The sequence below is a fragment of the Bradyrhizobium genosp. L genome (assembly GCF_015624485.1).
Taxonomy (GTDB): domain Bacteria; phylum Pseudomonadota; class Alphaproteobacteria; order Rhizobiales; family Xanthobacteraceae; genus Bradyrhizobium.
The window spans coordinates 2270632-2385974 of the sequence record NZ_CP061378.1; the positions used below are offsets into that span (position 1 = coordinate 2270632).

Annotated in this window: 101 protein-coding genes (2 of these 101 only partly in view); 66 read left to right on the plus strand and 35 right to left on the minus strand. The window is 65.2% G+C overall.

What is annotated here, in order from left to right; translation table 11 throughout:
- The 3 genes from IC762_RS10525 to IC762_RS10535 all read left to right on the plus strand — a co-directional run.
- A protein-coding gene (locus IC762_RS10525; protein WP_195788728.1) for an NAD(P)/FAD-dependent oxidoreductase crosses the window boundary here: on the plus strand, nt 1–207 show its 3' end. The gene continues 1002 nt to the left of window position 1, outside the view; the window shows 207 of its 1209 coding nt (coding positions 1003–1209); the start codon falls outside the window, past its left edge; its stop codon occupies nt 205–207.
- A 1-nt stretch (nt 208) separates the two neighbouring features.
- Nucleotides 209–2908 carry a nitrate reductase gene (locus IC762_RS10530; RefSeq protein ID WP_195788729.1) on the plus strand — a complete coding sequence of 900 codons (2700 nt, stop codon included), beginning with the start codon at nt 209–211 and terminating at the stop codon, nt 2906–2908.
- Nucleotides 2909–3000: 92 nt separating this feature from the next.
- Entirely contained in the window at nt 3001–3903 is a 903-nt protein-coding gene (locus IC762_RS10535) for an SMP-30/gluconolactonase/LRE family protein (RefSeq protein WP_195788730.1), read from the plus strand.
- 140 nt (nt 3904–4043) lie between these two features.
- On the opposite strand, the gene IC762_RS10540 is transcribed toward IC762_RS10535, so the two are convergent.
- Together IC762_RS10540 and IC762_RS10545 are read right to left on the minus strand one after the other, a co-directional pair.
- A complete protein-coding gene (locus tag IC762_RS10540) occupies nt 4044–4970 on the minus strand; it encodes a response regulator transcription factor (RefSeq protein ID WP_195788731.1) in 927 nt (308 codons plus the stop codon).
- Nucleotides 4960–8328 (minus strand): hybrid sensor histidine kinase/response regulator, encoded by a 3369-nt coding sequence (locus IC762_RS10545; RefSeq protein WP_195788732.1) that lies wholly within the window; start codon nt 8326–8328, stop codon nt 4960–4962. Before IC762_RS10545 ends, IC762_RS10540 begins: the two co-directional genes overlap by 11 nt.
- A gap of 172 nt (nt 8329–8500) precedes the next feature.
- On the opposite strand from IC762_RS10545, the gene urtA reads away from it, so the two are divergent.
- The 7 genes from urtA to IC762_RS10580 all read left to right on the plus strand — a co-directional run bounded on the left by urtA (nt 8501) and on the right by IC762_RS10580 (nt 15380).
- The gene (urtA, locus tag IC762_RS10550) at nt 8501–9763 is read left to right on the plus strand and encodes an urea ABC transporter substrate-binding protein (RefSeq protein WP_195788733.1); all 1263 of its coding nucleotides are present in this window, start codon (nt 8501–8503) and stop codon (nt 9761–9763) included.
- A 122-nt stretch (nt 9764–9885) separates the two neighbouring features.
- Nucleotides 9886–10812, plus strand: coding sequence for an urea ABC transporter permease subunit UrtB (urtB, locus tag IC762_RS10555; RefSeq protein ID WP_195788734.1), 927 nt, complete (start codon nt 9886–9888; stop codon nt 10810–10812).
- A 22-nt stretch (nt 10813–10834) separates the two neighbouring features.
- Nucleotides 10835–11971, plus strand: coding sequence for an urea ABC transporter permease subunit UrtC (urtC, locus tag IC762_RS10560; RefSeq protein WP_195788735.1), 1137 nt, complete (start codon nt 10835–10837; stop codon nt 11969–11971).
- 12 nt (nt 11972–11983) lie between these two features.
- Nucleotides 11984–12739, plus strand: a complete 756-nt coding sequence (urtD, locus tag IC762_RS10565) for an urea ABC transporter ATP-binding protein UrtD (protein WP_063695194.1) — start codon at nt 11984–11986, stop codon at nt 12737–12739.
- A 246-nt stretch (nt 12740–12985) separates the two neighbouring features.
- A complete protein-coding gene (gene urtE, locus IC762_RS10570) occupies nt 12986–13675 on the plus strand; it encodes an urea ABC transporter ATP-binding subunit UrtE (RefSeq protein WP_195788736.1) in 690 nt (229 codons plus the stop codon).
- Between the two features lie 30 nt (nt 13676–13705).
- Nucleotides 13706–14935: a formamidase gene (gene fmdA, locus IC762_RS10575; RefSeq protein ID WP_195788737.1), complete on the plus strand. Its 1230-nt coding sequence runs from the start codon at nt 13706–13708 to the stop codon at nt 14933–14935.
- A gap of 91 nt (nt 14936–15026) precedes the next feature.
- Nucleotides 15027–15380 carry an FmdB family zinc ribbon protein gene (locus tag IC762_RS10580; protein WP_195788738.1) on the plus strand — a complete coding sequence of 118 codons (354 nt, stop codon included), beginning with the start codon at nt 15027–15029 and terminating at the stop codon, nt 15378–15380.
- A 172-nt stretch (nt 15381–15552) separates the two neighbouring features.
- Here the strand turns inward: IC762_RS10580 and IC762_RS10585 are convergent, their stop codons facing one another.
- Nucleotides 15553–16638 (minus strand): substrate-binding domain-containing protein, encoded by a 1086-nt coding sequence (locus IC762_RS10585; protein WP_195788739.1) that lies wholly within the window; start codon nt 16636–16638, stop codon nt 15553–15555.
- A gap of 117 nt (nt 16639–16755) precedes the next feature.
- Here IC762_RS10585 and IC762_RS10590 point away from each other — a divergent pair, with 117 nt between their 5' ends.
- From IC762_RS10590 to IC762_RS10620, 7 genes are all read left to right on the plus strand, one after another.
- Nucleotides 16756–18234 carry an aldehyde dehydrogenase family protein gene (locus IC762_RS10590; RefSeq protein WP_195788740.1) on the plus strand — a complete coding sequence of 493 codons (1479 nt, stop codon included), beginning with the start codon at nt 16756–16758 and terminating at the stop codon, nt 18232–18234.
- Nucleotides 18235–18474: 240 nt separating this feature from the next.
- A complete protein-coding gene (locus tag IC762_RS10595) occupies nt 18475–19314 on the plus strand; it encodes an aldo/keto reductase (protein WP_195788741.1) in 840 nt (279 codons plus the stop codon).
- A 206-nt stretch (nt 19315–19520) separates the two neighbouring features.
- Nucleotides 19521–20528 (plus strand): DMT family transporter, encoded by a 1008-nt coding sequence (locus IC762_RS10600; protein ID WP_195788742.1) that lies wholly within the window; start codon nt 19521–19523, stop codon nt 20526–20528.
- Nucleotides 20529–20610: 82 nt separating this feature from the next.
- On the plus strand, nt 20611–21693 hold the full coding sequence (locus IC762_RS10605; protein ID WP_195788743.1) for a zinc-binding dehydrogenase: 1083 nt from the start codon (nt 20611–20613) through the stop codon (nt 21691–21693).
- 169 nt (nt 21694–21862) lie between these two features.
- Entirely contained in the window at nt 21863–22621 is a 759-nt protein-coding gene (locus IC762_RS10610; RefSeq protein WP_195788744.1) for an SDR family NAD(P)-dependent oxidoreductase, read from the plus strand.
- A 4-nt stretch (nt 22622–22625) separates the two neighbouring features.
- Nucleotides 22626–23885 (plus strand): NAD(P)/FAD-dependent oxidoreductase, encoded by a 1260-nt coding sequence (locus IC762_RS10615; protein ID WP_195788745.1) that lies wholly within the window; start codon nt 22626–22628, stop codon nt 23883–23885.
- A 67-nt stretch (nt 23886–23952) separates the two neighbouring features.
- Nucleotides 23953–24621 carry an amino acid ABC transporter permease gene (locus tag IC762_RS10620; protein WP_195788746.1) on the plus strand — a complete coding sequence of 223 codons (669 nt, stop codon included), beginning with the start codon at nt 23953–23955 and terminating at the stop codon, nt 24619–24621.
- Between the two features lie 165 nt (nt 24622–24786).
- Here IC762_RS10620 and IC762_RS10625 read toward each other — a convergent pair whose 3' ends face one another.
- Together IC762_RS10625 and ppk2 are read right to left on the minus strand one after the other, a co-directional pair.
- Nucleotides 24787–25665 (minus strand): transporter substrate-binding domain-containing protein, encoded by an 879-nt coding sequence (locus IC762_RS10625; RefSeq protein ID WP_195788747.1) that lies wholly within the window; start codon nt 25663–25665, stop codon nt 24787–24789.
- Between the two features lie 238 nt (nt 25666–25903).
- Entirely contained in the window at nt 25904–26836 is a 933-nt protein-coding gene (gene ppk2 / locus IC762_RS10630) for a polyphosphate kinase 2 (protein ID WP_195788748.1), read from the minus strand.
- Nucleotides 26837–26983: 147 nt separating this feature from the next.
- Here ppk2 and IC762_RS10635 point away from each other — a divergent pair, with 147 nt between their 5' ends.
- Complete coding sequence (locus tag IC762_RS10635) at nt 26984–28156, plus strand: fumarylacetoacetate hydrolase family protein (RefSeq protein ID WP_195788749.1); 1173 nt, start codon at nt 26984–26986, stop codon at nt 28154–28156.
- Between the two features lie 259 nt (nt 28157–28415).
- On the opposite strand, the gene IC762_RS10640 is transcribed toward IC762_RS10635, so the two are convergent.
- The gene (locus IC762_RS10640) at nt 28416–28877 is read right to left on the minus strand and encodes an Lrp/AsnC family transcriptional regulator (RefSeq protein WP_024579268.1); all 462 of its coding nucleotides are present in this window, start codon (nt 28875–28877) and stop codon (nt 28416–28418) included.
- 131 nt (nt 28878–29008) lie between these two features.
- Here IC762_RS10640 and IC762_RS10645 point away from each other — a divergent pair, with 131 nt between their 5' ends.
- Both IC762_RS10645 and IC762_RS10650 read left to right on the plus strand, forming a co-directional pair.
- Nucleotides 29009–31375 carry a transketolase gene (locus IC762_RS10645; protein WP_195788750.1) on the plus strand — a complete coding sequence of 789 codons (2367 nt, stop codon included), beginning with the start codon at nt 29009–29011 and terminating at the stop codon, nt 31373–31375.
- 269 nt (nt 31376–31644) lie between these two features.
- Nucleotides 31645–33078: an aldehyde dehydrogenase family protein gene (locus IC762_RS10650; RefSeq protein ID WP_195788751.1), complete on the plus strand. Its 1434-nt coding sequence runs from the start codon at nt 31645–31647 to the stop codon at nt 33076–33078.
- Nucleotides 33079–33289: 211 nt separating this feature from the next.
- Here IC762_RS10650 and IC762_RS10655 read toward each other — a convergent pair whose 3' ends face one another.
- Complete coding sequence (locus IC762_RS10655; protein ID WP_195788752.1) at nt 33290–34252, minus strand: SMP-30/gluconolactonase/LRE family protein; 963 nt, start codon at nt 34250–34252, stop codon at nt 33290–33292.
- Between the two features lie 101 nt (nt 34253–34353).
- On the opposite strand from IC762_RS10655, the gene IC762_RS10660 reads away from it, so the two are divergent.
- The gene (locus IC762_RS10660; protein ID WP_195788753.1) at nt 34354–35175 is read left to right on the plus strand and encodes an NAD-dependent epimerase/dehydratase family protein; all 822 of its coding nucleotides are present in this window, start codon (nt 34354–34356) and stop codon (nt 35173–35175) included.
- On the opposite strand, the gene IC762_RS10665 is transcribed toward IC762_RS10660, so the two are convergent.
- Together IC762_RS10665 and IC762_RS10670 are read right to left on the minus strand one after the other, a co-directional pair.
- The gene (locus IC762_RS10665) at nt 35176–35745 is read right to left on the minus strand and encodes an invasion associated locus B family protein (RefSeq protein WP_195788754.1); all 570 of its coding nucleotides are present in this window, start codon (nt 35743–35745) and stop codon (nt 35176–35178) included.
- Between the two features lie 37 nt (nt 35746–35782).
- The gene (locus IC762_RS10670; RefSeq protein WP_195788755.1) at nt 35783–36478 is read right to left on the minus strand and encodes a GntR family transcriptional regulator; all 696 of its coding nucleotides are present in this window, start codon (nt 36476–36478) and stop codon (nt 35783–35785) included.
- A 171-nt stretch (nt 36479–36649) separates the two neighbouring features.
- On the opposite strand from IC762_RS10670, the gene IC762_RS10675 reads away from it, so the two are divergent.
- The 4 genes from IC762_RS10675 (at nt 36650) to IC762_RS10690 (ending at nt 41435) form a co-directional block, all read left to right on the plus strand.
- On the plus strand, nt 36650–38353 hold the full coding sequence (locus tag IC762_RS10675) for an IlvD/Edd family dehydratase (RefSeq protein WP_195788756.1): 1704 nt from the start codon (nt 36650–36652) through the stop codon (nt 38351–38353).
- 170 nt (nt 38354–38523) lie between these two features.
- Nucleotides 38524–39492 (plus strand): TRAP transporter substrate-binding protein, encoded by a 969-nt coding sequence (locus IC762_RS10680; RefSeq protein WP_246801637.1) that lies wholly within the window; start codon nt 38524–38526, stop codon nt 39490–39492.
- 24 nt (nt 39493–39516) lie between these two features.
- Nucleotides 39517–40098, plus strand: coding sequence for a TRAP transporter small permease (locus IC762_RS10685; RefSeq protein WP_195788758.1), 582 nt, complete (start codon nt 39517–39519; stop codon nt 40096–40098).
- Entirely contained in the window at nt 40095–41435 is a 1341-nt protein-coding gene (locus tag IC762_RS10690) for a TRAP transporter large permease (protein WP_195788759.1), read from the plus strand. The genes IC762_RS10685 and IC762_RS10690 overlap by 4 nt, the downstream gene beginning before the upstream one ends.
- A gap of 8 nt (nt 41436–41443) precedes the next feature.
- Here IC762_RS10690 and IC762_RS10695 read toward each other — a convergent pair whose 3' ends face one another.
- Nucleotides 41444–42235 carry an enoyl-CoA hydratase/isomerase family protein gene (locus IC762_RS10695; protein ID WP_195790084.1) on the minus strand — a complete coding sequence of 264 codons (792 nt, stop codon included), beginning with the start codon at nt 42233–42235 and terminating at the stop codon, nt 41444–41446.
- Nucleotides 42236–42483: 248 nt separating this feature from the next.
- On the opposite strand from IC762_RS10695, the gene IC762_RS10700 reads away from it, so the two are divergent.
- The gene (locus IC762_RS10700; protein WP_195788760.1) at nt 42484–43701 is read left to right on the plus strand and encodes an NAD(P)/FAD-dependent oxidoreductase; all 1218 of its coding nucleotides are present in this window, start codon (nt 42484–42486) and stop codon (nt 43699–43701) included.
- A 102-nt stretch (nt 43702–43803) separates the two neighbouring features.
- Here IC762_RS10700 and IC762_RS10705 read toward each other — a convergent pair whose 3' ends face one another.
- Together IC762_RS10705 and IC762_RS10710 are read right to left on the minus strand one after the other, a co-directional pair.
- Nucleotides 43804–44712 (minus strand): ribokinase, encoded by a 909-nt coding sequence (locus IC762_RS10705; protein WP_195788761.1) that lies wholly within the window; start codon nt 44710–44712, stop codon nt 43804–43806.
- A 13-nt stretch (nt 44713–44725) separates the two neighbouring features.
- Nucleotides 44726–45619, minus strand: coding sequence for a sugar kinase (locus tag IC762_RS10710; RefSeq protein WP_195788762.1), 894 nt, complete (start codon nt 45617–45619; stop codon nt 44726–44728).
- Between the two features lie 238 nt (nt 45620–45857).
- Here IC762_RS10710 and IC762_RS10715 point away from each other — a divergent pair, with 238 nt between their 5' ends.
- The 9 genes from IC762_RS10715 (at nt 45858) to IC762_RS10755 (ending at nt 55406) form a co-directional block, all read left to right on the plus strand.
- Complete coding sequence (locus IC762_RS10715; protein ID WP_195788763.1) at nt 45858–46706, plus strand: VOC family protein; 849 nt, start codon at nt 45858–45860, stop codon at nt 46704–46706.
- A gap of 223 nt (nt 46707–46929) precedes the next feature.
- Nucleotides 46930–47637, plus strand: coding sequence for a TetR/AcrR family transcriptional regulator (locus IC762_RS10720; RefSeq protein ID WP_195788764.1), 708 nt, complete (start codon nt 46930–46932; stop codon nt 47635–47637).
- Between the two features lie 235 nt (nt 47638–47872).
- Nucleotides 47873–48682: an ABC transporter permease gene (locus tag IC762_RS10725; RefSeq protein ID WP_195788765.1), complete on the plus strand. Its 810-nt coding sequence runs from the start codon at nt 47873–47875 to the stop codon at nt 48680–48682.
- Between the two features lie 56 nt (nt 48683–48738).
- Nucleotides 48739–49737, plus strand: a complete 999-nt coding sequence (locus tag IC762_RS10730; protein ID WP_195788766.1) for an ABC transporter substrate-binding protein — start codon at nt 48739–48741, stop codon at nt 49735–49737.
- A 169-nt stretch (nt 49738–49906) separates the two neighbouring features.
- The gene (locus IC762_RS10735; protein ID WP_195788767.1) at nt 49907–50755 is read left to right on the plus strand and encodes an ABC transporter ATP-binding protein; all 849 of its coding nucleotides are present in this window, start codon (nt 49907–49909) and stop codon (nt 50753–50755) included.
- A 12-nt stretch (nt 50756–50767) separates the two neighbouring features.
- Nucleotides 50768–52171, plus strand: coding sequence for a mandelate racemase/muconate lactonizing enzyme family protein (locus IC762_RS10740; RefSeq protein ID WP_195788768.1), 1404 nt, complete (start codon nt 50768–50770; stop codon nt 52169–52171).
- Nucleotides 52168–53319, plus strand: coding sequence for a Gfo/Idh/MocA family protein (locus IC762_RS10745; protein ID WP_195788769.1), 1152 nt, complete (start codon nt 52168–52170; stop codon nt 53317–53319). The genes IC762_RS10740 and IC762_RS10745 overlap by 4 nt, the downstream gene beginning before the upstream one ends.
- Before the next feature lie 15 nt (nt 53320–53334).
- On the plus strand, nt 53335–54543 hold the full coding sequence (locus tag IC762_RS10750; protein WP_195788770.1) for a dihydrodipicolinate synthase family protein: 1209 nt from the start codon (nt 53335–53337) through the stop codon (nt 54541–54543).
- Nucleotides 54543–55406: a sugar phosphate isomerase/epimerase family protein gene (locus IC762_RS10755; RefSeq protein ID WP_195788771.1), complete on the plus strand. Its 864-nt coding sequence runs from the start codon at nt 54543–54545 to the stop codon at nt 55404–55406. The genes IC762_RS10750 and IC762_RS10755 overlap by 1 nt, the downstream gene beginning before the upstream one ends.
- 108 nt (nt 55407–55514) lie before the next feature.
- On the opposite strand, the gene rocD is transcribed toward IC762_RS10755, so the two are convergent.
- The 3 genes from rocD to IC762_RS10770 form a co-directional block, all read right to left on the minus strand.
- Nucleotides 55515–56729 carry an ornithine--oxo-acid transaminase gene (gene rocD / locus IC762_RS10760; protein ID WP_195788772.1) on the minus strand — a complete coding sequence of 405 codons (1215 nt, stop codon included), beginning with the start codon at nt 56727–56729 and terminating at the stop codon, nt 55515–55517.
- Nucleotides 56730–56902: 173 nt separating this feature from the next.
- Complete coding sequence (locus IC762_RS10765; protein WP_195788773.1) at nt 56903–57577, minus strand: potassium channel family protein; 675 nt, start codon at nt 57575–57577, stop codon at nt 56903–56905.
- 4 nt (nt 57578–57581) lie between these two features.
- A complete protein-coding gene (locus tag IC762_RS10770; RefSeq protein ID WP_195788774.1) occupies nt 57582–58805 on the minus strand; it encodes a cytochrome P450 in 1224 nt (407 codons plus the stop codon).
- Nucleotides 58806–59013: 208 nt separating this feature from the next.
- Between IC762_RS10770 and IC762_RS10775 the strand changes: the two genes are divergently transcribed.
- From IC762_RS10775 to cnbZ, 6 genes are all read left to right on the plus strand, one after another.
- The gene (locus tag IC762_RS10775; RefSeq protein ID WP_195788775.1) at nt 59014–59544 is read left to right on the plus strand and encodes a thiamine pyrophosphate-binding protein; all 531 of its coding nucleotides are present in this window, start codon (nt 59014–59016) and stop codon (nt 59542–59544) included.
- The gene (locus tag IC762_RS10780) at nt 59541–60131 is read left to right on the plus strand and encodes a thiamine pyrophosphate-dependent enzyme (RefSeq protein ID WP_195788776.1); all 591 of its coding nucleotides are present in this window, start codon (nt 59541–59543) and stop codon (nt 60129–60131) included. The genes IC762_RS10775 and IC762_RS10780 overlap by 4 nt, the downstream gene beginning before the upstream one ends.
- Nucleotides 60132–60196: 65 nt before the next feature.
- A complete protein-coding gene (locus IC762_RS10785) occupies nt 60197–60898 on the plus strand; it encodes a TetR/AcrR family transcriptional regulator (protein ID WP_195788777.1) in 702 nt (233 codons plus the stop codon).
- 1 nt (nt 60899) lies between these two features.
- Nucleotides 60900–62093, plus strand: coding sequence for an efflux RND transporter periplasmic adaptor subunit (locus IC762_RS10790; RefSeq protein ID WP_195788778.1), 1194 nt, complete (start codon nt 60900–60902; stop codon nt 62091–62093).
- An 86-nt stretch (nt 62094–62179) separates the two neighbouring features.
- Nucleotides 62180–65278: a multidrug efflux RND transporter permease subunit gene (locus IC762_RS10795; protein ID WP_195788779.1), complete on the plus strand. Its 3099-nt coding sequence runs from the start codon at nt 62180–62182 to the stop codon at nt 65276–65278.
- A 163-nt stretch (nt 65279–65441) separates the two neighbouring features.
- On the plus strand, nt 65442–66185 hold the full coding sequence (gene cnbZ / locus IC762_RS10800; protein WP_195788780.1) for a 2-amino-5-chloromuconate deaminase CnbZ: 744 nt from the start codon (nt 65442–65444) through the stop codon (nt 66183–66185).
- Between the two features lie 208 nt (nt 66186–66393).
- On the opposite strand, the gene IC762_RS10805 is transcribed toward cnbZ, so the two are convergent.
- From IC762_RS10805 to IC762_RS10860, 12 genes are all read right to left on the minus strand, one after another.
- A complete protein-coding gene (locus IC762_RS10805) occupies nt 66394–67284 on the minus strand; it encodes an ABC transporter permease (RefSeq protein WP_195788781.1) in 891 nt (296 codons plus the stop codon).
- 4 nt (nt 67285–67288) lie between these two features.
- Nucleotides 67289–68230 carry an ABC transporter permease gene (locus IC762_RS10810; RefSeq protein ID WP_195788782.1) on the minus strand — a complete coding sequence of 314 codons (942 nt, stop codon included), beginning with the start codon at nt 68228–68230 and terminating at the stop codon, nt 67289–67291.
- A 100-nt stretch (nt 68231–68330) separates the two neighbouring features.
- Nucleotides 68331–69842 (minus strand): ABC transporter substrate-binding protein, encoded by a 1512-nt coding sequence (locus IC762_RS10815; protein ID WP_195788783.1) that lies wholly within the window; start codon nt 69840–69842, stop codon nt 68331–68333.
- Between the two features lie 20 nt (nt 69843–69862).
- A complete protein-coding gene (locus IC762_RS10820) occupies nt 69863–70960 on the minus strand; it encodes an ABC transporter ATP-binding protein (RefSeq protein WP_195788784.1) in 1098 nt (365 codons plus the stop codon).
- Nucleotides 70961–71129: 169 nt separating this feature from the next.
- A complete protein-coding gene (locus IC762_RS10825) occupies nt 71130–72119 on the minus strand; it encodes an ABC transporter ATP-binding protein (RefSeq protein ID WP_195788785.1) in 990 nt (329 codons plus the stop codon).
- Nucleotides 72116–72826, minus strand: a complete 711-nt coding sequence (locus IC762_RS10830; protein ID WP_195788786.1) for a DUF1028 domain-containing protein — start codon at nt 72824–72826, stop codon at nt 72116–72118. The genes IC762_RS10825 and IC762_RS10830 overlap by 4 nt, the downstream gene beginning before the upstream one ends.
- 110 nt (nt 72827–72936) lie before the next feature.
- Nucleotides 72937–74742, minus strand: coding sequence for a gamma-glutamyltransferase family protein (locus IC762_RS10835; protein ID WP_195788787.1), 1806 nt, complete (start codon nt 74740–74742; stop codon nt 72937–72939).
- A 101-nt stretch (nt 74743–74843) separates the two neighbouring features.
- Nucleotides 74844–75839: an ABC transporter ATP-binding protein gene (locus IC762_RS10840; protein ID WP_195788788.1), complete on the minus strand. Its 996-nt coding sequence runs from the start codon at nt 75837–75839 to the stop codon at nt 74844–74846.
- On the minus strand, nt 75836–76816 hold the full coding sequence (locus tag IC762_RS10845; protein ID WP_195788789.1) for an ABC transporter ATP-binding protein: 981 nt from the start codon (nt 76814–76816) through the stop codon (nt 75836–75838). Before IC762_RS10845 ends, IC762_RS10840 begins: the two co-directional genes overlap by 4 nt.
- Nucleotides 76813–77775, minus strand: a complete 963-nt coding sequence (locus tag IC762_RS10850; RefSeq protein ID WP_195788790.1) for an ABC transporter permease — start codon at nt 77773–77775, stop codon at nt 76813–76815. Before IC762_RS10850 ends, IC762_RS10845 begins: the two co-directional genes overlap by 4 nt.
- A 10-nt stretch (nt 77776–77785) precedes the next feature.
- Nucleotides 77786–78766, minus strand: a complete 981-nt coding sequence (locus IC762_RS10855; RefSeq protein ID WP_195788791.1) for an ABC transporter permease — start codon at nt 78764–78766, stop codon at nt 77786–77788.
- A gap of 104 nt (nt 78767–78870) precedes the next feature.
- A complete protein-coding gene (locus IC762_RS10860; RefSeq protein ID WP_195788792.1) occupies nt 78871–80469 on the minus strand; it encodes an ABC transporter substrate-binding protein in 1599 nt (532 codons plus the stop codon).
- A gap of 368 nt (nt 80470–80837) precedes the next feature.
- Between IC762_RS10860 and IC762_RS10865 the strand changes: the two genes are divergently transcribed.
- The 6 genes from IC762_RS10865 to IC762_RS10890 all read left to right on the plus strand — a co-directional run bounded on the left by IC762_RS10865 (nt 80838) and on the right by IC762_RS10890 (nt 88672).
- Nucleotides 80838–81092, plus strand: coding sequence for a DUF6489 family protein (locus IC762_RS10865; RefSeq protein ID WP_195788793.1), 255 nt, complete (start codon nt 80838–80840; stop codon nt 81090–81092).
- A gap of 8 nt (nt 81093–81100) precedes the next feature.
- Nucleotides 81101–81892, plus strand: a complete 792-nt coding sequence (locus IC762_RS10870) for an alpha/beta fold hydrolase (protein ID WP_195790085.1) — start codon at nt 81101–81103, stop codon at nt 81890–81892.
- A gap of 57 nt (nt 81893–81949) precedes the next feature.
- Nucleotides 81950–83497: a WS/DGAT/MGAT family O-acyltransferase gene (locus IC762_RS10875; RefSeq protein ID WP_195788794.1), complete on the plus strand. Its 1548-nt coding sequence runs from the start codon at nt 81950–81952 to the stop codon at nt 83495–83497.
- Between the two features lie 12 nt (nt 83498–83509).
- Nucleotides 83510–84502: an alpha/beta fold hydrolase gene (locus IC762_RS10880; protein WP_195788795.1), complete on the plus strand. Its 993-nt coding sequence runs from the start codon at nt 83510–83512 to the stop codon at nt 84500–84502.
- 136 nt (nt 84503–84638) lie between these two features.
- The gene (locus IC762_RS10885; RefSeq protein WP_195788796.1) at nt 84639–87872 is read left to right on the plus strand and encodes a bifunctional cytochrome P450/NADPH--P450 reductase; all 3234 of its coding nucleotides are present in this window, start codon (nt 84639–84641) and stop codon (nt 87870–87872) included.
- 125 nt (nt 87873–87997) lie between these two features.
- Nucleotides 87998–88672 carry a spermidine synthase gene (locus IC762_RS10890; protein ID WP_195790086.1) on the plus strand — a complete coding sequence of 225 codons (675 nt, stop codon included), beginning with the start codon at nt 87998–88000 and terminating at the stop codon, nt 88670–88672.
- Nucleotides 88673–88711: 39 nt separating this feature from the next.
- Here IC762_RS10890 and IC762_RS10895 read toward each other — a convergent pair whose 3' ends face one another.
- Entirely contained in the window at nt 88712–89179 is a 468-nt protein-coding gene (locus tag IC762_RS10895) for a nuclear transport factor 2 family protein (protein WP_195788797.1), read from the minus strand.
- Nucleotides 89180–89300: 121 nt separating this feature from the next.
- Nucleotides 89301–90221, minus strand: coding sequence for an alpha/beta fold hydrolase (locus tag IC762_RS10900; RefSeq protein WP_195788798.1), 921 nt, complete (start codon nt 90219–90221; stop codon nt 89301–89303).
- Nucleotides 90222–90392: 171 nt separating this feature from the next.
- Here IC762_RS10900 and IC762_RS10905 point away from each other — a divergent pair, with 171 nt between their 5' ends.
- From IC762_RS10905 to IC762_RS10985, 17 genes are all read left to right on the plus strand, one after another.
- A complete protein-coding gene (locus tag IC762_RS10905; protein WP_195788799.1) occupies nt 90393–90776 on the plus strand; it encodes a hypothetical protein in 384 nt (127 codons plus the stop codon).
- Entirely contained in the window at nt 90773–91855 is a 1083-nt protein-coding gene (locus tag IC762_RS10910; protein WP_195788800.1) for a PHA/PHB synthase family protein, read from the plus strand. The genes IC762_RS10905 and IC762_RS10910 overlap by 4 nt, the downstream gene beginning before the upstream one ends.
- A 9-nt stretch (nt 91856–91864) precedes the next feature.
- Nucleotides 91865–92458 (plus strand): GNAT family N-acetyltransferase, encoded by a 594-nt coding sequence (locus IC762_RS10915; RefSeq protein ID WP_195788801.1) that lies wholly within the window; start codon nt 91865–91867, stop codon nt 92456–92458.
- Between the two features lie 185 nt (nt 92459–92643).
- Nucleotides 92644–93120, plus strand: a complete 477-nt coding sequence (locus tag IC762_RS10920; protein ID WP_195788802.1) for a phasin — start codon at nt 92644–92646, stop codon at nt 93118–93120.
- A gap of 422 nt (nt 93121–93542) precedes the next feature.
- Nucleotides 93543–94826, plus strand: coding sequence for a DUF445 domain-containing protein (locus tag IC762_RS10925; protein ID WP_195788803.1), 1284 nt, complete (start codon nt 93543–93545; stop codon nt 94824–94826).
- A 207-nt stretch (nt 94827–95033) separates the two neighbouring features.
- A complete protein-coding gene (locus IC762_RS10930; protein WP_195788804.1) occupies nt 95034–95804 on the plus strand; it encodes an esterase/lipase family protein in 771 nt (256 codons plus the stop codon).
- Between the two features lie 208 nt (nt 95805–96012).
- Nucleotides 96013–96882 (plus strand): phenylacetic acid degradation operon negative regulatory protein PaaX, encoded by an 870-nt coding sequence (gene paaX, locus IC762_RS10935; protein ID WP_195788805.1) that lies wholly within the window; start codon nt 96013–96015, stop codon nt 96880–96882.
- A 76-nt stretch (nt 96883–96958) separates the two neighbouring features.
- Nucleotides 96959–97951, plus strand: coding sequence for a 1,2-phenylacetyl-CoA epoxidase subunit PaaA (gene paaA / locus IC762_RS10940; protein ID WP_195788806.1), 993 nt, complete (start codon nt 96959–96961; stop codon nt 97949–97951).
- A 12-nt stretch (nt 97952–97963) separates the two neighbouring features.
- Complete coding sequence (gene paaB, locus IC762_RS10945) at nt 97964–98251, plus strand: 1,2-phenylacetyl-CoA epoxidase subunit PaaB (protein WP_066504298.1); 288 nt, start codon at nt 97964–97966, stop codon at nt 98249–98251.
- 113 nt (nt 98252–98364) lie between these two features.
- Nucleotides 98365–99141: a 1,2-phenylacetyl-CoA epoxidase subunit PaaC gene (paaC, locus tag IC762_RS10950; protein WP_195788807.1), complete on the plus strand. Its 777-nt coding sequence runs from the start codon at nt 98365–98367 to the stop codon at nt 99139–99141.
- The gene (gene paaD, locus IC762_RS10955) at nt 99135–99638 is read left to right on the plus strand and encodes a 1,2-phenylacetyl-CoA epoxidase subunit PaaD (protein WP_195788808.1); all 504 of its coding nucleotides are present in this window, start codon (nt 99135–99137) and stop codon (nt 99636–99638) included. The genes paaC and paaD overlap by 7 nt, the downstream gene beginning before the upstream one ends.
- Nucleotides 99639–99765: 127 nt before the next feature.
- Complete coding sequence (gene paaE / locus IC762_RS10960) at nt 99766–100845, plus strand: 1,2-phenylacetyl-CoA epoxidase subunit PaaE (RefSeq protein WP_195788809.1); 1080 nt, start codon at nt 99766–99768, stop codon at nt 100843–100845.
- A 129-nt stretch (nt 100846–100974) separates the two neighbouring features.
- Nucleotides 100975–101427 carry a hydroxyphenylacetyl-CoA thioesterase PaaI gene (gene paaI, locus IC762_RS10965; protein ID WP_195788810.1) on the plus strand — a complete coding sequence of 151 codons (453 nt, stop codon included), beginning with the start codon at nt 100975–100977 and terminating at the stop codon, nt 101425–101427.
- A 20-nt stretch (nt 101428–101447) separates the two neighbouring features.
- The gene (gene paaK / locus IC762_RS10970) at nt 101448–102779 is read left to right on the plus strand and encodes a phenylacetate--CoA ligase PaaK (protein ID WP_195788811.1); all 1332 of its coding nucleotides are present in this window, start codon (nt 101448–101450) and stop codon (nt 102777–102779) included.
- A 34-nt stretch (nt 102780–102813) separates the two neighbouring features.
- Nucleotides 102814–104244, plus strand: a complete 1431-nt coding sequence (gene iaaH / locus IC762_RS10975; RefSeq protein WP_195788812.1) for an indoleacetamide hydrolase — start codon at nt 102814–102816, stop codon at nt 104242–104244.
- A gap of 133 nt (nt 104245–104377) precedes the next feature.
- On the plus strand, nt 104378–105391 hold the full coding sequence (locus IC762_RS10980) for a quinone oxidoreductase family protein (RefSeq protein WP_195788813.1): 1014 nt from the start codon (nt 104378–104380) through the stop codon (nt 105389–105391).
- 113 nt (nt 105392–105504) lie between these two features.
- Nucleotides 105505–106560, plus strand: a complete 1056-nt coding sequence (locus IC762_RS10985) for a YeeE/YedE family protein (RefSeq protein WP_195788814.1) — start codon at nt 105505–105507, stop codon at nt 106558–106560.
- Between the two features lie 131 nt (nt 106561–106691).
- Here IC762_RS10985 and IC762_RS10990 read toward each other — a convergent pair whose 3' ends face one another.
- Nucleotides 106692–107117, minus strand: a complete 426-nt coding sequence (locus IC762_RS10990) for a hypothetical protein (RefSeq protein ID WP_195788815.1) — start codon at nt 107115–107117, stop codon at nt 106692–106694.
- Nucleotides 107118–107288: 171 nt separating this feature from the next.
- Nucleotides 107289–108188 (minus strand): DMT family transporter, encoded by a 900-nt coding sequence (locus IC762_RS10995; protein ID WP_195788816.1) that lies wholly within the window; start codon nt 108186–108188, stop codon nt 107289–107291.
- 88 nt (nt 108189–108276) lie between these two features.
- Here IC762_RS10995 and IC762_RS11000 point away from each other — a divergent pair, with 88 nt between their 5' ends.
- Both IC762_RS11000 and IC762_RS11005 read left to right on the plus strand, forming a co-directional pair.
- On the plus strand, nt 108277–109758 hold the full coding sequence (locus IC762_RS11000; protein WP_195788817.1) for a PLP-dependent aminotransferase family protein: 1482 nt from the start codon (nt 108277–108279) through the stop codon (nt 109756–109758).
- 199 nt (nt 109759–109957) lie between these two features.
- Nucleotides 109958–111274, plus strand: a complete 1317-nt coding sequence (locus IC762_RS11005; RefSeq protein ID WP_195788818.1) for an ISNCY family transposase — start codon at nt 109958–109960, stop codon at nt 111272–111274.
- A 211-nt stretch (nt 111275–111485) separates the two neighbouring features.
- On the opposite strand, the gene IC762_RS11010 is transcribed toward IC762_RS11005, so the two are convergent.
- The 4 genes from IC762_RS11010 to IC762_RS11025 all read right to left on the minus strand — a co-directional run.
- The gene (locus IC762_RS11010) at nt 111486–112709 is read right to left on the minus strand and encodes a bifunctional alpha/beta hydrolase/OsmC family protein (RefSeq protein WP_195788819.1); all 1224 of its coding nucleotides are present in this window, start codon (nt 112707–112709) and stop codon (nt 111486–111488) included.
- A 28-nt stretch (nt 112710–112737) separates the two neighbouring features.
- Nucleotides 112738–113397 carry a sulfite oxidase-like oxidoreductase gene (locus tag IC762_RS11015; protein ID WP_195788820.1) on the minus strand — a complete coding sequence of 220 codons (660 nt, stop codon included), beginning with the start codon at nt 113395–113397 and terminating at the stop codon, nt 112738–112740.
- Between the two features lie 13 nt (nt 113398–113410).
- Nucleotides 113411–114730: an MFS transporter gene (locus tag IC762_RS11020; protein ID WP_195788821.1), complete on the minus strand. Its 1320-nt coding sequence runs from the start codon at nt 114728–114730 to the stop codon at nt 113411–113413.
- Nucleotides 114731–114815: 85 nt separating this feature from the next.
- On the minus strand, nt 114816–115343 hold the 3' end of the coding sequence (locus IC762_RS11025; RefSeq protein ID WP_195788822.1) for a cytochrome P450. Its footprint extends 699 nt past the window's final position; 528 of the gene's 1227 nt are visible here — the last part of the coding sequence; its start codon lies off the right edge, out of view — the gene reads right to left on this strand; the stop codon is at nt 114816–114818.

The following is a 115343-nucleotide window of genomic DNA, read 5'->3' on the forward strand; positions in this document are numbered from 1 at the left end:
GACGGCAGCGAAAGCCTGGTCCTGCGCGACGTCGGCCACGGCACCTACAAGAAGCTCGTCATTGCCGAGGGGCGGCTGACTGGGGCGGTGCTGATCGGCAATACCTCCGACGCACTCTGGTATCTCGATCTGATCCGCACGCGGCGCCCGATTGCATCGATCCGTGCCGACATGATCTTCGGCCGCGCGCTCGCGGAGGCGGCGTGACATGACCGCCGTCGATCCCGCCCTCCGCGCCGTCAGAACCACCTGCGCTTATTGCGGCGTCGGCTGCGGCGTGCTGGCGACGCCGGATGGGCAGGGTGGTGCCGCGATCTCCGGCGATCCCGAGCATCCCGCCAATTTCGGCCGGCTGTGCTCCAAGGGCTCGGCGCTCGGCGAGACGTTGGGAGTGAGCGACCGGCTGCTGCATCCGATGATCCGCTGCGGCGAGGCGATGCAGCGGGTCGACTGGAGCGATGCGCTCGATCATGTCGCGCACCGCTTCCAGCACATCATCGCGCGCGACGGTCCCGGCGCGGTGGCGTTCTATCTCTCCGGCCAGCTTCTGACCGAGGATTATTACGTCGCCAACAAGCTGATGAAGGGATTTGTCGGCAGCGCCAATGTCGATACCAATTCGCGGCTGTGCATGGCCTCCTCGGTCGCCGGCCATCGCCGCGCCTTCGGCGCCGACACCGTGCCCGGCTGCTACGAGGATCTCGACGAGGCGGACTTGCTGGTGTTCGTCGGCTCCAATGCGGCGTGGTGCCATCCGGTGCTGTTCCAGCGCATGCTGGCCAACAAGCAAAAGCGCGGCGCCCGCTTCGTCGTGATCGATCCGCGCCGCACCGACACGGCAGAGGACGCTGATCTCTTCCTCGGCGTGAGGCCCGGCACCGACAGCGCGCTGTTCAACGGCCTCTTGGTCCACCTCGCCGACAACGGCGCGCTCGATCGGGATTACATCGAACGGTACACTTCCGGCTTCGACGACGTGCTGGCGCGGGCGCGCGGCATGGCCAGCAGCGTCGCTGCGACCGCGCTCGCGACCGGCCTCACCGAGCAGGATGTCGCGGCGTTCTTCAAGATGTTCGCGGCAACACCGCGCGTGGTTACCCTGTATTCGCAGGGCGTCAATCAATCGGCACAGGGCACCGACAAGGTCAACGCCATCGTCAACTGCCATCTGGCCACGGGGCGGATCGGCAAGGTCGGTGCCTCGCCTTTCTCGCTGACCGGCCAGCCCAACGCGATGGGCGGCCGCGAGGTCGGCGGCCTCGCCAACCAGCTTGCTGCCCATATGGGCTTCACGCCGCCCGACATCGACCGCGTCAGGCGGTTCTGGAAGGCGCCGCGGATCGCGACCCATGAAGGGTTGAAGGCGGTGCAGATGTTCGAGGCGATCGGCCGTGGCGAGATCAAGGCGCTGTGGGTGATGGGCACCAATCCGGTGGTGTCGTTGCCGGACGCAGACGCCGTGCGCGAGGCACTGAAGAAGCTCGATCTGTTCGTCGTCTCCGAGAATGTGCTCGCCAACGACACCGTCGCGGCGGGGCCGCATGTGCTGCTGCCGGCGCACGCCTGGGGCGAGAAATCGGGCACCGTGACCAATTCCGAGCGGCGGATCTCGCGGCAGCGCGCCTTCCTGCCCGGGGCCGGGGAAGCCAAGCCCGACTGGTGGATATTGAGCGAGGTCGCCAAGCGGCTCGGCTTCGGCGCGGCGTTCGCTTATCAGTCGGCCGCGGATATCTTCCGCGAGCATGCCGCGCTCTCGGCGTTCGAGAATAATGGCGCGCGCGATTTCGACATCGGCGGATTGAAAGCGGTCTCCGACGACGGCTTCGATGCAATGGCCCCGGTGCAATGGCCGTTGCGGCTGAACGCGCAGCCGCAAGAGCGCTTCTTCGCCGAGGGCGGCTTCTACGCCGCCGACCGCAAGGCGCGCTTCGTCGCACCCGAGATTCCGGCGCTGCGCAGCGAGACCAATCCGGCGCGGCCGCTGCGGCTCAATACCGGCCGCATCCGCGACCAGTGGCACACCATGACGCGCACCGGCATGAGCCCGCGGCTGGGCGCGCATCTGCCCGAGCCGTTCGTCGAGGTGCATCCCGACGACGCGTTGAAATACGGCGTCGCCGACGGCGGCTTCGCGCGCATCACCACGGACTATGGCCAGTGCACGCTGCGCGTCGTCATCAGCGAGCGCCAGCAGCGCGGCATGCTGTTCGCGCCGATCCACTGGAGCGCGGCGACCGCGACCGGCGCGCGTGTCGGCGCGCTGGTCGCGCCGTTCACCGATCCGTTCTCGGGCCAACCCGAAACCAAGGCGACGCCGGCTGCGATCGCGCCCTATGAATACGTGTTCCGCGGCTTCGTGCTGTCGCGCACACCGCTCGAATTGCCGGAGCATGCCTGGGTCGCACGCGTCGCGGTCACCGGCGGCTACGGCTATCTGTTCGCCGACAATGCCGACTTGAAGAGCTGGCAGGCATGGATGCACCGAGCCGTCGGCGATGAGGTTGCCGAGTACAATGATTTCGGCGGCGGCGTCTATCGCGCCGCGGCCTTCGCGGAGGACCGTATCGCGGCGTGCCTTTTCATCGGTCCCGCGGGCGATGCCGGCGACTGGAACGTGGTGAAGAATCTGTTCGCATCGGATGCACTCGATGACAGCCAGCGCCGTATGCTGCTGTCGGGCAAGGCGGCGGACGGCGTGGCGAGCACGGGTCCCATCGTCTGCGCCTGCTTCGGTGTCGGCCGCGACACGATCTGCAACGCAATCGCGGCAGGTGCGCGGTCGCCGGCCGAGATCGGCGCGAAGCTCAAGGCCGGTACCAATTGCGGCTCCTGCATTCCCGAGATGAAGCGGCTGATCGCGCAGGTGCCGGCCGATGCTGCCGAGCCGGCGCTGGCTGCGGCGAACTGAGCGCGTTCCACGCCATTGCGACCCGACGGCTCGCAATGATGGAGGGAAGCTATTATGGTCCACCCCGCTCCGCCAACGGGTGAACCAACAAAATGATGTATCTGGAAGCACCGCCCCAACTGATCCCGACCGAACTCTTCTCCGCCATGCCAGCCGAATTCCGCCGCAAGGTGGCGAGCGAATGGGCCGATGCCAACCGACCCGGCGCAGTGACGGATTGCTTCATCGAAGGCCCGTCGTTCGATTCAGCGGGCAATCTCTATATCGTCGACATTCCGTTCGGCCGCATCTTCAGGATCGCGCTCGACAAGTCCTGGTCGCTGGCCGCAGAATATGACGGCTGGCCGAACGGGCTGAAGATCGACGCCAGGGGCCGCATCCTGATCGCCGACTACCGGCACGGGCTCATGGAGCTCGATGCGGGGTCCGGCAAGGTCACGCCGGTGCTGCGCTCGCGCAATTCGGAATCGTTCCGCGGCTGCAACGATCTGCATATTGCATCCAATGGCGACATCTATTTCACCGACCAGGGCCAGACCGGCCTGCACGATCCGACCGGCCGGGTCTACCGGTTGCGCGCGAGCGGCCAGCTCGACTGCCTGATCGACACCGGCATCAGCCCGAACGGCCTGGTGCTCGATCCGCACGAGAAGGTGCTGTTCGTCGCGATGACCCGTGACAACGCGGTCTGGCGTATGCCCTTGATGAAGGACGGCAGCGTCTCCAAGGTCGGACGTTTCTGCTCGCTGTTTGGACCGAGCGGGCCCGACGGCATGACGATGGACAGTGCGGGGCGGCTGTTCGTGGCGCACGCCTCGCTCGGCCATGTCTTCGTGTTCGCGCCGAACGGCGAATGCATCGCGCGGATCGAGTCCTGCGCCGGGCAGAGCTGCACCAATGTCGCGATCGGCGGCGACAAGCGCGACCGGCTTTACATCACGGAGTCGGTAACGGGCTCGGTGCTGGTGGCTGATATCGGCGGGCTGGATCGATAGCGGCCGTTGATCCTCGCGTGTCATCCCCGCGAAAGCGGGGATCCAGTACGCCGCGGCTTCTCGTATCAAATGCAGGTCTCTGGAATACTGGGTCGCCCGGTCAAGCCGGGCGATGACAGTGGAGGGGAGGCAATTAGGCTTCATCCCTTCCGGTTCTTCGCATTCACCGCGATCGCCGCGGCGGCGGTGCGGTTCTCGACGCCGAGCTTGGAATAGATCTGCTCCAGATGCTTGTCGACGGTGCGTGGGCTCAAGCCCAGGATCTGCGCGATGTCGCGGTTGGTCTTGCCCTTGGAAAGCCAGGACAGCACCTCGCCCTCGCGGGTGGTGAGGCCGAGCTCGCTGGAGAATTCGGCGGGCATGTCGCCGGAGGTGTCCTTGGCGAGCCGTAGCAGGAATTCGTTGGGGCCGAGCTTGCCCATATACTGCAGGCGCAACTGCTCGTTGCCGGGAAACGACGCCATGGTCGCGGTCTTCGCCGCCGCCTTGCCCTTCTGCGCCTGGTCGAGCCATTGCGGCATCGGATCGGGCAGCACGAAATCGTCGTCGGCGTCCGCCAGCGTCTCCGAGAGCAGGCGCTGCGCCTGCGGCGTCGCCCATAGCAGCTTGCCGGTGCTGTTGACGGCCAGCAGATAGCGGCCGGAGACGTCGAGCGCGGCGCGCGCGCTCTGCGTCATCCGGGCGTTGGCAAGGTGGACGCGGATGCGCGCCAGCATCTCCTCAACCACGATCGGCTTGGTAACATAGTCGACGCCGCCGGCCTCCAGTCCGCGCACGATGTGCTCGGTCTCGGCGAGCCCGGTCATGAAGATGATCGGCACGCCGTCGAGCCCGGCGTCGCGCTTCAGCCGCCGGCAGGTCTCGAAGCCGTCGATGCCGGGCATCACGGCGTCGAGCAGCACGATGTCGGGCGTGATCTGCTCGACGATCCGCATCGCCGACGCGCCGTCGAGCGCGACCATGACGGTCATGCCGGCGCCGTCGAGAGCGTCGGTCAGAAGCCGCAGCGTCTCGGGAGAGTCGTCGACGACAAGCGCGACGTCGCGTTTCTTGGGGTCAATGGTCATAGCTGTGCAATGTCTTCAGCGTCGCCATGTACTGGTCGAGATCGAAGCGGTCGATCAGGGCCCGCATCTCGGCGACGAATTCGGCCTGCTCCGGCAGCTCGTTTCCGATCTCGTCGAGCTTGAGCTGGATCGCCCTGACATAGCCGAGCTGGCCGAGCGCGATCAGCTCCTCGACATGTTTCACCGGCGGGCGCGAGGCGGCATCCGGTTTCCATGGCGGCAATGGCGTCTGATCCGCTTCGTATTGCCATTCGATCTTCAGCAGCTGCCGGATGGTTTCCAGGAGCCGCGGGATATCGATCGGCTTCATGAGATAGCCGTCATGGAACGGCTGCGCCAGCGGCGCGCCATGGGCTTCCAGCGCGCTCGCCGAGATCATCAGGATGCGCGCCTGGTGATGCCCGGCCGAGCGCAGGGTCTCGGCGACGGTCCAGCCGTCCATGCCGGCCATGGAGATGTCGAGCAGGAACAGATCGGGCCGGCAGTGCTGCGCCAGCGCCAGGCAGCCGGGGCCGTCGGGTGCGCTGAGCAGGATGAAGCCGAGCGGCGCCAGCACCTCGCGCAAGAGATCACGATGGGTCGGGTCGTCGTCGGTGATCAGAATGGTCTTGCGCGGGCCGTGATAGCCGTAGACCGGAGCGTCGACCGGCGCATCGCGGCGCGGGTTGGTCACTTCCGACAGCAGCAGCTTGACGCGGAATGTCGAGCCGGTCCCGACGGTCGAGGTCACCTTGATGTCGCCGCCCATCACGCCCGCGAGCAGGCGGCTGATGGTGAGGCCGAGGCCGGTGCCGGTCTGTGGCTGCGTGACGCCGAGCGCGCCGCGCTCGAAGGGCGCGAAGATGCGTTCGAGATCGTCGGGCTGGATGCCCGGTCCGGTGTCGATCACCTCGAACTCGGCGACCGGGCTGCGGTAATGCACCACGAATTGCACGCATCCGGCCTGCGTGAACTTGATCGCGTTGGAGAGCAGATTGATCAGGATCTGCCGCAGCCGCTTCTCGTCGGCATAGACCACGACCGGCAGCACCGGCGGCCGCTTGAACACGAAGTCGATGCCTTTGGCTGCCGCCTGCAGGCGGAACATGCCGACCAGCTGATCGAGGAAATCGTTCAGCCGCACCTCGTCGCGTGACAAATACAGGCGTCCGGCCTCGATCTTGGAGATATCTAGGATGCCGTCGATCAGCCCGGACAGATGATCGGCGCTGCGGCGGACCACGCGGACCTGATCGCGCGGCCGTGTCGGCAGGCTGTTGTCCTGCTCCAGCAATTGCGCATAGCCGGAGATCGCGTTCAGCGGCGAGCGCAGCTCGTGGCTGAGGCCGACGACATAGCGGCTCTTGGCGAGGTTGGCGGATTCCGCGACTTCTTTTGCGCGCTGGAGCGCGGCGTCGGTGCGCTTGTGGGCGTCGATCTCCTGGATCAGCAGCGTGGTCTGCCGCCGTGTTTCCTGCTCCGCCGCGCGCCGGCTCTGCTGCGCCAGCACGAACAGCCACGCGACCACCCCGATGATCAGGGTCAGCGCAAAGAACACCTTCAGCAGCACGGCACTCAGCCATGGACCGGCGTGCGTGGTGGTCGACGTCTGCAGATAGATCAAGCCGAGCACCAGCCCGACGAGGCCGGCCGAGACCACGAACACGCCGAGATAATGCCCAAGCTGGGAGTTGATGCGGGCGTAGATCGGCTGCGGCAATACTTTGCCCAGCGCGTCCGACACCTGTGCGCCGACCCGCGCATGCGGCTTGCAGAGATCGTGGCAGCGTGCGTCCAGCGAGCAGCACAGCGAGCAGATCGGGCCGGCATAGGCCGGGCAGGAGGCCATGTCCTCCGGTTCGAACGAATGCTCGCAGATACAGCACTGGATCTGCTCGAGGTTCTGCCAGCTCCGCTTCGGCTTGCGCGCGATGTAGTATTTGCCGTCGGTCGCCCACGCGATCAGCGGTGCCGTGATGAAGGCGACCGCGAGCGCGACGAACGCCGACAGCGCCTTCGCGGTCGGGCCGAACAGGCCATAGAACGCGCTGATCGATACGATGGTGGCGATCGTCATCGCGCCAACGCCGACCGGGTTGATGTCGTAGAGATGCGCGCGCTTGAACTCGATATGTTGCGGCCGCAAGCCCAGCGGCTTGTTGATGACGAGGTCGGCGACCAGCGCACCGACCCAGGCGATCGCGACGTTGGAATAGAGCGCGAGCGTCTGCTCCAGCGCCTTGTAGACCCCGATCTCCATCAACAGCAGCGCGACGACGACGTTGAACACCAGCCACACCACGCGGCCCGGATGCGAGTGGGTGAGACGCGAGAAGAAGTTCGACCAGGCGATCGAGCCGGCATAGGCGTTGGTGACGTTGATCTTGACCTGCGACAGGATGACGAAAGTGCCGGTCAGCGACAGCGCGAGTTCAGGCTGAGACAGCACGTAGCGAAACGCCTCGAGATACATGCTGGCGGGCTCGGCGGCATGCTCCGGCGAGACGCCGTGGCTGAGCGCGAAGAAGGCGAGGAACGAGCCCGCGAGCAGTTTCAGCGCGCCGAGCACGATCCAGCCGGGCCCGGCGCCGAGCAGGGCGATCCACCACGCCTTGCGCGAGGTGCGGCGGTCGCGCGGCAGGAAGCGCAGGAAGTCGACCTGCTCGCCGATCTGCGCCACCAGCGCAAACACCACGGAGGCCGCAGTGCCGAACAGCAGGAGGTCGAGATGGCCGGTGGTGTCGCCGTGATCGCCGGCGAATTTGCGCCACTCAGAAAAGGAGTGTGGATTGGCCCAGGCGATCGCCGCGAACGGCATGATGTGGAGGATGATCCACAGCGGCTGGGTCCAGAGCTGGAAGCGGCTGATCAGCGTGATGCCGTAGATCACCAGCGGGATGATCACGACCGCGCTGATCAGATAGCCGATCGGGCGCGGAATCCCGAAGCACATGTCGAGCGCGCTCGCCAGGATCACGGCCTCGATCGCGAAGAAGATGAAGGTGAAGGAGGCGTAGATCAGCGAGGTGATGGTCGAGCCGATATAGCCGAAGCCGGCGCCGCGGGTCAGGAGATCGATGTCGATGCCGCATTTCGCGGCGTGGTAGGCGATCGGCAGTCCGCACAGGAAGATGATGACGCTGACGACCAGGATCGCGGCGGAAGCGTTCACGGCGCCGTAGTTCAGCGTGATGGTGCCGCCGATCGCCTCCAGCGCCAGGAACGAGATCGCGCCGAGCGCGGTATTGGCGACGCGGGCGGCGGACCAGCGCCGCGCGCTCTTGGCGGTGAAGCGCAGCGCGTAGTCTTCCAGCGTCTGGTTGGCGACCCACTGATTGTACTGGCGCCTGACGCGGTCTATCCGCTGCCGCCCTGCCACTCGTTTGAACTCCTGGTCCGCGATGCCTGATGCTGTCGCGGGCAAATCCTGTACCAAAATCTACGTCGCTATTTTGCGGTGCAGTATACGCGATCTCACGTATCAGTGCGCTGCACAAAACTGAGCAATCCTCGCCTCATCCGTAAGCGTTCTCGAACCAGATGGGGTGCTCATGTCAGACGAACCGAAACCAGGCCTCAAGTCTCCGCTCCGCCGCAAGCTCCTGATGGGAATGGCCGCGTTGCCGGCTATTTCAATGTTGCCGCGCCCCTCCTTTGCGGACGTTCCCGCAACCTCCGCGGTCAACACGACGGGCCTTGCAGTCACTGATAGCGAAGTCACCGTCGGCATCCTCCACTCCGTCACCGGCACCATGGCGATCTCCGAGACCGGATCGGTGGAGGCCGAGAAGCTCGCGATCGAGCAGATCAACGCCGCCGGCGGCGTGCTCGGCCGCAAGATCAAGTTCATCCAGGAAGACGGCGCCAGCGACTGGCCGACCTTCGCGGAAAAGGCCAAGAAGCTCTTGGTCAACGACAAGTGCGCCGCCGTGATGGGCTGCTGGACCTCGGCCTCGCGCAAGGCGGTGCTGCCGGTGTTCGAGCAGTACAACGGCATGCTGTACTACCCGACCTTCTACGAAGGCCTCGAGCAGTCCAAGAACGTGATCTACACCGGCCAGGAGGCGACCCAGCAGATCATCGCCGGCCTCGATTGGGTCAACAAGACCAAAGGCGCCAAGAGCTTCTATCTGCTCGGCTCCGACTACATCTGGCCGCGCACCTCGAACAAGATCGCGCGCAAGCACATCGAAGGCCATCTGCAAGGCTGCAAGGTGGTCGGCGAAGAGTACTTCCCGCTCGGCTCGACCCAGTTCAATTCGGTCATCAACAAGATCAAGCTGACCAAGCCCGACGTGATCTACGCGATCATCGTCGGCGGCTCCAACGTCGCCTTTTACAAGCAGCTCAAGGCGGCCGGCATCGATTTGTCGAAGCAGACGCTGCTGACGATCTCGGTCACCGAGGACGAGATCGACGGCATCGGCGGCGAGAACATCGCGGGCGCCTATGCCTGCATGAAGTACTTCCAGTCGCTCGACAACCCGAACAACAAGGCCTTCGTGCCCGCCTTCAAGAAGATGTGGGGCGAGAAGACCGTGATCGGCGACGTCACCCAGGCTGCCTATCTCGGCCCGTGGCTGTGGAAGTTGACCGCGGAGAAGGCGGGCTCCTTCGACATCGACAAGATCGCGGCGGCCTCGCCCGGCGTCGAGTTCAAGGGCGCGCCGGAAGGCTATGTGCGGATCCACGAGAACCATCATCTGTGGTCGAAGACCCGCGTCGGCCGCGCCAAGGCCGACGGCCAGTACGAGCTGATCTACGAGACCGCCGACCTGGTCGAGCCGGATCCGTTCCCCAAGGGTTACCAGTGAGACTGCGCGGCTAAGCCGCGCTCCTCTCAACGCATCGCGGCGTGGACGTCCCTGTCCACGCCCACGATCCGGCGTCGCGGCATCGCCGCGGCGCATGCTCCCTGGAATGACGGAGGACCACAATGTTCGGCGACTATTCGCTCAGCGATCTCGGCGCCATCCTTGCGATGCAGGGATTTGCCGGGCTCATCCTGTTCTCCGTCTACGTGCTGATGGCGCTCGGACTTGCCATCATCTTCGGCCAGATGGGCGTCATCAACATGGCCCATGGCGAGTTCATGATCCTCGGCGCCTACGTCACCTGGATGACCTCGACCACGGTGCAGCATTACGCACCCTCGCTGTTTCCCGGCTATTTCTTCATCGCGATGATCCTGGCGTTCATCGCCTCCGGCGCGCTCGGCATGCTGGTCGAGTGGGCGCTGATCCGCCATCTCTACAAGCGCCCGCTCGATACGCTGCTGGCGACCTGGGGCCTCAGCCTGATCCTGCAGCAGGCCTATCGCTCGATCTTCGGCGCACGCGAGGTCGGCGTCGAGCTGCCCGACTGGATGATGGGTTCCTGGCAGGCGACGGATTCAATCCAGATTCCGATCAACGGCATGTTCGTGATGGCGCTGACCATCCTGATCACGATCGCGGTCGCCTATGTGCTGTTCTGGTCGAAATGGGGCAAGCAGGTCCGCGCCGTGGTGCAGAACCGCGTGATGGCGGGCGCCGTCGGCATCAACACCGAGAAGGTCGACTGCTACACGTTCGGCCTCGGCTGCGGCATCGCCGGCATCGCCGGAAGTGCCTTCACCATGATCGGCTCGACCGGGCCGACCGCGGGCCAGCTCTACATCGTCGACACCTTCCTGGTCGTCGTGTTCGGCGGCGCCGCCTCGCTGCTCGGCACCATCGCCTCCGCCTTCTCGATCTCGCAGACCCAGTCGACCCTGGAGTTCTTCCTGTCGGGCTCGATGGCCAAGGTGATCACGCTGCTCACGATCGTCGGGATCCTGATGGTGCGGCCGCAGGGGCTGTTCGCGCTCAAGGTCCGCAAATAAGAACAGGCAGGCGACAAAAATCATGGTCATCAACTCGCGCTTCTTCAATCGCTCCGAACTGATCGGCTTCCTCGCGCTCGCAGCCCTGCTGTTCGTCATCCTGCCGCTGTCGCTGGATATCTTCCGCCTCAATCTGGTCGCCAAATATCTGACCTACGCCTTCGTCGGCATCGGGCTCGTGCTGTGCTGGGGCTATGGCGGCATCCTGAGCCTCGGGCAGGGCGTGTTCTTCGGCCTCGGCGGCTACTGCATGGCGATGTATCTCAAGCTCGAGGCATCCAGCGTCGCCAACACCAAGATCCAGTCGACGCCGGGGATCCCCGACTTCATGGACTGGAACCAGATCACGCAAGTGCCACTGTTCTGGAAGCCGTTTCACAGCTTTCCACTGACGATCCTCGCGATCCTGCTGGTGCCGGCGCTGTTCTCCTTCATCATCGGCGCCGCGATGTTCAAGCGCCGGGTCGGCGGCGTCTACTTCGCGATCATCACCCAGGCGATTGCGGCGATCCTCACCATCCTGATCGTGGGGCAGCAGGGTTACACCGGCGGCATCAATGGGATCACCGATCTCCGCACCTTGCACGGCTGGGATATCCGCACCGATCACGCCAAGTTCATCCTGTACTTCGTCGAAGTGGTCCTACTGTTCGGCTGCATCGTCGCCGCGCAGTTCATCCGCCTGACGAAACTCGGGCGCATCCTGGTGGCGATGAGGGAGCAGGAGGACCGCGTGCGCTTCTCCGGTTACAGCGTCGCCAACTTCAAGATTTTCGCGTTCTGCGCCGCGGCGGTGTTCGCCGCGATCGGCGGCGCCATGTTCACGCTCGAGGTCGGCTTCATGTCGCCGTCCTTTGTCGGCATCGTGCCGTCGATCGAGATGGTGATCTACACGGCGCTCGGCGGCCGGATGTCGATCTTCGGCGCGGTATGGGGCTCGCTGCTCGTGAACTTCGCCAAGACATCGCTCTCGGAATCCTTCCCGCAACTCTGGCTGTTCGGCCTCGGCGCGCTGTTCATCGCGGTGGTGCTGGCGTTCCCGAACGGCCTGTCCGGGATCTGGGCCGACCACGTCCAGCCGCGCATCGATCGACTATTGGCGTCGCGCAAGCCGAAATCGGGCAACGGCTATGTCGCCGACGGCGCACCGGCCGAGTGAGGAGGGATCATCATGCTCGTCGGTCATCAGCCCAAGGACTTCCTGCTCGCCGTCTCTGGCCTCACCGTCTCGTTTGACGGCTTCAAGGCGGTCAACGATCTCTCCTTCTATGTCGAGGAGAACGAGATCCGCGTCATCATCGGCCCGAACGGCGCCGGAAAGACCACGGTGCTCGATCTGATCTGCGGCAAGACCCGCGCCACCTCGGGCTCGATCCAGTTCCGCGGCCAGGAGCTGACCAGGCTCCGCGAGAACGAGATCGTGCAGGCCGGCGTCGGCCGCAAGTTCCAGACGCCGTCGGTGTTCGAGGATCTCACCGTGTTCGAGAACCTCGAAATCTCCTATCCGCGCGGCCGCACCGTATTCGGCTCGCTGACCTTCCAGCGCGACGATGCGGTGAAGCAGCGGGTCGAAGAGGTCGCCGAGATGATCTTCCTGAAGGATCGCCTCAATACCTATGCCGACCAGCTCAGCCATGGCCAGAAGCAATGGCTCGAGATCGGCATGCTGTTGATCCAGGATCCGGACCTGCTGATGCTCGACGAGCCCGTTGCCGGCATGAGCGTGTCCGAGCGTGCCAAGACCGCCGAACTGCTCAATCGCATCATCAAGGACCGCTCGGTCTTGGTGATCGAGCACGACATGAAGTTCGTCGAGGACATCGCCCACAAGGTCACCGTGCTGCATCAGGGCCAGATCCTGTCGGAGGGGACGATGGAGCACGTCAAGAACGATCCGAAAGTGATCGAAGTCTATCTGGGCCATTGATGATGAGGTGCGTCAACCGAGCCACAAACTCGCTGCACCTCTCCCCTTGTGGGAGAGGTCGGATCGCATCGTCAGATGCGATCCGGGTGAGGGGTCTCTCTCCGCGCGTCAAATCGCCTGCCGCGCCTGTGGACAGGTACCCCTCATCCGTCGCGGACTTCGTCCGCGCCACCTTCTCCCACAAGGGGAGAAGGGAATTCAAGAAAGCGCGACCCCATCAAGGTCACACGGACTCAGGAAGCGATCATGCTGGCAATCTCTGATCTTCACGTCGCTTACGGCCAGAGCGAGGTGCTGCACGGCCTCAACGTCAATGTCGCGGCCAACGAGATCGTCGCGATCATGGGCCGCAACGGCATGGGCAAGACCACGCTGATGAAGTCGCTGATGGGCATCCTGCCCGCGAAAAGTGGCTCGGTGACCATGGACGGCGCCGAGCTCGGCGCGATGAAGAGCTACGAGCGGGTGGCGAAAGGTCTCGCTTATGTACCGCAGGGCCGCATGATCTTCTCTACCATGACGGTGAAGGAGAACATCGAGACCGGGCTTGTGGTGTCCGGCGGCTCGGAAGTGCCCGGCGATATCTACGAGCTTTTCCCGGTGCTGCTGGAGATGAAGGGCCGCCGCGGCGGCAATCTCTCCGGCGGGCAGCAGCAGCAGCTCGCGATCGCGCGTGCGCTCGCGACCAAGCCGAAGGTGCTGCTGCTGGATGAGCCGACCGAAGGCATCCAGCCCTCGATCATCAAGGACATGGCGCGCACGCTGAAGCGGATTCGCGACGAGCGCGGCCTGTCGATCGTGGTCTCCGAGCAGGTGCTGAGCTTTGCGCTCGACATCGCCGACCGCGTGCTCGTGATCGAGAACGGCGAGATCGTCCGCGACGATCCGCGCGACAGCGTCGATGCCGCGCAGATCTCGAAATATCTGTCTGTCTAACCAACCACGCGTAGAAAGGGGAGCATCTCGATGCCTGATACACTGATCAAGGTCGATCTCAGCAAGTCGGCCTATGAAAACGACAAGATCCACAACCGATGGCATCCCGAGGTTCCGATCGTCGAATGGGTCAGCCCGGGCGACGACTTCATCATCGAGACCGTCGACTGGACCGGCGGCTTCATCAAGAACAACGACTCGGCCGACGACGTGCGCGACATCGACCTCTCGATCGTGCATTTCCTGTCCGGTCCGATCGGCGTCAAGGGCGCCGAGCCCGGCGATCTCCTGGTTGTCGATCTGCTTGACGTCGGCCCGCTGAAGGAGAGCCTGTGGGGCTTCAACGGCTTCTTCTCCAAGCAGAACGGCGGCGGTTTCCTCACCGACCACTTCCCGCTGGCGCAGAAGTCGATCTGGGACATCAAGGGCCTCTACACCTCGTCGCGCCATATCCCCGGCGTCAACTTCGCGGGCCTGATCCATCCCGGCCTGATCGGCTGCCTCCCCGATGCCAAGATGCTCGCGGCCTGGAACGCGCGCGAAGCCGAGCTGATCGCGACCAATCCGACCCGGGTGCCGGGTCTCGCCAATCCGCCGTTCGCGCCGACCGCGCATGCCGGCCAGGCCAAGGGCGACGTCAAGGCCAAGATCGGTCTCGAAGGTGCCCGCACCGTGCCGCCGCGCGAGCATGGCGGCAATTGCGACATCAAGGATCTGTCGCGCGGCTCGAAGATCTACTTCCCGGTCTATGTGCCGGGTGGAGGGCTCTCGATGGGCGACCTGCATTTCAGCCAGGGCGACGGCGAGATCACCTTCTGCGGCGCCATCGAAATGGCCGGCTGGCTGCACATCAAGGTCGACATCATCAAGGACGGCGTGTCGAAATACGGCATCAAGAATCCCGTGTTCAAGCCGTCGCCGATTACGCCGAACTACAAGGACTACCTGATCTTCGAAGGCATCTCGGTCGACGAGGCCGGCAAGCAGCACTACCTCGACGTCCACATCGCCTATCGCCAGGCCTGCCTGAACGCGATCGAATATCTGAAGAAGTTCGGCTACTCCGGCGCGCAGGCTTATTCGATCCTCGGCACCGCGCCGTGCCAGGGCCACATCTCCGGCGTGGTCGACGTGCCCAACGCCTGCGCCACGCTGTGGCTGCCGACCGAGATCTTCGACTTCGACGTGATGCCGTCGTCGGCGGGGCCGATCAAGCACATCAAGGGCGACATCCAGATGCCGATCTCGCCCGACAAGTGATCCCGGCGCGAAGGATGCGGGACGGCTGCGTATTGGCCGCCCCGCATCCATCGCCGGAAATTTCACGCAAGCATCGCGCAAGGATACCAAGATGCCGATCTATGAATATCTCTGCAACGACTGCGGCCCGTTCACCGACATGCGTCCGATGGCCGAGTGCGACCTGCCGCAGGACTGTCCACACTGCGAAGAAAGCGCGCCACGCGTCATCCTGACCGCGCCGGCGTTCTTCTGCATGCCCGCGGACAAGCGCAAGGCCCACGCCACCAACGAGCAGAGCCGCCACGCGCCGAAGACGCTCGACCAGTACAAGGCCGCGCACGGCCCCGGCTGCGGCTGCTGCGCGACGACGGGGAAGAAAAAGAAGCCGGGGCGGCTGGTGACAAAGACCGCGAGCGGCGCGGTCGGCTTTCCGACGGCAAGGCCCTGGATGATCAGCCATTAGTTGCGGTCAGGGGCCGCGCCAAAAGCTCCGCCGTCGTCCCGGGCTTGACCCGGGACCCATAACCACAACTGCGTGTTGTTTGCCGTGCTGAGGCCGCATCGCGCCTCCACAACGCGACCCTGTGGTAATGGGTCCCGGCCTTCGCCGGGACGACGATGTGGATCGCCACAGATCAGCGGTCCGAATGCATCTTCTCCAAAAATTCCTTCACCCCGCTGACGGCGCCGGTGCTGGAGGCCACGTAGCCGGGCAGGGCGCCCACCGCCTTGTGAAACGCGCCGCTCTTGATGATGTCGAGCACGCGCTGCATCGGCTCGGTCTCCAGGAAGGCGCGCTTGCACACGAAGAAGTAATCTTCCGTGAGCAGGCGGATGAAATCGAGCCCGAACTGCCGCGCCGCCGCCTCGACGCCGAAACTCGCATCCGCCATGCCGCTCGCGACATAGGCGGCGACCGCGGCGTGGGTGAATTCCATGTGCTGGGCGCCGTTGATCTTGCCTTGCGGAATCCGGTGCAGCGCCAGCAATTGGTCGAACAGCAGCCGCGTGCCGGAATCGTGATCGCGGTGGACGAAGCGGGCCTTGCTGTCCACCAGGTCCTTCAGGGTGGTGATTTTCAGCGGGTTGCCGCGCTTCACCATCAGGCCCATCTCGCGGGTGACGAAATTGATCACGCGGTCCTCGCGCGGGTCGAGCCATTCGCGGCAGGCCTTGATGCCCTGCGCCCGCAATTCGCCGTGCGGCAGATGCACGCCGGAGAGATCGCAGGCGCCCTGCGCCAGCGAGACCAGCGAATTCTGGTTCGAGACATAACGCAGGTCGACGCCCATGCCGCTCTCGCGATCCAGGAACTCGCGCAATTTCGACACGGCGAAGCCATGGCTGGCATGCACGCGGATCACCTGCGGCCGCTGTTCCAGGAACGGCTTGATCTCGGTCACCAGTTCCTGCGCGAGGTTTTCCAGCTGCAACCCGAGCCGCGCCTGCATGCGCTCGCCGGCCCACACCAGCTTCTCGCCGAACGGCGTCAGCTTCGAGCCCTTGCCGCGCTGCGTCTCGACCAGCGGCACGCCGAAGAAATCGGACCATTGCTCGATCAGGTTCCAGACATGGCGATAGGACAGATGCGCGTCGCTGGCGGCGCTGGTGATCTTCCCGGTTTTCCGGATCTCGTTGAGGATGCCGAGCATCACGACCACGGTGTGTGGCGAGTTCTCCTTGCGAAAGCGCCAGACGGTTTCGATCTCGATCTGCAGCATCGTGGCATCCCAGTTATGAAGTTGAATTCATATCCTGGTATACCAATAGGCACAAGATATCATATTTACTGCTGGTCAAAGCCTCCTACGTTGAAGGTAACACTGGGAGGAAATATGATGTCAGTTGCATATGACTATGAACACGATGCCCGCCATGCCGTGCGGAACGAATTGCTGCTGATCGACGGCGCCCGCGTCCGCTCGCTGTCCGGAAAAACCTTCAAATCCTTCAACCCGGCCACCGAGCAGGTGATCGCGACGATCGCCGAAGGCAATGAGGCCGATGTCGACCGCGCCGTCGCCGCTGCCCGCCGCGCCTTCGAAGGGCCATGGCGCACCATGCGCGCCGCCGAGCGTGGCCACATCCTGTTGAAATGGGCCGAGCTGCTGAAGCAGCACACAGACGAGATCGCAGCGCTCGAGAGCCACGATGCCGGCAAGCCGATCGCGGCGGTGCTGCGCCAGGATTTTCCGGCAGCCATCGATACCCTGATCTATTACGCCGGCTGGGCCGACAAGATCAGCGGCGAGGTGGTCTCGGCGCGCGACGACGCGTTGACCTATACGGTGCGCGAGCCGGTCGGCGTCGTCGCCGCGATCGTGCCGTGGAATTTCCCGCTGATGATCGGCATGTGGAAGCTCGCGCCGGCGCTGGCCTGCGGCTGCACCGTGGTGATGAAGCCGGCCGAGCTGACCTCGCTGTCGGCGCTGCGGATCGCCGAGCTCGCGCTGGAGGCGGGATTGCCCGAGGGCGTGCTCAACATCGTCACCGGCCCCGGCCGCGTCGTCGGCGATGCGCTGGTCAACCATCCCGATGTCGACAAGGTCACCTTCACCGGTTCGCCCGGCGTCGGCCGCGGCATCATGAAGGGCGCCGCCGGTAACTTCAAACGCGTCTCGCTCGAACTCGGCGGCAAGTCCGCCAACGTGATCTTCGACGACGCCAATCTCGAAGCCGCGTCCAAGGCCGCGGCCGCCGGCATCTTCTTCAACGCCGGCCAGGTCTGCTCCGCGGGCTCGCGGGTGCTGGTGCAGGAGAAGGCCTATGACGAGGTGGTCGAGCGGCTGGTCGCCCGCGCCGAGGCCTTGCGGATCGGCGATCCCGCGGATCGCGCCACCGCGCTCGGTCCCGTCATCTCCGAGAAGCAGATGCGCTCGATCCTCGATTACGTCGAGATCGGCAGAGGCGAGGGTGCGCAGCTTGCGACCGGCGGCGAACGCGTCGGCGACCGCGGCTATTTCATCAGGCCTACGGTGTTCGCCAATGTCGCGCACGAGATGCGGATCTCGCAGGAGGAGATTTTCGGTCCCGTCGTCAGCGTGATCAAGTTCAAGGACGAGGCCGATGCGCTGCGCATCGCCAACGGCACCGCCTACAGCCTCGCCGCCGGCGTCTGGAGCGCCGACATCGGCCGTGTGCAGCGGTTCGCGAAGAAGGCCCGCGCCGGCACGGTGTGGATCAACACCTATGGCTACACCGACGTGCGGCTGCCCTGGGGCGGCGAACGCGACTCCGGCCTCGGCCGCGAACACGGCACCGCCGCGATCGACAACTTCACCGAGCCCAAGGCGGTGTGGATGAACCTCAACGTTTGAGGTAGCGGCACCGTCTTTCACGGTCGCGCAACACACTCAGCGTCGTCCCGGGCTTGACCCGGGACCCATAACCACGAATGTCAGTTATGCGCGATGCTGTGGCCCCAGCTCGCTTCAACAACACAACCTTGTGGTTATGGGTCCCTGCTTTCGCAGGGACGACGATGTGGAGACATGGGTACGCGTTTGCCTTATCATTCCGTGTGGGACCACAAACCGACCACGCACAACGAGACGACCATGCAAACAAAACCATTCGGCAAAAGCGGTCCGCAGGCCTCCGTGATCGGGCAGGGCACCTGGTATCTCGACCGCGGTGACCGTAGGTCGGCGATATCGGCCTTGCAGCGCGGCATCGATGCCGGCATGACCCATATCGACACCGCGGAGATGTATGGCGACGCCGAGCTTGTGATCGCGGATGCCATTGCGGGCCGGCGCGATGAACTGTTCCTGGTCTCGAAGGTGCTGCCCAGCAATGCCTCGCGGCGCGGCACCATCACTGCTTGCGAGCGTTCGCTGAAGAGGTTGAAGACCGATCGGCTCGATTGCTATCTGCTGCACTGGCGCGGCTCGTATCCGCTTGCCGACACCGTCGCGGCGTTCGACGAATTGATCGCGGCCGGCAAGATCCGCTCCTGGGGCGTCAGCAATTTCGACGCTGAGGATCTCGACGAGCTGCTCGACGTCGCTGGGGCGGGCAAGATCGCCTGCAACCAGGTGCTCTATCATTTGCAGGAGCGCGCGATCGAGCATGCCGTGATCCCGTGGTGCGAACGGCACGGCGTCGCCGTCGTCGCCTACTCGCCGTTCGGTCACAATGATTTCCCGTCGCCATCGAGCAAGGCTGGCGCGGTGCTGCAAGGAATCGCGCAGGCGCGCAAGGCAACGCCGCGCCAGGTCGCGCTGAGCTTTCTCACGCGCCTGCGGTCGGTGCTTGCGATTCCGAAAGCGTCGAGCCCGGAGCACGCGGCGGAAAATGCGGCAGCAGGAGATCTCACGCTCAGCGACGGCGAGCTCGCCGCGCTCGACAAGGCATTTCCGCGCGGACCGAAGCCGCGTTCGCTGCCGATGTTGTGAGTGTGACGTCACAGAATTCGCGGCGCATTCTTTGATGCGTCCACACAATTCCTAACAATCTGTTTCAATCGCGGCGCTTTGCGGTCTGCGGCAGGCCGCCGCGCGCACTGACGCATATCGGAGTCCCGTTTTCGGGCATTGTTCTCGCGGCGGAATTGGCGTTTTGTCAATCAACAGATTCGCTTATTTTTGCCACCGAGATTGCCGTGACTCCGCCCCCCGCCGCAGCCGCCCGGCTGGACAGCGCCCTGCTTCCGTTGCCCGAGAAGACCATCGCCGCACGCAAGCCCGTTGCGCGCGCTGCCGCGCCGGCACGGACCGATCGCCCGTTCAAAGGCATCGCGCTGATCCTGCTGTCGACCGTGTTCCTCGGCACCTCGGACGTGACGGCGAAATATCTGTCGAAGACGCTGCCCTCGATCGAGATCACCTGGATCCGCTTCGTGGTGTTCGCGCTGATCATGCTGCCGACGATGCTGCCGGGCACGCCGCTGTTCGCATTGCGGAGCAAGCGGCCGGCCTTGCACGTGCTGCGCGGCTCCGCGCTGCTCGGCTCCTCGCTGCTGTTCATCACCGGCCTCGGCTTCCTGCCGATCGCCGAAGCGTCCGCCACGAGCTTCGTCTCGCCGCTGTTCGTCACGGCGCTGTCGATCCTGTTCCTCGGTGAGAAGGTGGGCCTGCGGCGCTGGATCGCGACCGCGGTCGGCCTCGTCGGCGTCTTCGTCATCCTGCGGCCGGGCACCGCCGCATTTCATCCGGCGGCATTCTTCCCGATCGTCTCCGCCTTCGCCTGGGCCGGCACGCTGATTATGACGCGGATGATGAGCGGCAGCGAACGCCCGCTCACGGTGATGGCCTATTCGGCGATGACAGGCGTCGTCATCGTCTCCGCGCTGGTGCCATTCGTCTGGGTGGCGCCAAGCTGGCATGACATCATGTTCGGCATCCTCGTCGGCGTCGCCTCGACCGCGGGACAGTGGATCGTGGTGCTGGCGTTCCGCTATGGCGACGCCTCGGTGCTGGCGCCGTTCTCCTACACCCAGCTGGTGTGGGTCAGCATCCTCGGATTCCTGGTGTTCGGCGAGTTGCCTGATGGCTGGACCGTTCTCGGTGCGGGCTTCATCGTCGCAAGTGGCCTCTACACCGCCCACCGCGAGCGCGTTCGCCGCTCGCAACTGCTGGCCGTCGCGAACGAGCCGTCGCCGAACGCCTGACCGCGCGTTTGACCACGTGCACCCTGCCGGGGTGGACGCCGCGATCCTCCGTGCTATGACTGAACAAACAGTCGGAGGAACCATGCGCGCAGCGATCTTCAGGAACGGCGAGATTGTCGTCGACACCATGCCCGAGCCGCAGCCGGGCGCCGGCCAGGTGCTGGTCAAATCGCTCGCCTGCGGCATCTGCGGCTCCGATCTGCACGCGCGCAAGCACGCCCACCGCATGGTCGAGCTGAGCAAGTTCCTTCCCGGCCGCAAACCGATGGACCTTTCGCGCGACGTCGTGTTCGGTCACGAGTTCTGCTGTGAGATCCTCGACTATGGTCCGGACACCGCGCGCAAGTTCAAGCCTGGCACAAGGGTATGCTCGTTGCCGGCGCTGCTGACGCCGCAGGGGCCGCAGGGCATCGGCTATTCCAACGACAATCCCGGCGCCTATGCCGAACAGATGCTGCTGTCCGAGCCGCTGCTGCTCGAAGTGCCGAACGGGCTCGCCTCCGAGCACGCCGCGCTGACCGAGCCGCTCGCGGTCGGTGTGCATGCGGTGGCGATGGCCAATATCAGGGGCGGCGAGGTGCCGCTGGTGATCGGCTGCGGGCCGGTCGGCCTCGCCGTGATTGCGGCGCTGAAGATCAAGGGCATCGGCCCGATCGTCGCCGCCGACTATTCGCCGGCGCGGCGCCGGCTTGCCGAGATGATGGGCGCCGACGTCGTGGTCGATCCGGCGAAGACCCAGCCCTATGCGAGCTGGGCCGAGCACGCCCAGATGACGGACGCGGAAAAGGCGGCGCGACCGCCGTTGCAGGCGCTGCTGCCGCCGCTGAAGCCCGCGCTGATCTTCGAATGCGTCGGCGTGCCCGGCGTGCTGCAGCAGGTGTTCGAGGGCGCGCCGCGCAGCGCCCGCATCGTCGTGGTCGGCGTCTGCATGGAGACCGACAAGTCGGAGCCGATGCTCGGCATCGTCAAGGAGCTCAACGTCCAGTACGTGCTCGGCTACACCCCGGAGGAGTTTGCCTACTCGCTGCGGCTGATCGCGGAAGGCCAGGTCGATGCCGCCTCGCTGGTGACCGGCCGCGTCGGCATCGACGGCGTCGCGCAGGCCTTTGCCGACCTCGCCAATCCCGAGGCGCATACCAAGATCCTGGTCGAGCCGTGGCGGTGAATCTGTCGGGTGGGCAAAGCGCAGCGTGCCCACCCTTCTCGGCGTGCTCGTGATAGTGGGCACGACGCTGCGCGCCTTTGCCCGCCCTACGAATTGGCGGCGGACGCTAGTTTGCATTTCATGACACCGAACCTATAGTTCGCTGTCCTCGAAAGACTCAACGCGGTTCATGCGAGTTTCAATCATCACGGGAGGCGGCTCCGGCATTGGCGCCGCAGTTGCGCGTCGCGTCGCCGGCCCGGAGCAATGCCTGATGCTGCACGGGCAGGGCGCCGAGGCCGCCGGCCGCGAGCGGCTGAGTTCGGTCGCGGAGGAATGCCGCGGCAAGGGCGCAAAGGTCGGGATCCAGACCGGCGATCTCGCCCAGGCCGGCGCGGGCACCGAACTCGTCAAGGCAACGCGCGCCGCGTTCGGCCCGATCGACAGCATCGTGCACGCCGCGGGCTTCGCCGACCGCCGCGATTTTGCCAGCGTGCCGCGCGAGGCGCTGGAACGCGCTTTCGCGGTGATGGCTGCCGCTTTCCACGAGATCGCGGCCGCGGCGCTGCCCGATCTCACGCGCGGCGCGCAGGCGCGCGTCGTCGCCGTCTCGAGCTTTGGGCCGCATCGTTTCGTGCCCGGCGCCACCTATCCGGGATCGGCCGCGGCGAAGGCCGCGCTCGAAGTGCTGGTGAAGTCGCTGGCCGTCGAGCTCGCTACGTCGGGCGGCACCGCCAATGCCGTGATGCCCGGCTATACGCGCAAGGATCCCGGCCTGTTCGGCGCGCTGGACGCGTCGACCTGGGAGCGCGTGGCCAAGGCCAATCCGATGCAGCGGCTTGCCGAGTCCGACGAGGTCGCCGCCGCGGTCGCGTTCTTGCTCTCGCCGGAAGCCGGCCACATCACCGGCGGCACGCTGCCGGTCGATGGCGGCCTGACCTTGATGTAACCGCATGGGCGAGGACGCAGCAGCACGAGAGGCCGATGTCGTCGTGCTCGGCGCCGGCATGGTTGGCGTCTCGGCCGCGCTCTCGGCGCGGCAGCGCGGCCGGTCCGTCATCCTGGTCGACCGCCGCGAGCCCGGCAGCGAAACCTCCTACGGCAATGCCGGCATCATCTCCTCCGGCTCGATCCTGCCGCTCAACACGCCCTCGCTCTGGAAGAACCTGCCGAACTATCTGACCAACACCCACCCGGCGCTGCGCTGGAATATTCCGTGGGCGATCGCCAATGCCGGCTGGGTGATCCGCTTCCTCGCCAGCGCCTCGCCCTCGCAAACCAAACCGCGCGCCGCCGCGCTGCATGGCCTGATCGGAACGTCGCTCGGGCTGCATCGCGACTGGATCGTGCAGGCGGGCGCCGGCCATCGTATCCGTGAGACCGGCTGGTTGAAGGCATGGCGCGGCGACGGCCTGCCGGCCGCGAAAGCGGAGCAGGCGGCGCTCGCCGAATTCGGCATCAAGAGCGAGGTGCTCGACCGCCAGGCGATCTCGGCGCTGGAGCCGAACATCATTCCGGCCTACAGCACAGGCCTGTTGCACACCCAGACCGCGTCAGTCGATTCACCGGGCGCGGTGGTCAAGGCCTACGCAAGACACTTCGCCGATGGCGGCGGTGCGATCCGGTCCTCCGAGGTCGGGCGGATCGAGCCGCTCGCCGATGGCTGGCGCGTGCTGCTCGCCGACGGCACCATCAACGCGCGCCATGTCGTGGTCGCGCTCGGCCCGTGGTCGGCCGAGCTGTTGCAGCCGCTCGGCTATCGCGTGCCGCTGGCGTTCGAGCGCGGCTATCACCAGCATTTCGTGCCGAACCCGGCGCGCAAATTGCTGCGTCCGATCCATGATGCGGAAGGCAGCTTCCTGATGACGCCGATGGAGCAGGGCATTCGCGTCACCAGCGGCGTCGAGCTCACCGCGCGCGATGCGCCGTCGAATTTCGCGCAGCTCGAGGCGGTGGTGCCGATGGCGCGCAGCGTGGTCGAGTTCGGCGATGCCACAGGCGAGCGCTGGCGCGGCGCGCGGCCGACCCTGCCCGACAGCCTGCCGATGATCGGCGCGGCGCCGCGGCATCGCGGCCTCTGGCTCGCCTTCGGCAACCAGCACATCGGCTTCACCACCGGCCCCGGCACGGGCGCCGCAATCGCGGCGATGATCGACGGCGCCGCGCCGCCGTTCGATGCGCGCGCATTCGCGCCCTCCCGCTATATCGCGTGACTCGCGTTCGTCCGCCTGCGATGCTGGCGCATCACATGGGCCGGGATTCCGAGAGCAGAGGGGCAGGATGAACTACGTCTGGGATTTTGGAATCCTCACGAAGTACAGCCATCTGTTCTGGCTCGGGCTCGGCTGGACCATCGCCTACACGATCGGCACCATCATCCTCGGCACATTGATCGGCCTGGTCGTCGGCATGCTGCGGCTGCGCCGCATTCCCGTCATCGACTGGCTGCTGATCGGCTATATCGAGACGTTCCGCTGCACGCCGCTCTTGGTGCAGATCATCTGGTTCTACTACGCGTTTCCGGTCGTGATCGGCGTCAACATCCCCGCGCACGTCGCGGCGGTCAGCGTGCTCTCGCTCTATGGCGGCGCGTTCTATGCCGAGATCGTGCGCGGCTCGATCGAGAGCGTGCCGATCGGGCAGTGGGATGCCGCGAAGGCACTCGGCTTCCGCGGCTGGCGCCTGATGCGGCTCGTGATCCTGCCGCAAGCGCTGAAGCCGATGATGGCGCCCTATGTCAACCAGTCGGTGACCCAGCTGAAGAACACCTCGCTGGTCTCGATCATCGCGGTGCCTGACCTCGTCTACAACGCGACCCTGATCAATGCGGATACCTACCGGCCGCTCGAGGTCTACACCATCGTCGCGCTGATCTATTTCGCGATCCTGTTCCCGTCGACCTTGGTGGCAAGGCGGCTGGAGCGCGGGCTGACGTATGACAAGGTGTGATCTCTCCTCTCCCTCTCCCCGTTCTTACGGGGAGAGGGTTGGGGTGAGGGGCCTCGATCCGGTGAGCAGTTCGCGGTTGTTGAGCCGTGTGCCTCGCCCCTCGCCCGGATCGCGATGCGATCCGACCTCTCCCCGCAGAAGGACGGGGAGAGGTGAAGAGCGCGGCTAGATACTCAACTCCACCGGCACATCCTCCGGCTTGACGCCCGCAAGCCCCAATCCCTTGACGAACCATTCGCGCATCTGGCCGATGCCGCGGTTGTAGTCGATCCACACCGAGAGGAAATCGCGCCAGCGCTTGTCCTGCTCGCGCCGCACCGCGGTGCCGCTCGCGATCGTCACCGAGGGCGAGGCGAGGATCTTGTAGGTGCCGAGGTTCGGATTCTTGGCGATCGCGGTCAGCCCGAGCACCAGCGCGTTGACGACGCAATCGACCCGCCCCGACGACATCTCCAGCATCACCTCGTCGCGCGACTTCAGCGACTTGATGGTCGCGTTCGGCGCAAAGCGCCGCGCCACCGCCTCGTTGGCCGAGCCGACGTCGACCGCGATCTTGACCTCGGGCTTGTTGATGTCGGCCCAGGTCTTGGCCTCCAGGCCCTTCTTCAGCATCGCGCCGAACGGATGCGGGAACACGAGGCTGGTGAAGTCGACCACCAGCGCGCGTTGCGGTGTCGGGTTGAGCGCGAAGCCGAGATCGATCTTGTTGGCCTGCAAGTCGAGGATGGAATTGCCGTAGGTCGATTCGACATATTCCAGCTTGACGTCGAGCAGCTTGGCGAGGTCGTTGGCCATCTCGATCGAGAAGCCTGACCAGGTGCCGGTGGCGAGGTCCTTGTTGAAATAGGGCAGCTCACCCGGCAGCACCGCGATCCGCAGCACCTTGTTGGCGCGGATGCGGTCGAGCGTGTTGTCGGCCTGCGCTTGTGCTGCGGCCGGCGTCGCCATCGCGGCCGCCAGCGCCGCGCCGCTGCCGATCCCGAGCGCATAACGCAGCGCATCGCGGCGATCTTCGGAAATTTTTACATCGTCGGATTGAGTCAAGAGAGGCCTCCCTGCAGCAAATCGGGCAAGCCTAGCGTCGGCGTTCGGTGGCAGCAATACCGCCGGCCTGCGCCATTAGTAGGCGAGGCGGGGGTACGATTGCCTGTCCCTGCACCGTCGTCATGGCCGGGCTCGTCCCGGCCATCCACGTCTTCCCCGTGCGGCACACGAAGACGTGGATGCCCGGGACAAGCCCGGGCATGACGCGTGACAGGAGCGCAGATCGCGTACGCCTCGATCAATACCTTCCCGGCACATACATCTCCGGCGGGATCGGGCCGCGGTGGTAGTCGGGATTGTGCACCCGCGGCGGCAGCACCACCGGCGTGTGGGTGACCGGCTGATAGGGGACCTGGCTCAGCAGATGCGAGATGCAGTTGAGCCGGGCGCGCTTCTTGTCGACGGCGTCGACGATCCACCAAGGCGAGTCCTGCAGGTGCGTGCGCTCCAGCATCGTCTCCTTGGCCTTGGTGTACTGCTCCCAGCGGCTGCGCGCCTGCACGTCCATCGGGCTCAGCTTCCACTGCTTCAGCGGATCCTGGATCCGCATCGTGAAGCGGAACTGCTGCTCGTCGTCGGTGATCGAGAACCAGTATTTTAAGAGGATGGTGCCGGAGCGGATCAGCATGCGCTCGAATTCCGGCACCGACTTGAAGAACTCCTCGTACTGCTCGTCGTTGCAGAACCCCATCACCTTCTCGACGCCGGCGCGGTTGTACCAGGAGCGGTCGAACAGCACGATCTCGCCGCCGGCCGGCAGATGCGAGACGTAGCGCTGGAAATACCATTGCGTGCGCTCGCGCTCGTTCGGCGCCGGCAGCGCAGCGATGCGGCAGATCCGCGGGTTGAGCCGCTGGGTGATGCGCTTGATGACGCCGCCCTTGCCGGCGGAATCGCGGCCCTCGAACAGCACCACGACCTTCTTCTTCTCGTGCTGCACCCAGTCTTGCAGTTTCACCAGCTCGCCCTGCAGCCGCAGCAGCTCGTGGAAATAGAACTTGCGGTCGAGCGCCGGCTTGCCGGTGCCTGTCTCGTGCTCGAGCTCGTCGAGGCGCATGTCGTCGAGCTCCAGCTCGAGCTCCTCGTCGAGGCTGTCGGCCATTTCCTGGTGGATGCGGGCGCGCAGCGCTTCGTCACGGGCGGCTTCGTCGGTCGGATTGGAGGCAGTCATGGAAGGTCCGTCTTTCAGTGTGTTAGATGGAGCGGACGGGAGCATTGACGGCCCATGTTACCCGTGTGTGACATTGTCATGACGGGTGTTTCACGCAGGCCGCAGGACTGTGCTAACAAGCGCTAACAAGATCAAAAGGAGACGCCGATGATTTCGCTCACGCCCCAAGATGTCCTGCCGGAAGACGGCGCCAGCGGCACGCTGGTCGGGCGGGTCTGGCTGCCGCAGGCTGGCGGCCCGGCCGTTGTGGCGGTGCGCAATGACGGCGTGTTCGACGTCACCGCCCGGTTCCCGACTGTCAGCGCGCTCTGCGAGGAGGCGGACCCCGCCGCCGCGCTGCGCGCGACCAGGGGCGAACGGATCGGCGATCTCGCCGGCATCCTCGCCAACACGCCGCCCGACAGTCGCGACGCATCGAAACCGCATCTGCTTGCCCCGGTCGATCTTCAGGTGCTGAAGGCTGCGGGCGTCACCTTCGCGATCTCGATGCTGGAGCGCGTGATCGAGGAGCGGGCGCGCGGCAATCCGTCCTCGGCGGAAGCGATCCGCGCCGAGGTGGTGCGGCTGGTCGGCGACGATCTGTCGAAGCTGAAGCCCGGCTCCGACCAGGCGATGAAGCTGAAGCAGGTGCTGATCGAGCAGAACGCCTGGAGCCAGTATCTCGAGGTCGGCATCGGCCCCGACGCCGAGGTCTTCACCAAGGCGCCGACGCTGTCGTCGGTCGGCACGGGCATGGACGCCGGGCTGCATCCGAAGTCGACCTGGAACAATCCGGAGCCGGAGGTCGTGATGATCGTCTCGTCGGCCGGCAAGATCGTCGGCGCCGCGCTCGGCAACGACGTCAACCTCCGCGACTTCGAGGGCCGCTCGGCGCTGTTGCTGTCGAAGGCCAAGGACAACAACGCCTCCTGCGCGATCGGCCCGCTGCTGCGGCTGTTCGATGCGACCTTCTCGCTCGACGACGTCAGGAAGATGGATGTCGGCCTCACGGTGAAGGGCGCCGACGGCTTCGTGCTCGAAGGCCATTCCTCGATCTCCAAGATCAGCCGCGACCCGACCGACCTGGTCGCCCAGACCATCGGCCCCGTGCACCAATACCCCGACGGATTTGCCCTCTTCCTCGGCACGATGTTCGCGCCGGTGAAGGACCGCGACGCCAAGGGCGAAGGCTTCACCCACAAGCGCGACGACATCGTCACCATCGCAGCCCCGCAGCTCGGCAAGCTCGTCAACCGCATGCGCAGCAGCGACGAATGCGAGCATTGGACGTTTGGGGTGGGGGCGCTGATGAAGAATCTGGCGCAGCGGAAGCTGCTGTGATCGATTGCCCGCCGGTCGCAGGGGCGCTCTGCCAAAATATCGAAAAACAACCCCATGCAAAGGAGCCGGCGGCTGTCGGCGTTCGAGATGGCGGCTTGACACGTCGGGCAACTCAGCGCTACTATTCCATTATTCCGAAGTTGTGCGGTACCCGCGCCGGTGATGACGGCGGTTGCCTCGCGAGCGGCTGACAACAATCTCGCCTTCGCCGGGACGACGGCTAAATTTTGGCGCGTGCGAATCTGCCAACGAACGCCATTCACACCGGCAGCGCCGTCGAATATTTCACCTGGCTCAGCGCAAAGCTCGACTCGATCGAGGCAATCCCGTCGAGCCTCGTCAGCTTGTTTTTCAGAAACGCCTCATACGACGAGAGGTCGGCGGCGACGACGCGCAGCAAATAGTCGCGGTTGCCGGTCATCAGGTAGCACTCCAGCACCTCGTCCCATTTGGAGATCGCGCGCGCGAAGCGGTTGAGGTCCTCCTCCTTCTGCCGGGCGAGCTTGATCGAGATGAAGACGCTCACATGCAGTCCGAGCGATTTCTGGTCGACGGTCGCGATGTAGCGCGAGATCACGCCGCGCTCTTCGAGCAGCTTCACCCGGCGATGGCAGGGCGACACCGATAGCCCGACCTTGTCGGCGAGCTCCTGCATGGTCATGCGGCTGTCGGTCTGCAGCAGGCTCAGGATCTTGCGGTCGATGGCGTCGAGGGCAGGCATTGGGATGAACTCGCTGGTGGAGGCGGGATCATGGGAATTTATCCCAATTTTTCCTGTGCTGTCGCGTGAAATTGAGATTTTCGCCGGCCCCCGCGGCTGTAACATCCGGCATTCCGCCTCGGAGCACCGCCATGGCTATCGCGCCTGAACGCCTCGACATGCTGTCCGCTTTGGCCCGCAAGGTGCTGTGGCTGTCGTCATGGACCATCCATCACGCCAACCATGTCCGGCAAAACTCCGACGGACTGAAGGTCGGCGGCCATCAGGCCTCGTCGGCCTCGCTCGCCAACATCATGTCGGCGCTTTATTTCTCGGTGCTGCGCCCGCAGGACCGCGTCGCGGTGAAACCGCATGCGAGCCCGGTGTTCCACGCGATCCAGTATCTGTACGGCCACCAGACCCGCGACAAGCTGGAAAACTTCCGCGGCTACAAGGGCGCGCAGTCCTATCCGTCGCGCACCAAGGATGTCGACGACGTCGATTTCTCCACCGGCTCGGTCGGCCTCGGTGTCGCGCAGACGCTGTTCGCTTCGCTGGTGCAGGACTACGTCAAGGCGCATGGCTGGATGAACGACCGGCCCGAGGGCCGCATGATCGCGCTGGTCGGCGATGCCGAGATGGACGAGGGCAACATCTTCGAGGCGCTGCTCGAGGGCTGGAAGCACGGTCTGCGCAACACCTGGTGGGTGGTGGACTACAACCGCCAGTCGCTCGACGCCGTGGTGCGCGAGGGACTGTGGTCGAAGTTCGAGACCATGTTCCGCAATTTCGGCTGGGACGTGGTGATCGTGAAGTATGGCCGGCTGATGGATCAGGCGTTTGCCGAGCCCGGCGGCGAGGCGCTCAAGCGCTGGATCGACAATTGCCCGAACCAGATGTACGCGGCGCTGTGTTTTCAGGGCGGCGCCGCCTTCCGCAAACGCCTGCACGACGAGATCGGCGACCAGGGCCCGGTCACCGCGCTGATCGATCGCCGCAGCGACGACGAATTGCTGGCGCTGATGTCGAACCTCGGCGGCCACGACATGGCGAGCATGATCGAGGCGTTCGAGAAGATCGATCACGATCGTCCGGTCTGCTTCATCGCCTACACCATCAAGGGCGTCGGCCTGCCGATGCAGGGCCACAAGGACAACCACGCCGGCCTGATGACCGTTGCGCAGATGGAGAAGTGGCGCGCCAGCCAGGACATCCGCCCCGGTCACGAGTGGGACAAGTTCGAGGGCCTGGCGCAGGATCCCGCGAAGCTCGAAGCGTTCCTGAAGGACGCGCCGTTCAACCGCGAGGGACGCCGCCGGCTGTCGGCGCCCGAGATCGAGGTGCCGGAGCGGCTCGCATTCAAGGCCTCGGCGCAGATGTCGACCCAGCAGGGCTTTGGCCTCGTGCTGCACGAGCTCGCGCGCGGCGACAGCGCGCTGGCCTCGCGCATCGTCACGGTGTCGCCCGACGTCACTGTCTCGACCAATCTCGGCGCCTGGGTCAACCGCCGCGGCCTGTTTGCGAAAGCGGAGAACCACGACCTTTTCCGGCAGGAGAAGATCCCGTCGGCCTACACCTGGGAATATTCGCCGAAGGGCCAGCACCTCGAGCTCGGCATCGCCGAGATGAACCTGTTCATCGTGCTCTCGGCGCTCGGCCTGTCGCAGCAGATCAATGGCGCGCGGCTGCTGCCGGTCGGCACGCTCTACGATCCCTTCATCGAGCGCGGTCTCGATGCGCTCAACTACGCGTGCTACCAGGACGCCCGCTTCATGGTGGCGGCGACGCCGTCCGGCATCTCGTTGGCGCCGGAGGGCGGCGCGCATCAGTCGATCAAGACGCCCCTGATCGGGATGGGCCAGGACGGGCTCGCCTCGTTCGACCCGGCCTTCGTCGATGAACTTGCCGTGATCATGGGCTGGGGATTCCAGCACATGCAGCGGGACGGCGCCGAGGGCGGCTCGGTGTATCTCAGGCTCTCGACCCGCACGCTGGAGCAGCCGCAGCGGATCATGACGCCGGATTTGCAGCGCGACATCACCGACGGCGCCTACTGGATGCGCAAGCCGGGCCCGAATTGCGACCTGGTGATCGCCTATACCGGCACCGTCGCGCCGGAGGCGATCGAGGCGGTCGGGCTGATCGGCGAGAGCCATCGCGATGTCGGTTTACTGGCGGTGACCTCGGCCGACCGGCTCTATGCCGGTTGGTCCGCGGCGCGGAATTTGCGCCGGGATCGCCGCGGCGCGCAGCATTTGAGTCATATCGAACAGATGCTGGCGCCGCTCGGCCGCGACTGCGGCATCGTGACCGTGATCGACGGCCACCCGGGCGCGCTCGGCTGGCTCGGCAGCGTGCGCGGCCACAGGCTCGAGGCGCTCGGCGTCGAGCATTTCGGCCAGACCGGCACCATCGGCGACCTCTACCGCCATTACGGCATCGACGCCAACGCCATCATCGATGCGGCCGAAAGCCTCACCGTCGGCGCGCCGGTGCGGCACCGGAAGATGGCGGTGTGAGATCGTCATTCCGGGGCGCGCGAAGCGCGAGCCCGGAATCCATCGGGCCGCGCAAACGGTGGTGAAATGGATTCCGGGCCTGCGCCAAGAGGCGCATCCCGGAATGACGGGGGAGCCTTGCCAGCCCCGCGCCTGCGACCTTATATCCCGTGGGTGCGCACGAGCCGCGCCCCGCATATGGCGGGTTCAATTCGCCCTGCTTTCGTGCAAGGATGCCTGCCGAACGCTTCCGTTCCCCTTATCCATACGCCCCGTACAAGAGGTTTCCGATGGTCAATCGCATGCAATTCTACATCGACGGCGCCTGGGTCGATCCCGTCGTCAAAGGCAAGTCCACCCCCGTCGTCAATCCGGCGACCGAAGATGCGATGTATGAGGTTGCGCTCGGCTCCAAGGCCGATGTCGACAAGGCGGTCGCCGCTGCCAAGCGCGCGTTCGAGACCTTCTCCCAGACCAGCCGCGAAGAGCGCGTCGCGCTGCTCACCAAGATCGTCGAGGTCTACAAGGGCCGCATGAAGGAGATCGGCGCCGCCGTCTCCGACGAGATGGGCGCTCCGCTGCCGATGGCCGAGAAGCTGCAGGCCGGCGCCGGCCTCGGGCACCTCATGAACACCCTCGAAGTGCTGAAGAAGTACGAGTTCGAAGAGACCATGGGCACCGCCGTGATCGTGCGCGAGCCGGTCGGCGTGATCGGCATGATCACCCCCTGGAACTGGCCGCTCAACCAGATCGCCTGCAAGGTCGCGCCCGCGCTCGCCGCCGGCTGCACCATGATCCTGAAGCCCTCGGAGTTCACGCCGACCTCGGCGCTGATCTTCGCGGAAATCCTCCATGAAGCCGGCGTGCCGAAGGGCGTGTTCAACCTCCTCAACGGCCTCGGCCCGGAGGTCGGTGCCGCCATGAGCGAGCATCCCGATATCGACATGATCTCGTTCACCGGCTCGACCCGCGCCGGCGTCGATGTCGCGAAGCGCGCTGCTCCGACCGTGAAGCGCGTCAGCCAGGAGCTCGGTGGCAAGTCGCCGAACGTCATCCTCGACGGCGCCGACCTGACCAAGGCGGTGACCGGTGGCGTGATGCACATGTTCAACAACTCCGGCCAGTCCTGCAACGCGCCGTCGCGCATGATCGTGCCGCTCTCCAAGATGAAGGAAGTGGCCGCCATCGCGAAGGGCGTCGCCGACAAGACCAAGGCGGGTGATCCGCGCGCCGACGGCACCACCATCGGCCCGGTGGTCAACCGCGGCCAGTGGGACAAGATCCAGGCGCTGATCCAGAAGGGCATCGACGAGGGCGCGACGCTCGTCGCCGGCGGTCCGGGGCTGCCCGAGGGCGTCAACAAGGGTTTCTACGTTCGTCCGACCATCTTCGCCGACGTCACCAACGACATGACGATCGCCCGCGAGGAAATCTTCGGACCGGTGCTGACCATCCTCGGCGCCAAGGACGAAGCTGAAGCCGTGAAGATCGCCAACGACACGCCCTATGGTCTCGCCGGTTACGTCTCGGCCGACACCGTGGAAACCGCGCGCCGCGTCGGCCGCCAGATCCGCGCCGGCAACGTCAACCTGCAGGGCGTGCCGAACGAGCGCTCCGCGCCGTTCGGCGGCTACAAGCAGTCCGGCAACGGCCGCGAATGGGGCCGCTACGGTCTGGAAGAATATCTCGAGGCCAAGGCGGTCGCCGGCTTCAACGCCGCGTAAGCCAAGCCGCGAGAGACGAATTACTGGCGCCGGGGCGGATCACCGCTCCGGCGTCAGGCGTTTTGGAAGTCGCAATTTCAACCGTCGTCCCGGCGAAGGCCGGGACCCATTACCACGGGCGCGGGTTTTGCGAAGATTGCGGCCCCAGCTTGTCAAGCCAACATGCGATGGTGGTTATGGGTCCCGGCCTTCGCCGGGACGACGAAGAGAGTTAGCCACCCAATGCGCCTTGCGTGTTGACGTAGAGCGCGTAGATCGACTGGCTCGCGGCCATGAACAGGCGGTTGCGCTTCACGCCGCCGAAGCAAAGGTTGGCGCAGCGTTCGGGCAGCGCGATGCGGCCGATCATGACGCCGTCGGGCGCGAACACCACGACGCCGTCGAGCTCGGGATCGCCCATGCCCCAGCCGCACCACAGATTGCCGTCGATGTCGCAGCGCATGCCGTCGGGCGTGCCGGGGCCGGCATCGATGAAGATGCGCTTGTTGGTAACAGTCTTGCCGTCGGCGGAGACATCGTAAGCAAGAATCTTGCGGTTCGGCACGCCGCGGGATTCCACGACGTAGAGAATCTTTTCGTCCGGCGAGAAGCACAGCCCGTTCGGTCCGAGCACGCCTTCGGCGACGATGGTCGCTTTCCCCGTCGCGCCGTCGATCCGGTAGACATTGGCATCGATCTCGGGCGCGGCCTTGTAGCCTTCGTAATTGCCGAGCAGGCCGAAGGTCGGATCGGTGAACCAGATCGCGCCGTCGGATTTCACCACGACGTCGTTCGGCGAGTTCAAGCGCTTGCCGTCGAAGGAATCGATCAACACCGTAATCGAACCGTCATATTCGGTGCGCACCACGCGCCGACCGCCATGCTCGCAGGTGACGAGCCGCCCCTGGCGGTCGCGGGTGTTGCCGTTGGCGAAGTTCGAGGGCTTGCGGAAGATGCTGACCGCGCCGGTCTCTTCCTCCCATTTGAGGATACGCTGGTTCGGGATGTCGCTGCACAAGAGATAGCGGCCGTCGCCGAACCAGACCGGGCCCTCGGCCCAGCGCAGGCCGGTGGCGAGGCGTTCCACCGCGGAAAGTTTCAGCCAGTATTTCTCGAAGCGCGGGTCGAGTGCATGAATCGCGGGATCGGGGTAATAGGTCGCGGGACGCCAGCCGGCGGAATGGACATCGGACATTTGCTGTTCTCGTTGTTGTGTTTCCTCGGTGGTTGGTTTGCTATCATTGTCGGCCTGCGACCGCAATTCGGTCGCGGCAATCAGCACAGACGAGGGATGGAATGGCACGCATTTTGATGACCGGCGCAGCGGGTGGAATCGGCACGAGCCTGCGGAAATTGCTGCCACCGATCTATCCGGATCTGCTGTTGAGCGACATCAAGCAGCCCTCCGATCTCGGCGCGCACGAAAAATTCAAGGCGGCCGATCTCGCCGACCTCGCGCAGGTCGAGGCGATCTGCGAGGGCGTCGACGGCATTTTGCATTTCGGCGGCTATTCGGTCGAAGGCTCCTGGGACCAGATCCATCAGGCCAATATCATCGGCGGCTATAATCTGTTCGAGGCGGCGCGGAAGCAGGGCGTCAAGCGCGTGATTTTCGCCTCGTCGAACCACGCCGTCGGCTTCTATCCGCGCCACCACCGCATCGGCACCGACGTCACGCCGCGGCCGGACAGCCGCTACGGCGTCAGCAAGGTGTTCGGCGAGGCGGTCGGCGCGCTCTATGCCGACAAGCACGGGCTCAAGGTGACTTGTCTGCGGATCGGCAATTTCGGCGAGGCGCCGCTCGACCATCGCAGGCTCTCGATCTGGCTCAAGCCGGAGGATCTGGTGCAGCTCTGCCGGATCGGGCTCGAGCATCCCGACATCCATTTCGAGGTGCTCTACGGCGCCTCCTACAACGAACGCTCCTGGTGGGACAATCACCGCGCCTACGATCTCGGCTATCGCCCGACAGGAAGGGGTGAAGATTTCCGCGAGCACGCGATGGCCGAGCAGGCCAAGCTGTCACCCGATCCGGTCGGCGATTTCTACCAGGGCGGCGCGTTCTGCAGCATGGAGTTCGACGGCAACACGCGCGGCATCATCGACTGGAAGAAGTGATCAATCGTCGCACTGCGGAAGCTGCTTCACGGCCTCCATGTGCTGCTTCTGCGCATCCTGCGAGCCCTGGCCGGATGCTTTGGGCTCGCTTCCGGGCCCATCGAAGGTCTGGGCGAAATGAGTGAGCGGAAAGGAAAGGCTGATCGTCTGACCGGTCAGGTTCCTGGCTTCCATCGTGATCGTCTGCGCATGCTTCAACCGCTCGATCAGCTCGCCATCGGCCTGCACCGTGCCGCCGCAGCCGAGCGTATAACAATGCGGGTTGGCGATCCGGATCGGCTCGTCCTGGTCGATGCGCAGGCCGATGGTGCCTTCCAGCATGGTCCGCGTGCCGACATTCGCGGTGATCAGCGCGCGCTTGCTGGTCTGCGGCGAGACGCTGATGGTGCCGCCCGACGGCGCGCATTGGCCGTGCGCGGCGGCGCCGACGAAGCAGCTCGCCTGGGTCAGGCAGGTCTTGGTCCAGGGCTCGTAGGTCAGCTGGGTCGCGCGCGGATCGGCTGCTTCGCAGGCGCCGGCAAGCGCGAGCTGTGCAGCGAGCGACCCGAACAGGATAACCACATGGCGCATCGCCGCCTCCTTCACGATCGGAGCCGCGTATCGCGCGCTATTGCGGCTTTTTGTCGTTGGCGATGCGGTCGAGATAGTCCGCCTTGCTGTATTGCATGTGATCGACGCAGAGCTGTGCCAGCGCCCAGCTATCGCGGCCCTTCAAGAGCTCGATCATCAGTTCGTGCTGACGGCGCGACAGCGCGAGGCCGTCGCTGTCGGCAAGGTTTTTCGCGCGCATCGGCAGGGTCAGGTTCATGTAGTCCTGCAGCGAGCGGACCAGATAGGGATTGCCGCAGGCCGAAAACAGCGCGATGTGGAACGCATCGTTGGTCTCGTGGATGCCGCGCATGTCCTGCGCATCCGCCTTGACGCAATACTGCCGCTGCAGCTCGCTCAGATGATCGATCAGGCCCGACGGCGCGGGCAGGGCGATCATCAGCGCCGCCTGCCGCGTCAGCATCTCGCGCACCTCGTAGATCTGCCGCACCTCGTCCGACGAATAGAACCGCACCGTGGCGCCGACATTCTTCTCGCGCAGCACGATGCCCTGCCGCTCGAGCTGGAACAGCGCCTGCCGCACGAAGTGCCGGCTGGCGCTGTAGCGCTGCATCAGCGTGTCCTCGACCAGCCGCAAACCGGGGGAGAACCGGCCGAAGATGATATCCTCCTCCAGCCGGCGGATCACGACGGCCTGCTCCTCCTCCCGCGAGAGGGGCTGGACGACATCTGGCGGTGCGGGCTGGGCTTTCATGCGTCTTGGCTTGGGACTGATGCCTGACGTCAGCACGCGGTGGCGGCTATTGTCAATAATGGGGGTGATTTTGCCTCGATTCGGCGACCGATTCCGGTCGGATTATCTTGTATTGACAATAATTCGTGCCGCTCCTTAAGTGCCCCTGAACAACCCAAGGGAACCAAGAAAATGGCCGACGGACTGCGCAAGGGACTGACCAGCTACGGCGATGCGGGCTTCTCGCTGTTCCTGCGCAAGGCCTTCATCAAGGCGATGGGCTATTCGGACGACGCGCTCAACCGCCCCATCGTCGGCATCACCAACACCTATAGCGACTACAACCCCTGCCACGGCAACGTCCCGCAGATCATCGAGGCGGTGAAGCGCGGCGTGATGCTGTCGGGCGCGATGCCATTCGTGTTCCCGACCATCTCGATCGCCGAGAGCTTCGCGCATCCGACCTCGATGTATCTGCGCAATCTGATGGCGATGGACACCGAGGAGATGATCCGCGCCCAGCCGATGGACTCGATCATCGTGATCGGCGGCTGCGACAAGACCTTGCCGGCGCAGATCATGGCCGCCGTCAGCGCCGATCTGCCGACGGTGGTGATCCCGGTCGGGCCGATGGTGGTCGGCCATCACAAGGGCGAGGTGCTCGGCGCCTGCACCGACTGCCGCCGGCTGTGGGGCAAGTATCGCGCCGGCGAGATCGACGACCAGGAGATCGAGGCGGTGAACGGTCGGCTCGCGCCTTCCGTGGGCACGTGCATGGTGATGGGCACGGCCTCGACCATGGCCTGCGTCACCGAGGCGCTCGGGCTGTCGCTGCCGATGAGCGCGACGATTCCGGCGCCGCATGCCGAGCGCTTCCGCCTCGCCGAGGCGAGCGGCCGTGTGGCAGCCGAGATGGCGAAGGTGAAGGGCCCGAAGCCGAGCGAAATCCTGACGCCGTCCTCGTTCCGCAACGCGCAGATCGTGATGCAGGCGATCGGCGGCTCGACCAACGGGCTCATTCATCTGACCGCGATCGCCAACCGCTCGCCTCACAAGATCGATCTTGCCGCGTTCGACAAGCTCGGCCGCGAGGTGCCGGTGCTGGTCGATCTCAAGCCGTCGGGCGAGCATTACATGGAGCATTTCCATCATGCCGGCGGCGTGCCGAAGCTGATGGCGCAACTCGGCGATCTGCTCGATCTCGACGCCAGGACGATCACCGGCCAGACCTTGCGCGACATCGTTGCCGGCGCCGAGGAGGTGCCTGGTCAGGACGCGATCCGCTCCAAGGCTAACCCGATCAAGGCCGAAGGCGCGATGGCGATCCTGCACGGCAACCTCGCGCCGCGCGGCGCCGTCATCAAGCAGTCGGCGGCGAGCCCCAAGCTGCTGCAGCACACCGGGCGCGCGGTGGTGTTCGAGTCGGTCGAGGACATGACCTTGCGGGTCGACGATCCCGCGCTCGATGTCACCGCCGACGACGTGCTGGTGTTGCGCAATGCCGGCCCCAAGGGCGCGCCGGGCATGCCGGAGGCCGGCTATCTGCCGATCCCGAAGAAGCTTGCGCGTACCGGCGTCAAGGACATGGTGCGCATCTCGGACGCTAGGATGAGCGGCACCGCGTTCGGCACCATCGTGCTGCACATCACGCCGGAGTCCGCCGTCGGCGGCCCGCTGGGGCTGGTAAAGAGCGGCGACATGATCCGGCTCGATGTCGCCAAGCGCAGCATCGATCTGTTGGTCGACGAGGCCGAGTTGCAGAAGCGCCGCGCCGCGCTGGCGCCGGCGAAGACGCCGGACTGGGCGAAGCGCGGCTACGCCCATCTCTTCAACGAGACCATCCTGCAGGCCGACGAGGGCTGCGACTTCGATTTCATGCGCGAGAAGGGCAAGTAGCTGGTGTGCAATTGTCGATAATCCTTGTAGTGCAATCGGTTTATCGAGGCGCGAACGGCTTCATACCTCTGTTTTATTGACAATCCCGCAGGACTGATGGGATGATCCGGTCAAATAAAAACAGGGGGAACGTCGCGATGGGCACTTCAGCCAGGATCGTCGGGATCGCCATGGCCGCGGCAGCGCTGCTGCTGCCGGCGAAAGTCGGCGCGCAGGAGGTCAAGCACTTCCGCTTCGCCTACGACCAGCCGCGCAACACCGGATATTCGATCGCCGGCGATCTGTTTGCCGAGAAGCTCAAGGAATTGAGCAAGGGCACCATGATCGTCGATCAATATCCCGGCGCCCAGCTCGGCCAGGAGCCGCAGCTGCTGCAACTCGTCAAGTCGGGCGATATCGAGTTCGCGATCATCTCCTCCGCCAACACTGCGACGATCTCGCCGCAGGCCGGCGTGATGTCGCTGCATTTCCTGTTCCGCAACGAGGCCCATGTCATCAAGGCGCTGGCGGACCCGCAGGTGTACGACGCGATCAAGACCATGATCGACGAGACCGCGCAGGGCCTGCATGTGATCGGCACCGGCTCGCAGGGCGTGCGGCACATCTACGGCAAGAAGGAGATCCACAACGTCGGCGACCTCAAGGGCATGAAGGTCCGCGTGCAGGCCACAGCGACCGAGGACACCATGTTCCCGGCCTACGGTGCGCAGACGGTGCATATGCCGTTCGGCAGCGTCTATACGTCGCTGCAGACCGGCGTGGTCGATGCCGCCGAGAACAGCATCAACGTCTACCTCGTCAACAAGCACTACGAGGTGGCACCGGTGCTCAACATCACCGAGCACGAAGCCAACAACGCGCTGGTGTTCGTCTCCGACAAGCTGTGGCAGAGCCTCACCGCCGAGCAGAAGCAGTGGGTGCAGACGGCCGCAAACGAGGTCAGCGCCAAGGAGCCGGCCAAGGCATTTGACCTGGAGCGGACCGCGCTGACCAAGCTGAAATCGCTGGGGGTCAAGGTGGTCGATGACGTGGACAAGAAGAGCTTCACCGCGATCGCCGATCCCTATCTCGACAAGCTCGCCAAGGAGCTCGGCCCGCACGCCGAGAAGATCGAGAAACTGATCCGCGCGATCAACTAGGGGCCGATCGACGGAGCGGGTGCGATGGCCATCGCCGACCGACTGGTGCTGCAACGGCAGCGGCATCTGAAATGGCGGGCGCTGGATCGGCTCGAACTGATCCTGATGATGCTGTGCGGGCTGTTGTGCTTCGGCTTTTCGCTCTCGGTCACCGCCGACATCGTCACCCGCACCATCGGCCATCCCTGGCTGTGGCTGCAGGAGGTGACCTCGACGCTGTTCATCTACGCGATCTTCATCGGCGCTGCGGCCGCGACGCGGCGCAACGATCATCTCTATCTCACCGCGCTCTCGGAGGCGATGCACGGCACGCCGCGGCTGATCGTCGAGATCGTGATCCGGCTCGTGGTGCTCGGCGTCGCGTTCTGCCTGGTCTGGTACGGCTATCAGAATTACCTGCGCGGCTTCGGCAGCTTCCGGCTGCCGTCGGGCACGCCGATCGCCTCGCTCTACGCCATCATCCCGCTGTCCGGCATCCTGATCGGCCTGTTCACGATCGAGCAACTCGTCAACGGCATCCGCAACGGCTTTGATCATCCGGAGCCGCCGGACGAGGACCTCCCGATTCCCGTGATCGACAGCAGCGTGACGGGAGCGCAGCCGTGAGCGCGCCGGTCGTGCTGGCGCTGATGTCGTTCTGCTTCCTGTTCTTCGGCTATCTCGGCGTGCCGGTGCCGTTCTCGCTGATGGCCGGCGTGTTCGTCGGCGCCATGCTGTCGGATGTCTCGCTGGCTGCGATCATCCAGAAGATTTTCGATGGCGTCGATTCCGAGGCGTTGCTGGCGATCCCGTTCTTCCTCTTGGTCGGCGAGCTCATGAGCTCGGCCAATGTCGTGGTCCGGATCGCCAATCTGTCGGTGTCGCTGGTCGGCCATATCAGGGGCGGGCTGTCGCAGGTCGTGGTCGTCTTCAGCATGTTCTTCTCGGAGATGTCGGGCTCGACCACGGCCGACGTCGCGGTGATGAGCCGGGCGCTCGGCGGACCGATGAAGCGGGAAGGCTACGAGCCGGCCTTCATCGCCGCAATCATCGCCTCCGCCTCGACCATCGCGGCGCTGGTGCCGCCGAGCATCACGGCGGTGGTCTATGGCGCGGTCGGCAACGTCTCGATCGCCGGCCTGTTCATGGCCGGCGTGGTGCCCGGGTTGATGATCGGCTTCGGGCTGATGATCTACTGCTATTTCTTCGGCCCATCCGGCCTGCGCAAACCGCGCGCGCCGCTGCGCCAAGTCGTTTTCGCCGCCGGCGACGCCGCGCTGCCGCTGATGATCCCGGTGATCCTGCTCGGCGGCATCCTGACCGGCTGGTTCACGCCGACCGAAGCCGGCGTGGTCGCGGTGGTCTACATCATCCTGGTCGTGATCCCCGCGCTCAATCGCGGACACCTGAAGAAGATCCCGTACGACTTCTGCCTCGCCGGCCTGATCTTCTCGCTGCCGCTGATCACGATCGGCGCCGCGAACGCATTCGGCTGGATGCTCGCCTATCTCCGGGGCGCGATGGTCATCGCCGACTGGATCACCTCGATCGCGGGCAACGATCCGCATCTCATCATGCTGCTGATGGTGCTGCTGTTCACCGTGGTCGGCGATTTCATCGAGCCGGTGCCGACCATCATCATCTTCATGCCGCTGGTCAACGCGCTGACCCAGGCCGGCGACATCAATGGCGTCCATATGGGCGTGGTGCTGATCGCAACTTTGGCCTTCGGCCTGATCACGCCGCCCTATGGACTTGTGCTGCTGATGGCCTCGAAATTCGTCGGCGTCAGCTTTGCAAAAGCCTTGCGTGCGGCACTCCCGATCTACGTCGTGTTCCTGGTCACGATCTGCTTCACGATCTATTTCCCGAAGGTCGTGCTGTGGCTGCCCAAACAGGTGATCCCGGAATCGGTCGGCTGCTTCAAGGCGCCGGGCGGCAAGGGCTACATCTGTCCGAATTAGCCGATCTGCTACTTCGATTTGCTGGTGAACTTCTTCACCGCGACGCGGAACTCGTCGGTGTCCATGCAGGCGATGATCGCGTCGCGCTCGGCATCGAGCTGAGCCTCGATCGGCGTGGTCGGCGCCTGATGGATCAGCGCCTTGGTGGCCGCGAGGCCGGCGGGGGCGTTGTGCGCGAGCCGCAATGCGAACTCGCGGGTTGCCGCCTTCAGCTCGGCGGCCGGCACCACCTTGGCGACGAGGCCCCATTGCTGGGCCTGCTGCGCGGTAAAGCCGTCCTCGGCGAGGAAGATCTGCAGCGCGCGGCGCGAGCCGACGCTGGCGGCAAGTCCCACGGTGCCGCCGCCATCGGGCGAGACGCCGATCTTGGCGTAGGCCGGCGTGAAGCGGGCGTCCTCGGCGGCGATGCAGAGATCGGCGACGAAGGCGAGCGACAGGCCGGCGCCGGCTGCGGAGCCGTGCACGCTGGCCAGCACCAGCTTCGGCATCCGCCGCAGCGACGTGATGAAGGCATGGTAATGCCTGAGCAGCTCGCCGACCACTGGCGGAATGTTGTTGGCCTCGGCGGCGGCGCCGATGGTTTGCAGGTCGCCGCCGGCGCAGAAGGCACGGCCGGCGCCCTCGATGACGAGAACGCGGATATTCTTGTCGGCTTCGATTTGGGCGCCGAGCTGCTCGAGCTTCTTCGCAATCGCCAGGTCGATGGCATTGAACGCGGCGGGCCGGTTCAGTGTGATGGTCGCGACGGGACCGTCGACCCGGAGCAGGGCGGGGTCATTGGCTGAGGCGGTTTCTGGCATATTGAAGACCTTGGGCTTGTTGTTTGCGGTCATTTAAGGCCCTGTCGGCACGGCTGGCAATCCAGCCTGCCTCAGGGCCGGGCGTTTCAGGCACGGACCCCCTTGCGCCGACGCGGGCCATGAGGCCAAATGGCACCCGCCTTCGGTACGCAGACACGAGCGCTGCGGGGACGGGGCAAGCAAGCTAAACATCAACAAAGAGGAAACAGCATGGGTCACTCCTGCTTGCTCGTATCTGGGTTGTTGCGATGACGGGTGCAGTCATCATCGTCGGCGCCGGACACGCCGGCTTCCAGCTCGCGGCGTCGCTGCGCCAGGCCGGCTTTGCCGAGCGCATTGCGCTGCTCAACGACGAGGGGCATCTGCCGTATCAGCGGCCGCCTTTGTCGAAGGCCTATCTGAAGGGAACCGGCGGGCCCGAAAGCCTGATGTTCCGACCTGAGAAGTTCTACCAGGACAACAAGATCGAGCTGATCACCGATCGCGCCCATGCAATCGACCGCAACGCGCGCAAGGTGACGCTCGCCTCCGGCGGTACGCTCGACTACGGTCATCTGGTGTTCGCGACCGGCGCGCGGAACCGGCTGCTCGATATTCCCAATGCGAAACTCGACGGGGTGCGCTATTTGCGCATCCTCGACGAGAGCCAGGCGCTGCGCGACCTGATCGCGCCAGGCATGCGCGTCGTCGTGATCGGCGCCGGCTTCATCGGGCTCGAATTTGCCGCCACCGCGCGCGGCAAGGGGCTCGAGGTCGACGTGGTCGAGCTCGCGCCGCGGGTGATGGCGCGAGCGGTGACTGCTGAAATCTCCGAGTTCTCGCAGGCCCGGCACACAGCTGCCGGCATCCGCATCCATCTCGGCGTTCAGGTCACGGCGATCGAGGCCAGTGGCGCCAAGGTCACCGGCGTCAGCCTGAGCAATGGCACGCATATCCCGGCCGACCTCGTCGTGGTCGGCGTCGGCGTGCTGCCGAATGTGGAGCTCGCGGGCGAGGCCGGCTTGCCGGTGGCATCCGGCATCATCGTCGACGAGCATCTGTCGACCGCCGATCCGAATGTATCAGCGATCGGCGATTGTGCGCTCTATACCAGCAAGCGCTTCGGCGGATCGCTGCGGCTGGAATCGGTGCAGAACGCGACCGACCATGCGCGCTGCGTGGCCGCGCGCTTGACCGGCAAGACCGAGGTCTATGACGGCCTGCCCTGGTTCTGGAGCGACCAGGGCCCCGACAAGCTGCAGATGGCCGGCCTCACCACCGGCTACGACCGCGTCGTGGTGCGCGGCGACCGCGCACAGGGGGCGTTCTCGGCGTTCTGCTACCAGGGCGACACACTGCTCGGCATCGAGTCGGTCAACCGCGCCGGCGATCACATGTTCGGCCGCAGGCTGCTCGGCGCCGGCGGCTCGATCACGCCGGAGCAGGCGGCGGATTCGAGCTTCGATCTGAAGAGCGCGCTGGGTTGATCTTGTAGGGTGGGCAAAGCTCGTAGGATGGGTAGAGCGAAGCGAAACCCATCAGCTTCGTTCCGTAGCAAAGATGGTGGGTTTCGCTACGCTCTACCCACCCTACGAATTGAGGACAGCGTTCACCTCTTCCGCCGTCGGCATCGACGGCGCGGCGCCCATCCGCTGCACGCAGATCGAGGCGGCGGCGTTGGCGTAGCTGAGCGCGTCGCGCAGCTTGCTGCCGGAGGCGAGCTGTGCGGCGAGCGCGCCGACGAAGCAGTCGCCGGCGCCGGTGGTGTCGACGGCCTTCACCTCGCGACCGGGCACCAGCAGCTGCTCGCCATCCACCAGCGCCAGCACGCCGCGCTTGCCGAGGGTGACGCAGACGATCCTGCCTTGCGCCAAGGTTCGTGCGGCGTCGGCATAGCGGCCCGCGGCGTCGGTCACGGACAGCTCCGTGCCGGTGAGCTGGCCGAGCTCGGTCTCGTTGAGGATCAGGATGTCGACGAGATCGAGCAGCGCGGTATTGGCCGGTTTCATCGGCGCCGGATTGAGCACGGTGGTGGCGCCGGCGGCGCGGGCGCGCTTGAAGAAGGCTGTGATCGTCGGCAGCGGGATCTCGAACTGGCTCACGGCCACGTCGCCCTTCGCGAGGCCAGGCGCGGCAATGTCGTCGCCGTCGACCAGCGCGTTGGCGCCCGGCACGACCACGATGGTGTTGTCGGCGTTTGCGACGGTGATGATCGCGGTGCCGGAATGCGTGCCGGGACTGTCCTTGACGAAGCTGAGGTCCACGCCCTGCGCAGCTAGAAACGTCTTCAGCCCTTGCCCGAAAGCGTCGGCGCCTAGCCGGCCGACCAGCGTGGTCGGCACGCCCTGCTTGGCCGACGCCACCGCCTGATTGGCGCCCTTGCCGCCGGGAAAATACAGCACGGAATCGCCGGCGACGGTTTCGCCGATCCGCGGATGGCGCTCGGCGGTCGCCACCACGTCCATGTTGATGCTGCCTGCGACGAAGACGCGCCCCATGCCTTAACCCCGATCAGGCGTCCGCCCGAAACTCCTGCTTGACGGCCGCGATATCGGCCAGCGTCGGCAGGCCGGCCTCGTTACCGAGCTTCTGGATCTTGAAGGTCGATGCCGCGCGGGCGAACTTGAAATGCTCCTGCCAGCCTTTGCTCGGGTTGGCGAGGTAGGAATAGATGTAGGCGCCGTGGAAGACGTCGCCGGCGCCGTTGGTGTCGATCACGCGCTCGCGCGGGATCGGGAACGCCGGCAGCGTGCGCACCGCGCCAGCCTCGTCATACCAGAGCAGGCCGCGCTCGCCCATGGTGATGCCACCGACCTTGCAGCCGCGCTCCTTAAGGTAGTCGAGCATCTGCTCGGGCGTCTTGTCCATCTGCTCGCAGAGCCGTTCGGCGACGATCGCGACATCGATGTATGCGAGCAGTTCATGGGTGTTGGTGCGCAATCCGCCGCCGTCGAGCGAGGTCAAGATGCCGTCTTCGCGGCAGAGTTTCGCGTAGTGGATCGCGGCGTCCGGCTGGTGGCCGTCGATATGCAGCGCGCGGCAGCCCTGCAGATTGAGCAGCGGGAAGGGGTGGATGTGCTGGTCGTCACGGCAGCGCACGATGGCGCGCTTGCCGTCCTTGGGCATGATGAAGGACAGCGAGGAGGAGTTCACCTTGCGCGGATGCATCGAGATGCTGTAGCGGTCGGCCATGTCCCAGAACATCCGCCCGAGCCAGTCATTGGCCATGGTGGCGATCAGGTCCGGCACGACGCCGAGCTTGGCACAGCAGAAGGCCGCGGTGACGGCGTTGCCGCCGAACGACACCGCGTAGGCGTCCGCGACGTGCTTCTCGTCGCCAACTGGCATGTGATCTGTGATGAAGGTGACGTCGATATAGGTCTGTCCGATGAAGAGAGCCTGCATTCGCTTTCCGTCGTGGCTTGGTGTGGTCCCGGCCGGCGCGGCAGAGTAGCACCGCTGGTCGGCCGAGTTCGCTGAAAATATTCGCAACTCTGCCTGGTTTGCGGCTAGAGATGATCGCGCCAGAGCGCCGGGCTTGGCATCGTCCCCTGGCATCCGGCATAACGGCTGCCCGCCGCCCGCGGTTCCGACTGCAACAGATGGAGAGCACAATGACGGCAGATTCGCGGAAGCGCCAGCCATGATCACCGGTCTCGATCACGTCGTCGTTCTGACCTCCGACATTGCCGCCGCCGGCGCCGCCTATGAGACGCTGTTTGCGCGCAGCCCCGCCTGGCGCAACAGCGGCGACGGCGCCGACCGGGTGCTGTTCACGCTCGACAACACCACGCTGGAGCTGATGGCGCCGCGCGGCGACGATGCGGCCGCGCGGCGGGTGCGTACCGCGCTGGCAACGCAGGGCGAGGGGCTGGCGAGCCTCTGCTTCCGTTGCAGCGATATTGCGAAAATGCATCGCCGCCTCGACCGGCTGGCGCTGAAGCCCGAGCCGGTCGCCGAGGTCGAGAGCCGCGACGAGGCGAGCGGCGCCGCGCTGTCGTGGAAGCGCACCCGCGCAGCGACCGATGCGACGCGGGGCATCCGCATGTTCTTCATGGAGCGCGACCAGGAGCGGCCGCTTTCGGTGCGCACCATGCCCGCCTCGATCACGGCAATGGATCACGTCGTGGTGTCGACCGTCGACCCCGAACGCACAGCAGCACTCTATGGGGCGCGGCTCGGCCTCGACATGGCGCTCGACCGTTCGCACCCCGAATGGGGGCGGCTGATGTTCTTCCGCTGCGGCGACCTCGTCGTCGAAGTCACGCACAAGCCGGGCAAAGCGGACGCCGACGCGCCGGATCGTCTCCGCGGCATCTGCTGGCGCGTCGCCGACATCGAGGCGACCCATGCGCGGCTGGCCGCGGCCGGCGTCGACGTCTCCGATATCAGAACCGGCCGCAAGCCCGGCACGCGGGTGATGACGGTGCGCAACGGAACGTGTGGGGTGCCGACGCTGCTGGTGCAGCCGTCGCCGGAGAAGGGCAAGTAGGCCCGTCCTCCAGAGACAATGGTGATCGAACCGAGAGGCCGCGGCTTACTGGGTCGCCCGGTCCATGTGCGCATTGCGCACAGGCCGGGCGATGACAGCGGTGGATGAGGACATACTTCCGTCGTTCCCGTGAAATGACGGAGATCGTCACCATCACAACATTCGTTCTCAAATCGCGCATGCCGTGCTACATTCGCCAATCCCGCATCACCGAGCGACCAGTTTGGCCAAGGCAAAGCGAATATTGAAATGGCAGCGCGATCCCGAGGGGATGCGGCTGCGCATTCTCGAGGCGGCCAAGCAGGAGTTTGCCGCCTACGGCCTTGCCGGCGCGCGCGTCGACCGCATCGCGGCCAATGCCGGCGCCAACAAGCGGATGCTGTACTACCACGTCGGCAACAAGGAGGATCTCTATCTCGAGGTGCTGGAAGGCGCCTATGAGAAGATCCGCGCCGAGGAGCGCACGCTCGATCTCGAACACCTCGATCCGCCCGAGGCGATCGGGCGCCTGATCGACTTCACCTGGAATTATTTTCTGCGCAATCCCGAGTTCCTGGCACTGCTCAACACGGAAAATCTCGTCAAGGCGAAGCATCTGAAGCGCTCGACCAAGGTCAAGTCGATGCACTCGCCCTTTGTCGAGATGATCCGCACCGTGGTGACGCGCGGGGTCGAGAGCGGCGACTTCCGCGTCGCGGTCGATCCCGTGCAATTGTATATCTCGATCGCCGGGCTGGCGTTCTTCTACCTCTCCAACAGCGCGACGCTGAGCGTGATCTTCGGCCGCGACCTGCTCAAGAAGGACGCGCGCGACGAGCGGTTGGCGCACATGACCGCGCTGGTGCTGGCGGCGCTGACCGGAAACGCCACGGCTGAACTCGGCAAGCTGAAAATACCGGCGTTGCCGCGGGTGGAACACCGGCTGGCGTAGTCAGGAGCCGCCGCAAGCGTCATTGCGAGGAGCGATTGCGACGAAGCAATCCATTTGCCCGCATGCGTGGATGGATTGCTTCGCTTCGCTCGCAATAACGGGCTGAACATCACCGGTATCATTTCCACCTGACGAAAGTCGCAGATTTCGGCGCGATTTTGCCGCGCCTGAGGGGCTGGACAGTATTTATCCAACGGGTTAATTTCTGTCGCGAGAACAGACAAGGGAGCGTGACGTGGCGGAGGCAAGGAGCCCTTCTGGCCTATCGAGGGTGCTGAATGCGGCGTGGCTGCGCCCGTTCCTGTTCCTGGTGGTCATCGTGGCCGCGTGGGATCTCTCGATCCGCCTGTTCCACATCCCCGCCTACCAGATCCCGTCGCCCGGCGACGTCGTCGCGGTGCTCTGGACCGACTGGCCGGAACTGCTGCAGCAATCCTGGCCGACCACCTACGCCACGCTTTGTGGCTTCCTGCTCTCGGCGCTGTTCGGCATTCCCGTGGCGATGCTGATCGCCGGCTCCAAGACAGTGGAGAGCTACATCTATCCGCTGCTTGTGTTTTCCCAATCGGTGCCGAAGATCGCGATCGCGCCGCTGTTCGTGGTGTGGTTCGGCTTCGGCATCATCCCGAAGGTGATCTCGGCATTCCTGCTTGGCTTCTTCCCGGTGGTAGTCTCGGCGGTGCAGGGCTTCAAGTCGGTCGACCCCGACATGGTCGATCTTGCCCGCGCGATGCAGGGCAGCCGCTTCCAGGTGTTCCGCGCGGTGAACCTGCCGCACGCAATGCCCGCGATCTTCTCCGGCCTGAAGGTCTCGGTGACCTTGGCCGTGGTCGGCGCGGTGGTCGGCGAGTTCGTTGGCTCCAATTCCGGCATCGGCTACGTGATGCAGCGCTCGATCGGCACCTTCGACCTGCCGACGATGTTTGCCGCGCTGGTGATCCTGGCGCTGCTCGGCGTCATCCTGTTCTGGATCGTCGACCGCATCGAGCGGCTGGTGATCCCCTGGCACGTCAGCCAGCGCGACGACATCATCTTCGCTTCGTAGGGCACCAACTGAACAAGCGGTCCAAGCAAGGGCTGCGGCATGCAGGGAGAACAACAATGACGCGTTTGATTGCGGTCGTGAGTGCCGCACTGGCTTGGACCGTGCTTGCGATGGCGCCGGCTTCAGCGGCCGACAAGGTCGTGCTGATGCTGAACTGGTACGTCTATGGCGAGCACGCGCCGTTCTATTACGGCAAGGCCAAGGGCATCTATGCCGCGGAGGGCATCGATCTCGAGATCCAGGAAGGCCGCGGCTCGGCCGCGACCACGCAGGCGGTGGCCGCCAAGACCGCCGATTTCGGCTATGTCGACGTGCCCACGATGATGCGCGCCGCAGTGAAGGGCGCGCCGGTCATCGCCACCGGCGTGCTGCTGCAGACCAGCCCGATGTCGGCGATGGGCTTTGTCGACAAGAATATCAAGAAGCCGGAAGACATCAAAGGCAAGACGGTCGCGATCACGCCGGCGGATTCGATGACCCAGATCTGGCCGCTGTTCCTGAAGAAGACAGGCCTGAAGGAGAGCGATTTCCACACCGTCGCCGGCGACGGCCAGACCAAGCTCAACGCGGTCATCAACGGCCAGGCAGACTTGCTGCTCGGCTATGTCATGGACCAGTCGATGAAGATCAAGGACGCCACCGGCAAGGACGTCTATCCGATCAAGTTCGCCGACTATGGCATCAACATGGTGTCCTCGGGTATCATCGCCAACACCGACTATGTGAAGGCCAATGCCGACCTGGTGCGCCGCTTCATGTCGGCGACCACCAAGGCCGTCGAAGCCGCCGAGAAGGAGCCGAAGGCCGCGGCGCAGTCGATCCTCGACGCCAACCCGAAGGGCGGCAAGATCGATACGCTGACCCAGGGTTTTGAGCTGACGATCCCGCTGTACCGGACGCCGGAAACCAAGGCCAAGCGCCCGTTCCAGGTCACCGACCAGAACATGACCGACTCGGTCAATCTGATGGTCGAATATGGCGGCCTCGATGCCAAGGCCAAGGACAATCCGAAGGCGTTCTACACCAACGACTACCTGCCGAAGGGCAACTCGTGAGCCATATCCCGCCGTCGTCCCGGCCTCGGTGCGCAATTGCGCACCTGGAGCAGGGACCCATAACCACCGGCCCCGATTGCTGCGAAAGGTCTCTCCCCGCGTGCCCCGATGATGGTGCACGGCGTATGGGTCCCGGCCTTCGCCGGGACGACGGGGGGAGAAAGCTGCGATGAACCCCGCGACCAAATCAATCGATATCAGCCAGCCGGGCGCACATTTGCGCCTGGTGTCGGATCGTGCGGCCGGCGCGACGCCCGGCATTACGCTGTCGGGCGTGTCGAAGACCTACCGTTCCCGCGACGGCGACGTGCCGTCGCTGCGTCCGCTCGATTTCACCATCAATGACGGCGAGTTCTTTGTCGTGGTCGGCCCAAGCGGCTGCGGCAAGTCCACGCTTTTGAAAATGATCTCGGGCCTGCTGCCGCCGACGACCGGCGAGGTGCTGGTCGAGGGCGAGGTCGTGACCAAGCCGCACGGCAATGTCGGCATCGTGTTCCAGAACGCGCTGCTGCTGCCATGGCGCAACATCCTTTCCAACGTGATGCTGCCGATCGACATGAAGGGGTTGCCGCGCGCGAAGTATGTCGAACGCGCCAAGGATCTGTTGAAGCTGGTCGGGCTGGAGGGCTTCGAGAAGAAGCTGCCCTGGCAGCTCTCCGGCGGCATGCAGCAGCGCGCCTCGATCTGTCGCGCGCTGGTGCACGATCCCAAGATCATACTGATGGACGAGCCGTTCGGCGCGCTCGACGCGATGACGCGCGAGCGCATGAATGTCGAGCTGATGCGGATCCAGCGCGAGACTGGCAAGACGGTGCTGCTGATCACGCATTCGATTCCCGAGGCCGTATTCCTCGCCGACCGCGTGCTCGTGATGACCGAACGCCCCGGCGCGATCGCCGCGATCTACGACGTGCCGCTGTCGCGCCCGCGCTCGCTGGATGCGATGTCGGATCCGGTCTTCACCGCGCTCGTGCAGCAGATCCGCAAGCATTTCTTCACGCAGGGTACCCTGGACTAGGCCAGAGCTTCGATGCCGTTTCGCCTTGCTGTCAAAGACATCGCCTTCTTCGAGCGTCCGCTGGCCTTCGCCCGGCCGTTCCGCTTTGGCGCGGTCACGCTCAACGCGGCGACGCAGCTGTTCGTGCGGGTCGAGATCGAGGTGGAAGGCAAGGGCCGCGCCACCGGCGCCAGCGCCGAGATGCTGGCGCCAAAATGGTTCGACAAGCGGCCGCATCTGACGGCGGAGCAGACGGTCGATGAGTTGCGCCGCTCGCTCGCCATCGCGCGCGAGCTCTACCTGGCGAAGGCGGGGTATGACACCGCGTTCCCACTGCACGCGGCCTGTATCGGCGCCCAGGTCGCGGCCTGCGCCAGGGAAGACATTCCAGCGCTGGCGGCAAGCTTTGGTCCAGCCGAGATCGACAAGGCGATCCTGGATGCACTGTTGCGGGCAGCCGGCACGAGTTTCTTCGAGGGCATGGCGGCCAACATCGCCGGCATAGATGCTCGGCTGACGCCCGATCTGGTCGACGCCGCGATTGCGCGGTTCCTGTCGACGCGCAAGCGGCTCGATCGCGTTGCTGTCAGGCACACGGTCGGGTTGGACGACAGGATCGAAGGGGAGGGTGGTGTCGCCGACGTCAGGGAGAACGCCGGCGCGCGCCACTTCAAGCTCAAGCTGAACGGCGATCCCACGCATGACGCGGCGCGGCTGATCCGGATCGGCAAGGAGCTTGCGACGCTGCCTTACGCCTTCAAGGTCACGCTCGATGCCAATGAGCAATATGCCGATCTCGCCGCGCTGAACGCGCTGATCGATCGGCTCGAGCGCGATGCAGCGCTGCAGCCGATCTCTTCGAACATGCTCTATATCGAGCAACCGATGCCGCGCGACATCACGCGGACCTCGCCGCTCGGCAAGCTTGCCGCGGGCAGCTTCATCATCGACGAGGCCGATGATTGCTATGACGCGTTTCCGGCGGCGCGGGCGCTGGGCTATCGCGGCGTCTCCTCGAAATCGTGCAAAGGCGTCTACAAATCGGTCATCAACGCCACGCGTGCGGCAGCGTGGAGCGCCGATGGCGGCCGTGCGTTCATCAGCGGCGAGGACCTGACCTGCCAGGCCGGGCTTGCCGTGCAGCAGGATCTCGCGCTCGGCGCGCTGATCGGCGTGACCCATGCCGAGCGCAACGGCCACCATTATGTCGATGGCTTCGGCGACACGCCGGGGGCGGAAGCCGACGCTTTCCTCGTTGCGCATCCCGATCTCTACCAACGTGAGGACGGCAAAGTCCGCCTCGCGATCCACGACGGCGATCTGCTGACGGGATCGCTGACCACGTCCGGTTTTGCCAGCACCGTTCATCCGGACTGGTCCACCATGCAGCCGCTCACGCGGCCAACACCACGTGTTTTGCAGGAGCAGACAGTATGACGACCAAACGCCTCGGCCTGATCATGAACGGCGTCACCGGCCGGATGGGGCTCAACCAGCACCTGATCCGCTCGATCGTCGCGATCCGCGCCCAGGGCGGCGTGCTGCTCGGCAACGGCGACCGCATCATGCCCGATCCGATCCTGGTCGGCCGCGACGCCGAGAAGGTTGCAGCACTGGCAAAACGCTTCGACATCGAGCGCCACACCACGGATCTCGACCGCGCGCTGGCCGACAAGGCCGACACCGTGTTCTTCGACGCCGCGACCACGCAGGCGCGGCCCTCGCTGCTGACCAGGGCGATCAACGCCGGCAAGCATGTCTATTGCGAGAAGCCGATCGCGACCAATCTGGAAGAGGCCGTCGCGGTCATCAAACTCGCCAACGCGAAAGGGTTGAAGCACGGCACGGTGCAGGACAAGCTGTTCCTGCCGGGCCTGAAGAAGCTCGCCTTCCTGCGCGACTCCGGCTTCTTCGGCCGCATGCTGTCGGTGCGCGGCGAGTTCGGCTACTGGGTGTTCGAGGGCGGCTGGCAGGAGGCGCAGCGGCCGTCCTGGAACTACCGCAGCGAGGACGGCGGCGGCATCATTTTGGACATGGTCTGCCACTGGCGCTACGTGCTCGACAATCTCTTCGGCGAGGTCGAGAGCGTGGTCTGCATCGGCAACACCGATATCCCCGAGCGCTACGACGAGAACGGCAAGCCCTACAAGGCAACCGCCGACGATTCCGCCTACGCGACCTTCAAGCTGAAGGGCGGCGTCATCGCGCACATCAACATGAGCTGGGTGACGCGGGTCTATCGCGACGACCTCGTGACCTTCCAGGTCGACGGCACCCACGGCTCAGCGGTGGCGGGGCTCACCGACTGCATGATCCAGGCGCGCCAGGCGACGCCGCGGCCGGTGTGGAATCCGGACGAGAAGCGGCTGCACGATTTCTATGGCGACTGGCAGAAGGTGCCCGAGAACGTCGTCTACGACAACGGCTTCAAGGAGCAATGGGAGATGTTCATCCGCCATGTCTGCGAGGATGCGCCCTACAAATACACCTTGCTCGAAGGCGCCAAGGGCGTGCAGCTCGCCGAATGCGCGCTGAAGAGCTGGAAAGAACGGCGATGGATCGACGTCGCGCCGATCGTGGTCTGAGAGAGGGCGTTTGTCATGAACAAGCCGGTCTTGCCCAAATCTTCTGCAACGATGTCATCCCTGTCGCTGAAGCTGCCGACTGAAGGCGGCGGCCTCGAAACCTACCGTCTCGCCGCGTCGCGGACGTTTCCGGCGAAGCTCGAGGGCACGCTGAATCGCGTCGCCTTCTCCGCGGCACATGTGGTCGCCGACGTCAGGGCCGACGTCGATCCGTGGCTGACGGCCGCGATCGACTGGGATCGGACCATCGCGTTCCGCGAGCATGTCTGGGATCTCGGCCTCGGCGTTGCCGAAGCGATGGATACCGCGCAGCGCGGCATGGGGCTCGACTGGACGACCTCGCTGGAATTGATCCAGCGGTCGGTGAAGGCCGCGAAGACCAAGGGCAACGCGCTGGTGTTTTCGGGTGCCGGCACCGATCATCTCGCGGTCGGGGACGCCAAGTCGATCGACGACGTGATCCGCGCCTATGAGGAACAGATCGCAGCCGTCGAGAAGGCCGGCGGCCGCATCATCCTGATGGCGTCGCGCGCGCTGGCGAAGCTCGGCAAGAGCGCCGAGGACTACGCGCGGGTCTATGACCGCGTGCTGGCGCAGGTCCGCGAGCCCGTGATCATCCACTGGCTCGGCGACATGTTCGATCCGGCGCTGGCGGGCTATTGGGGCACCGTCGATCTCGACAGGGCGATGGACACCGCGGTAACCATCATCAACGCCAATGCGGCGAAGGTCGACGGCGTGAAAGTGTCGCTGCTCGACAAGCAGCGCGAGATCGACATGCGGCGGCGGCTCGACGCGCGCGTGAAGATGTATACCGGCGACGACTTCAATTATGCGGAGCTGATCGCCGGCGACGACAAGGGCTTTTCCCACGCGCTGCTCGGCATCTTCGATGCGATCGCGCCGGCGGCGTCCTACGCGCTGTCACGGTTGGCGGCGTGCGACGAAGCCGGCTTCCACGACGTGCTCGGGCCCACGGTGCCGCTGTCGCGCCACATCTTCAAGGCGCCGACGCGCTTCTACAAGACCGGCATCGTGTTCATGGCCTATCTCAACGGCCATCAGGATCACTTCACGATGGTCGGCGGGCAGGAGAGCGCGCGTTCGACCTTGCATCTGGCCGAGCTGTTCCGGCTCGCCGATCAGGCCGGGCTGCTCGCCAATCCGGAGCTCGCGACGCGCCGAATGTCGGCGATCCTGGCCACCCGCGGCATCGACGCCTGATGCGCGACTTCTCCAATGATCACCGCTGGCTGTCGCTGAACACGGCCACCGTCCGCAAGCAGGGCGATCTCACGGCCATCATCGAGGCCTCCGCGCGCCACGGCATCCGGGCCATCGATCCCTGGCGCGACCAGGTCGCTGCTATCGGCCTCGATCGTGCCGTGCGCGCCATCAAGGACGTGGGACTTGAGCTATCCGGCTATTGCCGCGGCGGCATGTTCACGGCCGATGCCGCGCACCGGAACGAGGCGCGCGACGACAACCGCCGCGCGGTCGATGAGGCGGCGGCGCTGGGCGCGCCCTGCATCGTGCTCGTGGTCGGCGGTCTGCCGCAATATTCACGGCCGGGTAGCGCTGTCACCAAGGACATCGCCGCCGCGCGTGCGCAAGTGCATGACGGCATCGCCGAGATGCTGGACTACGCAAGACAGGCGAAGCTGCCGCTCGCGATCGAGCCGCTGCATCCGGCCTATGCCGCGGATCGCGCCTGCGTCAACACGACAAAGCATGCGCTCGACATCTGCGATGCGCTCGATCCTGGCCGCACCGGCGCGATCGGCGTTGCGCTCGACGTCTATCACATCTGGTGGGACCCGGAGTTGATGGGCCAGATCGCGCGTGCCGGCAAGGATCGGCTGCTGGCGTTCCATGTCTGCGACTGGCTGGTGCCGACCAAGGACATTCTCAACGACCGTGGCATGATGGGCGACGGCGTGATCGACATCAAATCGGTACGATCGGCCGTCGAGGCGCAGGGCTTTGCCGGCTATTCGGAGATCGAGATCTTTTCCAACGACTGGTGGGGCAAGCCGATGGATGAGGTGTTGAAGACCTGCATCGCGCGGCACCGGACGGTGGTTTGACGCCGTAGGGTGGGCAAAGGCGCGCTTGCGCCGTGCCCACCATCAATAATGTGCTCTTGATGGTGGGCACGCTGTCGCTTTGCCCACCCTACGCACCGAGCTTCGCCGTCACGAGAAATCCTGCTTCAACGCGGCGTCGATCTGCTCCAACGCCCAGTCGACCTGATCGCTGGTGATCACCAGCGGTGGGGCGATGCGGATCGTGTGGTCATGGGTATCCTTGGCGAGGATACCGCGCTCGCGCAACGCCTCGCAGTAGCGGCGTGCCGAACCGGCCTCGGGGTGAAGCTCGACCGCGAGCATCAGGCCGCGGCCGCGCACCTCGCGGATGGTGTTGGCGCGAATGCTCCGCAAGCCGGCGAGGAAGCGCGCACCCTCGGCGGCGGCGTTCTCGATCATCCCGTCGTCGACCAGCACGCGCAGCGCCGCGCGTGCCACCGCGCAGGCGAGCGGATTGCCGCCGAAGGTCGAGCCGTGCTGGCCGGGCTTCAGCGTGCCGAGCACTTCGTTGTTCGAAAGCACCGCCGACACCGGATAGAAGCCGCCGGACAAGGCCTTGCCGAGCAGCGTGACGTCGGCTTCGATGCCTTCGTGCTGCTCGGCCAGCAGCTTGCCGGTGCGCCCGAGCCCGGTCTGGATCTCGTCGAGGATCAGCATGATGTCGTGGCTTGTGCAGAGCTCGCGGACCGCTGTGAAGTAACCCGGCGGTGGAATGACGACGCCGGCTTCGCCCTGGATCGGCTCGACCAGGAAGGCAACGGTATCAGGCGTAATCGCATCTTCCAGCGCCTTGGCGTCGCCGAAGGGGATGATCTTGAAGCCGGGCGCGAAGGGGCCGAAATGCGCGCGGGTCGCAGGATCGGTGCTGAAGCCGACGATCGCAAGCGTGCGACCATGAAAATTGTCGGCGCAGACGATGATCTCGGCCTGGCCGTCGGGCACGCCTTTGACCTCGTAGCCCCATTTGCGCACCGCCTTGATCGCGCTTTCCACCGCCTCCGCGCCGCTGTTCATCGGCAGCACCTTGTGGGAACCGGTCAGAGCAGCGAGTTCCTCGTAAAACGGCGCGAGCTGGTCGTTGTGGAAGGCGCGCGAGGTCAGCGTCAGGCGGCCGGCCTGCTCGATCATGGCGGCGAGGATCTTCGGATGGCAGTGGCCCTGATTGACCGCCGAATAGGCCGACAGGCAATCGAGGTAGCGGTTGCCGTCGGTGTCCCAGACCCAGACACCCTGGCCGCGCGACAGCACGACGCCGAGCGGCGCGTAGTTCTGGGCGCCAAACTGCGCTTCCCTTGCAATGAAGTCGGTGACTGGCGGACGCATGTTTCGTCGCTCCAGCGGTCGCGATGCCCAGTCGCACTATACCTGATTTAGGGATCGGTGAGCCCGACTTAAAGTGATCCGCAGGGTGGGCAAAGCGCAAGCGTGCCCACCATCGCGAGCACGTCGCGGATGGTGGGCACGTCGCTTCGCGCCTTTGCCCACCCTACCGCATCTCACTCCTGGTCGCGGTGCGCGATCTCCAGCGTCACCAGTCGCGCCAACAGCGTCGCGGGATAGAGCTGGCCGAACACCGCCTCGACATTGCACAGGCTGCGCGCGATCGGGTGCAGCGGCGCGACGTCGCCGTAGCCGGTCGTCGTCAGCGTCGCGAAGGAGAAATAGATCAGCTGGCTTGCAAGTTTCGGGCTGTCCTCGACCTTCATGCCGGCAAACGCTGATGGCACCAGCGTGCCGACAAAGGTGTAGAGCGCCGAGAAGATCACGGCGACCGTGAGATAGAGCAGGACGGCGCCGATCACGCGGTGATAGGTGACGCGTCCCGGGGCGAAGGTCGCGCGAGCCACCGTCACCGCCATGGTGATACCGACCAGCAGCCAGGAAGCGGCGAATAGATTGAGGTCGAGGATCGAGGGCGAGCGCAGCCGCAAGATCGCGCCGATCACGATCATGATAAGCGCGGCCAGCATCGTGACCACCGCGAGCGCGCTGCCCGACATCACGAACACGCCGCCGACCAGGAACAGCGCCAGCAGCAATTCGAAGATCTGGAATTCGAACAGGCCGAGCGCCTGCAGCGGCGCCACCACGAACATCATGACCAGGAGCAGCACGGTCATCACCGTCAGGAGGGAATCGCCCCAGCGATCGCGCAGTTGCCTGGTCGTCATCGCATCACGCGCCGCGCACGCAGGGCACGCTCAGGAACCCGCGGAAGCGGACGCGGCCGCCGCGCACCGGCGCGCCCGCCGGCGCGTAGTTCGGGAACCGCGCCAGGAAACGGGCGATCGCGACGGCGCCTTCGAGCCGCGCCAGCGCCATCCCGGCGCATTGATGCGCGCCGGTGCCGAACGCGAGGTGGCGGTTCGGTGTGCGGGCGACGTCGAAACGTTCGGGGTCGGGGAATTGCGCGCCATCGCGATTGGCGGCGCCGATGCACAGCGTCACCAGCGTGCCCGGCGGCATCGTGATGCCGCCGAGCTCGATCTCCTCCACGATCATGCGATTGCCGAGCTGGTTCGAGCTCTCGTAGCGCAGCATCTCCTCGATCGCGGATTTGATCAGGTCGGGCTGTGCGATCAGCCGCTGCTTCTGGTCGGGATGCTCGCTGAGCGCCACCAATCCGTTGCCGATCAGGTTGGTCGTGGTCTCGTGGCCGGCATTGAGCAGGAAGATGCAGTTGTGCAGCAGCTCCTTCGCGGTCAGCCGCTCGCCATTCTCTTCTCCCTGGATCAATCGCGTCAGCACGTCGCGCTCGGGATTGCCGGGTTTTGCACGGCGCCGTTCGACGAGGGTTTCGAGATAGGCGAGGAAATCCTTCACGGCATTGTTGCCGCGCTCGAAGACCTCCTTGCCGATCACCGGCTCCAGCGCGCCGAGGATTGCGAGCGACCAGTCGCGTAACGGCTCACGCTCGTCGTGGGGCACGTCGAGCAGATTGCCGATCACTTCGACCGGGATTGCGGAGGCGAAATCGCCGATCAGCTCGAAGCGCTCGCGGGTCTCGATCCGGTCGAGCAGGCTGTCGACCAGCGCGATCAGGTCACCCTCCATGCCTGATATCGCCCGCGGCGACAACGCGCCCATGATCAGTCGCCGCACCCGCGTGTGCGCGGGCGGATCGTTGAAGACCAGGCTCGTCGTGTGGTGCTCGTAGAGCAGGGAGTCGCCGTATTTCGGCAGAAACTCCTTTTTCTTGTCGGACGAGAACGCCTTGGTGTTCTTGTAGGCGGTGACGAGGTCGTCATAGCGCGTCAGAAAGTAACAGCCGTTCGGCAGCAGCTTGACCGGCGCGTGCTCGCGCAACGCGCGATAGGTCGGGTAGGGGTCGGCATAGAATTCCGGCGTCAGCCGTTCCAGGTCGAAGCCGTCAGCCAGCTCGCGCGCGTGCCCGTCCATGCCGCCTATCCAACCCTGATTAGTTTCATTTGCAACTATCTTAGGGCGTGCGAAGTTCGTGCGCAACACAATTTGCGGGTTGGCCGGGACTGCGTCCCACGCCGCGCGATGCGAGCAAATCGCAGAGCCATATGCGGTTTTGCGCTTTGATGAAGCGCGCGCGGCCCTCTACAGTTGCCGGCATAAGAATCCAAGACCGGAAACGCCGATGCATGCCCGTGCCGAGACCGCGGCCTCCTGGCCCGAGGAGATTTTTGCGATATTGCAGCGCTTCGAGGTGCGTCAGGTGCCTTATGTGCCCGACGCCGGGCACTCGCAGCTGATCGAGCGCGTGCTCGGCTCCTCGACCATGCGCGGCATCGCGCTGACCACAGAGGAGGAGGGCGTGGCGCTGCTGGCCGGCGCCTGGGCGGGCGGCCAGCGCGGCGTGCTGCTGATGCAATCGAGCGGGGTCGGCAACTGCATCAACATGCTGTCGCTGGTGCAGATCTTCCGGCTTCCGTTCCTCACGCTGGTGACGATGCGCGGCGAATGGGGCGAGTTCAATCCATGGCAGGTGCCGATGGGCTCGAACACGCAGGGCATCCTCGAACTCTCCGGCATCAAGGTGCTGCGCGCGCAGCACCCCGAGGAAGTCCGTGAGGTGGTCGAGGCCGGCGCGGCGCAGGCCTACAACGCCTGCACGCCGACCGCCGTTCTGCTGTCGCAGCGCCTGATCGGGGCAAAGGTCTTCAAATGAGCAAAGCCAATCTCCTCGATCGCCGCGCCGTGGTTGCCGAGCTGCTGAGGGAGCGCAATGGCGCCATCGCGGTGGGCGGCCTCGGCGCCTCCACCTACGACATCGCCGCCGCCGGCGACCATGACCGCAACTTCTATCTCTGGGGTGGCATGGGCGGCGCCGTGATGATCGGGCTCGGGCTGGCGCTGGCCCAGCCGACCCTGCCGGTGGTTGTGATCACCGGTGACGGCGAGATGCTGATGGGCATCGGAAGTCTTGCGACCGTCGGGCTGCAGCAGCCGAAAAACCTCTCGATCATCGTGCTGGATAACGAGGCCTATGGCGAGACCGGCGGCCAGGCCAGCCATACCGGCGCGACCGCCGACCTCACGGGCGTTGCCAAGGCCTGCGGAATCAAGGATACCCGCGACCTCGCGACGATGGCTGAGATCGAAGCGTTTGCTTCGTCCTTACAGGATGTTACGGCCGGACCGCGATTCGCCAGCGTGAAGATCGACGCGGCCAATCTGGAGCGCGTCCTGTCCAGCCGGGACGGCACCTATGTCGTCAACCGGATCAGAGGGTCGCTCGGACACAGTCCAATATAAAACGACTTTCGCGGTGCAATAGAACCTTGACATTCGGTAAGGTGAGTGATTACTCACGACCCCAAATGTCGACCTTACGCATGACGAGTGACTTGCGGCGTCAGTTGATCCTGAGCGCTGCAAAGCGATGCTTCGCCCGCAACGGCTTTGCCGGCACCACGACCAAGAGCGTGGCGGCCGCGGCTGCCATTTCGGAAGGGCTGCTGTTCAAGCACTTCCCGTCCAAGGCGGCGCTCTATGCCGAAATCCTCGCCGAGGAGTGCGAGGCCGATCCGGATCTCGCGCATCTGCTCGGACAGGAGCCGTCGACCGCGACGCTGGTCGAGCTGATGCAGGGCATGGTTGGACACTTCATGGAACTGCGCAGTGAGCCGGACCAGGAAGAGGCGCAGCGGATGCGGCTGATGGTGACGAGCCATCTCGACGATGGCGAGTTTGCCCGGCTGCTCTACGACAAGGTCAGCAAGCTGATCGGGCCGACCTTCGCCGCCTCGCTCGAGCGCGCCGTCGCGGCGGGCGAGGCGACGCGGATCGGTGACGAGCCGCTCAATCTGTTCTGGTTCGCGCACCACACCGTGCTGATGGCGGCGCTGACACAGCTGCCTGCGACACCATGTCTCCCCTATGGCGATGCCGTCGCGGCCGAGCGGCAGCTTTGCCAGTTCATCCTCCGCGGTATCGGACTTACCGAAGCCGCAATTGCGACCCATTTGGGCCACCAGCCGTCACCGGGTCAGGGCCAGTCGGTAACTGCAGAAAGTGCATGACATGAATATTCAGTCCGAAACCCACATCTCGGGGAAACCCCTCACGGAGAAGCCGGCCAAGCGCCCGGTGCGTCTGGTGCGCTGGTTCTTCATCGTGGGGCTGCTGCTGGCGCTGCTGGTCGGCGGCCTGGTCGGCTTCAACGCCTTCCGCAGCCACATGATCGCGCAGTTCTTTGCCAACAACAAACCGCCGCCGGCGAACGTCTCCGCCGTCGAGGCGAAGTCCGAGGTGATTCCGAATCTGCTCACGGCGGTCGGCGATCTCGTCGCGGTGCATCAGGTCAACGTCACCACCGACGTGTCGGGCCGCATCACCGACATCCTGTTCACGGCCGGCAGCCATGTGAAGGCGGGAACGCCGCTGGTGCAGCTGTTCGACGCGCCGGAGCAGGGCGACCTCGCGAGCTTCAAAGCGCAGGCGATCGTCGGCGAGCAGCAGCTCGACCGCGCCAAGCAACTCGCGGCGCGCCAGTTCGGGCCGCAATCGACCGTCGACACCGCACAGGCGACGTACGATCAGGCCAAGGCGGGCATCGCCAAGACCGAAGCGCTGATCTCGCAGAAGCTGGTGCGCGCGCCGTTCGAGGGTGACCTCGGCGTGCGCATGATCGAAGTCGGCCAGTACCTGACCGCCGGCACCCAGATCGTGTCGTTGACCGACCTGTCGGTGCTGTACGCGAACCTGACCGTCACCGAGAAGCAGAGCTCGCAGGTCAAGGTCGGCCAGATCGTGCGTATCGCGGTCGATGCCTATCCGGGCAAGACTTTCGAGGGCAAGATCACGACCATCGAGCCGCAGATCGCAACCGACACGCGCAACATCAAGGTGCAGGCGACGATCCAGAATCCCGACAGCATCCTCAAGCCCGGCATGTTCGCGACCGCCACCGTCGTGCTGCCCGAGAAGCCGGCGGTCGTCACCGTTCCGGAAACGGCGGTCGACTACACGCTGTACGGCGACTCGGTGTTCCTGATCACCGAGAAGAAGGGCGACGACGGCAAGACCACGCTGACCGCAGTCCGCACTTTCGTGAAGACGGGCAACCGTGTCGAAGGCCGTGTCGAGATCCTCAAGGGTCTGAAGGCCGGCGACAAGGTCGTCGCCGTCGGCCAGATCAAGCTGCAATCGGGCATGGCGGTCGCGATCTCGGCCGATCCGGCGCCGCCGATTCCGGCCGAGCCGCCGCGCTACTGACGCGATTCGCTTAAGATCAGGAGGGCCGATCGCGGCCCTCCGCCATGCGCTGCCTCGAACGGCAGACAACAAGAATAGAGTTGGCGATGTCCTTCACTGACATTTTCATCAAGCGCCCGGTGCTGTCGGTCGTCGTCAGTCTGCTGATCCTGCTGATCGGCCTGCGCGCGGCGATGGTGCTGCCGATCCGGCAATACCCGAACCTGTCGAACACCGTGGTGACGATCACCACCTCGTATCCCGGCGCGTCGCCCGAGCTGATCAACGGCTTCATCACCACGCCGATCGAGCAGGCCGTCGCCTCGGCCGAAGGCGTCGACTACATGACGTCGAACTCGGTGCTCGGCACCTCGACGATCCAGGTCTTCGTCAAGCTCAATCACGATCCGAACCAGGCGCTGACCGAAGTGCTGGCCAAGGTCAACTCGGTGAAATACCTGATCCCGAAGGAAGCCTTCGACCCGGTCGTGAGCAAGGCGACCGGCGACACCATCGCGGTGATGTATCTAGGCTTCTCCAGCGAGGAGCTGACCGGTTCGGCGATCTCGGACTACCTGACCCGCGTCGTGCAGCCGGTGCTGTCGACCGTCGACGGCGTTGCCTCCGCCGACATTCTCGGCGGCCAGACCTTCGCGATGCGGGTCTGGCTCGATCCGACCCGGATGGCCGGACGCGGCGTGTCGCCGAACGACGTGTCGGCCGCGATCGCCGCCAACAACTTCCAGGCCGCCGCCGGCCAGACCAAGGGCTTCTTCATCGTCTCCAACGTCTCGGCCAACACCGACCTGCAGAACATCGATCAGTTCAAGCGCATGATCGTGAAGTCCAAGGACGGCGGTTTCGTGCGCATCGAGGACATCGCGACCGTCGAGCTCGCCGCGCAGAGCACCGACGCCAGCGTCGCCTTCAACGGCGAGCACGCGATCTTCATCGGCATCAAGGCGACGCCGCAGGGCAACCCGCTGAGCCTGGTCAAGGGCGTGCGCGCGCTGTTCCCGGATCTCGAGCGCAACCTGCCGCCCTCGATGAAGATGAAGGTGGCCTACGATTCCACCAAGTTCATCCAGTCGTCGATCGACGAGGTCGAGAAGACGCTCGGCGAAGCCGTGCTGATCGTCGTCGTCGTGATCTTCCTGTTCCTCGCCTCGATCCGCTCGGTGATCATCCCGGTCGTCACCATTCCGCTGTCGCTGATCGGCGTCTGCATCCTGATGCTGGCCGCGGGCTTCAGCTTCAACCTGCTGACCCTGCTCGCGATGGTGCTGGCGATCGGCCTCGTGGTCGACGACGCCATCGTGGTGGTGGAGAACATCCACCGCCATCTCGAGGAGGGGATGCCACCGGTGCAGGCGTCGCTGAAAGGCGCGCGCGAAATCGTCGGCCCCGTCGTCTCCATGACCATCACGCTGGCGGCGGTGTATGCGCCGATCGGCTTCCTCGGCGGCGTCACCGGCGCGCTGTTCCGCGAATTCGCCTTCACGCTGGCCGGCTCGGTCATCGTGTCGGGCGTGATCGCGCTGACGCTGTCGCCGATGATGTGCTCGGTGTTCCTGAAGAGCCACGACGAGGGGCGGTTCGCCACGCTGGTCAACCGTGTGTTCGGCGCGGTCACCCGCGGCTATGGCCGCATGCTCGACCGCTCGCTCGACTACCGGCCGATCACCGGCCTGTTCGCCGTGACTATCCTCGGCCTGGTCGGCTTCCTCTATATGCACACCTCGAAAGAGCTGGCGCCGCAGGAGGACCAGGGCATCGTCTTCGCGATCACCAAGGCGCCGAAATATGCCAACATCGACTACATCGATTTCTACGGCGACAAGATGGACAAGGAGTTCCAGAAGTTTCCTGAGACCGATCTCCGGTTCATTCTGAACGGCATTACCGGCCCGCAGGGCGGCTTCGCCGGCGCGTTGCTCAAGCCGTGGGATGAGCGCAAGCGTACCGCCCAGCAGTTGCAGCCATTGATGCAGGCCGAACTCTCCAAGATCGAAGGCATCAGCGCGTTCGCGTTCAGCCTGCCGCCGCTGCCCGGCGGCCCCGGCGGCCTGCCTGTGCAGATGGTGATCTCTTCGACGGCCGGTTTCCAACAGGTCTTCGACCAGATGACCAAGCTGAAGGATGCGGCGCGCAAGAGCGGCCTGTTCATCGTCACCGACAGCGATCTCGACTTCAACCAGCCGGTGGTCCGGGTGAAGGTTGATCGTACCAAGGCGAGCGACCTCGGCATCACCATGCAGTCGATCGGCAACGCGCTGGCGACACTGCTCGGCGGCAACTATGTCAACCGCTTCAACCTGGAGGGGCGCTCCTACCAGGTGATCCCGCAGGTGCCGCGCGTCAGCCGGCTCGCGCCGGAATCGTTCGACAACTACTACGTCCCGACCACGACGGGGCAGCTGGTGCGGCTGTCGACGGTGGTGTCGGTCGAAACCGGTGTCGACCCGAACGCGCTGACCCATTACAACCAGCTCAACTCGGCGACCTTCCAGGCCGTGCCGATGCCCGGCGTCTCGATGGGGCAGGCGGTGGACTTCCTGCAGGGCGAGGCCAAGAAGCTGCCGTCGGGCTTCAGCTACGACTTCCTGGCCGACTCTCGCCAGTATGTCCGCGAAGGCAGCCAGCTGATGGTGACGTTCGCGTTTGCGATCGTCATCATCTTCCTGGTGCTGGCGGCGCAGTTCGAGAGCCTGCGCGACCCGTTCGTGATCATGATCTCCGTGCCGATGGCGATCGTCGGTGCCTTGATCCCGCTGTTCTTCGGCGTCGCGACCATGAACATCTACACCCAGGTGGGCCTGCTGACGCTGGTCGGACTGATCACCAAGCACGGCATCCTGATGGTGGAGTTCGCCAACGAGCTGCAGCTCAACGAGAAGCTCGACCGCCGCTCGGCGATCGAGATGGCGGCCCGCATCCGGCTGCGTCCGATCCTGATGACGACCGCGGCGATGGTCACCGGCCTGTTGCCGCTGCTGACGGCCTCGGGCGCCGGCGCCGCCAGCCGCTTCTCGATCGGTCTCGTCGTCGTGGCCGGCATGACGATCGGCACGCTGTTCACCCTGTTCGTGCTGCCGATGGTCTACACGGTGATCGCGACCGACCACGAGGCTGCATCCCGCTCCGATCGCGCCAGGCAGATCGCCGACTTCGATCTCGACGGCGGCGGCGCGTTGAAACCGACCTGAGCCCTCCAAGCTCATGCTCGCAGGAAAGGCGGCACTGGCGAAAGCCACTGCCGCCTTTTCTTTGTCCCGTGATATCCTCCGCGGGGGTGGAGCATGACCCTGAAAAGTGTGAAGCGGTTTTCCGAGAAGATCATGCTCTGACAAAGATCTGGGAGGAACAGACATGGTGAGCGAGTTCGACGCGGGTAACTACCGGTTCATTCCGGCGGTCTTCCAATATTCGAGCGGCGCGCAGGCGAGCTCCGGCTATGAGATCGAGCGGGTGCGCTTCGATCGATTGCTGCCGCTGGCGGACGGCTTTGCCCGGATCGCGGCCACCATCCAGGCCGCCGGCCGGCCGCTGACATCGTTCTGCGCCTGCGAGTTGCGCTCGCCCGCTGCCTTCACAGAGGACGGCTTTCGCGCCTTCAACCAGCACTATGTCAAGACGCTTGCGGAATGGGGCATCTACGACGGCAACAGCAATCCGGTGGCGCGCAGCAATGTCTGTCCCGAGATCGATCCGCCGTCCGAACCGTCGTTCCACGCCTTCTGCTTCACGCGCCCGAGCAGCAGCCCCTCGCCGTCCTTCGTGATCGCGGGCGGCGCCGAGGCGCGCGGCGGCGCCGGCAGCTATCCCGAACGCATCGTGCGCTATCGCGACCTCAGCCCGGAGGGGTGGCGGGAGAAGGTGCGCTTCACCACGGGCGAGATGGAGCGCCGTCTCGCCGAGTTCGGTTTCGGCTGGAAGGAGACGACCGCCGTGCAGGCCTACACCGTGCACGACGTGCATCCCGTCGTCGTCGACGAACTGGTCCGTCGCGGCGCTGCGCGATCCGGCCTGACCTGGCACTTCTGCCGCCCGCCGGTGGTCGATCTCGAATACGAGATGGATTGCCGGCGCGTGCTGCGCGAGGTGGTGATTTAGTCTAGGACGAGGTTGGCTCACTCAACTTACTCGGTGTCATCACCCGCGCATGCGGGTGATCCAGTATTCCAGAGGCAGTTGTGCTTGAGCAGATGGGCCGCGGCGTACTGGGTCGCCCGGTCGAGCCGGGCGACGACAGCTGTGGATGAGGATATACCTCAGAACCTCTCAGGATGATGGGGAGAGGTAGGCGGTCGCGTCGGCAATGTCACCGCGCCTTCGGATCCAGCGCGTCGCGCAGGCCGTCGCCGACCAGGTTGAAGGACAGCACGACCAGGAAGATCGCAAGCCCCGGCCAGATCGCCATCCATGGCGCGTTGGTCAGGAAGCGTTGCGCGGCGTTGAGCATGCTGCCCCAGGACGGCAGTGGCGGCTGCTGGCCGAGGCCGAGGAAGGACAGCGCGGCTTCCGCGATGATCGCGGCCGCGATCGACAGCGTCGCCTGCACCAGGAGCGCCGGCATGATGTTGGGCAGGATGTGCACCAGCGCGATGCGCCAGCGCGGATTGCCCAGCGCGCGCGCCGCCTCGACATAGTCCTCGACCTTGACGCTCATCACCTGGCCGCGGGTCAGGCGGATGAAGATCGGGGTCGCCGAGACGCCGATCGCGATCATCGCATTGCCGAGGCTCGGGCCGAGGAATGCGGCGAGCGCGATCGCCAGGATCAGGAACGGGCAGGCCAGCATCGCATCGGTGATGCGGCCGATCAGCGCGTCGATGAAACCGCCGCGCGTGCCGGCGACGAGCCCGAGTGGCACGCCGATCGCGAGCGCAATGCTGACGGAGGTCAGGCCCGCGAGCAGCGAGGCGCGGGCGCCGAACACGACGCGGGCGAGCACGTCGCGGCCGAGCTCGTCGGTGCCGAACCAGTGCTGCGCCGACGGCGCCTTGCGCACCAGCGACCAGCTGGACGCGATCGGATCGTAGGGCACGACCAGTGGCGCGAAGAGCGCCAGCAGGATGAAGATTGCGATCACGACGAGACCGAGCACGGCGCCCTTGCGCTTGAGCAGGCGCCGCCACGCGCGCCGCCCCGGGCTCTCCAGCGTCTCGGAGGCGGCGAGGGCGGCAGCGGTCGCGAGCGTGGCGTCCGTCATCGGATCATCCTCGCAGCCGCGGATTGACGAGGATGTAGGCGATGTCGGCGATCAGGTTGAGCGTGATGTAGATCGTGGCCGTGGTCAGCACCACGCCCTGCACCACGGCATAGTCGCGGTTGAAGACGGCGTCGACGATCAGCTTGCCGAAGCCGGGGATCGAGAAGATTTGTTCGGTCAGCACCGCGCCCGACAGCAGCGTGCCGAGCTCGAGCGCGCCGAGCGTGATGATCGGCGTCAGCGCGTTGCGCATCGCATGCTTGAGGATCACCGTGCGCTCGGACAAGCCCTTGGCGCGAGCGGTGCGGACATAATCGCTCTCCAGCACCTGCAGCATCGCGCTTCGCGTATGCCGCATCAGGACCGCGGCGATCGCGTTGCCGAGCACGAAGGCCGGCATGATCGAGGCGGCGAGGCTGGCGCGCCAGTCTTCGGTCAGTGGCACATAGCCTGACGCCGGCAGCCAGCCCAGTTCGATCGAGAACAGGAAGATCAGCATGATGCCGAGCCAGAAGTTCGGCGTCGAGATGCCCCATAGCGCGAACAAATTGGCGCCGTAGTCCCAGGCCGTGCCCTTCTTCACCGCGGAGATGATGCCGGCGGGGACGCCGATCAGGAATGCGATCACGATCGCCATTCCGGCGATCTGCATGGTGACCGGGAGCTTCTGCGCGATCAGCGCCAGCACCGGCATCTTGTTGCGCAGCGACTCGCCGAAATCCCCCGACAGCACGCCCTTGACCCAGTAGACATATTGCACCGGGATCGGCTGATCGAGATGGTACTGCACGCGGATCTGCTCGATCACGGCCGGATCGCGCTCCTCGCCGGCCATCACCAGCGCCGGATCGCCCGGCAGCAAGTGCTGCAGCGAGAAGATCAGGATCGAGACGAAGAACAGCGTCGGCACGATCTGCGCCAGCCGCTTGGCCAGGAAGTTCAGCATCGCGACACCGGTTTCCCGGACGCGGCGCTGGATCCCGGATCAGCGTTGCACCGCTTGCGCGCTGCAAGGCATCCGGGACACGAGAGCGTGCCCATCGCCATCATTTCAGCTTCAGTCCGATCACGCGCACCAGCCCGTCGGGCATCTGCTTGTAACCTTCGAGCTTCTTGGTGTGGGCGATCAGGATCGTGCGGTGCAGGAGGTAGAGGATCGGATCGTCGTTCAGCACCATCTTGGTCAGCTTCTCGTAGATCGCCTTGCGCTGCGCCGGATCGGTCACCAGACGGGCGTCTTCCATCGCCTTGTCGGCCTCCGGATTGGAATAGCCGCCGTCGTTCTGCGGCGCCTTGCTATGCAGGAAGATGTAGGAGTTGCCGTCGGGATCGATCCGTCCGCTCCAGGGAATCTGGAACAGCTGGAACTCGCCGGCTTGCGCCTGCTTGAACGAGGTGGCGAATTCGATCACCCGGATCTTCAGGTCAAAGCCGGCCTCGGCGGCCATCGACTGCACGACTTGCGCGACCGCTTCGTTCTCCGCGCCCTTGGTCACCATGAAGTCGACCGATATCGGCGGCGTGACGCCGGCCTCCTTCAGCAGCGCCTTGGCCTTGACGATGTCGCGCGGCCGGATCGGGAAGGCTTTCTGGTAGTAGGGATGCTGCGGGCTGACCCATTGATTGCCCGGCGTGAACTCGCCGTTGAACACGACCTCGTTGATGGCCTGCCGGTCGATCGACAGGTCGAGCGCCTGGCGCACCTTCTCCGACTGGCTGAGCGGCCCCTTGTTCTTGTCGTTGCCGATGTTGATGGTGAGGCCCCAGTAGCCGAGTTCGGGCGCCGTCGAGAGCACCAGATTGGGATCGGCGCGCACCGCCTTGATGTCGGTCGCCAGCACGCGCTCGATCAGGTCGAGCCCGCCGGACTTCAGATTGGCGAGCCGCACCGTGGCATCGACGATCGGCAGATAGACGATCTTGTCGATGAAGACCTTGTCCTTGTTCCAGTAGTCGGCGAACTTCTCGAACACCATGCGGTCCTGCTGCACGCGCTCGACGAATTTGTACGGCCCGGCGCAGACCGGGTGCAGACCGAACTTGTCGCCCTCCTCCTTCGCCGCCTTCGGCGATATCATCATGCCGGCGCGGTCGGTGAGCTGGGCGATCAGGGGCGAGTAGGGCGTCTTCAGCACCAGCTTGATAGTGAGGGGGTCGACCACCTCGACGTGATCGACGCTCGCGAGCTCCGATTTGCGGAATGAGGTCGGCAGCGTCATGTGCCGGTCCAGCGAGAATTTCGCCGCTTCCGCATCGAACGGTTCGCCGTCCTGGAATTTGACGCCGGGGCGGAGCTTGATCGTCACGTCCTTGCCGTCGGCGGACGTCTCGTGCGACAGCGCAAGCTGCGGCACGATGTTGAGCTTGTCGTCGATGTCGAACAGCTTGTCGCAGAACGCCGCGAACACGATGCGGCCGACATAGGTGCGGGCGGTCGAGGGATCGAGGATATCGGGGTCCTCGGCGAGGCCGATCCGCAGCGTGGTCTCGGCGCGCGCGGCCGTTCCGCACCACGCCACGAGGGCCGCCATCAGGACCGCCCAGCGCCAGATTCTCATCGCCAACCCCTTCGTGTTCGTTACGTCCTAGCCTCGTCTGGACCAACCCCGATCCGCCCGACAGCTTCCGCTGATTTGAAGGCGGCGACCAGTTTTTCCAATGTCGGCGAGAAGCCGCCGTCGGATGGAACGATCGCCTCCGCCGGCGGCAGCTCCGCCGCCCGGTGGCAGGCCGTTGCATGTCCGATGCCAGCTTCAACGAGCTGCGGTATCTCGCTGCGGCAGCGTTCGATTGTGTAGGGACAGCGGGTGTGAAACCGGCAGCCGCTGGGTGGATCGAGCGCGCTCGGCATCTCTCCCTGCAGCACAATGCGGCTGCGCTTTGCCTGCGGCTTGGGCACGGGGATCGCGGACAGCAGCGCGCGGCTGTAGGGATGGCGCGGGCCGGCGAACAATGTCTCGGCGTCGGCGGTCTCGACGATGGTGCCGAGATTCATCACGGCGACGCGGTCCGCAATGTGTTTGACCACCGCGAGATCGTGCGAAACGAAGATGTAGGCGAGCTTGAGCCGGTCCTGCAGATCGCGCAGCAGATTGAGGATCTGGGATCGGATCGAGACATCGAGCGCGGACACCGGCTCGTCGCAGATGATCAGCTTCGGCTCGACCGCGAGCGCTCGCGCGATCGCGATGCGCTGGCGCTGGCCGCCGGAGAATTCATGCGGATAGCGGCGCGCGAAGCGCGGCTCGAGCCCGACCAGACGCAACAGCTCCTCGACCCGCTCGCGGCGGCGCGGCGGCGGCACGAGATCGTGCAGCGCCAGCGGCTCGGTCAGGATCTGGTTCACCGTCATGCGCGGGTTGAGCGAGGCGTAAGGATCCTGGAAAATGAGCTGCGCATCGCGGCGGAAGGCGCGCAATTGCCCGGCGTCGAGCGCGCCGAGATCGCGACCCTCGAAGCGGACGGTCCCGGCATCGGGCTCGATCAGCCGCAGCACCAGCCGGCTGACGGTGGACTTGCCGCAGCCGGATTCGCCGACCAGCGCCAGCGTCTTGCCGGCCTCGACCGTGAAGCTGACGCCGTCGACCGCCTTCACATGGGCGGTCGGGCGGCCGAACACCGAGCGCGCGGCGACGAAATGCTTGACCAGCCCTTCGACCTCGAGCAGCGCGGTCATCAGCGTTGCTCCCGCCTCTCGTGTCCCGGGCGCAGTGCAACGCGCAGTGTTGCACTGCTGAACCGGGACCCATGCTCCGCCATGGTCGGCCCCGGTTCAGCGGTGCACCACTGCGCTGCGCTTGTGCTGCGCCGCGCCCGGGGCACGAGAGTTGTGCGTATGGCCGCGGTCATGACACCAGCCGTTCCAGCGGCGCGCGGATGCAGCGCGAGGCGTGGGTTGCGCTCAACCTCGCGAGCGGCGGCGGCGTCTCGGTGCAGGCGTCCTCGACAAAGGGACACCGCGCGGCGAAGCGGCAGCCGGCCGGCGGATTTGCCATGTTCGGCACCATGCCCTCGATGGTCGCAAGGTGGCTGGTGCGGCGGTCGAGCCGCGGGATCGAGCCGAGCAGGCCGATCGTGTAGGGATGCTGCGGGTTGGCAAACAGCTCGTCGACCGGTGCGCGCTCGACGATCTCGCCGGCATACATCACCGCGACCTCGTCGCAGACTTCGGCGACGACGCCAAGATCATGCGTGATCAGGATGATCGCGGCGCCGCTGGCGGCCTTCAGCTCGCGCATCAAATCGAGGATCTGCGCCTGCAAGGTGACGTCGAGCGCGGTGGTCGGCTCGTCGGCGATCAGAAGCTGGGGGTCGCAAGCCAGCGCCATCGCGATCATCACGCGCTGGCGCATGCCGCCGGAGAGCTTGTGCGGATATTCGTCGACGCGCCTGTCGGGCGAGGGGATGTGGACGCGTCGCAGCAGCTCGACGGCGCGGTCGCGCGCCTGCCGCCGCGGGCCGCCGCGGTGGCGCAGTATCGTCTCGGTGATCTGGTCGCCGATGGTGAAGCTCGGATTGAGCGAGGTCATCGGCTCCTGGAAGATCATCGCCAGGCGATTGCCGCGCAAATCGCGCAGCGTCTGGTCCGGCACGTCGAGCAGGTCGAACCCGTCGAAGCGGATCGCGCCGGAGACGGTGGCCGATTGCTTCGGCAACAGCCCCATGATCGCGAGCGAGGTCACGCTCTTGCCGCAGCCGGATTCACCGACCAGTCCGAGCGTCGCGCCTTTGGCGACGCTGAGATCGACGCGGTCGACGGCGTGTGTGGTGCGGCCGTCGTCGCCCTGGAAAGTGACGCGCAGGTCCTCGATTTCGATCAGCGGGCCTGCCGTCATTTCTTGCTCGCGGTCGCGGCTGCGATGCCGGATTCGATCGCGGCACGATCGGTAACGCCGGCCGGATCGCCCCGGGTCGGCAGGAATGTTCGAAACGGCACCCAATGCTCGCGGCTGACGGCTTCCAGCCGCTCCAGTTCGCGCAGTGGGTCGGCGTGGTCGTCGACCCGCAGGTCGAGCAGCGGCCAGTCCTCCATGCCATGGATCAGGAGTGCCGCTGATTGCTTGCCGCGCTTGTCGCCGCCGGCGGCTTCACCGGCGAACATCGCCTTGATCAGCCGCTGCGCGAACGGCAATGTCTCATGCGCGGCATAGACCCTTGCGGTCTCGTCGAGCACGGCCGGGCCGACCAGCATGTTGCCGGCGATCGAAAGGCCGTCGCCCGCGATATGGCCGAACCAGTCGACACACTCCTTGCCTGAATGCGCGGCGATGCGGCCGCGGGCATCCATGGCGTGAACCTGCCGGCTTTCGCGGCCGCTATCGGCTAAGAGCAGGACTTTGATGACGTCATGCGGACTGCCACCGCCGCGCAGCAGCCTGAGGCCGTCGACGCCGTAATAGGGATTGACCAGCGCCTGCGTTGCCACCGCGCCGATGCCCGGTGCGATATGCGGGACGAGCGCGCCGACGGCAAAGAACCGCGTCGCAACGGCGATGCCGAGCTGGCCGGTAGCGCTGTCGCGGGCGATGATCGACCAGGTCATCCGTCGTCCTTAAAGCGCGATGAGATTAGGCTGAATCGTCATCGCGCTTTAGCTCCTTCTTTGAGCATGATCTTTTCGGAAAACCGCTTCACACTTTTCCGGATCATGCTCTAGCGCCCAGCGGCGTAGCCCTGCATGCCGCGCGGGTTGGCGGCAGCGCGGCGACGGGGACCGACCTTCGAGGCCGCGGTGAGGCGGCCCTCGGACCAATCGGGGCCGATCTCCACCACATGGCCGCGGCGCTTCAATTCGTCGATAGCAGGCTTCGGCACCCGGTTTTCCAGCACCAGCACGCCGGGGCGCGCGGTGCGCGGCCAGAACGAGATCGGGAAATGCTCGGAGTGCCAGGCCGGCGCGTCGATCGCCTCCTGCAAATTCATCTTGGCGTGGACGTGGCGCAGGAAGAACTGCGTGATCCACTGGTCCTGCTGGTCGCCGCCGGGCGAACCCCAGGAGAGATACGGCTCGCCGTCGCGTAGCGCCATGGTCGGCGACAGCGTGGTGCGCGGGCGCTTGCCCGGCGCCAGCGCGGCCGGATGATTTTCTTCCAGCCAGAACATCTGCGCGCGGCTGCCGAGGCAGAAGCCGAGCTCGGGGATGACAGGCGAGGATTGCAGCCAGCCGCCGGACGGCGTCGCCGAGATCATGTTGCCGGCCTTGTCGATGATGTCGAAATGCACGGTGTCGCCGCGCACCTCGCCGAAGCGGCCGACCGTCGGCTCGCCGGCGCCCATGGCGCCGACCGCCTCGCGATGGCCTTCGGCGCGGCGCAGCTTGACGACCGCGCCGAAACCTTCGACCGAGCCGGGAACGAAGTCGAGCGAGGCCTTGTCCTTCGCGATCAGCTTGCGGCGTTCGTCGTTATAGGAATCCGACAACAGCGTCTCGATCGGGATGTCGGTGAATTTGGGATCGCCGTAGAAGGTCTCGCGGTCGGCATAAGCGAGCTTGGCCGCCTCGATCTGAAGGTGGATGAAGTCGGGACCCGTGGGATCGAGCCCGTCGAGATCAAAACCCTTGAGCAGCGCGAGCTGCTGCAACATCACCGGGCCCTGGCTCCAGACGCCGGCCTTCTGCACGGTGTAGCGGCCGTAGTCGTAGGTGAGCGGCGCCTCTGTTGTCGGCTGCCAGCGTGCCATGTCGTCGGCCGACAGCACGCCGCGATGCGGCGAGCCGGAGACGTCCATCACCTCCTGGGTGCGGCAGAATTTGTCGATCGCTTCGGCGACAAATCCCTTCGACCACGCCTGACGCGCGCGCTCGATCTGCGCGACGCGATCGCTGCCCGCGCTCTCGGCCTCATTCAGGATGCGGGTGTAGGTCTCGGCAAGTTTCTTGTTGGTGAAGATGGTGCCCGGCTTCGGCACCTCGCCGTTCGGCAGGTACACATCGGCCGACGTGGTCCAATAGTTGCGGAACAATTTTTCGACGGTCTGGATCGTGGCGCAGGCGCGCTCGACCAACGGATAACCGTCGCGGGCGTAGGCGATCGCGGGCTCGAGCACGTCGCGCAGCTTCAACGTGCCGTAGTCGCGCAGCAGCAGCATCCAGGATTCGAAGGTGCCGGGCACGCAGGCCGCGAGCAGGCCGGTGCCAGGCACCATCTCGAGGCCCTCGCTGCGATAATGCGCGATGGTTGCCTTCGCCGGCGCCGGGCCCTGGCCGCAGATCACCTCGGTCTTGCCGCGTTTCATGTCGTGCACGATGATGGGCACGTCGCCGCCCGGGCCGTTCAGATGCGGCTCGACCACTTGCAGCGTGAAGGCGGCCGCAACGCCGGCGTCAAAGGCGTTGCCGCCTTTCTCCAGGATCCCCATGCCGACCGCGGTCGCGATCCAGTGCGTCGATGTGACGACGCCGAAGGTGCCTTCGATTTCAGGCCGGGTCGTGAACGGATCGGGGTTGATGTTGCTCATGCGGCTTCACCATTTCATTGCGTCTTGCGGCGCGCGCACTTGATCACAGGCACGCTGGTATGCCAACCGTCCGGTTGACATGGCCGCTCCCATCCGCGTGATCATGCCGGAACGGCTGCGGCCGGATTGTTGACGGCGTGGCAGGCGACGCCGTCGATCAGCTTCGGCGCCTTCTGGCGGCATAAATCGAAGGCCAGCGGACAGCGCGGGTTGAACGCGCAGCCCGGCGGCGGATCGATCGGGTTGGGGATCTCGCCCTTGACCGGAATCCGCTGCCGGCCGGACATCGCGAGATCGGGAACCGCACCGAGCAGCATCTTCGTGTAGGGCATCCGCGGATCGTGGAACAGTTTGCGGCCTTCCGCGATCTCGACGATGCGGCCGAGATACATCACGCCGATCCGGCTCGCCATGTGGCGGACGACGGCGAGATTGTGGCTGATGAAGAGATAGGTGAGGCCGAATTTGTCCTGCAGGTCGCGCATCAGGTTGAGAATCTGCGCTTGCACCGAGACGTCGAGCGCCGAGGTCGGCTCATCGCAGACGATGAACTCGGCTTCCGATGCGAGCGCGCGGGCGATCGCGATGCGCTGGCGCTGGCCGCCGGAGAATTCGTGCGGGAATTTCAACCCGTCGTCGGGATGCAGGCCGACCAGCGTGAGCAATTCGCCGACCCGGGCCTTGATGTCGCGTTCGCCCTGGATCAGGTCGAAGGCGCGGATTGGCTCGGCGACGATGGCATCGACGCGGAAGCGCGGATTGAGGCTCGCATAGGGGTCCTGGAAGATCATCTGGATGCGGCGGCGCAGCTTGCGGCGTGCCTGCGCCTGCCGCGGGTCGGTCATCGAAACGCCGTCGATGACGACTTCGCCGGAGCTCGGCGGCAACAGCCCGACCACCATGCGCGCCACCGTGGTCTTGCCGGAGCCGGATTCGCCGACCAGCGCAAAGGTCTCGCCGCGCTTGACGTCGAACGAGACGCCGTCGACCGCCTTGAGGAATTCGGGATGGCCGCCTTCCAGCACGCGGTTGAGCCACGGCTTCGAGACGTCGAAAACGCGCCGCAGTTTCTTCACTTCGATCAGGGTCGCGCTCATGCCGCGGTCTCCGCCGGCTCGAACAGATGGCAGGCGACGGACTGCGTGCCCTGGCGGATCGGTTCGGGGCGCTCGACGCGGCAGCGGTCCAACGCGAAGGCGCAGCGCGGATTGAACGGGCAGCCCGGCGGGATCGCCGACAGCCGCGGCATCGAACCGGGGATCTGGACCAGGCGCTTGTCCTCGCCCGCAAGCGTCGGGATCGCGCCCATCAGGCCCTTCGCGTACGGATGCAGCGGATTGCGCACCACCTCCTGCACCGGGCCGATCTCGGCAATGCGGCCGGAATACATCACCGCGACGCGGTCGCAGGTCTCGGCGATCACGCCCATGTCGTGGGTGACCAGCATGACGGCCGTGCCGTGGTCGCGGCCGAGCCGCTTGATCAGCGCGATGATCTGCGCCTGCACGGAGACGTCGAGCGCGGTGGTCGGCTCGTCGGCGATGATCAATTCGGGCTCAGCGCAGATCGCGAGCGCGATGACGACGCGCTGGCGCATGCCGCCGGAGAATTCGTGCGGATAGCCGTCGATGCGCTTTTCCGGCGCGGGGATGCCGACTTCGGCGAGCAGGTCGATGGCGCGTTTTCGCGCGGCGGTTTCGCTGAGGCTGGTGTGAGTGCGGATGGTCTCGACGATCTGGTCGCCGATCCGGTACAGCGGGTTGAGGCTGGTCAGCGGATCCTGGAAGATCATGCCGATCCGTTTGCCCCTGATGCGGCGAATCTCCTCCGGCGGCAGATGGTCGATCCGCGTCCCCGACAGCTCGATCTCGCCGGCGGAAATGCGGCCGGGCGGATCGATCAGGCCGATCACGGCAAGGCCCGTGACCGACTTGCCGGCGCCGGATTCACCGACCACGCCCAGCACCTCGCCCTTGGCAATGTCGAACGATACGCCGTTGATGGCGCGCAGGATCGCGCGGCGGGTGACGAATTCCACCTCGAGATTGCGCACGGAGAGGACGGGCTTGCTCATCGGAGTTTTGGATTCAGCGCGTCGCGCAGCCAGTCGCCGAGCAGGTTGATGGAAAGGATCAGGCCCGCCAGCGCAATGCCCGGAAAGGCGACGATCCACCATTCGCCGGCGAACAGATAATTGTTGCCGATCCGGATCAGGGTGCCGAGCGAGGGCATGGTGTCGGGTAGGCCGACGCCGAGAAAGGACAGCGTCGCCTCGGTGATGATGGCAAGCGCAAGATTGATGGTGGCAATGACCAGGATTGGGCCCATCGTGTTCGGCAGCACATGCCGCAGCATGATCTTCGGCGCGGGCAGGCCGATCAGCTGGGCGGCTGCCACATAGTCCTTGTTTTTCTCGACCATGACCGAGCCGCGCACCGTCCGGGCATAGCCCACCCAGAAACTGAGGCCGATCGAGATCACCAGCACCCCCAGCATGCTCCATTCGTCCAACCGGTTGCCGAGCATCGACTTGGCGATGCCATTGACCAGCAGCGCGATCAGGATCGCGGGGAAGGTGAGCTGGACGTCGGCAATCCGCATGATCACGCTGTCGACCGCACCGCCGAAATAGCCCGCGATCAGCCCGAGCGCGATGCCAAGCGCGCCGGCGAAGACCACGCCGGCCACGCCGACGGCGAGCGAGATGCGCAAGCCATAGAGGATGGCGGAGAACACGTCGCGACCTTGCTCGTCAGTGCCGAGCAGGAACGGGCTCTGGCCATCGGCGGTCCACAATGGCGGGATCCGCGAGTTGATCAGCTGCAGCTGCGACGGATCGAACGGGTTCTGCACCGCCAGCCACGAAGCAAAGATCGCGAGCAGGAAGAACAGCACCGTGATCGCGGCAGCCACCATGGTCAGCTTGGAGCGGCGGAACGAGTAGAAGACATCACTGTCGAGCGCACGCCTGAACCAGCCGATGGGCGCTCGTGGCTGGTCTTCGGCGCGATGGGGGACGACGGCGTCGGACATGGTCAGGTCCTCACGCCGCGCGGCCGACGGTCGACCGCAGCCGCGGATCGACGACGGTGTAGAGGATATCGACCACGAGATTGATGGTGACGAAGATCAGCGAGACCATCAGGAGATACGCGGCCATGATCGGGATATCGACATTCTGCACGGCCTGCACGAACAGAAGCCCCATGCCCGGCCACTGGAACACGGTTTCGGTGATGATCGAGAAAGCAATAACCGAGCCAAATTGCAGGCCGGCTACGGTGATGACCGGAACCAGCGTGTTCTTCAGCGCGTGGCCGAAATGGATCGCGCGCGTGGTCAGGCCGCGGGCGCGGGCGAAGCGGATATAGTCGGTGCGCAGCACTTCCAGCATTTCGGCGCGCACCAGCCGCATGATCAGGGTCATCTGGAACAGCCCGAGCGTGACCGCCGGCATGATGATCGCTTTCCAGCCGGAGACAGTGAGCAGCCCGGTCGACCACCAGCCGAGCTTCACCACCTCGCCACGGCCAAACGAGGGCAGCCAGCCCAAGGTCACCGCGAACAGGTAGATCAAGAGGATGCCGATCAGGAAGGTCGGCAGCGAAATGCCGATCAGCGATACCGCCTGGAATAATCTGGCGAGGATGGTGTCACGCCGCAGCGCCGAATAAACCCCCATCAGGATGCCACACACCATCGCAAAGATCGTGGCGACGATCGCGAGCTCCAGCGTCGCCGGCATCCGCTCGGCGAGCAGCGAGGAGACCGGCAGGCGGAATTGATAGGAGACGCCGAACTTGAATTGCAGCGCATTGATGAAGTAGCGGCCGAACTGCACCAGCACGGGATCGTCGAGGCCGAGCGATTGCCGGATCGAGGCGCGCTCCGCAGCCGAGGTGTCGATCGAGACGATCTGGCTGACCGGATCGCCGGCGAAACGGAACATGGCGAACGCGATGACGCCCACGGCGACCATGACGCCGATCGCCTGCAGCACGCGACGAAGAGTGAAAGCGAGCATCTCTACCTTTCACTGCATTTCAGCTTCGGTGCGCGACGTTGCGCAGCCGGGAAAACGCGAGGTCCCGGAAGCAGGGCTTCCGGGACCCAATTCGCAGCGACCACTTACTCACCCTGTTTGGTCGCCCAGTAGAGCAGCACCTGGTTGTCGGCGCGCTGGACCAGCTTGACCTTTTTCGACACGCCCCACACCAGCGGTTGCTGGTGCAGCGGAATGTAGCCGTAGTCCTTGATCACGATGTCGTAGGCCTGCTTGATCAGCTGGTCGCGCTTGGCGGTGTCGCTCTCGACCAGGACCTTGTCGGTGAGCGCGTCGACTTCCTTGTTGCAATAGCCGCCGAGATTGGCCTCGCCGCGGGTCGAATCCTTCGGATCGTCGCGGCAGCCGAGGATGTCGTGCAGCACGTTGTGCGAGTCAGACGTCGCGGGCGTCCAGCCCAGCATGAAGAACGAGGTCTGGTAGCCGCCGGGCTTCAGCACCTTGGCGAAATACTGCGCCTTCGGCTGCGCCAAGAGGTTCACCTTGACGCCGATGCGGGCCAGCATGCCGACCACCGCCTGGCAGATCGCGGCGTCGTTGACGTAGCGGTCGTTCGGGCAGTCCATGGTGACTTCGAAGCCGTTCGGATAGCCGGCCTCGGTGAGCAGCTTCTTGGCGGCGTCCGGATCGGCCTTTGGCCGGACGAAGTCCTTCGACAGCGGATAGAGCTCGGGCGCGATCATCAGCGCCGAGGGCGTCGACATGCCGCGCATGACCCGGGTCTTGATCAGGTCGACGTCGATCGCCTTGTAAAAGGCTTCGCGGACCTTGATGTCCTTGAACGGATTCTTGCCCTTGACGTTGGAATAGAGCAGCTCGTCGCGCGTCACATCCATCCCGATGAAGATGGTGCGGATCTCAGGCGCGGTCATGACGGTGGCGACGCCGCTCGAATTGACGCGCTGGATGTCCTGCAGCGGAACCGGCTCGATGACGTCGACCTCGCCCGAGAGCAGCGCGGCGACGCGGGTGGCGTCAGAGCCGATCGAGGTGAAGATGATCTCCTTCAGATTATGCTCGGGCTTGCGCCAATAGCCCGGAAACACCTTGAACACCGTCTTCACGCCGGGCTGATGGCTCTCGATCGTGAAGGGACCGGTGCCGTTCTCGTGCAGCGCCGCGTAGCTCGGCGTGGTTGCGGAGGCCGGCGTCGGTGCGACGGCGTTGTTCTCCTCGCACCACTTCTTGTCCATGATGTACCAGCTATCCCATTGCGAGGTCAGGATGGGATTGGGCGAATCCAGCGTCACGTCGACGGTGTAGTCGTCGACCTTGGTGAACTTGGCGTCGGCCGGGACGTTGCTGAGGAAGTTGGAGCCCTTGGCGCGGACGCGATCGGCGGAGAACAGCACGTCGTCGGCGGTGAAGGGATCGCCATTATGGAATTTGACGCCCTTGCGCAGGTGGAAGCGCCATTTGGTCGGGCTCAGATTCTCCCAGCTTTCCGCCAGCGCCGGGATGATCTTCAGGTCCTTGTCGCGCGCGGTCAGGCCTTCATAGACATGCGCGTGGTGCGCGATCGTGGTGGTTTCCTTCAGCGTATAGGGATCCAGCGATTTGAGCTCGCCCTGGTTGGCGTAACGCAAGGTTTGGGCGGATGCCGGCAACGCAAAGGCAACCAACGCGGCGGCCGTCGCCGCAAACGAACTCCAACGTACCGACATATATCGTGTCCCCGTTATTGTTGGCCGGTCACGCTCCGGCGCATTTTACCGGCCATGTTGCCAGAGTTTGCTGCCCGCGCAAGCGCGATTTCCCAAAGGGTTAATCGGTCCGCGCGCGGTGCAGCGCAACTGGATCGAGGATAGGCGTTCGGCCGGAGCGCGTGACATTCAACTTTCGGACTGCCGCGTCGGGCGGCCGCCGTGAAGCCCATCGCGCGATTCCGGGCCGTCTGCGGCCGAACGGGTTTGGTTGACCATAACGGATGATTGAGGCCGACTGAACTCCGGGCAGGGTCGGGGTCGCTTGCGTTGCTCGCCCTGTCGCGGTGATACTGTCGGGCGGGTCAGGCGCATTTGAGGAGGCGGATATGAAGGTCAACGTCGAGATAGATTGCACGCCCCTCGAAGCGCGGCAGTTCTTCGGCCTGCCGGACGTGGCGCCGATGCAGAACGCGGTCATGGACAAGCTGCAGCAGCAGATGCTGTCGAACATCGAGAAGGTCTCGCCCGAAGCCCTGATGCAGAGCTGGTTCACCTTCGATCCCAAGCTCGCCGAACGCTTCCAGGACATGTTCGTGACGATGGCCGGGCTCGGCGGCATGGGCAAGAAGGGCGGGAAATAGTGGCCGATATGGACGGGAGCGCCGATGGCAGCGGGCGCAGGCTGCGTCCGCCCGGCCTGTTCCTGATGCTGGCCGAAGCGCGCGGCGTGTTCGAGCTCAATTCGAGCCTGCTGCTGTCGCCGCTCCTGATGCAGGCGCCGAAGGGTGACGGCCATCCGGTGCTCGCACTGCCGGGCTTTCTGGCCAGCGATCTCTCGATGGCGCCGATGCGGCGCTACCTGAAGCAGCTCGGCTACGACGCCTATGCCTGGAACATGGGCCGCAATTTCGGCGGCATCGCCTCCAGGCGCGATGCGCTGCGCGACCTCCTGAAGCGGGTCCACCAGGCATCCGGGCGCAAGGTCTCGATCGTCGGCTGGAGCCTCGGCGGCGTCTATGCCCGCGACCTCGCGGTGCAGATGCCGGATCTGGTGCGCTCCGTCATCACGCTCGGCAGCCCGTTTGCCGACGATATCCGCGCCACCAACGCGACGCGGCTCTATGAGATACTGTCCGGCGAGGGCGTCGACGATATCCCCGAGGTCCGCGCGGCGATCGCCGGCGACATGCCGGTGCCGGCGACCTCGATCTATTCCCGCACCGACGGCATCGTGAACTGGCGGACCACCCAGTTGCGGCCCTCGGCCACCGCGGAGAACATCGAGGTGCATTTCGCCAGTCATATCGGCCTCGGCGTCAATCCCGCAGCGCTGTGGGCGATCGCCGACCGCCTGGCGCAGCCGGAGGGCGAATTCCGGCATTTTGAACGGTCGGGCCCCTTTGCCATTGCCTACGGGCCGGCAGAGCAGGCACTATCCTAGCGAACGACGAGAAGCGCCGCCAAGGCGCCCGCGTGAGTTGACGATCGGGAGGAAATCATGAGCGACGCCAAGAAGCTGTCCTCGCTGGACGCATCGTTTCTGTATCTGGAAACGCCGGAAATGCCGATGCATGTCGGCAGCATGGCGATCTTCCGCCTGCCCGACGGCTACAAGGGCGACTTCTTCGAGGAGTTCAAGGCGATGATCGCAGCAAGGCTGCACATCGCGCCGATCCTCAAAGCCCGCCTGCAGAAGGCGCCGCTCGACATCGACCATCCGTCCTGGGTCGAGGACGACCAGTTCGACATCGACCGCCACATCTTCCGCGCCAGCCTGCCCGCGCCGCGCGACCGCGCGACCCTGGAGCGTATCGTCGGCTGGATGCATGCCAAGCTGTTGAACCGCGCCCGCCCGCTCTGGGAGTTCTACGTGTTCGAGGGCATGAAGGACAACGAGATCGGGCTCTATTCCAAGATGCACCATGCCTGCATCGACGGCGGCGCGGGTGCGGCGCTGACCAGCATGATCTACGATGTGACGCCGGTGCCGCGCGAGATCGAGCCGCCGACCGCCAAGAAGGTGGCGCCGGAGCCGCGCGACATCGCCGCCAACCTGATCGATTCCTATCAGGCGCTCTGGACCCAGCCGTTCGACGCGGCCTCGGCGCCGAAGAGCCTCGAACTGCCGCGTTCCGGCAAGAGCGATCTCGGCTCGATCCTGTTCGACAACGCCATGTTCCAGATCGAGAGCGCGGTGAAGTTCGCCGGCGCCATGCCGACCGTGCTCAAAAGCCTGTCCGAGGTCGTCACCAAGGTCGCCGATCCCCGCTCGCGCGAGAGCCTGCAGGCGATGGCTTCGCCGCCGACCATCCTCAACAAGGCGATCTCGTCGGAGCGCAGCTTTGCCGGCACCTCGATCTCGCTGTCGCGCGCCAAGGCGGTGGCGAAGGCATCCGGCGGCAAGCTCAACGACGTCGTGCTGGCGCTCGCCTCCGGCGTGGTGCGGCGCTATCTGATCAGCCAGGGCGCGCTGCCGAACAAGTCGATGACGGCCGGCGTGCCGATCTCGCTGCGCGAGGAAGGCAATGCCGATTCCAACAACCAGGTGTTCGGCATGATCTGCTCGATCGCGACCGACATCGAGGATCCCCGGAAGCGGCTCGAGACCATCATCGCGCAATCGACCAAGTCCAAGGAGATGTCGCATCCGCTGCGCGCCCTTATGCCGCAGGTCTCCAACGTCTCGATGCTGGGCGCGCCGATCCTGGTGCAGATCATGGCGCTGCTCTACAGCCGCTCCGACCTCTCAAACGTGCTGCCGCCGGCGACCAACATCACGGTCTCCAACGTGCCGGGGCCGCGGCAGACGCTGTATGCCGCGGGTGCGGAGCTGCTGCATATCTTCCCGGTCTCGATCTCGACCCATGGCGTGGCGCTCAACATCACCGTGCAGAGCTACCGCGACCAGCTCGATTTCGGCTTCATCGTGGGCGCCAACATCATTCCCCACGTGCAGGTTTTGTGCGACATGCTTCCGCTCGAGTTCGATGCACTCGAGGCGGCGTTCGCGCCCCCGCCTGCCGACATCAAGGGCGCGGCCGAATAGGGGATTCTGGCCATGATTGACATGCCGCCGCTGCAGTTCGCCGAGACCAACGGCATCCGCATGGGATTTTACGAGGCGGGCCCGAAGACCGACGCGCCGCCGGTGGTGCTTTGCCACGGCTGGCCGGAGCTGGCGTTTTCCTGGCGCCACCAGATCAAGGCGCTGAGCGAGGCCGGCATCCGCGTGATCGCGCCCGATCAGCGCGGCTATGGCGCGACCGACCGGCCGGAGCCGGTCGAGGCCTATGACATGGAGCATCTGACCGCCGACCTCGTCGGCCTGCTCGATCATCTCAAGATCGACAAGGCGATCTTCGTCGGCCATGACTGGGGCGGCTTCGTCGTCTGGCAGATGCCGCTGCGGCACCCCGCGCGCGTCGCCGGCGTCGTCGGCGTCAACACCCCGCATTGGCCGCGCGCGCCGATCGACCCGATCGCGCTGTTCCGCCAGCGCTTCGGCGACCAGATGTACATCGTCCAGTTCCAGGACCCCGCCCGCGGGCCCGACAAGATCTTCGGCAGCCGGGTCGAGCAGACCTTCGACGCCTTCATGCGCAAACCGCTGCCGCGGCCCGCGGAACAGCCGACCGAACCGGTGGCGGGGCTCGGCGCATCGCCGAAGACCAATTTGGCGTTTCCGCAGATGATCGCGGCCTATGACGCCAGGCATGACGCGCGCACGCCGATCCTGTCGGCCGAGGAGAAGAAGGTGTTCGTCGACACCTATGCCAGGACCGGCTTCACCGGCGGCATCAACTGGTATCGCAACTTCACCCGCAACTGGGAGCGCTCGGCGGGGCTCGACCACACCGTGCTGGTGCCGTCGCTGATGATCATGGCCGAGAACGACGCCGTGCTGCCGCCCTCGGCCGCCGACGGCATGGAGAAGCTGGTGCCGGATCTCGAGAAATACCTGGTCAGGGATAGCGGCCATTGGACGCAGCAGGAAAAGCCCGACGAAGTCAGCGCCAAGCTGATCGAGTGGCGTAGAAAGAAATTCGGCTAGACGTCATCCTGAGGTGCGCGCCGGCTTCGGCGCGCCTCGAAGGATGAGAGGGACTGGAGCAAGTGGCCATCCTTCGAGACGCGCGCGTCGCGCGCTCCTCAGGATGACGGCGGGTGGTGAGGGGGCAGTTTCGACAATGGCGTCCGGCAACAGACTGAGTCCGATCCCGCATCCGCCGACGAAACCGGTGGTCGGCAACATGCTGTCGCTGGATTCGACCGCGCCGGTGCAGCATCTGGTCAAGCTCTCCAAGGAGCTCGGGCCGATCTTCTGGCTCGACATGATGGGTGCGCCGATCGTGATCGTGTCCGGCCACGATCTGGTCGAGGAGCTCTCCGACGAGAAGCGGTTCGACAAGGCGGTGCGCGGCTCGCTGCGCCGGGTCCGCGCGGTCGGCGGCGACGGCCTGTTCACGGCCGACACCAGGGAGCCGAACTGGAGCAAGGCGCACAACATACTGATGCAGCCGTTCGGCAACCGCGCCATGCAGTCGTACCACCCGAGCATGGTCGATATCGCCGAGCAGCTGGTCAAGAAATGGGAGCGGATGAATGCCGACGAGGAGATCGACGTCGTCCACGACATGACGGCGCTGACGCTCGACACCATCGGCCTCTGCGGTTTCGACTATCGCTTCAACTCGTTCTACCGCCGCGACTACCACCCCTTCGTGGAGTCGCTGGTGCGCTCGCTCGAGACCATCATGATGACCCGCGGCCTGCCGCTCGAAGGGCTGTGGATGCAGAAGCGGCGCAAGACGTTGACCGAAGACGTCGGCTTCATGAACAAGATGGTCGACGAGATCATCGCCGAGCGGCGCGGCAATACGGCCGCGACCGACGACAAGAAAGACATGCTGGCTGCGATGATGACCGGTGTCGATCGTGCCACCGGCGAGCAGCTCGACGACATCAATATCCGCTACCAGATCAACACGTTCCTGATCGCGGGCCACGAGACCACCTCGGGCCTGCTGTCGTGCACGATCTACGCGCTGCTGAAGCATCCGGAGATCCTGAAGAAGGCCTATGAGGAGGTCGACCGCGTGCTCGGCCCCGATGTCGATGCGAAGCCGACCTATCAGCAGGTGACGCAGCTCACCTACATCACGCAGTGCCTGAAGGAGGCGCTGCGGCTGTGGCCGCCGGCGCCGGCCTATGGCATCGCGCCGCTGGCGGACGAGACCATCGGCGGCAAGTACAAGCTCAAGAAGAACACCTTCATCACCGTGCTGGTGATGGCGCTGCATCGCGACCCCTCGGTCTGGGGCCCGAACCCCGACGTGTTCGATCCCGAGAATTTCAGCCGCGAAGCCGAGGCCAAGCGCCCGCTCAACGCGTGGAAGCCGTTCGGCAACGGCCAGCGCGCCTGCATCGGCCGCGGCTTTGCCATGCACGAGGCGGCACTCGCGATCGGCATGATCCTGCAACGATTCAGGCTGATCGACGTGCATCGCTACCAGATGCATCTGAAGGAGACCCTCACCGTCAAGCCTGACGGATTCAAGATCAAGGTGCGGCCCCGCGAGGACAGGGAACGCGGTGCATTCGCCGGCAGCGCCGCTGCCGTCGCCGCCGTGCCGAAAACGCCGCGCGCGCCGACGACGCGTCCCGGCCACAACACGCCGATGCTGGTGCTCTACGGCTCCAACCTCGGCTCCGCCGAGGAACTGGCGACGCGCATGGCCGACCTCTCCGAGATCAACGGCTTTGCCACCCATCTTGGCCCCCTCGACGACTATGTCGGCAAGCTTCCGGAGGAAGGCGGCGTGCTGATCATCTGCGCTTCCTACAACGGCGCGGCGCCCGACAATGCCACGCAGTTCGCCAAATGGCTCGGCACCGATTTGCCGAAGGACGCGTTCGCCAAGGTGCGCTACGCCGTGTTCGGCTGCGGCAACAGCGATTGGGCCGCGACCTATCAGTCCGTGCCGCGCTTTATCGACGAGCAACTGACCAAGCACGGTGCCCGCGCGGTCTATCCGCGCGGCGAAGGCGATGCGCGCAGTGACCTCGACGGCCAGTTCCAGAAATGGTTTCCCGAAGCGGCCAAGGTCGCGACCAAGGAATTCGGCATCGACTGGAATTTCACCCGCACCGCCGAGGACGAGCCGCTCTACGCGATCGAACCGGTGGCGCAGGGCGCCGTCAACACCATCGTGACCCAGGGCGGCGCGGTGCCGATGAAGGTATTCGCCAACGACGAGCTGCAGACCACGGTCGGAGCCAATCCGTCCGAGCGCTCGACCCGGCATATCGAGGTCGAACTGCCTGCCGGCCTCAGCTATCGCGTCGGCGATCATCTCAGCGTGGTGCCGCGCAACGATCCGACCTTGGTCGATTCCGTCGCGCGCCGTTTCGGCTTCCTCCCTGCCGACCAGATCCGCCTGCAGGTCTCCGAAGGCCGCCGTGCGCAACTGCCGGTCGGCAACGCGGTGTCGGTCGGGCGTCTGCTCACCGAATTCGTCGAGCTGCAGCAGGTCGCGACCCGCAAGCAGATCCAGATCATGGCCGAGCACACACGATGCCCCATGACCAAGCCGAAGCTGATGGCGTTTACGGGTGACGACGATGCGTCCGCCGAGCGCTATCGCAACGAGGTCCTGACCAGGCGCAAATCGGTGTTCGACCTGCTCGAGGAACATCCGGCCTGCGAGCTGCCGTTCCACCTCTATCTCGAAATGCTGTCGCTGCTGGCGCCGCGCTATTATTCGATCTCGTCGTCGCCGGCAGGCCACGCGCAGCGCTGCAGCGTCACCGTCGGCGTGGTGGAGGCGCCCGCAAGCTCCGGCCACGGCATTTACAAGGGCGTCTGCTCGAACTATTTGGCCCGCCGCCGCGCCGGCGACACCGTCCATGCCACGGTCAAGGAGACCAAGGCAGGCTTCCGCCTGCCGGACGACAACGCCGTGCCGATCATCATGATCGGACCGGGCACCGGCCTGGCACCGTTCCGCGGCTTCCTGCAGGAGCGCGCCGCGCGGCGCGCGCAGGGCGCGAGCCTCGGGCCGGCGCTGCTGTTCTTCGGCTGCCGCCATCCGGAGCAGGATTTCATCTATGCCGACGAGCTGAAGGCGTTCGCGGCCGATGGGATCGCGGAACTGCATACGGCCTTCTCGCGTGCCGACGGGCCGAAGACCTATGTGCAGCATCTCGTTGCCGCTGAGAAAGATCGGGTCTGGGATCTGATCGGGAAGGGCGCGATCGTCTATGTCTGCGGCGACGGCGGCAAGATGGAGCCGGATGTCAAGGCGACCTTGATGTCGATCTATCGTGAGCGCAACGGGGTCGACGAAGCTGCCTCCGTTCGCTGGATCGAGGAGATGGGCGCGAAGAACCGCTACGTCCTCGACGTCTGGGCGGGCGGATAGGCGCGGATTGTAGGGTGGGCAAAGCGAAGCGCGCCCACCATCACAAGCACGCCGTGGATGGTGGGCACGTCGCTTGCGCTCCTTTGCCCACCCTACTCCTCGACGCGCATGCTACAAGCCATCCCATGATTCCGTGGGAAAAAATCGATACGGCGCGGGTTCCCGGCACTGACGATGAACTGCGCCTGATGCGGCGCGGCCGCGAGTTCTCGATCATGCTCGGCACCAACGAACTGATGAACAGCCGTCTGTCGGGCTCGGAAGCGGCGCTGGCGACGCTCGCTGCGAAGCAGATCGAGAAGGTGCCAAGGCCGCATGTGCTGATCGGCGGGCTCGGCATGGGCTTTACCCTGCGGGCTGCGCTCACCGTGCTCGGACGCGAGGCGCGTATCGTGGTGGCGGAGTTGGTGCCGGCGGTCGTCGCTTGGGCGCGTGGCCCGATGGCAGAGATCTTCGGCGACAGCCTTGAAGATCCGCGAGTGAGCATCCGGGAGGTGGACGTCGCCGATTTGATCGAGCGGCATCCACTTGCTTTCGATGCCATCCTGCTCGATGTCGACAACGGCCCGGAGGGACTGACCCGCAAGGCCAATGACGCACTCTACGATGTCGCCGGGCTCAGGATCGCGCACACCGCGTTGCGCCGCGGCGGTGTGCTCGCGGTCTGGTCGTCCGGGCCGAATGTGAGGTTTCCGAAGTCGCTCCGCCAGGTCGGGTTCGCGGTCAACGAAATCGCCGTGCGCGCCACCGGCAGAGGCGGCGGCGCCCGCCACGTGATCTGGATCGCGGTGAAGGAGTAACGCGCGGATAACACCCGCCGTCATCCACCGGCAGTCGTCTCAGAACATCGTGTTGTTGTTGGCCGGGGTCTCCGGGACCGGCTGCACCACGTCCCAATGCTCGACGATCTTGCCGTTCTCCAGCTTGAAGATGTCGACGATGGCGTTGCCGCGGGTGCCCGGCTCGCGCACCGCATGGACGTGCAGGATCACGTAGTCGCCATCGACGAAGGAACGCTTGATCTCGCTGTGCGAGTTCGGAAATTTTTCGCGCAGGAAGGCGATGAACTTGCGGAAGCCATCCGGGCCGTCGCTGGCGCCGGGATTGTGCTGCACGTAGCGGTCGCCGACATAGGCGAGCGCCGCATCGGCATCCTTCTGGTTCAGCCCCTTCTCGTAGAACGCCAGCACCGCCTTGCGGTTGGCTTCCTGCTGCGCCTCATTCGGTGCCGCGATCGCCGGGGATGCGGCGAACGCAAGCAGCATGGCGGCGGCGATGGCCGCCCGCGGCCGGAGGAGGATGTTCATTGAGGGGCTCCCGGTGACTGATCGCGCACGACTTCGCACGCTGTGCCGCGCTCTCTACAGGCTCCGTTGGCGGGCCGGAAGTGCGTACCTCGATCTCACAAGGTCACTTTCAGGAACCTGCCTATGCGGCCTTCGCCACCGCCCGATGCGCGTGCTCGTCGATCGCGCCGATGATCTGCGGCCACATCGGGATCGGCAGGGCATGGCCCATGCCCTCGACCATCAGGAGCCTGGCGCCCGGGATCGACGCCGCGGTGTCCTTGCCGCCGTCGGGGTGCACCAGAGGATCGACCGTGCCGTGGATCACCAGCGTCGGCGCCTTGACGCCGGCGAGCCGCTGCTTGCGGCTGCCGGACGCCAGGATGGCGCGAAGCTGGCGGCCGACGCCGGCCGGGTTGAGGCCGCGCTCATAGGTGCGCCGCGCGCGCGCCGGGTCGAGCGCTTCGTCCTCCGGGAACGAACCGTTGCGCAGCACCTTCCAGGTCTGCGCGAAGCGCGCGAAATATTCCTCCTTGGTCGCCGGCGGCGGCGCCATCAGCACCGCGCCCGCCTCGCGGGTCGGCCCCGGTATCTTGGGATTGCCCGTGGTCGACATGATCGAGGTCAGCGAGCGCACGCGCTCGGGAAAGGTGATCGCGATCTCCTGCGCGATCATGCCGCCCATCGAGGCGCCGACGATATGCGCCGACCGGATGCCGAGCGCGTCCATCAGCGCGATCGTGTCGGTTGCCATATCGTGCAGCCGGTAGGGCGCCGCGACCGGAATCTTGAGCAAGCGCAGCTTGAGGAGCTCGAGCGCAGTCAGCCGCTTGCCGCCGCTCAGATGCGAGGACTTGCCGATGTCCCGGTTGTCGAAGCGGATGACGCGGAAGCCGCGCGCGGCGAGCTGCCGGCAGAAATCATCATCCCAATGGATCATCTGCGCGCCGAGACCCATGATCAGCAGCAGCGGCTCGGCGTTCGCATCACCGAAGATCTCGTAGCAGATGTCGATGCCGTTGGCGTGGACGGTCTGCGGCGGCTGATGGGCAGGCGTGGTCAAGGGCGTCCCCTTTCAGGTCGTGCGGCGAGGGACCTGTATGCCATGGTTTGACGCAGTGCAGAAGGCCTTCGACGTCGCGCTCACAGCGTGGAGTTGACCGATCATCTGCAACGGTGTCGTATGGTGTGAAAGTGGAAGCGCGGCAAGCGCTCGGAATTGGAGGAGCGCGGAATGGCCGACAAGGGCAACGACCCTGCCGTGATCTGGCAGACGTTGATTGGCGAGATGGAGAAGGGGTTCAACTCGTTCGGCAGCCAGCTGATGGCATCGCCGGAATTCTCCAGGATGATGAATCAGGCCGGTGGTGCGGCGGCCGGGGCGCAGAAGCAGTTCTCCGAGGCAATGGAGAAATATCTCTTGGCGATGAACCTGCCGAGCCGTGCCCAGCTCGTCGGCATGGCCGAGCGGCTGCAGTCGATCGAGGGCCAGCTTGGCGAGATCAAGTCGCTGCTGCAGCAGGTGCACCACAATTCGCTGGCGCCGGAGGATGGTTACGGCGCCACGCCGCGTCCGCCGCGCACCAAGCGTCCGCCATCGGAGGGAGGGGCGACATGAACGCTCCCACCGGCTTTGACGTCGCTTCGATCGCGGAACGCGTTCAGTCCGAGGTGCAGCGCGCGATCCAGCGCAGCATCAAGGGCGTCGAGTATTTCTCGACCTCCGGCCCTTCGCTCGGCGAGACGCCGAAGGATGTGCTGTATTCGCGCGGCACCATGAACCTCTATCACTACCGGCCGCAGGCGAGCGAAGTCTACCGCGTGCCGGTGCTGATCGTAATGGCGACCACCAATCGCGGCTACATCCTCGATCTGGTGCCGGGGCAAAGCTTCATCGAATTCCTGCTCAAGCACGGCTACGACGTCTACATGCTGGACTGGACCGCGCCCAAGCCGGAAGAGAAATCGCTGCGCATGGAGGACTACGTCCTCGACTTCATCCCGGACTCGATCCGCCGCGTGCAGCAGGATTCCGGCGAGCAGGACATCTCCGTCATCGGCTACTGCTTCGGCGGCGTGCTGTCGCTGCTCTATGGCTCGATCTTCAAGGACGGGCCGATGAAGAATCTGATCTGCTTCACCACGCCGATCGATTTCCGCGAGATGAAGCTGTTCTCGAATTTCGCCGACCGCCGCTACTTCGATGTCGACCGCCTGATCGACAGCGTCGGCAACATGCCGCCCGAGTTGATCCTGCAATCGTTCGACATGCTGCGGCCGGCCTCGCGGGTGGCGGGCCAGGTGCAGCTCTGGGACAATATCTGGAACGACGAGTTCGTGAAGTCGTACCGGATGTTCGACCGCTGGGCGACCGACACGCTGCCGCTCGCCGGCGAATATTTCCGCGCCATCACCAAGGACCTGATGTGGGACAACAAGCTTTACAACGACACCATGAGCGTCGGCGGCCGCGAGGCGAAGCTCGCCGACATCAAGGTGCCGATCCTGCATGCGGTCGCCGAGCACGATCACATCGTGCCGTATGATGCGGCCAAGCATCTGATCACCAAGATCGGCTCCGAGGACAAGGAGGAGGTGATGCTGAAAGGCGGTCACGTCTCGCTCGTTGCCGGCGCCAACGCCATCAAGCGGCTATGGCCGAAGCTGGATTCCTGGTTGGGCAAGAGATCGACATAAGAGAGCGAGATGACCGAACAACGTTCCTACCCGCGCCACGTCAAGACCGAGGCCGGCGACATCGAGTTCCGCCTGATGAATCGCGCCGACGAGGCCGCGGTGCTGGCCTTCGCGCAAAAGCTGCCGACGCATGATTTGCTATTCCTGCCGCGCAACATCTCTCAGCCGAAGGTGCTGTCGGCCTGGGTCAACGAGATCGAGCGCGGCGACATCACAAGCCTGCTCGCGGTCAAGGACGGCAAGGTGGTCGGCTGCGGCACCCTGGTGCGCGATCCGCACTCCTGGTCGCCGCATGTCGGCGAAATCAGGATGGTGGTGTCGCTCGACGTCCGTGGGCAGGGTGTCGGCCGGGCGCTGTCGCAGGAGACTTTCGCCATCGCGCTGGGGGCGGGGCTGGAGAAGTTCTCGGTGCAGATGACGGTCGACCAGCGGGCGGCGATCGCGCTGTTCGAAAGCCTCGGCTTCAAGGCGGAGGCCCTGCTGCGCGACCACGTCCGGGACGTCGAGGGCAGGACGCACGACATCGTCGTGCTCGGGCACAATGTGGCGCAGGTTCGGGCCCAGATGGAGGCCTACGGGCTGCCGGGGGCGGTTCAGGCGTAGCATTGTACCTTTATTTGCCTATCCAGGCGGCAGATTGCTCGATTTTATTGCTATTCACGGGTTCGTGATATCGCGCTGCAACATTGATATTGCGGCGCACCATTAACTGTGGCACAACACTCGTGCCCCGGGCCAATCCGGACGGGGTGAGCCCATAGCTCAAACCTGAGGATGGAGAGACCCCAATGACCACCGAAACCAATTCCGTGCTGAACAGCGTCAAGGAAGCCTTCGCGCCCGTCACCGAGGCGTTCACCAAGCTCCAGAACATGGAAGTTCCGGAAGCCGCCCGTGAGTTCGTGAAGAAGCAGGCCGAGACCGCCAAGACCCGCGCCGCCGACGCTTATGCCGGCTCCGAGAAGGTCACTGCCGTGATCGAGTCCGCCGTCGCCGGTTCGGTCAGCGAGGCCGCCAAGATCAGCCGCAACATCCAGCAGGCGATCTACCAGGACACCGAGGCGTTCTTCAACGGCATCGACAAGCTCGTTTCCGCCAAGTCGCTGAGCGAAGCCGCCCAGATCCAGTCGGACCTGGTCCGCGCCCGCGGTGAGACGTTCGTCTCGCGCGCCAAGGCGACCTCGGAGTACCTCGGCAAGCTCGTCGCCGACGGTGCGAAGACCGCGCAGGACAATCTTGCCAAGGTCTACGGCAAGACCGCCTGATCCGCGCGCGTCCGATCAACTTCCCATTTCGAAGGCCCGCCGTTTCGCGGGCCTTCTTTTTGTCTCCTCGGCGTCATCCTGAGAGGATGTGAGGCTATGTCCTCATCCACCGCTGTCATCGCCCGGCCTGTGCGCAATTGCGCACATGGACCGGGCGACCCAGTACGCCGCGGCCCATCGGCTCAAGCACAGCCGCCTCTGGAATACTGGATCACCCGCATGCGCGGGTGATGACACCGAATGAGATGGGTAGACCAACCCCGTCATCCTGAGGTGCGAGCCGTCTTCGGCGAGCCTCGAAGGATGGAGGCGTCCACGGTGCCTGCGGCCATCCTTCGAGGCGCGCCAAAGCTGCGCGCACCTCAGGATGACGCCAATGTGTGCGGCGCCTATGTAAGGGTAGCCTTCGTCCGAGAGTTGCCATGACCCTTCCCGCCACCCTTGCCGCAACACAAGTCGACGTCGAACGCGCGGCCGAGCTGCGGCGCGTGAAGTGGCTGGCGACCGGCGTGCTGGCGGCAACCCTCATCATCTTCATCGCCGCGAAGGCGCTGTTGCCGGTGCATCCCGTGTTCGGCTTCATCGCGGCGTTTGCGGAGGCCGCGACCATCGGCGGGCTCGCCGACTGGTACGCCGTCGTCGCCCTGTTCAAGCGACCGCTGGGGCTGCCGATCCCGCACACCGCGATCATCCAGAGCAATCAGCAACGCATCGCCGAGAAGCTCGGCGAATTCATCGAAAACAATTTCCTGGAATCCGGTCCGGTCGAAGCCAAGCTGCGCGAGATCGATTTCGGCTCCTTCATCGCCGACTGGCTGCGCGACCGCAAGCGGGCCGAGGACCTCGCACGCTTCGTGCTGCGGATGCTGCCCGAGGCGCTGTCGGCGACCGAGAGTTCCGGCCTGATGCAGTTCATCAGCCGCCGCGTCACGACGCAGATCCTCGCGGTCGATGTCGCGCCGCTTGCCGCCGGCGCGCTGCGCGGCTTCGTGCAGGAGGGCAGGCATGGCGGCCTGCTCGACGACCTCCTGCGCGTGCTGCACCAGACCTTGACGCAGAAGGAGACCATGGCGGTCATCCGCGACAAGGTCCGCGCCGAGATGCCGACGCTCTTGCGGCTTTACCGCGCCGACAAGTTCGTGGTGAACCGGATCATCGCATCGGCCACGAAGTTTTTCGAGGAGGTGCGCAACGATCCCGCGCATCCGTTCCGCGGCGAGTTCGACCGCATGCTGCTGTCCTTTGTCGACCGGCTCGGCGGCGACAAGGCATTTGCCGACCGCATCGACGGCCTCAAGCGCGACCTGATGGCCCGGCCCGAGCTCGCCAATCTCGGGCGCACGATCTGGGCCAACGTCAAGGATTTCCTCGAACGCAGCGCCTCGGGCGAATCGCAGGTGCTGCAGCATCAGCTCGGGCGGATGTTCACCGAAGCCGGCGATGCGCTGGCCGGCGACGCCGAGCTGCGCGGCGAGATCAACCAGGGGCTCGTCGCCATCCTGCGCAGCGTCGTGGCCGAGCAGAAAAGCGGCGTCTCGACCTTCATCGCCGACCAGATGAAGAGCTGGGACATGGAGCAGTTGATCGCGCTGATCGAGGTCAATGTCGGCAAGGACCTGCAATACATCCGCTTCAACGGCTCGCTGATCGGCGGCCTTGCAGGATTGGCGCTTTACACGCTGGAATATGCGCTCCGGCTGCTGTGACCGACAGGGCACGCCGTCACTTTGAGTTGTGCAGTGTGGGATGGACCGCTTGCACCAAACGGATCAGTTCCCTAGCTTTTACATTGGATGGGCGAATTGCTGCGTTGCGGAACGATTTCGCGGCGTGTGAGTCAATCTTATTGACCTAATCCCGTTGTCGCTTCGCTGGCTGCCGGTCGCAGCAATCGCTTTGAAACAGGAGCTGAAATGTCCGTTGCTGCGCAGACGCTACGCCCGCCGTCCAGGACGCTGATGTTCCTGGAGGGCCGCGCCATTCACGAGCTCGGTGCCTTCCTCGGTGCGCTGCCGCTGCTCAGCCTCGCGCCGCGCGGCGATGGACATCCGGTGCTGGTGCTGCCCGGGCTGATCGCGTCCGACATGTCGACCCGGCCGCTGCGCGACTTCCTCCGCAGCAAGGGCTACGCCGTGAGCGGCTGGCGTCAGGGCCGCAACCTCGGGCTTCGCACCGGCGTGCAGGACGGCATGGTCGACCTGCTGCAGGAGATGAACGAAACCAGCGGCCGCAAGGTCTCGCTGATCGGCTGGAGCCTCGGCGGCCTCTATGCGCGCCAGCTCGCCAAGATGATGCCGGAGCGGGTGCGCCAGGTGATCACGCTGGGCAGCCCGTTTGCCGCCGGCCCGAAGTCGACCAACGCCTGGCAGGTCTATGAGATGGCGAGCGGCCGTCGCGCCGAAGAAGAGGATTCGCGTTTCGGCGGCGCGCTCGCCAGCGCGCCTCCGGTGCCGACCACCGCAATCTTCAGCCGCACCGACGGCGTCTGCGCCTGGCAGGGCTGCCGCGAGCAGGTCTCGTCGATGACCGACAGCATCGAGGTCGAGAGCAGCCATTGCGGCATGGGCCATCATCCCGCCGCGGTCTACGCCGTCGCCGATCGCCTTGCGCAGAAGGAGGGCGCCTGGGCGCCGTTCGATCGCAGCGGCTGGCGCAGCATGGTCTATCCGGACCCGAACCGCTGAACCTTCGCAAAGTGTCGCTTCACCTCGCCCCGCTTGCGGGGAGAGGTCGGATTGCGAAGCAATCCGGGTGAGGGGGAGTCTCCACGAATTCGTCTCTCACCAGTGCTGCGGAGAGCCCCCCTCATCCCAACCTTCTCCCCGCACGCGGGGAGAAGGGGAAGACAAGCCCGCATTGTCGTTCCCCGACAAAACGCGCTATGCGTGGCGCATGCCGCAGCCGCTTGCCCGCATCATCGACCAATTGAAGCGTGAGCCCTCACGCACGGGCTCGATCATCATCACCGTGTTCGGCGACGCCATCGTGCCGCGCGGCGGTGCGGTGTGGCTCGGCACGCTGTTGGAATTCTTCCAGTCGCTCGATATCGACGGCAACGTGGTGCGCACCGCGATGTCGCGGCTTGCCGCCGACGGCTGGCTCGAGCGCAGCAAGGTTGGCCGCAACAGCTTCTACCGGCTGAACGCCAGGGGCCGGCAGACCTTCGATACCGCGACGAAACACATCTACGATCCGCCGCCGTCGGACTGGACCGGCCGCTTCGAGCTGCTGCTGATCGGCAGTGCCGAGGATCGCGACGCCTCGCGCGAGGCCTTGAAGAACGCCGGCTTCGGCAGTCCGCTGCCCGGGGTGTGGGTCGCGCCGTCGGGCGTGCCGATTCCCGACGAGGCATCGCGCGCGATCCGCCTCGAAGTCTCGGCCGAAGACGACAGCGGACGTCGGCTGCTCAGCGAAAGCTGGCCGCTCGATCGCACGCGGGACGCCTATCTGAAGTTCATGAAGACGTTCGAGCCGCTGCACGGCTGGATGATGCGCGGCGACAAGCTGACCGACGCCGAGGCCTTCACCGCGCGGATTCTTCTGATCCATCACTACCGCCGCGTCGTGCTGCGCGACCCGCTGCTGCCGGCGCCTTTGCTGCCGAGGGATTGGCCGGGCAGGGCGGCGCGAAAGCTCTGCGGCGAGATCTATCGGGGAATACTTTCGGCGTCGGAACAATGGCTTGACGACCATGCAACCAATGAGGACGGCCCGCTGCCGAGGCCCAACGGGGCCGTGGCGCGCCGCTTTGAGGGTGCGTGAACATATTACAAAAATAACTTGAAATTCAAAAATAGTGTTATATATTTCTGCCTAACAACACAGCGGGAGGTCGGCCATGTATACGCAGGCGCTCAACTCATCCGATGGCGACGATCGCGGCATCGAGGATGCTGCCCGCGCAGCCCAGTTCCAGGCGCGCATCGATGCCGACGAGCGCATCGAGCCGAACGACTGGATGCCGGCCGCCTACCGCAAGACGCTGACCCGGCAGATCTCCCAGCACGCCCATTCCGAAATCGTCGGCATGCTGCCCGAGGGCAACTGGATCACCCGCGCGCCGTCGCTGCGCCGCAAGGCCGCGCTGCTGGCAAAAGTGCAGGACGAATGCGGCCACGGCCTGTATCTGTACGCCGCCGCCGAGACGCTCGGCACCTCGCGCGAGGAGCTGGTCGACGGCATGCTGTCCGGCAAGGCCAAATATTCCTCGATCTTCAACTATCCGACGCTGACCTGGGCCGACATCGGCACCATCGGCTGGCTGGTCGACGGCGCGGCGATCATGAACCAGATCCCGCTGTGCCGCTGCTCCTACGGGCCCTATGCGCGCGCGATGATCCGCGTCTGCAAGGAAGAATCGTTCCACCAGCGTCAGGGCTTCGAGATCATGGTGACGCTGTGCCGCGGCACCACGGAGCAGAAGGCGATGGCGCAGAATGCGCTCGATCGCTGGTGGTGGCCGGTGCTGATGATGTTCGGCCCGCCGGACCAGGCGAGCCAGCACAGCGACACCTCCACCAGGTGGAAGATCAAGCGCTTCTCCAATGACGAGCTGCGCCAGAAATTCGTCGATGCCACCGTGCCGCAGGCGCAATATCTCGGGCTGACCATTCCCGACCCCGGCATGAAGCAGAACGCCAACGGCAACTGGGAATACAGCGCGATCGACTGGGACGAGTTCAAGCAGGTGCTGGCCGGCAACGGTCCCTGCAACCGTGATCGCCTTGCCGCGCGCCGCAAGGCCCATGACGAGGGCGCCTGGGTGCGCGAGGCCGCTTCCGCCTATGCCGAGAAGCGCAAGAGCCGCCAGCTCGCGCAAGCCGCCGAATAAGGGATCTCAGCCATGGCCACGCCGAACACCCCGCTCTGGGAAGTCTTCATCCGCAGCCGCAACGGCCTCGCGCACAAGCACGTCGGCTCGCTGCACGCGACCGACGCCACGCTGGCGCTGCAGGCAGCGCGCGACATCTACACCCGTCGCGGCGAGGGCCTCTCGATCTGGGTGGTGCCGTCGAATGCGATCACCGCCTCCGATCCGTCCGAGAAGGGCATGATGTTCGAGCCGGCGGAGTCGAAGATCTACCGTCATCCGACGTTTTACGATGTGCCCGACGAAGTCGGGCATATGTGACCCCTTGCCGTCATTGCGAGCGTAGCGAAGCAATCCATGCTTCAGCGCACGCGGTACGATGGATTGCTTCGTCGCTTCGCTCCTCGCAATGACGAAAACAACGAGCTGATCAAATGGCCGTCGCCAACATCAAAGTCTCCGAAACGCCGCTGGTGCTCTATGCGCTGCGCCGTGCCGATGATGCGCTGATCCTTGGCCACCGCCTCTCCGAATGGTGCGGTCACGCGCCGGCGCTGGAGGAGGACATGGCGCTGGCCAATACGGGGCTCGACCTGCTCGGCCAGGCCCGCGAGCTGTACACCTATGCCGCCAAGGTCGAAGGCAAGGATAATGACGAAGACAAGTTCGCCTATCTGCGCGACGTACGCCAGTATCGCAACCTGCTGCTGCTCGAGCAGCCGAACGGCGACTTCGCCCGCACCATCGTGCGGCAGTTCTTCTACGCGGCGTTCGCCGACCTCTACTGGCGCGCGATGATGGCGTCATCCGATCCGACGCTGGCCGCGATCGCGGCCAAGTCGGAGAAGGAGAGCGCCTATCATCTGCGGCATACGTCGGAATGGATCGTTCGTCTCGGCGACGGCACCGAGGAGAGCCATCGCCGCGCGCAGACTGCGATTGACGACCTCTGGGCCTATACCGGCGAGATGTTTGCGGTCGACGACAGCGAGCGCGGCCTGATCGACGATCGTATCGTGGTCGACCCGGCCACGTTGCAGCCGCGCTGGCTGAAAACCGTCACCGGCATCGTCGACGAGGCGACGCTGGCGCTGCCGTCCAGCAACTGGATGCAGCAGGGCGGCCGCAGTGGCCGGCACAGCGAGCATCTCGGCCATCTCCTCAGCGAGTTGCAATCGATGCAGCGGACCTTTCCGGGGGCGACATGGTGACCGCAGCCCTCAGCGATGCCGACCTTTGCGCGCGTGCCTGGAGCGCCGCGGCGCAGGTGGTCGATCCGGAAATCCCGGTACTGACCATCGCCGATCTCGGCGTGCTGCGCGATGTGCAAGTCAGCGACGGCCATGTCGAGGTCGCGATCACGCCGACCTATTCCGGCTGCCCCGCCATGAACATGATCGCGCTCGAGATCGAGCTGGCGCTGGAGCGCGAGGGCATTCACCGGCCGAAGGTCCGCACCGTGCTGTCACCGGCCTGGACCACCGACTGGATGAGCGAGGATGGCCGCCGCAAGCTCAGGGACTACGGTATCGCGCCGCCGCAGCCCGGCTCGTCGCGCCGCGCGCTGTTCGGTGCGCAGAGCGTGACATGCCCGCAATGCGGCTCTGATGAGACCGAGTTGCTGTCCGAATTCGGCTCGACCTCCTGCAAGGCGCTGTGGCGTTGCAGGAGCTGCCGTGAACCCTTCGACTACTTCAAGTGTCATTGACCATGTGCGAATTCCCTGACACACATTCCGTCATTGCGAGGAGCGAAGCGACGAAGCAATCCATCGCTCCGCAAGCGCGGAGGCATGGATTGCTTCGCTTCGCTCGCAATGACGGGGGAAAGAGCTGATGTCCCTCACCCCTCGTTTTCACCGTCTGGCCGTCAACGATCTGCGCCGCGAAGCCACGGACGCAATCTCGATGACCTTTACGATCCCCGACGATCTGCAAGGCGACTATCGCTTCACGCCCGGCCAATATCTGACGTTGCGCACCACGATGGACGGCGAGGAGATTCGCCGCTCCTATTCGATCTGCTCCGGTCCCGATGACGGCGAACTGCGCATCGCCGTGAAGAAGGTCGATGGCGGCGCGTTCTCGAGCTGGGCTGCGGACGAATTGAAGGCCGGCGACGAGCTCGACGTGATGACGCCGACCGGCCGCTTCGGCATCGCGCACGCCGCCGGTGAGGCGCGCACCTATGTCGGCTTCGCCGCCGGCAGCGGCATCACGCCGATCCTCTCGATCGTCAAGGGCGTGCTGGCGCGCGAGCCGGACAGCCGCTTCTTCCTGTTCTACGGCAACCGCTCCGCCGAAGGCATGATGTTCCGCGAGGCGATCGAGGAACTGAAGGATCGCTTCCTGCAACGGTTTTCGGTGTTTCACGTGATCTCCGGCGAGGAGCAGGACATTCCGATCCTCTACGGCCGGCTCGACGGCGACAAGGTACGCGTGCTGCTGCGCTCGCTGGTGCCGGCCGAGACCGTCGATCACGTCTTCATCTGCGGTCCGGCCGCGATGAGCGAGACGATCGAAGCGACCTGCCGCGAGATCGGCATCACGGAGGAGCGCATCCATGTCGAGCGCTTCGTCTCGGAATTCGGCGGCAAGCCGCGGCCCAGGACCGTGGTGCCCGCCGGCGCGCCGCCGAAGGCGGTGGCCGGGCTGATCATCGACGGCAAGCGCCGCGAGGTGCCGGTAGCCGACGGCGAATCGATCCTCGATGCCGCGCTGCGCGCCGGCATGGACCTGCCGTTCGCCTGCAAGGGCGGCATGTGCTCGACCTGCCGCGCCAAGCTCGTCGAAGGCGATGCGCCGATGGATCTGAACTATTCGCTGGAGCCGTGGGAGCTGAAGGCGGGGTTCATCCTCACCTGCCAGGCCAAGCCGTGCTCGGAGAAGGTCGTGGTCGATTACGACCACGTCTAGCTGTCATTCCGGGATGGTCCGAAGGACCAGACCCGGAATCTCGGGATTCCGGGTTCGATGCTGCGCATCGTCCCGGAATGACGATACTCAAGAAGCCCGCGCAAAGGGTCCGCTGACAGGGAGTTCGTTGTGAACGTGAAGGCCACGCTATCGCCCGACGAAGTCGCCCGCGCCTGCGCGGACGCGATGTGGAAGGAGGACGACGCCAGCAAGGGCCTCGGCATGGAGCTTGTCGAGATCAAACCGGGGCTGGCCGTCATGGCCATGACGGTGCAGCCGCACATGGTCAACGGTCAGCGCATCTGCCATGGCGGTTTCATCTTCACGCTGGCCGATTCCGCCTTCGCCTTTGCCTGCAACAGCCACAACGAGCGCGTGGTGGCGGCGCAGGGCAACATCGCCTTCATCCGGCCGGGCAAGCTCGGCGACCGCCTGGTCGCAACCGCGCGCGAGATCTCGCGCAGCGGCCGCTCGGGGATCTACGACGTGCGCGTGACAGCAGGCGAAACCGTGATCGCCGAATTCCGCGGCCATTCGCGGGTGATATCGGGCACATGGCTGCCGACCATTGACAACAAGTGATAACGATTGCGGGGGATGTGATGGCGACGGCAAAGTCGAAGGTCAAGGATGGCGGTTATCACGCCGATCTCGACGCCACTGAGCGCGCCTCGCGCGACGAGATCATGGCGCTGCAGACCAAGCGGCTGGCCTGGTCGCTGAAGCACGCTTACGACAATGTCGCGCACTACAAGAAAAGCTTCGATGCCGCGCGCGTGCACCCGTCCGATTTCAGGCAGCTCTCCGATCTCGCCAAATTTCCGTTCACGGTGAAGACGGACCTGCGCGATAACTATCCCTTCGACATGTTCGCGGTCCCGCGTGAAAAACTGGTCCGCGTCCATGCCTCCTCGGGTACGACCGGCAAGCCGATCGTGGTCGGCTACACCAGGGCCGATATCGACACCTGGTCCGACGTGATGGCGCGCTCGATCCGCGCTGCCGGCGGCCGCACCGGCATGCTGATGCACAATGCCTATGGCTACGGCCTGTTCACCGGCGGCCTCGGCGCGCACTACGGCGCCGAGCGGCTCGGCTGCACGGTGATCCCGATCTCCGGCGGCATGACCGAACGCCAGGTCCAGATCATCAACGATTTCCGGCCGGACATCATCACGGTGACGCCGAGCTACATGCTGGCGATCCTCGACGAGTTCAAGCGGCAGGGGCTCGACCCGCGCAAGTCGTCGCTGAAATTCGGCATCTTCGGCGCCGAGCCCTGGACCAACGCGATGCGCGTCGAGATCGAGCAGGCTTTCGACATGGACGCCACCGACATCTACGGCCTGTCGGAGGTGATCGGTCCCGGCGTGGCGCAGGAATGCGTGGAGACTAAGGACGGCCTACACATCTGGGAGGATCACTTCTACCCCGAAGTGATCGATCCCTTGACCGGCCAGGTGCTTGATGACGGCGAGAAGGGCGAACTGGTGTTCACCTCGCTGACCAAGGAAGGCTTTCCGATCATCCGCTACCGTACCCGCGATCTGACGCGGCTGCTGCCCGGCACGGCGCGGCCCGGGATGCGGCGGATGGAGAAGGTGACGGGGCGCTCCGACGACATGATCATCCTGCGCGGCGTCAACGTGTTCCCGACCCAGATCGAGGAAGCGCTGCTCGCGACCGACTGGTGCGGCGGCCATTTCATCATCGAGCTGACGCGGGAAGGCCGAATGGACGAGATGACGGTGCTCGCCGAGGCCCGTCCCGAGCGTTGGGACGGTGAGGGGCTGACCGCCCATGCCGAGAAGGTCTCGACCTTCATCAAGAATACGATCGGCATTTCGACCCGCGTGAAAGCCGTCGCCCCCGAGACGCTGGAGCGTTCGCTCGGCAAGGCGAAACGTGTTTACGACAAGCGGCCGAAAGAATAGCCTTTCGTCCGCAATCCAGGGGACGCAGGGCTCAATGGCCGACAGCAGTGAGATGACCGCCGCGGAAATCGTGGCCGCGATCCGCGAGAGGAAGCTGACGGCGGTGAGCGTGGTCGAAGCTGCGCTGGATCGCGCCGAACGGCTCAAGCATCTCAACGCCTTCATTGTGCTGAACCGCGACGGCGCGCTCGCCGCCGCGCGCCAGGTCGATGCGGGCGAGCGGACCGGCCCGCTCGCGGGTCTTCCTGTTGCCATCAAGGACAACATCAATACATCAGGTCTGCCGACCTCGGGCGGCACGCCGGCGCTGCGACATGCGCGGCCGGCGCGCAATGCGCCTTCGCTGCAAAAGCTGCTCGATGCCGGCGTGATCATGATCGGCAAGACCAATCTGCATGAGCTGGCCTTCGGCATCACCAGCACCAACCTTGCGCCGTTCGCCGGGCCGGTGAGAAATCCATACGACACGACACGAATTCCCGGCGGCTCGTCGGGCGGCACATCGGCGGCGATTGCCGCGCGCATCGTCACCTGCGGCCTCGGATCCGACACCGGCGGCTCGACCCGCGTGCCGGCGGCGCTGACCGCAACCGTTGGGCTGCGGCCATCCGTCGGCAATGGCGGCGCCGAGCGACGCTACCATGATGACAATCAGGTGGTTCCGATCAGCCATACCCGCGACACCGTCGGCCCGATGGGCCGCACCGTGGCGGATGTCGCGCTGCTCGATTCCGTGATCACGGGCACGTCGCTTGCCACCGCTATTCCGTTGAGGGGCGTCCGCCTCGGCATTCCCGCGTGTTTCTGGAGCGGTCTCGATCGCGACGTCGAGGCGGTCGCCCGCGCGGCGTGCGCAAGGCTTGCGGAGGCCGGCGTGGTGCTGGTCGATATCGACATGCCCGATCTGTTCGCGCAGAACGAGAAGGTGTCGTTCGTGGTCGCGTTGCATGAGCCGATCGCCGATATCCCGGCCTGGCTCGCCGCATCCGGGATCAAGGGCATCACGCTCGCCGACATTGCAGCCGGCGTCGCCAGCCCCGACGTCGTCGGTGCGTTCGGCGCCATCACCGCCGATGCCTTTGGCGGCGCCTATGACGATGTGATGGCGGTGCAGCGGCCGGCGTTGCAGGCGATCTATGCAGCCTATGTCGCGGACAACAGGCTGGATGGCATCCTGTTTCCGACCTGCATTGCTCCTGCACCGGTGATCGACGCGACCAACGGCTCCGGCGAGATGTCGGTCAATGGCGGCCCGATGATGCCGGCCTTCGGCACCATGATCCGCAACACCGATCCCGGCAGCAATGCCGGGCTTCCCGGCCTGTCGCTTTATGCCGGCATGACGCCTGATGGATTGCCGGTCGGGCTCGAGATCGATGGTCCCGTGGGCTGTGACGTGAGGCTGCTCGGACTGGGGCTTTCGATCGAGGCGATCCTGGGCTCGGCACCGCCACCTAAACTCTGACCCGTCATCGCTACACCTCCCAATAAACCGCTTGAATTGAACGGTCAGTCGATTAGTCATGAGGCGGGGCCGCATGGCGGCGTCGATCGCGCGAGCTCTGCCTCGCGCAAAAGCGACCAAGACTGGAATGTGCATGCCGCCCGCCCTGCAAGCAGACCGCCACTCCGTCGACGCGCGTTGCGTACGTCTGTTGGCGAAGGCCGAGACCGCGGCGGCGGTGGCGCCGGTGGTCGAGACCCATGCGCTGTCGCGGGCGGCCGACGACCTGCTCATCGAGGTCAAGGCTGCCGCGGTCAATCCGTCCGACGTGAAGGCGGCGACCGGGCTGATGCCCTATGCCGTGTTCCCGCGCACCTCCGGCCGCGACTACGCCGGTGTCGTGATCGACGGTCCCGCGGGCTGGCCTGGGCGCGAGGTGTTCGGCTCGTCCGGCGACCTCGGCATCCGCCGCGACGGCACCCATGCCACGCATCTCGTGGTCGAGGCCGACGCGGTGGTGGAGAAGCCAGCCGGTATCTCCTGGGATGAAGCCGCCGGCATCGGCGTGCCCTTCGTCACCGCGATGGAAGGCCTGCGCCGCGCCGGGCTACCGAAGCAAGGCGAGACCGTGCTCGTGATGGGCGTCAACGGCAAGGTCGGCCAGGCCGCGGTGCAGATCGCGAGCTGGCACGGCGCGCGGGTGATCGGCGTCGTCCGCAAGAACGAGCCCTACGAGGGTCATACCAACGCGCCAGTGGACGTGATCGATGCCTCCGCCGCCGATGTCGCGACTCGGGTGCGCGAGCTGACCGGCGGCAAGGGCGCCGACATCGTCTACAACACGGTCGGCGATCCCTATTTCCAGGCTGCACACAAATCGCTGGCGTTGCGCGGCCGGCAGATCCTGATCGCGGCGGTCGACCGCATCGTGCAGTTCAACATCCTCGAATTCTATCGCGGTCAGCATACCTATGTCGGCATCGATACGCTGGCGCTGTCGTCGGTCGCCACCGGCGCGGTGCTGCGTGAACTCGCGTCCGGATTTGCGAACCGATACCTGAAGCCGTTCCCGATCAATCCAAAGGCGATCTATCCGTTGGAGCAGGCCAAGGCAGCATTCGTAGCCGTAGCCGGCTCATCGCGCGACCGCGTGATTTTGCGGCCATGAGTGGCCGTCATTGCGAGCGAAGCGAAGCAATCCACCGCTCCGCGCATGCGGATGAATGGATTGCTTCGTCGCGCTGCTCCTCGCAATGACGGCATAAACCTGAGAGCGTTCGCATGGACCCCGCCACCATCGTCATCCTCGCCGCCCTGATCATCGGCCTGATCTATGGCTCGATCGGGCTTGTCAGCGGCTTTTGCATGATGAGCAGCCTGCGCGGCTGGTGGGCGGACGGCGACGGTCGGCTGGTGCGTACCTACGCGTTGGCGATGGGGATTGCGATCGCGGCCTCGCAACTGCTTGCCGCCGCGGGTCTGGTCGATCTCGGCAAGTCGATCTACCTGCAGCCGTCGTTCTCGGCACCGGTGATGTTCCTCGGCGGGCTGTTGTTCGGTTACGGCATGGTGCTGTCGAACGGCTGCGGCTCGCGCGCGCTGGTGCTGCTCGGACGCGGCAATCTGCGCTCCTTCGTGGTCGTGATCGTGCTCGGCATCTTTGCCGAGATGACGCTGAAGGGCCTGATTGCGCCGGCGCGGATCGCGATGGTGCAGGCCTCGCAGGCCACGGTCGCCGCCAATTCGCTGCCGGTGCTGCTGGCGAGCGCAGGCCTCGGCGCCGCGTCGGCGCGGATGGTCGCGGCCGCCGTGCTCGCGGCCGCTCTGATCATCTTCGCGTTTTCGCACACGTCATTCCGCAAGTCGCCCGGACAGATCGCGGCCGGCCTGATCGTCGGCCTGCTGGTGGCGGGTGGCTGGTACGCGACCGGCTATCTCGGCGCCGATGATTTCAACCCGACGCCGGTGACCTCGCTTACCTTCATCGCGCCGATCGCCGATGCGCTGCAATACATCATGCTGTCGACCGGCTCGACGCTGAATTTCGGCATCGTCACCGTGTTCGGCGTGTTCGCCGGCAGTCTTCTGACCGCGCTCGTCACCGGGCGCTTCCAGCTCGAAGGCTACCGGTCGCCGCAGCACATGCTGCGCTCGTCAGCCGGCGCCGCGCTGATGGGCGTGGGCGGCGTGATGGCGTTCGGCTGCTCGGTCGGGCAGGGCCTGACCGGATTGTCGACGCTGTCGCTGTCATCCTTCATCGCGATCGCCGGCATCCTGCTCGGCACCGGCGCCGGCCTGCGCGGCGCCTTGCGGGTCAGGCCGCTCGCGGCGGCCTAAGGTGTGTCGTAACCGTCGGCTTCCAGTCATAAAGCGGAAGTTGCCCGGTTCGGTAGTTATCGGCGGCTTATGACCCGAAGCGGAAGTCAGATCGGCCAGAAGGTCTATCGTCTCCGACCGTCCTCGCGGCATTAATGGCAAGCGAGTTTTCTGGCCTGCTCTTCGATGGGCTGCAGCCGATCAGAACTGACTGCGGTCACCACCTCGACGAAATCTGTGCAGTTGAATACGAATTGCATCAGGCGCTTCGGGTCGTAACCATCTCCTTCGACCAAGTAGGCGACCACTCTAACGAGGGTGCCGCCAGGGGCAATGTTTACAATGGATTTCAAATCGATCACGAACGTGTCCCCATGGTCCGACCTAAATGTATGCCAATCAGGCTCGAAAACTCTTCTCCCTTTCCAAGTTATGTAGCCATCGCGCCATTTAGCCGGAGCGGCCGCGCGGAACGGCGTTGGCCCGATCACATCAGCGTCAAACGATTGCCCGCTTGCCACTGGCACACTCAAAAAGTGCCCGAGACCAAGAACAAGAAGGATGATCTTGCTTTTCATTTCTCGACCAAACAACGCTTAGCTACCCTAGCGTGCTGGTGCGAGCGTGCGCAAGCCTCCTCCCAGAGCAGAGTCTGCTGTTGGCCTAGGGCCGACATGCAGCGACCTCGGTTTTGACGTCAGCTTCCGAGGCCGAAGCGGACGTGACGAATCTATGAGTACAGGCCCGAATTACGCACGCGCCGGCGCATCCGCGAGCGAGCTGAGCGCGATGCCGCCGACGATCAATGCGGCGGCGATCGCCAGCGAGAGATCGATCGGCTCGCCGAGAAGGAGCGCTGCACTCAGGATGCCGACGATCGGCGTTCCCGTCGTACCGAGCGAAGTCGTCAGCGCCGGCAGGCTCTTGTTGACCATGGACATCGCCCAATAGGCCAGCGCCGTCCCGATGAAGCCGGAATACAGGAACAGCAGTGCGAGATGCGGCGACCAAGTCACGCGTGGCGGGCCTTCCGAGATCAGCGCCATCGTCGTCAGCACCAGCGTCGCGACCAGCACCTGCCAGAGCAGCAACTGAAGCGGGGTCGCGACCCAGCGGTGCGAGCGGATGTAGATGATGTTGGCGGCCCAGCAGATCGCGGCGAGGATGATCATGGCGGCACCGGCCAGGACGTGCAGATTGCTCCAGTCGAGCGATGCCGGGTTGAGGATCACGCAGAGGCCGGCCAGTCCCGATGCGACGCCGGCCAGCTTGAGCATGCCGAGCCGTTCGGACCGCACGGCGCCGGCCGCCAGCGCGACCCAGAGCGGCGTGGTGTAACCAAGCACGATGCCCTTGCTCGCCGGCAAATAGCGCAGCCCGGCCGCGACCAGCACCGAGAAGAATGTCATGTGCAGCAGCGCCACGCTGAGCACGACGGGGACATCGGCGAGCCGGGGAACGATCAGATTGCCGCTGGCGCGCAGGATCACCAGCAGGGCGGCCAGCGCGATCCAGCTCCGGATCGATGCGGTCCACAGCGGCGGCACCGCCTGAACCAGCGATTTTGTCACCGACCAATTGATGCCCCAGGCCACCACCACCACGATGAACAGGGCGGCAGCTTTGGCTGGTGCGAGCGACTGGTTCACGGCGGCATCCTTGCAGGCGGTACAGCATCTGAATAAGATCGCTCTGGCTCTCTCAAAAGAGCCAGTTTGGATAGAATAGAGGAGCCAGATGATCCTCGCCGAATTGCTCACGCTGAAGCGGTCGGACGATGCCGCGCTGGTGGCGCAGCTCACCCAGCAGCTGCGCGCGCTGATGGCGAGTGGCCGGATCAGGAGCGGGGCCGTGCTGCCGTCGAGCCGCAGCCTGTCCGCCGAGCTCGATGTGTCACGCAACACCGTCACGCATGCCTATGAACAACTGGCGGCCGAAGGCTATCTCAGTGTTGCCGCACGGCGGCGTCCGGTGGTGGCGGACGATATCCAGCAGCGCTTCGCCAAGGCGGCGCCGGCGCCAAAACGTGCGCCAAAATCCGAGACAAGACGCGATGCTGTTCGCAAGCCTGTGCTGTCGCCATGGGCCGCAAAACTCTCCGAGACGGATTGGCCGCTGTCGTATCAGGCCGAATTCCGGCCGCTCCGTCCCGGCCTCGCGGACGCCCGAGAATTTCCGCACCAGATCTGGGCGCGGTGTCTGCGCCGCAGCGCGCTGCGGCGCCGCTTCAACGACCAGACCGTGGTCAACCGGCCGAGCCTCCGCGAAGCGTTGCGCGATTATCTCGAGATCAACCGCGGTGTGCACGCCGAGGCGGAGCAGATCCTGATCCTGCCGGCGGCGCAGGCTGCGCTGACATTGATCGCCGCATCGACCGTGGTGCCCAACGATACGGTCTGGACCGAGGATCCCGGCTACCCCGGCGCCGCGGCGGCGTTTCGCGCGGCCGGCGCCGATGTCGTCGGCGTCAGGCTTGACCGATGGGGCATGACGCGGGTGGGCGAGACGCAGCCGCCAAAGCTTATCTTCGCGACGCCGTCGCATCAGCATCCGACCGGACGCGTGATGCCGGTGGCGCGTCGCAGCGAATTGTTGGCCGTTGCCGAGCCTGGCAAGACCTGGATCGTCGAGGACGATTACGACGGCGAGTTTCACTATGACAGCCGGCCGATGCCTGCACTGCAGGGGCTCGATCGCGAGGGATGCGTGCTCTATCTCGGGACGTTTGCGAAAGCGATGACCGCCGATATCCGCATCGGCTATCTCGTGGTGCCGTCTCAGCTCGCGAAGACGATGGAGATCGCGCAGCGCCATCTCGGGCTGGTCGCCTCGGTGCATGTCCAGGAGGCGCTGGCCGATTTCATGACCGACGGGCATTTCCTCGCGCATCTCAGGCGGATGCGGCGGCTCTACCGGTCGCGCCGGGATCATCTCGCCGCGGCGCTGGCGCGACACCTCGGCGGGGTGCTTGCGCCGGAGATCCCGCCGGGTGGGATGCAGCTCGTCGCCCGGTTCAAGGATGGGGCATCGGACCGAAACGCGGTGACGCGGCTGGTTGCGGCCGGTGTCGAGGTTCGCGCGCTGTCGAGCCTGGCGCTGGAGCGGCCGCGCGACGTCGGCCTGCTGCTCGGCTTCGCGGCCTGGCGTGAGAACGAGATCGGCGCCGCGGTCCGGATTATGGCGAACTGCCTGACCACCAAGCGCGCGGCGCGTGGGTAGACGGCGAGGCGTGTTGCGTGACTTCGGAATATTGGAAATGTATCGCTGAGTTGCCCGACGTGTCAAGTTGCCTTTTTCAAACGTGTCAGTAGCGCGTGATCTGTCGCCTGTTTGTAGCTCGTGAAGTGTCGTGTTTTTGGTGCCCGGGAACCAAGGGGGCACGATGGGCACGGCATCCATTCACGAGGGAGTACGACGGATGCGGTTTTCAGATTTGCTGGAGCGTACGGAGGCCAAGGAGCTGACGCAGGAGGCGGCGTCGGAGGTTCTGGGGATCAGCGTAAGGACCTTTCAACGCTGGGCGGAGCGCTTTGAGGCGGAGGGCGATGCCGGGCTTGTCGACCGGCGGATGGGTCGGCGATCGCCGAGACGGGCGCCGGAGGAGGAACTGGAGCGGATGCTGGGGCTGTTCCGGGACAAGTACGCGGACTTCACGGTGAAGCATTTCCACGAGCAGCTGCAAAAGCGGCATGACTACATGCTGGGCTATACGGTGACCAAGCTGGCCTTGCACGCAGCCGGGTTGGTGCGGAAGGCGCCGAAGCGTTCGGCGCACCGCAAGAAGCGCCCCCGCCGGCCGCTTCGGGGCATGCTGCTGCATCAGGACGGATCGCGCCACGTCTGGATCGAGGGTCTGCCCGCGAGCGACCTGATCGTCACGATGGACGATGCGACCAGCGAGGTCTACTCGATGGTCCTGGTCGAGGAAGAAGGAACGGCCTCGACCTTCCAGGCCCTGCGCGAAGTGATTGGCGAGCATGGCCTGTTCTGCGCGCTCTACACCGACCGCGGCAGCCATTATTTCCTGACCCCAAAAGCTGGCGAGAAGGTCTCGAAGACGCAACAAACCCAGGTGGGACGGGCCTTGTCGCATCTTGGGATCGAGCATATCGCAGCCTATTCGCCGCAGGCGCGCGGGCGCTCCGAGCGGCTGTTCGGCACGTTGCAGGACCGGCTGCCGAAGGAGCTGCGGCTTGCCGGGATCACGACGGTTGAGGCTGCCAATGCGTGGCTGAAGGCGCATTACATCGCCGGGCACAACGCCGCCTTTGCGATCAAGCCCGAACAGGAAGGCAGTGCATTCGTGGCCGACCGGCATGAGGCCTGGCGCGAGGCGCTGTGCGTGATCGAGGAGCGAACCGTCGCCAACGATAACACCGTTGCATGGAACGGTCGGCGGTTGCAGTTGCCGCAGAGCCGGCTCAGGCCGCACTTCGTCAAGGCCGTGGTGCGCCTCCATGAGTATCCCGATGGCACCCTCAGCGTGTTCCTCGGGCCGCATCGGTTGGCGATGTTCAGCGCCGACGGACAGCAGATCAGCCCCGACGCGCCCCAGCCTGGCAGCGTGCTCGCAGCCGTCAAGGACAAGCCCTGGCGGGCGCGCAAGCGCGCGTCCTTGACCGCTCCTGCGCGCGCCGCCGTCGAGACAGCGCGGGTCGGGGCGGAGAAACCGGCTGCAAGTCGAACAAAGAAACCCACCCGCAGGGCTAAAACCGCCGCAACAGCCGTGGCATGATCAATCAGGGAATGCCGTCCACGCCTTCCGGCTCCCCTGCCAATCTGAAACGAAGGCGACAGATCACGAGCTACAAAAACACGACATCTTCACCCGCTACGGACAGTTGCCTTTTTCAAACGCCGGCGGCCGCCGGCTCCTTTGCATGGGGTTGTTTTTCGATATTTTTGGCGCGCCACTGCGGGGTGGCCCATCTTGCCGCGTGGCAGGCTTACTCCGCGGCCTTGGTGACGATCCGGACCTCCGACGTCAGCGTCTTGTGCACCGGGCACTTGTCGGCGATCTCCATCAGCCGCTTGCGCTGGTCGGCGTCGAGTGCACCCTCGATCTTGATGACGCGGTCGATCTGATCGAGCATGCCTTCGCGCGTTTCGCATTCCTCGCAGTCTCTCGCATAGATCTTGTTGTGCTGGAGCGTCACGGTGATGCGGTCGACCGGCAGCGACTTGCGGTCGGCATACATCCGCATCGTCATCGAGGTGCAGGCGCCGAGCGCGGTGAGCAGGAAATCATACGGCCCGGGGCCGCTATCCTGGCCTCCGACCGCGACCGGCTCGTCGGCCAGCAGGCGGTGCGGGCCCGACGTGACGATCTGCTGGAACTTGCCGTTGCGGGTCTCCTGCACCACGACGTTGCGCGGGGCGGCCTCGCTGCTCGCTGCCGGCTGTGCCGCCGAGAGATCGACATAGCGCTCGGCCCAGGCGCCGATGACGTCGGCGACATAGGCGGCGTCCTGCTTGCCGCTCAGCAGATGGTCGGCGCCGGCGAGCGAGACGAAGCTCTTGGGATGCTTCGCCGCGATGAAGATGTTGGTGGCGTTGTCGATACCGACGGTGTCGTCGGTCGGCGAGTGCATCACCAGCAGCGCCTTGTGCAGCTGTTTCACCTGCGTCATCAGGGTCTGCTCGGCGACGTCATCGAGGAATTCGCGCTTGATGCGGAACGGGCGGCCGGCGAGCGACACCTCGACTTCACCCTGCGCGCGGATGTCCTCGATCCGGTCCTTGAAGAAATGCGTGACATGGGCGGGATCGGAGGGCGCGGCGATGGTGGCGACCGCCTTCGCCTCGGGAATTTGGCCAGCGGCCGCGAGGATCGCGGCCCCGCCGAGGCTGTGGCCGATCAGGAGCGCAGGCGCCTGCCGCGTCTCGCGCAAATGGTCGGCGGCGCGGACCAGGTCGGCAACGTTGGACGAGAAGGTCGAGTTGGCGAAATCACCCTCGCTGGAGCCGAGACCGGTGAAATCGAAGCGCAGCGTCGCAATGCCCTTTGCCGCCAGCGCCACCGCGATGCGCTTGGCCGCCAGCACGTCCTTGCCGCAGGTGAAGCAGTGCGCGAACAGCGCATACGCCTTGATCGGGCCGTCGGGCGTATCAAGGGCTGCGGCAAGCTGATGGCCGCCCACACCGGTGAATTGAAAGCGTTCGTGCGGCACGGGCAGGCTCCATCATGGTTGGTGGTTGTCAGTCGCCAGAATAGCGCTGTTCGGCCCAGGGATCACCGCGATTGTGATAGCCGCGCACCTCCCAGAACCCCGGCGCATCCTCGCTCACGAATTCGATGCGTTGCAGCCATTTTGCGCTCTTCCAAAAATAGAGATGCGGCACCACGAGCCGCACCGGCCCGCCATGCTCCTGCTCGAGCGGCTGGCCCGACCAGCTATGCGCGAGCAGCGCGTCCTCGGCGGCAAAGTCCTCGAGTGGCAGGTTTGTCGTATAGCCGTCATAGCAATGCAGCACGACGAAGCGCGCCTCGTCGCGCGGCCGGCAGGCAGCGAGCAGGTCGCGCGTGGCGAGCCCTTCCCACTGATTGTCGTAGCGCGACCAGGTCGTGACGCAGTGGATGTCGGAGACGAACTGCGTCTGCCTTTGTGCGATGAACTCCGCCCAGCTCCAGTAGATTGTCTGCTCGACCGCGCCATAGACGTCGAGCCGCCAGCGCGCCTGCGTGACGTTGGGCAGCATTCCGAGGTCGAGCACCGGCCAGTCCCGGGTCAGATGCTGGCCGGGCGGCAGGCGCGCTTCCTCGGGGCGGGCGTGCCTGCCGGTGAGGAATTTGCCCTCGCGCGCCCAGCGTTGCTTGCTCTGCGTCAGTTTGCTGTCGGCGGGCGGCTCGTCGGTCATGGGCGTCCCGCCGTTACTCGTGGCGATGCATCGCGGATTCATGCTTGGTGTCGCGCATGGTCGCATAGATCAGGAGCGACAGGAAGATCATGCCGCTGAGGTAGTAATAGAAGTAGTCCTCGTGGCCGGCGCTCTTGAAAGCCAGCGCCACCGCGGGCGCGGTACCGCCGAAGATCGACACGGTGATGGCATAGGGCAGGCCGACGCCGAGCGCGCGGACGTTGGTCGGAAACAGCTCGGCCTTCACGATCGCGTTGATCGAGGTATAGCCGGCGACGAAGATCCAGGCGCCGCAGATCAGGAGGAAGGCGACGAAGGGCGACTTGGTGTCCTTCAGCGCGGTCAGAATCGGCACCGTCGCCAGCGTGCCGACGACGCCGAAGAAGATCAGCAGCGGCTTGCGGCCGATACGGTCGGAGAGCGCGCCATAGATCGGCTGCAGGAAGGTTGCGAAGATCAGCGACCCGAAGATCACGAACGTGGTCTGGTCCTCGGTCAGCCCGACCGAGAGCTTGACGAAGGTCTGCATATAGGTGGTGAAGGTGTAGAACGCCGCGGTGCCGCCGGCGGTGAGTCCGACCACCAGCAGCAATTCGCGCGGATAGTTCAAGAGCCCCACGATCGAGCCGGTCGGCTTGCTGACCTTCTTGGCCTCCTCGAACGCCTCGGTCTCATGCAGTCCGCGTCGCATCACGGCGGCAATGATCGCAAGCCCGGCGCCGATCACGAACGGAATGCGCCAGCCCCAGGCCTTCAGCTCGTCCGGCGTCAAGAACACCTTCTGCAGCAGCAACAGCACGATGATGGCGGTGAGCTGGCCACCGATCAGCGTGACGTACTGGAAGCTGGAATAGAAGCCGCGGTGCTTGGGATCCGCCACCTCGCTGAGATAGGTGGCGCTGGCGCCGTATTCGCCGCCCAGGCTCAGTCCCTCGATCACGCGGGCCAGCGCCAGGATCGCGGGCGCGGCGAAGCCGATGGTGGCGTAGGTCGGCGTCACCGCGATGATCAGCGAGCCGAAGCACATGCAGACGACCGACAGGGTCAGCGACAGCCGCCGGCCATAGCGGTCGGCGATGAAGCCGAACAGCCAACCGCCGAGCGGCCGCATCAGGAAGGTCGCGGCGAACAGCACCGCGACATTGAGCTGCTGTACCACCGGGTCGCTGTGCGGGAAGAACGCCGGCGCGAAATACAACGCGAACGCTGTATAGGCGTAGAAATCATACCATTCGACGAGATTGCCGACCGAACCGATGAAGATCGACTTGATCCGCCGCTCGACGTCGTGGACGTCGAGACGATCGCTCGCGGGTGCGATTTGTTCGGACATGTCGTAGCCTCCCCCGGAACTCTTTGGTTTGATTCCGGGGCAAGCTACCTCATTTGGGTGCCGGGATGTAACTTCTCGCGGGCCCTCAGCCGCTTTTGCCGAACAGAATCGGCAGTTGACGCGGGCCGCGCACGGTGCCTTCCGACCAGGTGACCTTGCCGGCCGGGTCGAGGCGGAAGTCCGGAATCCGTTTCAACCATTCCTCGATCGCAACCTGCATCTCCATCCGTGCCAAATTGGAGCCGACGCAGCGATGGATGCCGAGACCGAAGGCGGCGTGGCGGTTCTCCTTGCGGTCGATCACCACCTTGTCGGCGTCGGGGAACATTGCGGGATCGCGGTTCGCGGCGGGGAACGACAGCAGCACCATGTTGCCCGCCTTGACCGGGCAGCCGGAGATCGTCGTCTCCTTCATCACCTCGCGCGCCATCGTCACCGGAGAAAAGGCGCGCAAGAATTCCTCGATCGCAGTAGGCATCAGTTCGGGTTGCGCGATCAGGCGCTCGCGATCCGACGGCGTCCGGGCGAGATGCCAGAGCGATGAGCCGATTGCGCTCCAGGTGGTATCGATGCCGGCGATCAGAAGCAGCCGCAGGGAGCCGAGCACGTGTTC

Coding starts and splice junctions, on each gene's coding strand:
- IC762_RS10855 (WP_195788791.1), bottom strand. CDS start 78,766: ATGCTCGCTTTCACTCTTCGTCGCGTGCTGCAGGCGATCGGCGTCATG.
- IC762_RS10745 (WP_195788769.1), top strand. CDS start 52,168: ATGACGACCAAACGCCTCGGCCTGATCATGAACGGCGTCACCGGCCGG.
- IC762_RS10735 (WP_195788767.1), top strand. CDS start 49,907: ATGAACCCCGCGACCAAATCAATCGATATCAGCCAGCCGGGCGCACAT.
- IC762_RS10700 (WP_195788760.1), top strand. CDS start 42,484: ATGACGGGTGCAGTCATCATCGTCGGCGCCGGACACGCCGGCTTCCAG.
- IC762_RS10780 (WP_195788776.1), top strand. CDS start 59,541: ATGAGCAAAGCCAATCTCCTCGATCGCCGCGCCGTGGTTGCCGAGCTG.
- paaX (WP_195788805.1), top strand. CDS start 96,013: ATGCCGCAGCCGCTTGCCCGCATCATCGACCAATTGAAGCGTGAGCCC.
- IC762_RS10755 (WP_195788771.1), top strand. CDS start 54,543: ATGCGCGACTTCTCCAATGATCACCGCTGGCTGTCGCTGAACACGGCC.
- paaE (WP_195788809.1), top strand. CDS start 99,766: ATGTCCCTCACCCCTCGTTTTCACCGTCTGGCCGTCAACGATCTGCGC.
- IC762_RS10825 (WP_195788785.1), bottom strand. CDS start 72,119: ATGACGGCAGGCCCGCTGATCGAAATCGAGGACCTGCGCGTCACTTTC.
- rocD (WP_195788772.1), bottom strand. CDS start 56,729: ATGCGTCCGCCAGTCACCGACTTCATTGCAAGGGAAGCGCAGTTTGGC.
- IC762_RS11020 (WP_195788821.1), bottom strand. CDS start 114,730: ATGTCCGAACAAATCGCACCCGCGAGCGATCGTCTCGACGTCCACGAC.
- IC762_RS10605 (WP_195788743.1), top strand. CDS start 20,611: ATGCGCGCAGCGATCTTCAGGAACGGCGAGATTGTCGTCGACACCATG.
- IC762_RS10765 (WP_195788773.1), bottom strand. CDS start 57,577: ATGACGACCAGGCAACTGCGCGATCGCTGGGGCGATTCCCTCCTGACG.
- IC762_RS10645 (WP_195788750.1), top strand. CDS start 29,009: ATGGCTATCGCGCCTGAACGCCTCGACATGCTGTCCGCTTTGGCCCGC.
- paaA (WP_195788806.1), top strand. CDS start 96,959: ATGTATACGCAGGCGCTCAACTCATCCGATGGCGACGATCGCGGCATC.
- IC762_RS10820 (WP_195788784.1), bottom strand. CDS start 70,960: ATGACCGCGCTGCTCGAGGTCGAAGGGCTGGTCAAGCATTTCGTCGCC.
- IC762_RS10590 (WP_195788740.1), top strand. CDS start 16,756: ATGTCAGTTGCATATGACTATGAACACGATGCCCGCCATGCCGTGCGG.
- IC762_RS11015 (WP_195788820.1), bottom strand. CDS start 113,397: ATGACCGACGAGCCGCCCGCCGACAGCAAACTGACGCAGAGCAAGCAA.
- urtD (WP_063695194.1), top strand. CDS start 11,984: ATGCTCGTCGGTCATCAGCCCAAGGACTTCCTGCTCGCCGTCTCTGGC.
- IC762_RS10795 (WP_195788779.1), top strand. CDS start 62,180: ATGTCCTTCACTGACATTTTCATCAAGCGCCCGGTGCTGTCGGTCGTC.
- urtB (WP_195788734.1), top strand. CDS start 9,886: ATGTTCGGCGACTATTCGCTCAGCGATCTCGGCGCCATCCTTGCGATG.
- IC762_RS10610 (WP_195788744.1), top strand. CDS start 21,863: ATGCGAGTTTCAATCATCACGGGAGGCGGCTCCGGCATTGGCGCCGCA.
- IC762_RS10990 (WP_195788815.1), bottom strand. CDS start 107,117: ATGAAAAGCAAGATCATCCTTCTTGTTCTTGGTCTCGGGCACTTTTTG.
- IC762_RS10730 (WP_195788766.1), top strand. CDS start 48,739: ATGACGCGTTTGATTGCGGTCGTGAGTGCCGCACTGGCTTGGACCGTG.
- IC762_RS10885 (WP_195788796.1), top strand. CDS start 84,639: ATGGCGTCCGGCAACAGACTGAGTCCGATCCCGCATCCGCCGACGAAA.
- IC762_RS10540 (WP_195788731.1), bottom strand. CDS start 4,970: ATGACCATTGACCCCAAGAAACGCGACGTCGCGCTTGTCGTCGACGAC.
- IC762_RS10850 (WP_195788790.1), bottom strand. CDS start 77,775: ATGTCCGACGCCGTCGTCCCCCATCGCGCCGAAGACCAGCCACGAGCG.
- IC762_RS10810 (WP_195788782.1), bottom strand. CDS start 68,230: ATGCTGAACTTCCTGGCCAAGCGGCTGGCGCAGATCGTGCCGACGCTG.
- IC762_RS10805 (WP_195788781.1), bottom strand. CDS start 67,284: ATGACGGACGCCACGCTCGCGACCGCTGCCGCCCTCGCCGCCTCCGAG.
- IC762_RS10695 (WP_195790084.1), bottom strand. CDS start 42,235: ATGCCAGAAACCGCCTCAGCCAATGACCCCGCCCTGCTCCGGGTCGAC.
- IC762_RS10785 (WP_195788777.1), top strand. CDS start 60,197: ATGTCGACCTTACGCATGACGAGTGACTTGCGGCGTCAGTTGATCCTG.
- IC762_RS10815 (WP_195788783.1), bottom strand. CDS start 69,842: ATGAGAATCTGGCGCTGGGCGGTCCTGATGGCGGCCCTCGTGGCGTGG.
- IC762_RS10675 (WP_195788756.1), top strand. CDS start 36,650: ATGGCCGACGGACTGCGCAAGGGACTGACCAGCTACGGCGATGCGGGC.
- IC762_RS10890 (WP_195790086.1), top strand. CDS start 87,998: ATGATTCCGTGGGAAAAAATCGATACGGCGCGGGTTCCCGGCACTGAC.
- IC762_RS10650 (WP_195788751.1), top strand. CDS start 31,645: ATGGTCAATCGCATGCAATTCTACATCGACGGCGCCTGGGTCGATCCC.
- IC762_RS10915 (WP_195788801.1), top strand. CDS start 91,865: ATGACCGAACAACGTTCCTACCCGCGCCACGTCAAGACCGAGGCCGGC.
- IC762_RS10880 (WP_195788795.1), top strand. CDS start 83,510: ATGATTGACATGCCGCCGCTGCAGTTCGCCGAGACCAACGGCATCCGC.
- IC762_RS10980 (WP_195788813.1), top strand. CDS start 104,378: ATGCCGCCCGCCCTGCAAGCAGACCGCCACTCCGTCGACGCGCGTTGC.
- IC762_RS10670 (WP_195788755.1), bottom strand. CDS start 36,478: ATGAAAGCCCAGCCCGCACCGCCAGATGTCGTCCAGCCCCTCTCGCGG.
- urtE (WP_195788736.1), top strand. CDS start 12,986: ATGCTGGCAATCTCTGATCTTCACGTCGCTTACGGCCAGAGCGAGGTG.
- IC762_RS10685 (WP_195788758.1), top strand. CDS start 39,517: ATGGCCATCGCCGACCGACTGGTGCTGCAACGGCAGCGGCATCTGAAA.
- IC762_RS10865 (WP_195788793.1), top strand. CDS start 80,838: ATGAAGGTCAACGTCGAGATAGATTGCACGCCCCTCGAAGCGCGGCAG.
- IC762_RS10595 (WP_195788741.1), top strand. CDS start 18,475: ATGCAAACAAAACCATTCGGCAAAAGCGGTCCGCAGGCCTCCGTGATC.
- paaD (WP_195788808.1), top strand. CDS start 99,135: ATGGTGACCGCAGCCCTCAGCGATGCCGACCTTTGCGCGCGTGCCTGG.
- IC762_RS10925 (WP_195788803.1), top strand. CDS start 93,543: ATGACCCTTCCCGCCACCCTTGCCGCAACACAAGTCGACGTCGAACGC.
- IC762_RS10740 (WP_195788768.1), top strand. CDS start 50,768: ATGCCGTTTCGCCTTGCTGTCAAAGACATCGCCTTCTTCGAGCGTCCG.
- IC762_RS10585 (WP_195788739.1), bottom strand. CDS start 16,638: ATGCTGCAGATCGAGATCGAAACCGTCTGGCGCTTTCGCAAGGAGAAC.
- paaB (WP_066504298.1), top strand. CDS start 97,964: ATGGCCACGCCGAACACCCCGCTCTGGGAAGTCTTCATCCGCAGCCGC.
- IC762_RS10580 (WP_195788738.1), top strand. CDS start 15,027: ATGCCGATCTATGAATATCTCTGCAACGACTGCGGCCCGTTCACCGAC.
- IC762_RS10530 (WP_195788729.1), top strand. CDS start 209: ATGACCGCCGTCGATCCCGCCCTCCGCGCCGTCAGAACCACCTGCGCT.
- IC762_RS10655 (WP_195788752.1), bottom strand. CDS start 34,252: ATGTCCGATGTCCATTCCGCCGGCTGGCGTCCCGCGACCTATTACCCC.
- IC762_RS10895 (WP_195788797.1), bottom strand. CDS start 89,179: ATGAACATCCTCCTCCGGCCGCGGGCGGCCATCGCCGCCGCCATGCTG.
- IC762_RS10710 (WP_195788762.1), bottom strand. CDS start 45,619: ATGCAGGCTCTCTTCATCGGACAGACCTATATCGACGTCACCTTCATC.
- IC762_RS10830 (WP_195788786.1), bottom strand. CDS start 72,826: ATGACCTGGTCGATCATCGCCCGCGACAGCGCTACCGGCCAGCTCGGC.
- IC762_RS10640 (WP_024579268.1), bottom strand. CDS start 28,877: ATGCCTGCCCTCGACGCCATCGACCGCAAGATCCTGAGCCTGCTGCAG.
- IC762_RS10835 (WP_195788787.1), bottom strand. CDS start 74,742: ATGAGCAACATCAACCCCGATCCGTTCACGACCCGGCCTGAAATCGAA.
- IC762_RS10620 (WP_195788746.1), top strand. CDS start 23,953: ATGAACTACGTCTGGGATTTTGGAATCCTCACGAAGTACAGCCATCTG.
- IC762_RS10680 (WP_246801637.1), top strand. CDS start 38,524: ATGGCCGCGGCAGCGCTGCTGCTGCCGGCGAAAGTCGGCGCGCAGGAG.
- IC762_RS10875 (WP_195788794.1), top strand. CDS start 81,950: ATGAGCGACGCCAAGAAGCTGTCCTCGCTGGACGCATCGTTTCTGTAT.
- IC762_RS10705 (WP_195788761.1), bottom strand. CDS start 44,712: ATGGGGCGCGTCTTCGTCGCAGGCAGCATCAACATGGACGTGGTGGCG.
- ppk2 (WP_195788748.1), bottom strand. CDS start 26,836: ATGACTGCCTCCAATCCGACCGACGAAGCCGCCCGTGACGAAGCGCTG.
- IC762_RS10665 (WP_195788754.1), bottom strand. CDS start 35,745: ATGCGCCATGTGGTTATCCTGTTCGGGTCGCTCGCTGCACAGCTCGCG.
- urtC (WP_195788735.1), top strand. CDS start 10,835: ATGGTCATCAACTCGCGCTTCTTCAATCGCTCCGAACTGATCGGCTTC.
- iaaH (WP_195788812.1), top strand. CDS start 102,814: ATGGCCGACAGCAGTGAGATGACCGCCGCGGAAATCGTGGCCGCGATC.
- IC762_RS10770 (WP_195788774.1), bottom strand. CDS start 58,805: ATGGACGGGCACGCGCGCGAGCTGGCTGACGGCTTCGACCTGGAACGG.
- IC762_RS10905 (WP_195788799.1), top strand. CDS start 90,393: ATGGCCGACAAGGGCAACGACCCTGCCGTGATCTGGCAGACGTTGATT.
- IC762_RS10985 (WP_195788814.1), top strand. CDS start 105,505: ATGGACCCCGCCACCATCGTCATCCTCGCCGCCCTGATCATCGGCCTG.
- IC762_RS10845 (WP_195788789.1), bottom strand. CDS start 76,816: ATGAGCAAGCCCGTCCTCTCCGTGCGCAATCTCGAGGTGGAATTCGTC.
- IC762_RS10910 (WP_195788800.1), top strand. CDS start 90,773: ATGAACGCTCCCACCGGCTTTGACGTCGCTTCGATCGCGGAACGCGTT.
- IC762_RS10920 (WP_195788802.1), top strand. CDS start 92,644: ATGACCACCGAAACCAATTCCGTGCTGAACAGCGTCAAGGAAGCCTTC.
- fmdA (WP_195788737.1), top strand. CDS start 13,706: ATGCCTGATACACTGATCAAGGTCGATCTCAGCAAGTCGGCCTATGAA.
- IC762_RS10750 (WP_195788770.1), top strand. CDS start 53,335: ATGAACAAGCCGGTCTTGCCCAAATCTTCTGCAACGATGTCATCCCTG.
- IC762_RS10860 (WP_195788792.1), bottom strand. CDS start 80,469: ATGTCGGTACGTTGGAGTTCGTTTGCGGCGACGGCCGCCGCGTTGGTT.
- IC762_RS10660 (WP_195788753.1), top strand. CDS start 34,354: ATGGCACGCATTTTGATGACCGGCGCAGCGGGTGGAATCGGCACGAGC.
- IC762_RS10615 (WP_195788745.1), top strand. CDS start 22,626: ATGGGCGAGGACGCAGCAGCACGAGAGGCCGATGTCGTCGTGCTCGGC.
- IC762_RS10930 (WP_195788804.1), top strand. CDS start 95,034: ATGTCCGTTGCTGCGCAGACGCTACGCCCGCCGTCCAGGACGCTGATG.
- IC762_RS10635 (WP_195788749.1), top strand. CDS start 26,984: ATGATTTCGCTCACGCCCCAAGATGTCCTGCCGGAAGACGGCGCCAGC.
- IC762_RS10715 (WP_195788763.1), top strand. CDS start 45,858: ATGATCACCGGTCTCGATCACGTCGTCGTTCTGACCTCCGACATTGCC.
- IC762_RS11005 (WP_195788818.1), top strand. CDS start 109,958: ATGCGGTTTTCAGATTTGCTGGAGCGTACGGAGGCCAAGGAGCTGACG.
- IC762_RS10790 (WP_195788778.1), top strand. CDS start 60,900: ATGAATATTCAGTCCGAAACCCACATCTCGGGGAAACCCCTCACGGAG.
- IC762_RS10775 (WP_195788775.1), top strand. CDS start 59,014: ATGCATGCCCGTGCCGAGACCGCGGCCTCCTGGCCCGAGGAGATTTTT.
- IC762_RS11000 (WP_195788817.1), top strand. CDS start 108,277: ATGATCCTCGCCGAATTGCTCACGCTGAAGCGGTCGGACGATGCCGCG.
- IC762_RS10870 (WP_195790085.1), top strand. CDS start 81,101: ATGGACGGGAGCGCCGATGGCAGCGGGCGCAGGCTGCGTCCGCCCGGC.
- paaK (WP_195788811.1), top strand. CDS start 101,448: ATGGCGACGGCAAAGTCGAAGGTCAAGGATGGCGGTTATCACGCCGAT.
- IC762_RS10535 (WP_195788730.1), top strand. CDS start 3,001: ATGATGTATCTGGAAGCACCGCCCCAACTGATCCCGACCGAACTCTTC.
- IC762_RS10840 (WP_195788788.1), bottom strand. CDS start 75,839: ATGAGCGCGACCCTGATCGAAGTGAAGAAACTGCGGCGCGTTTTCGAC.
- paaC (WP_195788807.1), top strand. CDS start 98,365: ATGGCCGTCGCCAACATCAAAGTCTCCGAAACGCCGCTGGTGCTCTAT.
- urtA (WP_195788733.1), top strand. CDS start 8,501: ATGTCAGACGAACCGAAACCAGGCCTCAAGTCTCCGCTCCGCCGCAAG.
- cnbZ (WP_195788780.1), top strand. CDS start 65,442: ATGGTGAGCGAGTTCGACGCGGGTAACTACCGGTTCATTCCGGCGGTC.